This is a genomic window from Streptomyces sp. NPDC050743, assembly GCF_044456925.1.
GTDB lineage: Bacteria > Actinomycetota > Actinomycetes > Streptomycetales > Streptomycetaceae > Streptomyces.
Genome location: NZ_JBITGJ010000023.1, coordinates 29,702 through 115,006, shown reverse-complemented (window position 1 = coordinate 115,006; position 85,305 = coordinate 29,702). Strand labels below are relative to the sequence as shown.

The following is an 85,305-nucleotide window of genomic DNA, read 5'->3' as shown; positions in this document are numbered from 1 at the left end:
GTTAGAGCCCCTGCACCGTCGATGACCGCGAGACGCACGAACAACGACCGACACAGGGCACGGGGGCGCCATACCCCCGGCCATGCAGCACCTGCACCATCGGCAGCGGCACATCGTGCGAACGGTAACCGACACAGAGCACGGGGACGGCACGGGCGGCCGTAGAGCCCCTGCACCGTCGATGACCGCGAGACGCACGAACAACGACCGACACAGGGCACGGGGGCGCCATACCCCCGGCCATGCAGCACCTGCACCGTCAGCGGCCGCAAGTCATGCGAACGGCGACCGGCGCAGAGCACGGGGGCGATACCCGCGGCCATAGAGCCCCTGTGCCGTCGGCAGCCGCGAGACGTGGGGGAGGCAGCCGAGCCGCACAGTCGAAGAGGCGGCACCGGCGGCAGCGGGTCGTCTGCGCCGCGATGGCCGGAGTCCTGGGGGCGCGGGCGATCGGCACGGGTCGTAGGTGGCGGCGAACTGCACGGTTGGTTGCCGGCGGCAGCGAGCAGCCCGGCCGTGGGCTGCATCGGCCAACCGTCCGGACGGTGGGCGGCGCCGGCCGGCCTGACGGACGGCGGGCGGCGGTGGCCGATGGACCGGAAAGTGGGCGGCGCCGGCCGGCCTGACCGACGGCGGGCGGCGGTGGCCGATGGGCCGGAAAGTGGGCGGCGCCGGCCGACGGGACGGACGGGGCCGGGGATGGAACCCTTGTTCGTGTGTCGCGTCACAGGTCGGCTTCAGTGCCTGGGGGAAAGCGTTCTCGGCGGGGGAAGTGTCGGTGGGTCCTCGTAGACTCGCCTGCGTGGATACGACCCTTCAGGACCCTCTCGTCGGGCAGGTGCTCGACGGCCGCTATCGCGTCGACGCGCGGATCGCGGTCGGCGGGATGGCCACGGTCTACCGGGCCCTGGACACCCGTCTGGACCGCGTGCTCGCGCTGAAGGTGATGCACCCGACGCTCGCGGCCGACGGATCCTTCGTGGAGCGGTTCATCCGGGAGGCCAAGTCGGTCGCCCGGCTGGCGCATCCGAACGTGGTGCAGGTCTTCGACCAGGGCACCGACGGGTCGTACGTGTACCTGGCGATGGAGTACGTCGCCGGGTGCACCCTGCGGGACGTGCTGCGGGAGCGGGGGGCGCTGCAGCCCCGCGCGGCCCTCGACATCCTCGAGCCCGTGCTCGCCGCGCTCGGCGCCGCGCACCGGGCCGGTTTCGTGCACCGGGACATGAAGCCCGAGAACGTGCTGATAGGGGACGACGGCCGGGTCAAGGTCGCCGACTTCGGGCTCGTGCGGTCCGTGGACACCCAGACCAGCACGACCGGCGCCGTCCTCGGGACCGTGTCGTATCTCGCGCCCGAGCAGATCGAGCAGGGCACCGCCGATCCGCGCGTCGACGTCTACGCCTGCGGTGTCGTGCTCTACGAGATGCTGACCGGCGGAAAGCCGCACTCCGGTGACTCCCCCGCCCAGGTCCTCTACAAGCACATCCACGAGGACGTGCCGCCGCCCTCGGCCCTGGTGCCGGGGCTGCCGTACGAGCTGGACGAGGCGGTGGCATCCGCGACCGCGCGCAACCCGGACATCCGGCCGCACGACGCCGTGGCGCTGCTCGCCCAGGTGCGCGAGGCGCGCCAGGGGCTGAGCGACGAGCAGCTGGACGCCGTGCCGCCGCAGGCGCTGTCCGCGGAGCACGACAACGCCGGCGACCGTACGAGCGTGATACCCCGCTCGCTGACCGTGCCCCGGCCGCTGCCCGTCAACGAGGAGGAGCCGGCCGGGGCCGGCGTCCAGCACACCAGCCGGCTGCAGGCGCCGCCGGTGCCACCGCGCCCGTCGCGGCGGCTGGTGCTGACGATCGTCGCCGCCGTGCTGGTGGTGTTCGGCGTGGGCGCCGGCGTCTGGTACATCAACTCCGGCCAGTTCACGAAGGTCCCGCCACTGCTGTCGAAGACCGAGGCGCAGGCCCGGGACCGGCTGAAGTCGGCCGGGCTGGAGGTCGGGCAGGTCAAGCGCGAGTACAACGACGCGGTCCAGCGGGGCACGGTCATCGGCACCGACCCCGCGCCCGGCGCCCGGATCCGCGACCACGACTCGGTGACGCTGACCATCTCGCTGGGCCCGGAGACGGTGAACGTGCCGGATGTCGCGGGCCGCCCGCTGGCCGAGGCGCGGGCGCGGCTGAAGGCGGACGGGCTGGAACCGGGCATGGTCACCCGGGAGTTCAGCGAGGGCGTCGCCAAGGGCTCGGTGATCGCCACCACGCCGCGGGCCGGCACCAAGCGGCACGCCGGGTCGGCGATCGCGCTGACCGTCAGCAAGGGCCGCCCGATCGACGTGCCGGACGTCACCGGTGACGATGTGGCCGACGCCAGACAGCAGCTGACGGAGGCCGGGCTGAAGGTGAGGATCGCGCCCCAGCAGGTCAACTCCGAGTACGACAAGGGCAAGGTGGCCCAGCAGAGCCCGGGCGACGGCAGCCAGGCCGCCGAGGGCGACACGGTGACGCTGACGCTGTCCAAGGGCCCGGAGATGATCGAGGTGCCGGACGTGGTCGGCGACAGTGTCGACGACGCCCACAAGGCGCTGGAGGGCGCCGGGTTCAAGGTGGACGAGGACCGCGGCCTGCTCGGGCTGTTCGGCGACACCGTGAAGAAGCAGTCGGTGAAGGGCGGCGACAAGGCGCCCAAGGGGTCGACCATCACGATCACCATCCGCTGACCAGGGCACTTGCGGGCCCCTCGGCGACAGTGTCAACTGGCCGCCGTCGATGGACTGTTGCCTGCTCCGTCCGCCCCCTCCGAGGCCGCTACTATGGCGGCTTCGCGATGCTCGTCCGGTGGCGCGGCAGACGGGGGGAGAGGCGTCTTGGGGGTGGAACCGGTCGCGGAGTTGACCGCAACCGACGTCTGGCAGGTGAGCATTCTCGGACCCACGGGCATGCCCGTGGGCGGAGGAGTCGTCATGCCGCCGCGGTACGTGCTGACGTGTGCCCACGTGGTGACGAGCGCCCTCGGCCGGCCCTGGCAGGACGACTCGGGCGCCACCGTGACGATCAGCCTGAGCAACGGACTTCGGCTGAGCGGCTCCCCGGGCGGCGGGCACCACTATGCGGGTGGAAACTCGCACGAGGACTTCTCGGTGCTGACCCTGCACGGCGATCTGTCCCTGGCCGGCGACCGGTTACCCACCTCGCACGGACATCTGTCCGCCGGCTCCTACAGCGCGAAGCGGCGGATGCAGGTGTACGGCTACCCCCAGGGGCAGCCGCACGGCGTGTGGGCGGACTGCCTCATGGCCGGCCCCGGCGGGCCGGCGTCGGCGCTGATCCAGCTGAACGACGCGCCCGACACGGGCCGCAAGGTCAGCAGGGGGTACAGCGGTTGCGGTGTGAAGGACGTCGCGACCTCCCGGGTGATGGGGCTGGCCGTCCTCAGGGACAAGGCACCGGACGCGGGCGTGACCTGGATGATCCCCATGGCCCGGCTGGCCCGGTCCTGGCCCCCGCTGCGCGCCGCCCTCGCGCTGTCCGGAGAGGTGCTCACGGAACCCTCCGAGCCCGAGACTGACCTCCACCAGGGTCTGTACGACGACGGCCCGTTCGACGCGGAGGCCATGGACGACCTCTACCGCCTGCTGCTGGACGGCGCGGTGCCGCTGCCGGGTCTGGTGACGCTGCGCGACGAGGCGCTCGGTCCGGTGCGCCGCCCCTGGCAGGGCGCTCCCGAGGACATCCTCGGCATCGTGCACGACCTGCAGCAGATCGCCCAGGCCGGCCGACCGGTGCCGCCGCTGCTGACGTTCGTCGCGGCGCTGTCCCAGCGCGTCCCGGGAACCCGCGGGCAGGAGCTGGCCCGCTGGGTGCGCGGCCGGGCCGGGCACTGCTCGCCGGTGGTCGATCCGGGTCCGCTGCTTCAGCGGCGTTCGCGTCCGGCGCGGGCGACCGCCCGGTGGACGTACGCCACCTTCCGCATCACTCCGGCCTCGCCGTCCCGGCACTATCTGCTCGATGTCTTCCAGGAGCACGAGGGCTCGCCGCGGGAGGCCGTGCAGCAGTACACCGAGGCCATGCGATTCGGCCACATCGAGCGCCTGATCCGGGAGGAGATCATCCGGATGCGCCGGGCGAAGGCCATCGACTCCCCGGATCTGTTCGTGGAGTTCGTCCTGCCGCGCGAGCTGCTCGGCAGGCCGGTCGACGGGCTCCCGATCACCACGCCCAGCGGCGCGGAGGTGCGTCTTGGGGTGGTGCATCCGGTCGCCGTGCGCAGTCTCGAGCGCCAGAACGCGTCGGTCTGGGTCGAGTGGGGGCATAACTGGTCCCGCAAGTGGGACAGGATGAGAGCGATGTCCGTACTCTCCGGAGAGCGGGTGGTGGATGTGGTGCCCGCCCGGAGCCAGGACCCGACGTCGTACGAAGTCGTGTTCTCCGCCCTGTACCCGGAGGACGGGCCGCTCGCGCTGGTGCTCGGCTTCCCGCCGCGAGCGGCCCGCAAGCGCACGCCCGACCCGGAGTTCGACGCGGCCCTGGACGCGGGGGTCCCGGCGCTGGTGTGGGCGCACGACGAACAGGACGGGCCGCGGGTCACCGGGGAGCTGCCGGGCCGGTTGCGGGCGACCAGCGTGCGGACCCTGCCCGAGGCGGTGTTACGGGCCCGCCGGGGCGAGTGGTCGCCCGTGCCTGCGGGCGGCGGACCGCGCATCGCCGGCGGACTGCGCCTGGGTTTCCTCTGGGATCCCTTCGACCGGCTGCCACCGCAGACCCCCTTGACCGCACCCGTTCCCGCCCCCGGAGGTGCCCCCTCGTGACCGAGACCGGAAGCCCGCAGACACCCGGGTGGTGGCTGTACCGTGGCGACGGCGTTCCGCACGACGCGATCGACCGGCTGCCCGATCCCCCGGGCTGGCGGCCGATCCAGCAGGGTGTGCCCCCGAAGGACGAGGTCCTCGCCCCCGAGCCGGCCGACGCCCGCCGGGGCCGGGTCTTCCAGGTGAACCGGGGACTGGTCGACGTCGTCAACGCGGCGCTGCTGCTGCGCCGCCCCCTGCTGCTGACCGGCCGTCCGGGCACCGGCAAGTCCACGCTGGCCCATGCCGTCGCCTATGAGCTGGGGCTCGGGCCCGTGCTGCACTGGCCGGTGACCTCCCGCACGACCCTGCGGGACGGGCTGTACGCCTACGACGCCATCGGGCGGCTGCACGAGGCGAACCTGCGGCGGGCCGGCCTGGACACGGGCGAGGGCACCGGCGGCATCGGGCGGTTCCTGCGGCTCGGGCCCCTGGGCACGGCTCTGCTGCCGCGCCGCCGGCCGCGCGTGCTGCTCATCGACGAGCTGGACAAGAGCGACATCGATCTGCCGAACGATCTGCTGACGGTGTTCGAGGAGGGGCGCTTCAGCGTCGAGGAGCTGTTGCGGCTGCCCCCGGAACAGCGCAGCGTGCCGGTGCGCACGGCGGACGGCGGCCAGGCGTTGGTGACGGATGGTCAGGTGGCCTGCTGGGCCTTTCCGTTCGTGGTCATCACCTCGAACGAGGAGCGGGAGTTCCCCGCCGCGTTCGCCCGGCGCTGCCTGCGCTACGACATCGAGCCGCCGGGGCCGGAGCGGCTGGCCGCGATCGTCGCCGCGCATCTGGGCGAGGAGGCGCTGGAGCAGGCGCGGCCGCTGGTGGAGGCCTTCCTCGTGGAGCAGGGCAACGGCAGTGTCGCCGTGGACCAGTTGCTGAGCGCCATCCAGTTGGCGCGTGTGGGCGCGGACGAGGACCCCGAGCAGTGGCAGGATCTGCTGCGCACCCTGTGGCGGCATCTCGAAACGGGGCCCTGATGTCGTACGAATCACCGGAGCGCCCCACTCCGGACGCGCGGGAGATCGCCGAAGTCCTCTGGCTCGCGGCGCAGTTGGCGCGCGCCGCGGGCGACGCGCCCGCGCTCCCGGCCGCCCGCGGGCCGCACCGGCTGTCCGGGCTCGTGGGCCAGCTGGAGCCGGATCGGCCCCAGCGCCGGCGGGACGCCCCCGGCGGCGAGGACTCCGCCGAGGCACAGGCGAACGGCACGCCGCGCGCGGGCATTCCCGCTCCGCGCACACGGGGACCGCAGCTGCACGTGCGTGACTTCCGCGCGCCGGCCGGCGACGCCGCGACAGCCGTCCCGGCGCTGCCGGTCCGCTCTCCCGGGGTGCGCCCGCTGGGGAAGCCGGCCGAGCTCGGGCGGGCCCTGCGGCCGCTGCGGCGCCGCGCCTCCTCCACGGTGCGGCACCGGATGGACGAGGCGGCGACCGCCGACCGTGCGGCGCAGACCGACGGCTGGGAGCCGGTGCTGGTCCCGGAGGAGGAACCCTGGCTGGATCTGGTGCTGGTGGTCGACACCGGCGAGTCCATGGTGCTGTGGGACAGCGCGGTGGCCGACCTGCGCACGGTGCTGCGCCGGGTGGGGGCCTTCCGCTCAATCACCGTGCGCTGGCTGGAGCACCTGGCGGACGGCACCATCGCGGTGCGCGGCACGGCACCTCCCTGGTCCGGGGACGGTCCGCGCCGCCCGGCCGACCAGGGGCCGCCCGCCTACCACTCCCCGCGCGGCGCCGTGCTCGTCTTCAGCGACGGCATCGGCCCCGGCTGGCGCTCCGGCGCGGCGCTCCGGCTGCTGGCCCGCTGGGCGCACAGCCGGCCCACGGCCCTGGTGCAACCGCTGGACCGGCGGCTGTGGCACCGCACCGCTCTGCGCCCGGTCCCCGTCACCCTGCACGCCGCCCGCCCCGGTGCCCCCAACCGCGACCTGCACGCCGGTGCGGACCAGGCCGGCGTGCCGGTGCCGGTCGTGGAACTCGCGCCCGCCGCACTGCAGATGTGGGCCCGGATGGTCGCCCGCCCCGAGTCGTCGCCGTTCCAGGGGTACGCCGTGGCGGCGGGCGCCGCGGTGCCCTCGGCACCGGCGGAGACGGTGCCGCCGCGGCCGGCCGAGGAGCGGCTGTCCCCGCTGGACCGGGTGCTCGCCTTCCGTGCGCAGGCCTCGCCGCAGGCCTTCGAACTGGCCGGATACCTGGCCGCGGCTCCCCTGTTCCTGCCGGTCATGCGCCTGGTCCAGCAGGTCATGGCGCCCCGCACGACGCCCTCGCACCTGGCGGAGGTGTTCCTGTCGGGGCTGCTGCACCCGGTGCCGTGCGACCGGCCGCGCCCGGCCGAAGAGACGGAGTTCGACTTCCCCGAGGCCGTGCGTTCGCTCCTGCTGGGCTCCCTGCACCGGCAGGAGAGCCGGCGGGTCCTGACCGCGGTCTCCGACTACCTGGCCGAGCACTCGTCCGCGCCGTACCGGTTCGACGCGACGCTCGCCGATCCGTCCGCGGAGCTGCCCGCGCGCATCAGCGCGGAGAGCCTTCCCTTCGCCAAGGTCGACGCCGCGGTGGCCGACGCGCTGGGCGGGGGCTTCACCACCCGGGCGCGCAAGCTGCGCGATCTCATCTCCGGGCAGCACCACTCCGCGGGCGTAGGTAACCGTCCGCAGCCGTACAGTTACGATGTGACCGACACCACAACCACGAACAGCACTGCCGAAACCGGGATCGCCCGCCCTCACCCGGTCGAATCCGGCGGGGCGGCCAAGACCCCCCGGCCGCCGGCGGAAAGGGAATCACCCGTGGCCGAGTCCGCGTCTCGCCTGGCCGGCGTCGACGGCCCTCCGAGCACCGGGGGGCCCACCACCGCTCCCCTGTCGACGCTCACGCGGCCCGTGCGGTTCGAGGAGAGCGTCCCGCAGGTGTGGGGTCGGCGCATTCCGCCGCGGAACCACATCTTCACCGGCCGGGACGAGCTGATCACCCAGTTGCACGACCGGCTGGCCGACCGGCGCGCGGCGATCGTGCCGCAGGCCTTCTTCGGGCTCGGCGGAGTGGGCAAGACGCAACTGGCTGTGGAGTACATCTACCGGTACCAGTCGCAGTACCAGCTGATCTGGTGGATCAACGCGGAGGATCCCGCGCTGGTCCGCTCGTCCATCGCCGCTCTCGCACCGCACCTGGGCCTGGAGGCGGCTCCCAGCGGTGACGAGGCGCTTCCCCTGGTTCTGGACTGCCTGCGGCGCGGAACCCCGTTCCGGAAATGGCTCCTGGTGTTCGACAACGCCGACCGGCCCGAGGACCTGGAGGAGTACTTCCCCTCCGGCGAGGGCCACATCCTGGTCACCTCACGCAACCAGAGCTGGGCCGGGCACGCCCACCCCATCGCGGTGGACGTCTTCTCCCGGGAGGAGTCGGTCCGGTTCCTGCAGCGCCGGGTTCCAGGGATGCCGGCGCAGGACGCGTCCCGGCTGGCCGAGGCGCTGGGCGACCTGCCGCTCGCCGTGGAGCAGGCCGGGGCCTGGCACGCGGAGACGGCGATGTCCGTGGACGAGTACCTGGAGCTGCTGCGCGAGCACGCGGGACGGCTGCTCGACACGTCCGTGCCGTCCGGCTATCCGCACTCCGTGGTGGCGACCTGGAACCTGGCCATGGAGCGGCTGGCCGAACGCAACCCGGCCGCGGTCCAGTTGCTGCGGCTGTGCTCCTGCATGGCGCCGGAGCCGATCAGCTGGGCCGTGCTGCGCAGCGCGGCCTTCGCTCCGCTGCCGTCCCCGCTGGCCGAGGCGCTGCGCGACCCGGTGGAGCTGGGCCTGGTCACCCGGGAGATCGGCCGACTGGCGCTGGCCCGCATCGACCACCGCAGCAACAGTCTGCAGATGCACCGGCTCGTGCAGGCCGTGTTGTTCAACCAGATGTCCCCGCAGGAGCAGGAGGACACCTATCACCTCACCCATGTCCTGCTGGCGGCGGCCGACCCGAAGGAGCCGGAGGACGACGCGAACTGGCGCAGGTATGCCGAGCTGCGCCCGCACATCCGGCCGACCCGGTCGGTGGAGTGCGAGCAGCGGGACGTCCGCGACCTGGTGATCAACGAGGTCCGCTATCTCTACCAGCACGGCGACTACACCGGCGGCGCCCAGCTGGCCGAGTTCGCGCGCGCGGAGTGGCGCGACCGGCTCGGCGAGGACCATCCGCAGACCATGCGCATCACCCGTGCCTACGGCAACCTGATCCGCAGCTTCGGGCGGTTCGACGAGGCCCGGCAGCTCAACGCCGAGCTGCTCGAACGCACCCGCCGGGTGTACGGCGAGGACCACGAGGAAACCCTCGCGATCGCCAACAGCAACGCGGCCGACCTGCGAGTCCTCGGCGATTTCGAGGCGGCGGCGGAGCGGGACCGGGACACCCTGGACCGGCTGATCGCGGGCTTCGGCCCGGACCATCCGCTGGCGCTGATGTCCGCGGCCAACCGGGCGCTGGACCTGCGGCTGCTGGGCCGGTTCCAGGAGGCGCTGGAGCTGGACGCGGAGACGTACGAGCGACGGGTGCGCATCTTCGGCCCGGACGATCCGCTGACCCTGGTGGTGGCGGCGAACTACGCGCGGGACCAGCGGGAGATGGGCGACTACCGGGGTTCCACCGAGTCGTTGCGCGCCCTGTACCCGAAGCTGCGCGACCGGCAGGGCCGCGAGCACCCGTCCACCCTGGACGTGGCCAAGAACCTCTCCGTCTCCCTGCGCGCGATGGGCGCCTACGAGGAGGCGTACGAGAGGTCCGGCCGTACCGTGGCCCGCTGCCGGGCCCGCTACGGCGAGGGAGACCTCAACACCCTGGCCGCGATCGGCAACCACGCCGTCGACCTGTTGCTGCGCGGTGAGCTGGAGGAGTCGGAGCGGCTGGCCGCGCAGACCGTGACGGGGTACGAGCAGCTGTTCGGCGCGGACCACCCCTATCTGCCGATGACGGAGACCAATCACGCCGTCGTCCTGCGGGCCCTCGGCGAGCACGAGCGGGCGCTGTCGCTGAACCTGTCCGCCTACGAGAAGCTGGAGCGCCGGTTCGGCCCGGAGCACAACTGCACGCTGCGCTGCGGCGTGAACCTCGCCAACGACCTGCACTCGGCGGGGCGGCACGAGGAGGCGATGCAGGCGAACACCCGCCACCTGGAGGCGCTGCGCGGCACCCTCGGCCCCGATCACCCGGTCACACTGGTGTGCGGCGGCAACCTCGCGCACGACCTGCGCTCGCTGGGGCGGGAGGACGAGGCCGCGGCGCTCCTCGACGACGTCCTGACGCGGTTCGCCCGGACGCTGGGCGCGGACTATCCGGTGGCGGAGGTGTTCTCCGGCGGCGAACGGGCGTTCTGCGACATCGAAACACCGGTGTTCTGACCCACCCGGCCCCCGGGCTCAGACACCGGTCACCCGCCCCGGACCGACGCCCACCTCCCAGGCCCCGAGTGCGTCGGCCAGCGTGGACGCGACGGCCGGCGCGTCCGGCGATCGGCTGGTGGCCGAGGTCTTCGCCCACGGCGAGCGGGCGTCCTACTCCATCGAACACCGGGGTTCCGACCTTCCGGCTCGGACACCGGCGTCCTGACCCACCTCCCGGGCTCCGGGCGTCCCGGGGCCCGCCAGGCCGCGAAGCCCGGCGCGTCCGCGGTCGGCCCTGCTCGGCCGTTCCGCCACCGGCTGTGGACTCCCGGTACGGGTCGGGACTGTCCGGTGGCCTAGGTGTTCCCCCCGGATAGCGGACGTTCGGCGGCATCGATACACCGGTCTCCCGCCCCGGGCTCAGGCGCCGGTGTCCTGGCCCGGATCGGTGTCCGTCTCCCGGGCCTCGGGTGCACCGGTCAGCCAGGTTGCGAGGGACAGGGGGTCCGGGGGGCGGGTCTGTTCGGGTGTCCTGCCGTCGGTGGTGAGTTCGCGGTACAGGTCACGGACGACCTCGGTGCGGCGGCGCAGCACGCCGGCGCCCGGCAGACGCTCCTCCGCGGCGGAGGCGGCCAGGCCGGCCCAGCGTTCGGCCCGGTCGGGCTCGGCGGCGACGGCCGCAGCGGCCTCACTGGCGGGCGGTGCCCGGTGGGCGCCGCGCTGCTTGGCCGCCCATCGGCCGAACTCGGGGCCGGGCCCGGACACAGGCCCCGAGGCGGGCCGTACGGCGCCGGCGGGCAGCGCTCCGGCCGGCAGCCGGGCCCGCCACAGCTCGGCCAGCTGCTTGATCCCCGTGCCGTCGGCCTCGGCCCAGCGCAGCCGCCAGACGGCCTCGGCACCGGCCTCCACGCGCGCGGCGACGCGTGCCGGGCCGGGATCCGCGTGGACGGCGCGCACGGTCTGCGCGGCCCGGTCGAGGAACCGGGCGCCGAGCCGGGTGAGCCGGAGCCGGCTCGCCGCCTCGGTCACGCCCCGCTCGGCCTGGGCCCGGGTCAGCGCCAGCCGCCAGGCCGCGTCCGCCCGTTCGGGCTCGGGCCGGCCCGCGCAGCGCTGCTGCCAGAACGCCAGGTCCCCCAGGTGGGCGTAGATCCCCTGGAGCAGTCCCGCGGGCGGGCGTGGGTCCGGCCGCCAGGGTGCGTACAGCCGGGGCCGGCCGTCCGGCTCGTGCAGGGTCACCAGGTCGGCCAGCGCGCTGAGTTTGCTGTGCTGGAACTCGTGGAGCAGGGTCAGGGCCAGCCGGTCGGGGTCGGCGGGCCAGGAGGCCAGGACGGTGCCGAAGGCGTGCCGTGAGGTCGCGGAGGTGACCCCGCGCGCGGGTGCGGGCAGGGGGACGATGCCGCCCAGCCCGGCGGCGAGTTCCTCGGCGCGCCCCGGGTGGCTGTCGACCAGCAGCCGCCAGGCCGACCGCAGCAGCTCCTGCCAGGCCGCGGGGCGGGCGCTGGCCGTGTCGAGACAGGGCAGGCGGGGATCCGCGGTCTCCAGCGGAACCCTGAGCACCAGTCCCCGGTGCCGGGCCTCCAGGAAGGCCACGGGCTGCCAGTCGTGTCCCGCCCGGCCCGGGTCGCGCGGCAGCGGCCGTACCTCTCCCGGAAGCCGGATGTCCACCTGGCAGCCCGCCTCCGGCCGGGGGGTGACCACGACCAGCGCCTCGCCGGCCGGGCCGAGCCGGGTGGCCGTGCCCAGACCGGGCAGCCGCAGGACGCCGTCGTGCACCGGCACGGTGATCTCGGTGCCGAGCCCGGCCCGTACGGCGGCGACCGCCGCGAGGGCGCCCAGGTCACGGGCTGTGCAGCCGCCGTGCCGGTGGGCCGGGCAGTCGCTCGTGGCCCGCGCGGCCCAGGTGCCGAACGAGGAGGCGTCGATCACGCTCCGGGCCACGGCGGGGGCGGCCCGTTCCACCCGGGCGAGGAGGTCGGCGGCCGGCTCGGCGGCGGCCGCGCACGGGCCGTCCAGGATCCGCCGCAGCAGCAGGAGGTTCCGGCTGCGCCGGGCCTGCCGCAGCAGCCGTACCGCCTCGGGGCCGCCCCCGCCCGCGGCGAGCGCGTCGAAGACGGGGTCCGAGATGACATGTGTCCCGATCACTGCGGCCGCCCCGCGGAGCCGGCCACCCAGCGCCGGATGTGCCGGATGAGCAGCAGGAGGTCCGCGCAGTAGACGGTCGGCCGGCGGTATCCGCCGTCCGGGCCGTAGCGATGGCCGTATTCACCGCCGCCGCACACGGACAGCTCGGCGCAGTTCAGGCACTGCTCGGCGAGCAGCCGCCGGCCGGACTGCCGGGCGGCGAACCCGGGGTGCAGCAGGACGTCGTCGAAGGAGTGGCGGAAGACGTCCAGGCCGGTGGCGGACGCGCCGTCGTGCCCGGTGCGCAGGGCGTCGTTCTGGTGGATGCCGCCGTCGGCCTCGACGAAGGCGGAGACCGAGCGGGTCAGGCCGACCCAGTCCAGCCGGCTGCGGCCGCCCAGCACGGCGTGCAGCAGCTCGTCCAGCAGGCGCACCGAGGTCTCCTTGCGCGGCGCACCGGCCCAGCGGTCGAAGACGGCCGCGAGCCAGGTGCCGTAGGCCCCGGACGGTCCGGGCGGGCGGGCGCCCCAGTGGGCGTGCGGCAGCAGGAAGTCGATCAGCGGGGGACGGGTGGGCAGCAGCGACTCGTAGACGGCCACGGGATCCCGGGTGGGGTCGATGGTGCACAGCAGCCCGGCGTACAGCTGCGGGAACTGGTCGGACAGGCGGTGCAGTCCGGCCATGACCCGGTCGTAGGAGCCGCTGCCGGACGACGTGCGGCGATGGGCGTCGTGGGTCTGCCGGTCCCCGTCCACGCTGACCCCGACCCGTACGCCGTGTTCGGCCAGGGTGTGCAGCATGCGGGGACTGAGCAGGGTGCCGTTGGTCTGGACGGTGAACTCGGCCTCGGTGCCCGCGTCTTCGACAATCTCGCGCAGGGCGCCCACAATTCGGCCGATACCCATCGGTCCGGCCAGCAGGGGCTCACCCCCGTGCAGCACGATCCGGACATGCGGGAGCGCGTGCCGCGCCGCGTGCTCGGCGATGCGCCGGGCCGTCTGCCGCACCGTCTCCGCGCTCATGACCCGGGGCTGACGGCGCCAGGTCTGATCGGCGTGCTCGTAGATGATGCAGTAGTCGCAGGCCAGATTGCACCGGCTGCGTATCTTGAGGACGAACTGGCGCAGCGGGACGGGCCGCCAGCCCTGTTCGAGAAGCGCCTCGACATCGGCCATCGGTCCGTCAGGGGCTCGACTGCCAGCTGTTGTACGCGTCCTCGCCGGATTCCGCCGCCTCCGCCTCGAGCCGTTCCAGCGCCACCGCGAGCACCGATCCCGGCAGCGCGCGCAGTTCGTCGATGGTGAACGCGGCGATGTCCGGCAGCTCGCACCGGACCCCCGTCGTCTCTTCCATGCCTGTGCCCCTTCCGTCTCCCGGGACATCCGGCATACGGCTCGCACCACGGCGTCCGCGCCGCCTGGGCATCGTAGGCGTATCCTCCCGGCTGCGGGAGAAGGCCGCACGTACGCTGCGACGGATCCGGACACGTCGGCCGCGGCCGCGCCGGGCCCCGCTACTTCTCCCACACGGCCCGGACGACCAGGTGGGCCTCACCGCTCGCCTTGGCCAGGACCGCTCCGGTCTCCCCGCTGAGCTTCACCCCGAACTCCAGTTCCAGGCGCTGCGGGGCGACCGCGAGCGACGTGATCCGGGCGTGTGCCTCCGCGGCCATCCGCCGGATACCGTCGAGCGCCTCCCCGAGGCCCTCCTGGGCACGCCTGACGACCGTGCCCCCGTTGACCGAGATCTCCTCCAGGCCGTAGACGTCCTCGTCGACCGGTTCGACGAGGACCCTGCCGCCGTCCGGCAGCGAGAAGCTGACGACGTCCCCCATGTACACCCTCCCCTGGCGTCCGCACAGGTGCGCTGGTGCAGTCGTACCCTGATCGGGGGCGTCCCCACACGTCCTGGCATGCTGGGTGAGCCATGACCTCACCATCTTCCCCCTCGCTTCCCGCCTCCCCTCCGCGCAACCCCGTCGGCGGCCATGTCCCCGTGGCCGGTGGACTGCACTCCGTGGGGCTGTCGTACGCCCGCGAGTTGAGGGCGGAGACCGTGCAGGTCTTCGTGGCCAACCCGCGTGGCTGGGCCACGCCGGGCGGGAATCCCCGGCAGGACGAGGCGTTCCGGGCGGCCTGCGCCGAGGAGTCCATCCCGGCCTACGTCCACGCTCCCTATCTGATCAACTTCGGCTCGCACACCGAGGCGACCGTGGAGCGGTCGGTGGAGTCGCTGCGGCACTCCCTGCGGCGCGGGCGGGAGATCGGTGCGCTGGGTGTGGTGGTGCACACCGGGAGCGCGACCGGCGGGCGGGCCCGTGAGGTGGCGCTGAAGCAGGTGCGCGCGCACCTGCTGCCGCTGCTTGACGAGCTGACGCACGACGACGACCCGTTCCTGCTACTGGAGTCGACGGCCGGGCAGGGCGCCTCCCTGTGTTCCCGCACCTGGGACTTCGGCCCGTACTTCGAGGCGCTGGACGCGCACCCGAAGCTCGGCGTCTGCCTGGACACCTGCCACGTCTTCGCCGCCGGCCACGACCTGACGGGCCCGAGCGGCATGCACCAGACCCTGGACCTGCTGGTGGACACCGTCGGCGAGGGCCGCCTGAAGCTGATCCACGCCAACGACTCCAAGGACGTCGTCGGCGCGCACAAGGACCGCCACGAGAACATCGGCGCCGGGCACATCGGCGAGGACCCGTTCCGGGCCCTGATGACCCACCCCGCGACCGAGGGCGTACCCCTGATCATCGAGACGCCCGGTGGCAGGGCGGGGCACGCGGCGGACGTGGAGCGGCTGAAGAAACTGCGGGATTCATAACCCGTTCAGGAATACCCCCGTGGGGTATGACGGTTCCTGTCCGGTACAGGAACCGTCACGCGACATGGGGGCCGTCATGCAGCACGAGGCACACGCCGAACACACCGGGCACGTCCACCACGAAGTGCACGCGCACCACGCGGCGCCCGCCGCCGGCTGGGCCGTCGCGGCCCAGGCCACCCTGCACTGCCTCACCGGCTGCGCCATCGGCGAGGTGCTCGGCATGGTCGTCGGCACGGCGCTCGGGTGGGGCAATCTGCCGACGACCCTGCTGGCGATCGTCCTGGCCTTCTTCTTCGGCTACTCGCTCACCCTGCGCGGGGTCCTGCGGGCCGGCGTCGACTTCCGCACGGCCTTCCGGGTGGCCCTGGCGGCCGACACCCTGTCCATCGCGGTGATGGAGCTGATCGACAACGGGGTGATCCTGGTCTGGCCGTCCGCGATGGACGCGACGCTCGGCGACGCGCTGTTCTGGATCTCGCTGGCGGTCTCGCTCGTGATCGCCTTCGTGGTGACCACGCCGGCCAACAAGTGGACGATCGGGCGGGGCAAGGGGCACGCGGTGGTGCACCGGTACCACCACTGACGGGCTACAGCTCAGGCCCCTCCCCCGGCTCCTCCTGGTACGAGTACCGCTGTTCCTTCCACGGGTCGCCGATGTTGTGGTAGCCGCGTTCCTCCCAGAAGCCGCGGCGGTCGGCGGTCATGTACTCGACGCCGCGGACCCACTTCGGACCCTTCCAGGCGTACAGGTGGGGCACGATCAGGCGGACCGGGAAGCCGTGCTCGGCGGTGAGGAGTTCGCCGTCCTTGTGGGTGGCGAAGAGGGTGCGGTCGGAGGCGAAGTCGGTCAGGCGCAGGTTCGAGCTGAAGCCGTACTCCGCCCAGACCATCACATGGGTGACGTCCGGCGCCGGCGGGGCCAGTTCGAGGATGGTGCGGGCGGGGATGCCGCCCCACTCCGCCCCGATCATGCTGAACTTCGTCACGCAGTGCAGATCGGCCACCACGGTGGTGTACGGCAGGGCCGTGAACTCCTCGTGGTTCCAGATGTGCTTGTCACCGTCGGCGGTGGCGCCGAAGACCCGGAACTCCCAGCGCTCGGGGCGGAACTTCGGGACGGGGCCATAGTGCGTGACCGGCCAGCCACGCTGGAGCCGCTGCCCCGGCGGAAGCGCGAACCCAGCCGTTGCTCCAGACTCTCGCTCCACCGGATGACCCATGTATCCATCCTGACAGACCTCGGGCAGTGCCCTTGACCACGAGACGACCAGGAACCCGCGAACCGGACAACTCACATCAAGCAAGCACTTACTTACTAAGTACCCACTTACTGGACGATCTTCGTCACCGGTGCAATCATGCGGCGGCACACCCCCGTGTTTCCCGTGTGGAAGGAGCCGCTGCGATGCAGGGCGACCCCGAGGTCATCGAATTCCTCAACGAGCAGCTCACCGGCGAGCTGACCGCGATCAACCAGTACTTCCTGCACGCGAAGATGCAGGAGAACCTCGGTTGGTACAAACTCGCCAAGTACACACGGCACGAGTCGTTCGACGAGATGAAGCACGCCGAGGTGCTCACCGACCGGATCCTGTTCCTGGAGGGGCTGCCGAACTACCAGCGGCTGTTCCACGTACGCGTCGGGCAGACCGTGAAGGAGATGTTCGAGGCCGACCGGCAGATCGAGGTCGAGGCGATCGACCGGCTCAAGCGCGGCATCAAGGTGATGCGCGAGAAGGGCGACATCACGTCCGCCAACATCTTCGAGGACATCCTCGCCGACGAGGAGCACCACATCGACTACCTCGACACCCAGCTGGACCTGGTGGAGAAGCTGGGCGAGGCGCTCTACATCTCGCAGATCATCGAGCAGCCGGAGAGCTAGGCGGCTTCGGGGAGCCCGGCTTCCCGGATCTCGGCTTCCGCCAGCTCGGACAGGACCGGCCTGCCCTGGTCGGCCAGCTCACGCCGCGGGCAGGCGCCTCGGCCGAGGAGGGCCTGGATCCGGCGGACGCACGAGCCGCAGTCCGTGCCCGCCTTGCAGGCGGAGGCTATCTGGCGGGGGGTGCAGGCACCGTCCTCCGCGTGCTGCTTGACCTGGGCCTCGGTGATGCCGAAGCAGCTGCAGACGTACACGCGGATTCACCTCCCGACGGGATCGCTCTATGACTGCCATCCCGTTCCCGGTGAGGCAAACCTAACCTTACCCATCCCCCGCTGGCCAGAAAAGTGGGTGGGGCGCGGAACCTGTGTGATCCGCGCCCCAGACCTGTCCGGAAGGACCCGGGAGTCCCCCGGCGGTGCCTACTGGTCCCGGTACATCTCCGCGACGAGGAACGCCAGGTCCAGCGATTGGCTGCGGTTCAGCCGCGGGTCGCAGGCCGTCTCGTAGCGCTGGTGCAGGTCGTCGACGAAGATCTCGTCGCCGCCGCCCACGCACTCGGTGACGTCGTCGCCGGTCAGCTCCACGTGGATGCCGCCCGGGTGGGTGCCGAGCGCCTTGTGGACCTCGAAGAAGCCCTTGACCTCGTCGAGCACGTCGTCGAAGCGGCGGGTCTTGTGCCCGGAGGCCGCCTCGAAGGTGTTGCCGTGCATCGGGTCGGTCACCCAGGCCACCGTCGCACCGGACGCCGTGACCTTCTCCACCAGCTCGGGGAGCTTGTCGCGGATCTTGTCGGCGCCCATCCGGACGATGAAGGTCAGCCGGCCCGGCTCCCGCTCGGGGTCGAGGCGGTCGATGTACTGCAGCGCCTCCTCGGCCGTCGTCGTCGGGCCGAGCTTGACGCCGATCGGGTTGCGGATCTGCGAGGCGAACTCGATGTGCGCGTGGTCCAGCTGCCGGGTGCGCTCACCGATCCACACCATGTGCGCGGAGACGTCGTACAGCTTGCCGGTGCGCGAGTCGACCCGGGTCAGGGCGGACTCGTAGTCCAGCAGCAGCGCCTCGTGCGAGGAGTACAGCTCGACGGTCTTGAACTCCTCCGGGTCCGTGCCGCAGGCCCGCATGAAGTTCAGCGCGTTGTCGATCTCGCGGGCGAGCTGCTCGTAGCGCTGGCCCGACGGCGAGGTCTTCACGAAGTCCTGGTTCCAGGCGTGCACCTGGCGCAGGTCCGCGTAACCGCCGGTGGTGAAGGCGCGCACGAGGTTCAGCGTGGACGCCGACGCGTTGTACATGCGCTTCAGCCGCTCGGGGTCCGGGATGCGGGACGCCTCGGTGAACTCGAAGCCGTTGACGGAGTCACCCCGGTACACCGGGAGCGTCACGCCGTCGCGGGTCTCGGTCGGCTTGGAGCGGGGCTTGGAGTACTGCCCGGCGATACGGCCGACCTTCACCACGGGCACGGCGGCCGCGTAGGTGAGGACGGCACCCATCTGGAGCAGCGTCTTCAGCTTGTTGCGGATGTGGTCGGCGGACACCGCGTCGAAGGCCTCGGCGCAGTCGCCGCCCTGGAGGAGGAACGCCTCTCCCTTGGCGACGGCCGCCATCCGGGCGCGCAGCTGGTCGCACTCGCCCGCGAAGACGAGCGGCGGATACGACTCGAGGTCCGCGATCACTGCGCGCAGAGCCTCGGGGTCGGGGTACTCGGGCTGCTGCGCCGCGGGCAGGTCTCGCCAGGTGTTGCCAGCGCTCGGGCTGGTCTTAGCGTTCACGGTCACCTCGTAAACATTACGGGGTCGTCTGCCATGCCCCATCTTCTGGCTCGAAGGGTGAGACGCGCCGGTTGTCCTGTGGACGGTCGGCCGGCGCACGGGTGCGGTAGGGTTCGTGCCATGTTCGCGCTTTCGATCCAGAACTGGTGGTGGACCGCTCATCCGGCGGCCCACTGACTGCGCGTACGCAAGACTTCGCGAAGGCCGCCCGAGGGGCGGCCTTCGGTGTGTCCGGGGTCGTTCCTCCTCACCGACGGAAGAGGACCCATGGACCTGGCACAGCTCCTGCACGACGACCGCCCCTTCGCCCTGCTCCGCCGCCGCATCACGGGCCGCGACGAGCACCCGGTGGAGGTGCTGCTCGGCCCGGTGACCAGCCGCGACCGGCTCGCCGATCTCCCCGACGAGGGCCTCGCGCTGATCCCGTTCCGGCAGATCCGCGAGCGCGGCTTCGACGTCCGCGACGACGGCACCCCGCTGCTGGTGCTGACCCCCGAGGAGTCCTACGAGCTCCCGCTCCACGTGGCGCTGGCGCAGCTCCCGGCGCACGAGGTGCGCGTCGAGGGCGGCGGCTTCGACGTCGGCGACGAGGAGTACGGCGAGATCGTCGGGCGGGTGCTGGCCGAGGAGATCGGCCGGGGCGAGGGCGCGAACTTCGTGATCCGGCGCACGTACGAGGGCGGGATCCCGGGGTTCGGCCGCGCCGACGCGCTCGCGCTGTTCCGGCGGCTGCTGGAGGGTGAGCGGGGCGCGTACTGGACGTTCGTCGTGCACGCCGGAGACCGGACGCTGGTCGGGGCCAGCCCCGAGGTGCACGTACGGATGTCCGGCGGGACGGTCGTGATGAACCCGATCAGCGGGACCTACCGCTATCCCGCCGAGGGTCCGACCCCGGAACGTCTCCTCTCCTTCCTCGCCGACGGCAAGGAGATCGAGGAGCTGTCGATGGTGGTCGACGAGGAACTGAAGATGATGTGCACCGTCGGCGACATGGGCGGGGTGGTCGTCGGGCCGCGGCTGAAGGAGATGGCGCACCTCGCGCACACCGAGTACGAGCTGCGCGGCAAGTCCTCCCTGGATGTGCGGGAGGTGCTGCGGGAGACCATGTTCGCGGCGACGGTGACCGGGTCGCCGGTGCAGAACGCGTGCCGGGTGATCGAGCGGCACGAGGTCGGTGGACGCGGCTACTACGCGGGCGCGCTGGCGCTGCTCGGCCGCGACTCCGGGGGCGCGCAGACCCTGGACTCCCCCATCCTGATCCGCACCGCCGACATCTCCGCCCGGGGACGGCTGCGCGTCCCGGTCGGGGCGACTCTGGTGCGCGGCTCGGACCCGGTGAGCGAGGTCGCCGAGACGCACGCGAAGGCGGCGGGCGTGCTGGCGGCCCTCGGGGTACGGCCGTCCCGGCCGCGCGAGGAGCGGGAGCGGCCCCGGCTGGCCGACGACCCTCGGGTGCGGGCGGCCCTGGACGGGCGGCGGGCCGCGCTCGCGCCGTTCTGGCTGCGGATGCAGGAGCCGGTGCGGGAGCTGACCGGCCACGCCCTCGTGGTCGACGGCGAGGACACCTTCACCGCGATGCTCGCGCACGTGCTGCGCTCGGGCGGCCTGGAGGTGAGCGTACGGCGGTACGACGAGCCGGGGCTGCGAGCGGCCGTGCTCGCCCACGAGGGTCCGGTGGTGCTCGGCCCCGGCCCGGGCGACCCCGCGGACCTGGCCGATCCGAAGATGCGGTTCCTGCGGGAGCTGACCGCCGGGGTGATCGGCGAGCACCGGCACGGGGTGCTGGGCGTCTGCCTGGGCCATGAACTGATCGCGGCCGAGCTGGGGCTGGACATCGTCCGCAAGGAGGTGCCGTACCAGGGGGCGCAGACCACGATCGACCTGTTCGGCCGGCCCGAGACGGTCGGCTTCTACAACAGCTTCGTCGCCCGCTGCGACGAGGAGACGGCCCGGGAGCTGGCCGCGCACGGCATCGAGGTGAGCCGGGCGGCGAACGACGAGGTGCACGCGCTGCGCGGCCCCGGCTTCGCGGGCGTGCAGTTCCACCCGGAGTCGGTGCTCTCCCTGAACGGGGCCGCGGTGGTGCGGGAGCTCGTCGGTCGGCTGCGCGGCGCGAGCAGGGCGAGGTGAGCGGGCGGGCCCGGGGACCGCTCGGTCCCCGGGCCCGGACCGGACCGTCAGCCGAAGAACACCCCGACCTCTTCGTACAGCTTCGGGTTCACCGTCTTCAGCTTGGCGGTGGCCTCCGCGATCGGGACCCGGACGATGTCGGTGGCGCGCAGGGCGACCATCGTGCCGAAGTCGCCGTCGTGCACGCAGTCGATGGCGTGCAGGCCGAAGCGGGTGGCGAGCCAGCGGTCGAAGGCGCTGGGCGTGCCGCCGCGCTGGACATGGCCGAGGACCGTGGTGCGGGCCTCCTTGCCGGTGCGGGCCTCGATCTCCTTGGCCAGCCACTCGCCGACCCCGGAGAGCCGGACATGCCCGAAGGAGTCCAGCGAGCCGTCCTTGAGCACCATGTCGCCGTCCTTGGGCATGGCGCCCTCGGCGACGACCACGATCGGCGCGTACGACGCCCGGAAGCGGGAGGTCACCCAGGCGCAGACCTGGTCGACGTCGAAGCGCTGCTCGGGGATGAGGATGACGTTGGCGCCGCCGGCCAGGCCGGAGTGCAGGGCGATCCAGCCGGCGTGCCGGCCCATCACCTCCACGACCAGGACCCGCATATGCGACTCGGCGGTGGTGTGCAGCCGGTCGATGGCCTCGGTGGCGATGTTGACGGCGGTGTCGAAGCCGAAGGTGTAGTCGGTGGCGGACAGGTCGTTGTCGATCGTCTTGGGCACCCCGACGCAGGGCACCCCGTACTCGTCGGACAGCCGCGCGGCGACGCCGAGGGTGTCCTCTCCGCCGATCGCGATGAGGGCCCCGACCTCCAGCTTGGCCAGGTTTTCCTTGATCCGGCGGATGCCGTTCTCCGCCTTGAGCGGATTGGTGCGCGAGGAGCCGAGGATGGTGCCGCCGCGGGGCAGGATGCCTCGCACCGCGGGGATGTCGAGACGGACGGTGTCGCCTTCGAGGGGACCCCGCCAGCCGTCCCGGAAGCCGACGAAGTCATAGCCGTACTCCTGCACGCCCTTGCGGACGATGCCCCGGATGACGGCGTTGAGCCCGGGGCAGTCGCCGCCTCCGGTCAGTACTCCGACCCGCATGGAAAAGTCCCTTCACCGCGGTTCCCTGACACCGGGTCACGCTAATGGTGATTCACGTCACATCGGGAGAGGCGGGAAGGGTGATTCAGGCGTACGGCCGCGCGGCGGGCCCTACGCGTCGTCGAGTCCGCGCTCTATGGCGTACCGCACCAGCTCGACCCTGTTGTGCAACTGCAGCTTGCCGAGGGTGTTCTGGACGTGGTTCTGCACCGTGCGGTGGGAGATGACCAGGCGTTCGGCGATCTGCTTGTAGCTCAGGCCCTTGGCGACCAGCCGCAGCACCTCCGTCTCCCGGTCCGTCAGCCGGGGCGCGCCGGGCGCGTCGGTGTCCGGGGCGGGCGCGGGCTCGGAGGCCAGCCGGCGGTACTCGCCGAGGACCAGTCCGGCGAGGCCGGGCGTGAACACCGGGTCGCCGACGGCCGTACGGCGCACCGCGTCCAGCAGTTCCTCGGTGGACGCCGACTTCAGCAGATAGCCGGTCGCGCCGGACTTCACCGCCTCCAGCACGTCGGCGTGCTCACCGCTCGCCGAGAGGACGAGGACGCGCAACGCCGGGTTGTGGCCGACCAGTTCCTTGCACACCTGGACGCCGGGCTTGGCCGGCAGGTTGAGGTCCAGCACGAGGACGTCGGGGGCGGCGGCCTTGGCGCGGCGGACCGCCTGCTCGCCGTCGCCGGCGGTGGCGACCACATGGAAGCCGGACTCGGTCAGGTCCCGGGCGACCGCGTCGCGCCACATGGGGTGGTCGTCCACCACCATGACCTTGATCGGGTCCTGCTGCTCGCTCATCGACGTCCCGCCTTCACGTTCTTCGGTACCTTCAGTTCCACTTCCGTGCCCTGCCCGGGGACGGAGACGAGTTCGGCGCTGCCGCCCAGGTCGCGCAGCCGCCCCCGGATCGACTGGGCCACGCCGAGCCGGCCCTCCCCCTCGGCCTGGGCGAGCCGGCCCTCGGGGATGCCGGGGCCGTCGTCCCGGACGGTCACCACGACCTCGTCCGGCTCGTCCTCGACCAGGATCCAGGCCCGGGCCTGCTCGCCGGCGTGCCTGCGGACGTTGTCCAGGGCGGCGCCCACCGCGGCGGCCAGCTCCCGCGCGGCCGGCCGGGGCAGCTCGACCGGCGCACCGGGCTCGGCCAGGCTCACCCGGGCACCCGCGTACGGGGCCAGCAGGGCGCGCAGGTCCATCGGCCCGTCGTCGTCCGGTTCCTCGACGGCGCGTACGACGGCCCCGGCCGCCGCGTCCTCCGACACCCGCGAGACCGGCAGCAGACCGCCGGAGACCAGGGTGCGCAGCGCCACCTCCTGCTCCCCCGCGAGCCGGCCCAGCTCCGCCGCCTCGCCGCCGATGACCGCGCCGCGCCGCTGCACCATCGCCAGCACCTGGAGCACGCTGTCGTGGATGTCCCGGGCCAGCCGCTCCCGTTCCCGGGTCGCGGCCTCGATTTCCAGGGCGCGGGCGAGGGTGCGCTCGGAGGCGCGGGCGACCTCCACGACGTAGCCGATGGCGATCGAGGCCACCCAGACCAGGATCACGTTGTGCACGGTGTCCCGTGCGGGCCGGCCGCGCTCGACCAGGTTGACGGCGGCCACGGCCGTGGAGGCGGCGGCCGCCCAGCGCCAGCCGCCCTTGAGGGCGAAGGCCAGCACCGAGCCGGCGGTCCATATCGACGGCAGGGTGGGGCCGCCGCCCGCGATCCGCTCGTGGTTGTCGGCGAGCGGGGTGAGCAGGATGCCGGTGAGCGCGACGGTCAGGTCGGCGGCGAGGAAGCGCCTGGTGCAGCTCGCCGCGCTGCGCACCCTGGGCAGGGTGGCGAGGGTCCACACGAACAGGACGGCGTAGTAGGCGACGGCGATCCAGGGGCGTACGAAGTGGGAGTACGCGGTGGCGCACAGGCCGATGGCGTACAGCATGGTCAGAACCCGGTAGCCGGCGAGCGCGCGCCACAGCGGCAGCTCGACCGACATCCTCATCACGCGCTCGCGCCTGGGCATGTCCCCCCGTCCCCCGGCCCCTCCGTAAGGCTGCCTAAGCCTCCGCCTTCTTCTCCGCTTCCTTGGCCGCCTTGGCCGCCTCCGCGATCTGCCGCTTGGCGGCCGTCGCGTACATGTCGACGTACTCCTGGCCGGACAGCTTCATGATCTCGTACATGACCTCGTCGGTCAGGGCGCGCAGGACGAAGCGGTCGTGCTCCATGCCGTGGTAGCGGCTGAAGTCCAGCGGCTCGCCGATGCGGATGCCGGGCCGCATCAGCTTCGGCATCACCTTGCCGGGCGGCTGGATCTTCTCGGTGTCGATCATCGCCACCGGGATGACCGGAGCGCCGGTGGCCAGCGCCACGCGCGCGAGGCCGCCGGGCTTGCCCCGGTAGAGCCGGCCGTCGGGCGAGCGGGTGCCCTCGGGGTAGATGCCGAACAGCTCGCCGCGCTCCAGCACCTCTATGCCGCTCTTGATCGCGGCCTCGCCGGCGCCGCGCGCCCCCGAGCGGTCCACCGGGAGCTGTCCGACGCCCTTGAAGAAGGCCGCGGTGAGCCGGCCCTTCACACCGGGCGTGGTGAAGTACTCCGCCTTCGCGATGAAGGTGACCTTGCGGTCCAGGACCGCGGGGAGGAAGAAGGAGTCCGAGAAGGACAGGTGGTTGCTCGCCAGGATGGCGGGGCCCTCGGCCGGAATGTTCTCCAGGCCCTCCACCCAGGGCCTGAAGGCAACCTTCAGCGGCCCCCCGATGGCGACCTTCATCGTGCCGTACAACACCCGCTTGCCTCCTGTTTCCGTCGAACAGACCTTAACCCTTCGGGAGCGTCAAAGGCCCCGACGACCCTGGTCGGTGTCAGTGCGGTCGCGTACGGTGAAGCACATCCGCACGTTTTCCTCACGCCGCCGCCGTCCTCCGGTGGGGCCCTCTTCAGGAACAGGAGCGTCGAAGGTGCCGGTCCTCCCCGGAGCCGAGCCGTACCGCCACCAGGGCGGAGAAGTGGGGGTCCTCCTCTGCCACGGCTTCACCGGCTCGCCCCAGTCGCTGCGCCCCTGGGCGGAGCACCACGCTGCGCACGGCCTGACCGTGTCGCTGCCCCTGCTGCCCGGCCACGGCACCCGCTGGGAGGACATGCAGCTCACGGGCTGGCAGGACTGGTACGCGGAGGTGGACCGCGAGCTGCGCATCCTCTCCGAGCGCTGCTCCCGGGTGTTCGTCGCGGGCCTGTCGATGGGCGGCGCGCTGGCGCTCAGGCTGGCCGCCCGGCACGGCGAGCGGGTCACGGGCGCGGTGGTCGTCAACCCGGCGAACAAGGTGCACGGCCTGTCGGCGTACGCCCTTCCGGTGGCCCGCCATCTCGTGCGGACGACGAAGGGCATCGCCAGCGACATCGCCAAGCAGGGCGCGGCCGAGCTGGGCTACGACCGGGTGCCGCTGCACGCGGCGCACTCGCTGCGGGTGTTCCTGCGCCGGCTGGACGTCGAGCTGCCCCAGGTCACGCAGCCGTTGCTGCTGCTGCGCAGCGCCCAGGACCATGTCGTGCCGGCGGCCGACTCGGCCCGGGTGCTGAGCCGGGTGTCGTCCAGGGACGTGACGGAGATCGTGCTGGAACAGAGCTACCACGTGGCGACGTTGGACCAGGATGCGGACCGGATCTTCGAGGAGAGCCTCGCCTTCATGGGCCGGCTCGCACCCAGTCTCGGCAAGGAAGGGGCGGCCACAGGTGGCTGAGCACGAGTCCGACCGCGAGGACCGCGAGCCGGACGAGCAGAAGGTGCCCTTCGACGAGGACGCCGCCTGGCGGGCCATCGTCGCGGGGTACGGCGAGGAGCCGCCGGACCCGCCGGGCGCGAGGCCCTTCCGGTCGGTGGAGGACCTGGCGCTGCCGGAGCCGGAGCCGGAGCCGGAGAAAGACGCCGAGAGCGACACCGACAAGGCGCCCGCCCGGCCGCTGGGCAGCTCGGTGTCCTTCGCGCCCGGTGTCGGGCCGCGCGACCACAGCCCGCCCGAGCCGTCCGAGGACGACTTCGACGAGGACGACGAGGGCCACTTCGTCCCGCCGGAGCCGCCGCCGCTGCCGACCGCCGACACCACGGCGAAGTTCGCGTGGCTGGGCGTCGTCGGCGGCCCGGTCCTGCTTCTGCTGGCGGTGCTGCTCGGCTGGGACATGACCTGGTGGCTGACGACCCTCGGCATCGGCGGCTTCCTCGGCGGCTTCGCCACGCTGGTGATGCGCATGCGCACGGACGACGAGGAGGACGACGACCCGGGCCGGGGCGCGGTGGTCTGAACTTTGTACAGGTCGCGCGGGGCTCACCTATCGTGAGCCCATGCCGCGCGACACCCTCACCCAGGAACAGATCGTCCGGACCGCCGTGGAGCTGCTGGACGACGAGGGCCTCGAAGGCCTGAACATGCGAAGCCTGGGCAAGCGGCTCGGGGCCGCGGCGACCGCCGTCTACTGGCATGTGAAGAACAAGGACGACCTCGTGCTGCTCGCCGCGGACCGGGTGTGGCAGGAGCTCGAACTGCCGGCGCTCGACGCGGACGACTGGCGGGAGACCGCCACGGTGACGGCCGACCGGCTGCACGCGATGCTCGTACGGCATCCGTGGCTGGTGCAGGCGATCGGCTCCCATCTCCTCTACGGCACCGGCAAGGCCCGTTACGACGACCATCTCCTCGGCGTCTTCGAGACCGCGGGGTTCACACCGCAGGAGGCGGACCGGGCGGCCGGGGCGCTGGTGACGTACGTCCTGGGCAACGCGCTCGGCACCTCGGCCGTCGCCTCCCTGACCCGGAAGCTGCGGCGGGCCGGGGAGGACGCGGAGGGGATGCTGTCGCAGACCCTGGCCAAGGCGGCCGAGGTGGCGAAGCCGTTTCCGCGGTTGCGGGAGCGGCTCGGGACGTCGGCGGCCGCGGAGTACGGGGAGGCGCCCGACGGCAGCTACGCGGCGGGGTTGCGGGCACTGCTCGACGGGCTGCGGCCGGGCGGAACGGACACCGCGCCCGGTACCGCCCGAACGGCCAGGGACGCTGCCCGCTGAGAGGCGCCCCCCAGCGGGGGCGCCTCGGGTCAGACCCGGGTGAAGAGGCGGCCGGCCAGGTCGACCCCCGTCACCGTGCCGTCGTCCGCGCGCGAGAAGAAGCCCTTCTGCCCCTTCAAGCCCCCCTCGGTGACGATGTACTCGTCCCCGTCCCCCGGCAGGAAGCCGATGTCCGCGGCCGGATAGTCCGGCGGCATCGCCACGTCGGACGCCGCGCGGATCTCCGGCTTGATGCCGACGGCCAGCGTGAGCCGGCCGGCCTCCCGCGCGATGTCGAGGTTCATCGCGTCGATCTCGTACCGCCCGGCGACCTCCCGCGCCCGCTCCTCGTCGTACGGCAGCGGCTCCGGTTCCCGCTCGACCACGTCGAGGAACAGCTCCAGCGCCCGCTTCAGCACCGCCTGGTTGAACTGGTAGCCCTCCGGGCCGGAGTTCGCCAGCGAGACCACGGCGAAGTCCCGCTCCGGCACCAGCAGCAGCTCGGCGAACTGCCCGTTGCCCGAGCCCCCGTGGCCGACCGTGCGCACACCCTCCACGCCCCGCAGGAACCAGCCGATGCCGAAGGCGTCGCCGAGCGTGCTGCCCCGCAGTTCCGCGGTCGGTTCCCGCATGCGGCGCAGCGTCTGCGCGGTCAGCAGCCCCTCTCCCTCGCCGAGCTGGAACCGCGCCCAGCGCAGCAGGTCGCTCGCCGAGGAGACGACCCCGCCGCCGGGGTTGTTGCCGCGCAGTCCGGCCCGCCGTGACTTCCAGGGGCGGGCGAGGGTGAGGCAGCCGTCCTCGGCGCGGTTGTGGCCGACGGCGAAGCGGCGGACCACGACGTCGTCCAGGTCGAAGACGGTGTCGCACAGGCCCAGCGGCTCCAGGACCAGTTCGGCCAGCGCCTGCTCGAACGGCAGACCGGTCACGTTCTCCACGACCCGGCCGAGCAGGTTGTATCCGGCCTGGCTGTAGGAGGCGCGGGCGCCGGGCGGAGCGATCAGCGGCAGCCGGTGCAGCTGTCCGACGAATGCGGCGAGCGAGCCGTCGCCCTCGTCGGCGTCGACCAGGTTCCAGTCCAGGCCCGCCGTGTGGTTGATCAGGTTGAGCACGGTGATCCGGGCGGCGGCCTCCTCGTCGGCGAGGCGCAGCTCGGGAACGTACCGGCGGACCGGCGCGTCGAGGTCGACCCTGCCCTGCTCGACGAGCCGCATCAGCGCGGTCGCCGTGAAGCTCTTGCTGACCGAGGCGATCGGGAAGAGCGTGTGCTCGTCGATCGGCAGGGGGTGATCGACGTTCGTCACACCCTGGCTGACATGGATCTCCTCGCCGCCGATCAGTACGGCGACGGCGGCCCCCGGCACCCCGAACTCCTTCGCCGCCGTCTGAACGAACGCGGCCAGCGCCTCACGCTTCCCGGACATCGGTTCCCCCTCTGGTCCACTTGAACTAAGTGCAAGGAAGACTGTAGGCGGGCACGGCAAGGCCCACAAGGGTTTTCTGCACTTAGTTCAAGTGAGGACTCGCGCCACCGGTACGCGCAGGGCGGCGAGGACCGGGAGATGGTCCGTGGCCGCGGTCAGGTCGGCCCGGGTGACGCCCGGCTGGGCATGGGGGTCCCCCCGCTCGGGCGAAGCCGCGAGTGGGCGAGGGACCCCGCAGCCGAGCACCTCGATGCCCTTGGTCGCGAAGACGGCGTCGATGCGCTGCGGGGGGTCACTGTGCGGCCAGGTGCCCGCACCGCCCCAGGGCGCCACGGCCCGGCAGTCCTGGAGGCTCGCGGAGAGCAGGCGGAAGGCGGGGCCCTCAGGGCCTTCGTTGAGGTCGCCGCCGGCGATGGCGTGCTCCACGCCCAGGCCGGCGAGCCGGTCGAGGAGCATGGCGGCCTGCGCACGGCGTTCGTCCCGCTGCAGGCTCAGATGACAGCTGAGCAGGCCGACGCGGGCGGCACCGAAGCGGACCACCGCCGTGGCGAAGCCGCGCCGGTGGAGTCCGGGGGTGAGCGGGAGGAGTACATCCTCGGTGCGCTCGACGGTGGCCCGGAGCGAGCAGAGGATCGCCGGGCCGGCCGCCGTGGCTCCGCCGGTGAGGATGACCTGGCCGGAGGCCGCGGCGAGGCGGGCGAGCTTTTTCCGCCAGCGGAAGAAGCGGGGGGCTTCCTGGACGAGGACGACGTCGGGGGCGCAGGCGGTGATGATCCTGGCCAGGGCGTCGGTGTCGTCGCGCATCGAGCGGATGTTGTAGCTCAGGACGCGGATGAGGGGTGAACCGTCGGGTGCGGTACGGGAGTTGGGGAGCAGCTCCATGTGGATCAATGTACGCCCAACAGCCCGGGGCGCGAGGTCCGCGTGCGACTGCCGGCTCGTCGTGGCTTGCCGCGCGGTTCCCCGCGCCCCTGGGTAGGCACAGTTGCTCCTCAGTGAAGAGCCGATGTCACATGATCGGGTCGGGCTCGCGGGCGAGGTCGGCCGCGCCCACCAGGCCCGCCTTGTTGCCGAGCTGGGCGGCGATCACGTCGGCCACCGGGCGCCAGTTGCCGCCGACCAGCCAGCGCTTGTAGGACTTGCGGATCGGGTCGAGGACCAGTTCGCCCTCGTCGGAGAGGCCGCCGCCGACGATGAACGCGGACGGGTCGAAGAGGGAGGCGAGGTCGGCCAGGCCCGCACCGGCCCAGCGGGCCAGCTCGCGGTAGGAGTCGACGGCGACCGGGTCGCCCTGACGGGCGGCCATGGAGATGTGCTTGCCCTCGATGCCGTCGGGGGTGCCGTCGCCGAGGCCGAGCAGGATCTCCGCGTTCTCCGGGGTGGCGTTGGCGCGCTGCTTGGCGTATCTGACGAGCGCGCGACCGGAGGCGTACTGCTCCCAGCAGCCCTGCGAACCGCAGCCGCACAGCAGGCCGTCCGGGACCATCCGGATGTGACCGAACTCCGCGGCCACGCCGAAGTGGCCGCGGCGCAGCTTGTTGCCGATGATGATGCCGCCGCCGAGACCCGTGCCGAGGGTGATGCAGATGACGTTGCGGTGGCCCTTGCCGGCGCCGAACTTGTACTCGCCCCAAGCGGCGGCGTTGGCGTCGTTCTCGACCACGACCGGGAGGCCCACGCGGGCCTCGACCTTTTCCTTCAGCGGCTCCTGGCGCCAGTCGATGTTCGGCGCGAAGTACACCGTCGAGCGCTGCCGGTTGACGTAACCGGCCGCACCGATGCCCACGCCGACGATCTCGTGCCCGGCGCGCGCGCCTTCCACCGCCGAGGCGATGGCGTCCACGATGGCCTCGGGCGTGGTGGGGGTCGGCACCTTGAAGGTCGAGAGGATGTTGCCTTCCTCGTCGACCACGCCGGCCGCGATCTTGGTGCCGCCGATGTCGACGCCGATGGTGAGTCCCATGAATCCCTCAGTTTCGGTCGAGCCCCGCTACGGCCCACCGTACCCGAGGCCCTGCCGTGAAAGCGCTTCAGTCCAGGTCGATCCGCTCCCCCGGGCCGGTGCCCTCGCCCTTGTCCCGCCGGTCTTCCGGGCCCTCGTGGGTCAGGTCGTCGGCCGTGCGGGCGGTCCAGCGGCGCTCCTGGGCCTGGACGGCGGAACGGTAGGCGGCGAGCAGTTCGCCGCCGGCCGCGGCGAGGTGGTCGAAGACGTCCGGGTTGCGGTCTATGACGGGCTCGACGGCGGCCTTGGCCTGCTGGACGACCTGGCGCACGACCTGCTGGGCGGCGGGGCCGGCGAGGCCGCCGAGGAGCGGTGACGGGAGGCCGGACAGCTTGTCGGCCACCGTCTCCACGAGTTTCTTCAGTTCCTCCGCGGCCGAGCCCGGCTGTGGGCCGTACTCGGCGCGGCGGCGGGCCTTCTCGGCGGCGAGGTCCTCGGCACAGGCCGTGGCCCAGGCGTCGGCGTCGGTCGCCCGTCCCTGTGCCTCATATTCCTCATACGAGTCGGATGCGGGACGCTCTTCGCTCATGGCGGACTCCTGACTACGGTTCGCCTTTACGACGTTACCCGAACAGGCGTACCCGGATCATCACCGTCCGGTGGCGGGCCACAGGTCGGGGTCCGGGGCGAACCGGACGCGCAGTTCGCCCTCGCGCAGGCCGGCCCCGGCGACGGTGCAGCGGCGCAGGACGGAGGGCAGCGGGACGATCCGCCGGAACGGGCCCACGGTGATCACGAGCTCGTCGCCGCGCCGGATCAGATCCAGTTCGTCCCGTATCGCGCCGGGCAGCGGGATGTGCCAGACCAGGACACCGTCGTCGCTCCTGCGGTCGGTGACGGGCCACTCGACCGGGGCGGGTGCGGGGTTGACGGACGGTACGGCGAGGGCGGTGAGGTCGTCGGCGCCACGCGGGTCGTGGCCGAGGTGCGGGACGGGGTGGACGTCGTACGGCTGCTCCTGCCAGTCGGCGAGTGCCTTGCGCTGCTGGGCGAGGAGTCCGGCCAGCAGGCTGTCCGGGTCGGCCTCGGACAGGGTGCGGTTGGCGATCAGGGCCTCGGTGCGCAGGCCGCGCAGGGCGAGGCCGAGGCGGGCGGACCGTACGGCCTCGGCGCCGGCCGGGCCGGGTTCGGCGACCAGGCGTACGGCGGTGTTCCGGTCGGCGAGGACGGCCTCGACGGCGGCGAGTTCGACGTCCCAGCGGGCGGCCGTCTCGTACAGCCAGTCGGACGGCATCGGCACGCCGGCCAGCCGGCCGAGGACCGGGCGCAGGGCGCGGGCCGCCTGCCGCTCGGGCGGGAGGAGGCGGCGCAGATAGCGGCGCAGCTCCTCGGGGAGGGCGAGCAGGGCGAGGGCCTGCGGCAGCGGCGGCAGGTCCACGACGAGCAGGTCGTAGCGCTCGGACAGCGCCGCGTCCCTGACGGCCCGCAGGAAGCACAGTTCCTCGGCGCCGGGCAGCGGGGTGACCTCCTCGGCGTCCAGCCGGGCGGCGCCGAGCAGGTCGAGGACGCCCGCCGCGCGGCTCTGGAAGGCGGTGAGGTCCTCCTGGAACCGGGCGGCCGCGTCGGGACGCCAGGTGGTGACGTTCTCGGTGACCTCCTCGGGCACCGGTCCTGTCGCGAAGCCCAGCGCGGCGCCGAGGCTGTCGTTGCGGTCGGCACTCAGGAGCAGCGTGCGGGCGCCTTCGCCCGCGGCGCGCTGTGCGGTGGCGGCGGCGACGGTCGTACGCCCGCTGCCGCCCGGGCCCGTGATCAGGATGGTGCGCATGAGGCTGAACGGTAACGGAGGGCGGGGACCCGGGGCGTTGACCGGCACCCGAAACCCCGGCCCCCGGCACCGACGGGCGACCGCCCGCACCCACCCGTGCCCTGGGGTCCTTCGGTGCCCGTACGGGCACCGAAGGAGGCACGACTGCCTGCGGCTGGACGAGTGAGCGCGGGCGCGGATGGGCGAGTGGGTGCGGGGCGGATGGGCGGGCGGGGCGCGGGGCATGGCCGCCCGGGGCTGGGCGGGGCAGACGCGGCGCGCAGCAGGACGCCACGAGCGGCGACCCGGATGCCGGCGGTACGCGGAAGCCACGACCACCCGCAGCTGGGCGGGTGGGTGCGGGCGCAGCGGATGGGGGGGCGGGGCACGGCGCGCGGCCGCCCGCGGCTGGGCAGGGCAGGACGCGGCCCGCAGCCGGACGCCAGGGGTGGCGACCCGGCGGTCCGCAGCCCGTGCGGCACCCGCGGCTGCACACGACGAATAACGACCCCACTGTCAGCCGCGCGCGGGAGCCACGACCGGCCGCGACTCGGCGAGTGGGTGCGGGCACGGCGCACGGCCGCCCAGGGCCGGGCGGGACAGGGCACGGCCCGCAGCCGGACGCCACAGGTGACCACCCGGCGGTCCGCAGCCGATGCGGCACCCGCGGCTGCACACGACGAATAACGACCCCACTGTCAGCCGCGCGCGGGAGCCACGACCGGCCGCAACTCGGCGAGTGGGTGCGGGCACGGCGCATGGCCGCCCAGGGCCGGGCACGGCCCGCAGCCGGACGCCACAGGTGACCACCCGGCGGTCCGCAGCCCGTGCGGCACCCGCGGCTGCACACGACGGATGGCGACCCGACCGTCGCCCGCGGCTCGGCGAGTGGGTGCGGGCACGGCGCGTGGCCGCCCGCGGCTGGACACGACGGTGGCGGCACGGTCGGCCGCGCCGCCGCCGGGCGGGATGGGTGGGCTACTCGGCCGACTCGACCCTCTTCTTCAGGCCTGCCAGGGCTCGGTCGATGATGACCTTTTCCGCCTTGCGCTTGATCATGCCGAGCATGGGGATCTTGACGTCCACGGTGAGGAGGTAGGTGACCTCCGTCGTGGCGGGGCCCGTGGGCTTGAGGATGTAGGAGCCGTCCAGGGCGCGGAGCATCTGGGACTTCACCAGGGTCCAGGAGACCTCGTTCTCGCCGGTCCAGGTGTAGGCCAGCGTCTGGTCGTCCTTGATCGCCCCCGCGTCCATGACGAGCCGGACCTGCTCGGCGCGGCCCTGGTCGTCGGTCTTGAGGACCTCCGCCTCCTTCACCTCGCCGGTCCAGTCCGGGTAGCGGGCGAAGTCGGCGATCACCCCCATGACGTCGGCCGGTGCCGCCTCGATGGTGATGCTCGAGCTGGTGTGTTCCGCCATCGCCGTGGCTCCTCCAGATGCGGGCCGGTACAGAGGTCGTCGTGCGCACGTGTGTGCAGCGTGAAGGCTACCGCGCCGCCGACCTGCCGCCTTCACCCCATGTCCCACACATCGCCGACCGGTCGCCGGCGCATCACCAGGGGATCACCATTCGAGCGCCCAGGGCCTTCCCGTCCCGGCGAAGTGGCCCACGTTCACGCACTCGGTCGCGCCTATCCGCATCCGGGGCGCGAGCGGCTGATGGACATGCCCGAAGAGCGCGTAACGGGGCTTCGTGCGGCGGATCGCGGCCAGCAGGGCACGGCTGCCGCGCTCGAAGCGGCGCGCGACGGTGTCGTAGACCAGCTCGGGGATCTCCGGCGGGATGTGCGTGCACAGCACGTCGACCTCGCCGACCGCCTCGATCTTCGCCGCGTACTCCTCGTCGCTGATCTCGTACGGCGTCCGCATGGGCGTGCGCAACCCGCCGCCGACGAAGCCGAAGGTCCAGCCGCCGATCTCCACGCGCTGGCCGTCGAGCACGGTGGTGCCGGGGTGGGCGTACTCCTTCCACAGGGGCGGCATGTCGACATTGCCGTAGGTGGCGTACGTCGGGGTCGGGAACGCGGCGAACAGCTCGGCGTACTGCTTGCGCACCGCCTTCTCGATGGCCGCGGCCCGGTCCATGCCGATGCCGGCCCACAGCCGGGCGCCGAACTCCCGGGCCTCCTCGAACCGGCGGGCGGTGCGCAGCTCGACGATGCGGTCGGCGTTCTCCCTGCCGAACAGGTCGGGGAAGATGCCGCGCGAGTGGTCGGCGTAGTCGAGGAAGAGGACGAGGTCACCCAGGCAGATCAGGGCGTCCGCGCCCTCGCCCGCGCGGGCCAGGTCCCGGGCGTTGCCGTGCACGTCGCTGACCACGTGGACGCGTGTCCTGCGCTTTCCGGCGTTCCGATCACCTGAGCGTGTGGGTGCCATGGTGATCAAGCGTAGGCGTGTGGGATGTGCGTGAACAGTGTCGGTCCGGCCTGCGGTTACTCGCCGGTCGGTTCGGCCGTGGACTACTGTGCGCGAAGGAACACCAACATGTGTGACGCAGCGAACATCTCACCGGGAACCCCTGTCCGGAACGCCATACCGGCGGGTAACGTCCGGGCAGTCCAGTCGTGCTCTGGATTTCAACAGCTGAATTCCCGAGCACCTGCCCGAGCCTTGGACCGCACCGTCGCATCACACAGTGTCGTGGCGCCGGCGCCCTATGAGGAGCAGCAGTCTTGCGCGAGTTCAGCCTTCCGGCTTTGTACGAGGTCCCTGCGGACGGCAACCTGACCGACATCGTCCGCAGAAACGCCGCGCAGCATCCCGACGTCGCCGTCATCGCCCGCAAGGTGGGCGGCGCCTGGCAGGACGTGACGGCCGCCGCCTTCCTCGCCGAGGTGCGCGCCGCCGCCAAGGGTCTCATCGCCTCCGGCGTCCAGCCCGGTGACCGGGTGGGCCTGATGTCCCGCACCCGGTACGAGTGGACCCTGCTCGACTTCGCGATCTGGAGCGCGGGCGCGGTCACCGTGCCGGTGTACGAGACCAGTTCGCCGGAGCAGGTGCAGTGGATCCTGTCCGACTCGGGCGCGACCGCCTGCGTCGTGGAGCTGCCGGGCCATGCCGCGGCCGTGGAGTCGGTGCGTGAGACGCTGCCCGCCCTCAAGCACGTCTGGCAGATCGAGGCCGGGGCTCTGGAGGAGCTGGGGCGGCTCGGCCAGGGCGTCTCCGACGAGACGGTGGAGGAGCGCAGCTCGCTCGCCCGGGCCGACGACCCGGCGACCATCGTGTACACCTCCGGCACCACCGGCCGCCCCAAGGGCTGTGTGCTCACCCACCGCAGCTTCTTCGCCGAGTGCGGCAACATCGTGGAGCGGCTGCGCCCGCTGTTCCGCACCGGCGAGTGCTCGGTCCTGCTGTTCCTGCCGCTGGCGCACGTCTTCGGCCGGCTGGTGCAGATCGCGCCGATGATGGCGCCGATCAAGCTGGGCTGTGTCCCGGACATCAAGAACCTCACCGACGAGCTGGCCGCCTTCCGGCCGACGCTGATCCTCGGTGTCCCGCGCGTCTTCGAGAAGGTCTACAACACGGCGCGCGCCAAGGCGCAGGCGGACGGCAAGGGCGCGATCTTCGACAAGGCCGCGGATGCCGCCATCGCCTACAGCAAGGCGCTGGACAGCGCCTCCGGACCGTCGTTCGGCCTGAAGGTCAAGCACAAGGTCTTCGACAAGCTGGTCTACAGCAAGCTGCGCGCGGTCCTCGGTGGCCGGGGCGAGTACGCCATCTCCGGCGGCGCCCCGCTGGGCGAGCGGCTCGGGCACTTCTTCCGGGGCATCGGCTTCACGGTGCTGGAGGGCTACGGCCTGACCGAGTCCTGCGCGGCGACCGCCTTCAACCCGTGGGACCGGCAGAAGATCGGCACGGTCGGTCAGCCGCTGCCCGGCTCGGTGGTGCGGATAGCGGACGACGGCGAGGTGCTGCTGCACGGCGAGCACCTGTTCAAGGAGTACTGGAACAACCCGGGCGCGACGGCGGAGGCGCTGGCCGACGGCTGGTTCCACACCGGCGACATCGGCACCCTGGACGAGGACGGCTACCTCAGGATCACCGGCCGGAAGAAGGAGATCATCGTCACGGCGGGCGGCAAGAACGTGGCGCCCGCGGTGATCGAGGACCGGATCCGGGCGCACGCGCTGGTCGCGGAGTGCATGGTGGTGGGCGACGGGCGGCCGTTCGTGGGCGCGCTGGTCACCATCGACGAGGAGTTCCTGGGCCGCTGGTGCGCCGAGCACGGCAAGTCGGCGGGTGCCACCGCGGCGTCGCTGAAGGACGACCCGGATCTGAACGCCGCGATCCAGGCCGCGGTCGACGACGGCAACGCCGCGGTGTCGAAGGCGGAATCGGTGCGGAAGTTCCGCATTCTGTCCTCCCAGTTCACGGAGGAGTCGGGCCACCTCACCCCGTCGCTGAAGCTCAAGCGGAACGTGGTGGCGAAGGACTACGCGGACGAGATCGAGGCGATCTACGCGAAGTAGCACCCCTGCTGACGGAGCGTCATGGCGCGGTGTCCTCGGCGAGGACCCGCGCCATCGTGCGTTCGGCGAGCGCGGTGATGGTGACGAAGGGGTTCACGCCGATGTTGCCGGGCACGAGCGAGCCGTCGGTGACGTAGAGGTGCGGGTACCCCTTGACCCGGCCGTAGTCGTCGGTGGCCTTGCCGAGGACGCAGCCGCCCAGCGGGTGGTACGTGAAGTCGTCGGCGAAGACCTTGTTGCCGGAGCCGAACAGGTCGTAGCGGTAGATGGTCGCGTTGGCCAGGTTGATCCGGTCGAACAGCTTCTTGGCCATGCTCACCGACACCGCGCTCTGGGCGGCGCTCCAGCCGAGCTTCACCGCACCGGAGGCGGAGTCGTAGGTGAAGGACGCCCGTTCGGGATTCTTGGTGATGGCGAGGTAGAGGCTGATCCAGTGCTCGAACCCCATGGGCAGTGGGGCGATCTCGGCGAAGACCGGGTTGTCGGTGTTGGCCCAGTCGTCGATGCCCATCACCGGCATGGTGGCCTCGTCGGCGCCCACGGTGTCCCAGACGTGGTTGGCGCGGCCGAGCATGGTGTTGCCGTTGGTGCCCCAGCCCGCGCCCACGGCGGAGTTCAGGTCCGGCAGGGTGCCGGTGTCGCGGGCGCGGACGAGGAGTTCGGTGGTGCCGAGGCTGCCGCCGCCGAGGAAGAGATACGTGCAGCCGTAGCTCTTGGTCTCCACGACCGCGCCGGTGCCGTCGATCCGGTCGGCGGTCAGGACGTACGACCCGTCGGCCGCCCGGCTGAGGGACCTCACCCTCTCCAGGGTGTGGATCGTGACGTTGCCGGTGCCGAGGGCGGCGGCCAGATAGGTCTTGTCGAGGCTGCGCTTGCCGTGGTTGTTGCCGTAGATGACCTCGCCGGCGAGCGCGGACTTCGTGGCCGTACCGGCGGCCTCCTGCCGCATGTAGCCGAAGTCGTAGACGTTCGGCACGAAGGTGGTCTTCAGGCCCGCATTGCCGGCGGCCTTCCGGGAGGTGCGGGTGAAGCGGTACCAGTCGGTGGACTCGAACCAGGCCGGGTCGATGGTGTTGACGCCGAGCATGGCACGGGCGCGCGGGTAGTAGGTGCCGTACATCTCGTCGGCGTCCACGGTCGGGAACTGCTCGGTGAAGTACGACTTCAGGGGCGTGACCGCCATGCCGCCGTTGACGAGGGAGCCGCCGCCGACGCCGCGGCCGACGTAGACGGACATGTGGTCGTAGTGGACGCGGTCCAGGACGCCGGGGTAGGCGCCGATGTCCTTGTTGACCACGTCCAGCCAGAGGAAGGTGGCGAGCGGGGCCTCGGTGCGGGTGCGGAACCACATGGAGCGCTGGTCGGGGGCGGAGGTGGAGCAGAACACCTTGCCGTCGCTGCCGGCGGTGTTCCACAGCCGGCCCATTTCGAGGACGAGGGTACGGATGCCGGCCTGGCCCAGGCGGAAGGCGGCGACCGCGCCACCGTAGCCGGAGCCAATGACTATCGCCGGGGCGGATTCGACCGCGTCGGGCTGCGCGGCTTGGGCCGACTGGAGGCCGATGCGGGTGAACCCCAGGGTGGCCGCGGTCTGCAGTGCGGCCATGCCAAGTATGTGACGCCTTGTCAGCTGACGTCTCATCAGGTTGGATGTCATGGGCGCAGCATGGGCGGATTATCTCGTTCCGCCAAGTGTGAAAACGCCGACAGTCCCGCGCCCCTTCGGGCGCGTTCGCCCTAGAGCAAGTCCTTCAGTTTCTCGGCCAGCAGGTCCCAGCGCCACTTCTCTTCCACCCACTGGCGGCCCCGCTCGCCCATCCTGCGGCGCAGCTCGGGGTCGCCCAGCAGGGCCACGATCCGGTCGGCCGCCTCCGCCGGTTCGCCGCCCCTGACGACCCAGCCCGTCTCCCCGTCGAGTACGGCGTCGGGCGCGCCGCCCGAGTCGCCCGCGACCACCGGCAAGCCCGTCGCGGAGGCCTCCAGATAGACGATGCCCAGGCCCTCCACGTCCAGACCGCCGCGCCGGGTGCGGCAGGGCATGGCGAAGACGTCGCCCGCGCCGTAGTGGGCGGGGAGATCGGACCAGGGGACGGCGCCGGTGAAGCGGATGGAGCCGGCCACACCGGTCTCGGCCGCCATCCGCCGCAGACCCCGCTCGTAGGGGCCGCCGCCCACGATCAGCAGGACGGTGTCCGGCTCGGCGGCGAGGATGCGGGGCATGGCCTGGATGAGGGTGTCCTGGCCCTTGCGCGGGACCAGCCGGGAGACGCAGACCACGACCGGGCGGTCGGTGAGGCCGAGGCGGGCGCGGATCTCGTCGCCGCCGGAGGCGGGGTGGAAGGTCTTCTCGTCGACGCCGGGAGGCAGCTGGACCATGCGGCTCGCCGCGTCGGGGGTCAGCGCGGTGGCGATCCTCGACCGCGTGTACTCGCCCAGATAAGTGATCGTGTCCGTCGATTCCCCGATGCTCCGCAGCAGTTGCCGGGCGGCGGGCAGCTGGGCCCAGCCGGCCTCGTGGCCGTGGGTGGTGGCCACCAGCCGCTCGGCGCCCGCCCTGCGCAGCGCCGGGGCCATGAGGCCGAGCGGTGCCGCCGCCCCGAACCACACCGAGGTGCAGCCGTGCTCGCGGAGCAGACCGACCGCCCGGCGGGTGGCTCCCGGCGTGGGCAGCAGCATGGTCGTACGGTCGCGTACGACGGTGAAGGGCTGCTCGGCGTCGAAGGCGGCCGTGGCCTCGACGCCCTCCCGGCTTCGCTTCCAGGTGGAGGCGTAGACGACCAGCCGGCCGGGGTCCAGGCGGAGGGCCATGTTGTGCAGGAAGGCCTGGATGCCGCCCGGCCGGGGCGGGAAGTCGTTGGCGACGATCAGCGTCTTGTGCATCGCCGCCGACCCTACCGAATCAGCCGTCCGGAGCCAGGTCCGGCCGAGTCTGTGGCATGGACACAGACGGGCACGACATCATGGTCCCCGACCTGAAATCGAACGGCGGGGGATCACGTGGAGACCAACGGTGCCGGGCGGTCCCTGGCTTGGCTGCTTGCGGCCTGGGGCGTCACCCGTGCGGTGCTGCTGCTGTTCGTCTTCCAGGTGTACGTCTTCCCGGGCCCGGACGTCACCTCCGACGTGTCGGTGATCTACCGGGGCTGGTACGAGGTGCTGCGCCAGGGAACGTTTCCGCTGGACGACGTGACCTGGCAGTACCCGCCGGCCGCCGCCCTGCCGGTGCTCTCCCCCGCCGCCCTGCCGTTTCTGTCGTACGCGCACGCCTTCTTCGTGCTGGCGTTCCTGGCCGACCTGGTCGTCCTGGCGCTGCTGCTGTATCCGGGCGGGCGTCCCGGCCGCTGTCTGCGCGGCGCCTGGGTGTGGGTGGCGGGCGTACCGCTGCTCGGCCCGACGGTGTACGCCCGCTACGACGTGATGGTGACCGCGGTGGCCGTGGCGGCGCTGCTGGCCGGGGCCCGGCATCCGCGGGTGATGGGCGCGCTGACCGCGTTCGGGGCGCTGCTGAAGGTGTGGCCGGCACTGCTGCTGGTCGGTGCCGTGCGGCGGCGGGCGTGGTGGTCGGCTGCGGTGACCGCGACCGGGCTCGCGGCGCTGTTCTCGGTGTCCATGCCGGGCGCCTTCGCCTTCCTGACCTTCCAGCGGGACCGGGGCACCGAGGTGGAGTCGCTGGGTGCCCTGGTCTTCCATGTGGCCCGGCACTTCGGCTGGCACGGCCAGGTGCTGCTGAACTACGGGTCGATCGAGTTCGTCGGCCCGCATGTGAACCAGGTGAGCACGGCGGCGCTGGCGCTGACCGTGGCCGCGTTCGGCTGGTTGCTGCTGTGGCGGCTGCGCATGACGCGCCGGGCGCCGCACACCCTGGCGGAGGCCGCGTTCACCGCGGTCCTGCTGTTCACGGTCACCAGCCGGGTGATCAGCCCGCAGTACCTGGTGTGGCTGATCGGCCTGGCCGCGGTCTGTGGCTCGTACCGGGCGAGCCGGATGGGGGCGCCCGCGGTGATGGTGGTGGCCGCGTCCTTCCTGACGGTCCTGGAGTTCCCGCTCGGCTTCCAGCACGTGGTGACGAGCGACCGGTACGGCGTCCTGCTGCTGGTGCTGCGCAACGGCCTGCTGGTCGCGGCCTCGGTCACGGCGGCCCGCCGGCTGTGGCGCTCGACGGTGCCGCCGGCCCCCGCCGCACCCCTGCCGCCCCAGCCGGCCCAGCCCCGGCAGACCCCGGTCTCCCCCTGACCCGGCCGACGCCCGCCGGAAGACGACACCCGAGCCGACAACCGAAGCAGCCCCCAACCCCCGGGAAACCACCGCCACCCCGACCACGGCAGACCCCGGCCACCCCCGAACCCGGCCGGCGCGCGCCCGAAGATGACGCCCAAGCCCGCAACCGGAGCAGCCCCCAAACCTCCGGGAACCCACCGCCGACCCCACCATGGCAGCCCCCGCCCGCTCCCGAACCCGGCCAGTGCGCGCGCGAAGATGCCAGCCGAGCCCGCACCCGCGTTACCCCAAACCCCAGAGAACCCACCGCGCCCCCGCCACGGCAGACCCCGCCTCCCCCAGATCCGGCCGGCGCGCGCCCGAAGATGACGCCCGAGCCCGCAACCGGAGCAGCCCCCAAACCTCCGGGAACCCACCGCCGACCCCACCACGGCAGCCCCCGCCCGCTCCCGGATCACCCCGTCCGCGCCAGGGGCGTCCCGGCCTCCTCGTGGTGGCCGGCTCGCCGCAGCAGTGCCGTCGCGGTCGCGCACTGCACGGCCATCGACAGCGCCAGCGCCAGGCAGACGCCGGGCAGGCCCAGGCCGCCGAGGGCGAGGGCCAGGGGCAGTTGGACGGCCGTGCCGAGCAGCGTGACCCGGAGCAGGGCCGGTGCCCCGCCGCTGCCCTCGAAGACCCCGCCGAGCGCGATGAAGCAGGCCATCAGCAGCAGATACGGGCCGACGCAGCGCAGGAACAGCGCGCCCTGGCGGGCGACTTCGGGTCCGGCGCCGAAGGCGGCCATGATCCAGGGGGCGGTCGCGGCGAACACGGCGGAGGCGGTCAGGCCGAGGGCTGCGGAGACCAGCACCGCCTGCCGTCCGATGTCCCGCCGCGCGTCCGCGCCAGCGCCCCGGGTGTGCGCGGTGTGGATCGCGGCGGCCTGCCGTACCGCGTAGAAGGCCATGGTGGCGACGTACATGACCTTGTAGGCGATGGCGTAGGCGGCCACCTCCGGCACCCCGAGCCGGGCCACGATCGCCACCAGCACCAGGGCTCCGCTCTGGCGCACGGTGAAGTCCGCGGACATGGGCAGGCCGGTGGTGAGCGTACGGCGCAGGGCGGCACGGGCCGGTGCGGCGGGCGGGGCCTCGGCCGCCGTCCGCAGCAGGGCGCTCCGGCGCAGGGCGCGCAGGCCCACCGCGAGGGCCACGGCGCGGCACAGCACGGTGGAGGCGGCGGCGCCCCGGACGCCGTAGAGGTGGATCAGCACGGGGTCGCACAGCAGGATCAGGGCGTTGGCGAGGAGGGCGAGGCGCATCGGAGTGCGGGTGTCGCCGGTGCCCTTGAGGATGCCGTCGACGAGTTGCTGGGCGAAGAAGACGGTCATGCCGGGCAGGGAGATCGCGAAGTAGGCGGTGGCCAGGCTCCGGGCCGCGCCGTCGCCGCCGAGGACCAGTCCGGCCAGCGGCCCGCGCAGCAGCAGGCCGCCGGCCGCGACCACCGGTGTCACCAGCGCGCACAGGGCCCAGCCGCCCCGCACCGCGGCCCGTACGGCGGCCGGGTCCCGGGCCCCTCGGGCGTGCGCCACCAGCACGGTCGTCCCGGAGGCGAAGACCAGCGCGACGCCGAGCAGCACGTTCTCGGTGTTGGTGGCGACGGCCACGGCCGCCACCGCGGGACCGCCGAGCCGGGAGACCCAGACGGTGTTGATGATCCCGGAGGCCACCGAGGCGAGCAGGGAGAGGTAGACGGGGCGGGCGAGGGCTATGAGCTGCTTGCGGTGGGCGTTCACCAGATGGCTCCTCATATCGAGCTACCTCGAAAAGAGGTAGCTCGATAAGAGCTAGCATGGCTGCCGAGGCCGCTGCAAGGAGGAGGGCGCGTGCTGGAGTTGTCGATCCTGGGCTTCCTCGCCGAGGAACCGCTGCACGGTTACGAACTGAAGGAGCGCATCAAGGCGCTGAGCGGTCATGTCCGCCCGGTCAGCGACGGCGCGCTCTATCCGGCCATCAACCGGCTCGTCGCCGGCGGGCTGCTCGATCAGCGCACCGAGGAGGGCGCGAGCGCCGCACCGCGCCGGGTGCTGTCCCTGACGTCCAGGGGCCGGCAGGAGCTGCTCGCGCGGCTGCGCGACCCCAAGCAGGCGGAGATCACCGACCACGTCCGCTTCAACACGCTCCTGGCCTTCCTGCGCCACCTGGACGACCCCGCCGAGCAGGCGGCGGTGCTGCGCCGCCGGCTGGACTTCCTCCAGGCTCCGGCGAGCTTCTTCTACCGGCAGGGCGAGCCGGTGCGCGCGGAGGAGGCCGGGGACCTGTTCCGCGAGGGCATGCTGCGGGTCGCCCGGGCCACGGGCAAGGCGGAGCGGGCCTGGCTGCGCGAGGCCATCGAACAGCTCGGCGCATCCGACTGACCTGCCGAAGAGGGGAGTTGGGCGTCACTCGGTCCGGGTCAGCTGCGCCCGCACATACTCCCGCCACTGCTCGGTGAACGCTCCCGGTGTGGTCCCCAGCACCTTCTTCAGCGCGTCCTCGACCGCGCCCGCCCGCTGCTGATGGGTGCCGACGGCACGATAGAAGGCGTCGAGCCGGGCCTGCCCCCAGTGGTCGGCGATCATCCGGCAGGCCAGCCAGCCGCCCTCGTAGGCCCGGGCGAGCTCGGCCGGGTCGCTGGTGAAGCCGAAGTTTTTGTCGGTGGGGAGCTCGGTGGGCGGGTGGCCGTCCTGGACGGCGCGGGTGAGTTCCGGCGCGGCCTCGGTGGGGGTGCGGCCGGTGCCGAGGTAGCCGATCCAGTCCGCGTAGCCCTCGGAGAGCCACAGCGGGGTCGCGGCGGTGGTGTGGGCCCGGGTGGCCACGTGGGTGGTCTCGTGGGTGAGCACGACCTGCTTGCCGAGGTCGCCGAGGATGGCGTACGCCTCCGGATTGACCACCACCCGGTCCGCCGGCGCCTTGCCGGAGCCCCCCGCCTCGCCGGTGGTGACGGCGGCGATCCCCCGGTAGTCGGCGGCGGGCGAGCCGAGCAGTCCCGCCATGCCCTGCAGGGACCGCGGGACGAGGACGACGACGTGACGGGTCCAGTCGGTGCCCCAGACCCGGGAGACGGCCGGTACGGCGCGGTCGGCCAGCGTGGCGTAGCCGCGCAGCCGGGCGGCCGTCCGGCCGGTGCCCAGCACCAGGCTGTGCGCCCCCTTGACGGCGGTCACCGGGCCCTGGTCCCACAGCTGCTGCCCGGCGTCCCTGGCGGGTCTGTCGGCGGTGACGTACCACCCGCCGCCGGCGGTGCGGCCCAGGGTGAGGGTGCGGCGGGCGTCGACGGGGGCCTTGTCGTACCCGGCGACGCGGTAGCGCAGGTCGGCGTCGGCGGTGGCCCCGGCGGAGGTGCGGTGCACGGCGGTGACCCGGTAGGTCCAGGAGGCCAGCGGGAGGGCGCGCAGCCGGGTGTACTCGGAGCGGGCGCCCGTCGCCCCGTACGCCGTCTCGTCGTGGCCGAGGAGCGCGGCCGAGCGCCGGTCGAGCAGGTGCTGCACCTCGGTGCGGGCGGAGTCGGCCGGGGTGCCGCCGCAGCCGGCCAGGGGCAGCAGCAGCCCGAGCCCCACGACCCCGATGCTCCACGCCCGTCTGCGACCAGCCACTTCCCGATCGTAACGGCGCCGGGCGCGTTCAGGGGCGGGTGACCGAGGAGATCGGCATCATCCCGACCGGGTCGTAGCGCACCGCGGCGCCCGGATAGGGGGCGTGGATGACCTGGCCGTTGCCCACGTACATCCCCACATGGCTGGCGTCCGAGCTGTAGATCACCAGGTCGCCGGGGCGGGCCTGGGAGAGCGGGACGTGCCGGCCGGCGAAGCGCTGCTCCTGCGAGGTGCGCGGCAGCCGGATGCCGGCGTGCGCGTACGACCACTGCATCAGGCCCGAGCAGTCGAAGCCGGAGGGGCCGCTCGCGCCCCACACATACGGCCGGCCGAGGGCGGAGCGGGCCGCGGCCACCGCGGCGGCGGCACGTGCGCCGGGGGCGGCGGCGCCGGTCAGGTCGGACAGGTAGGACAGGTCCATGCGGCCGGGGCCGTCGGAGCGCGAGGCCCGGCCGAAGGCGGCGCGCTCGGCGGCCGGGAGCGTGTTGAGCAGCTTCTGGGCCGTGGTGAGCTTCTTCTCCACGGTCCGCTTGTGCGCGGCCACGGCCTTGCGGCTGCTCTCCAGCTCGGCGAGCTTCCCGGCCGTCTCCGCGCGCTCCTGGGCGAGCTCCCGCAGCGCCGACCGCAACTCCCGGAGCTGCCCGGCCTGTTGGCTGGTGATGCGGTCGAGGGTGGACGCCTTGTCGAGATAGTCGTCGGGGTCGTCGGAGAAGAGCAGGGCCACGGCCGGGTCGATGCCGCCCGCGCGGTACTGGGCGCCGGCCAGCGAACCGAGCTGCTCGCGCAGGGTGTTGATGCGCTGCTGCTGCCGGGCGATGTGGTCCTGGGCGTCGCGTACCTCGCGGCGCAGCGTGCCGGCCCGCTCCCGGGCCTTGTCGAAGGCCTGGGTCGCCTGCTCGGCCTCCTGGTAGAGCCGGTCCACCTCGGCACGGGTGTCGGTGTGCGGGGCCGCGTGCGCCGGTACGGCACCGAGCGCGGCGGCCGTGGCCGACAGGACGCACAGGGCGGCGGCGCCCCGGTCGAATGCGGAGGAGGCAAAGCGGCGATGAGACCCCACGGCAGTCCTTCTGCTGGCGGACGTAAGACCGCTTCCCCGGCGCCTGGGGACGGGGAGGCCCCGGCGCCGGGGAAACGCGGCAGACAGTAGCCGTGCGCGAGCGGCCCGGCCAACGGCCGTGGCGGCGACATACGGTGACGCCCCGCCGCTGACCCAGGTCAGTGGCGGGGCGTGGAGTCAGTTCCGGTCCAGGGGATTCGCCCGTTCGGGCGCCCCCGCGTGAGCGTTTCCGGCGCGATCGCGCGGGTATCAGACCCGGTTTCGCGAGGGTGTCGGGCCAGGGGTGTCAGACCCGGACGCCGAACTGGAAGGGCATGTCGGACATCGCCTCGTAGCGGACCACGGCACCGGTGTGCGGGGCGTGCAGCACCTGGCCGTTGCCCGCGTACAGGCCCACGTGGTGCAGGTCGCCGTAGAAGAAGACCAGGTCGCCGACCTTGAGCTGGCTCTGGTCGTAGATCCGGGTGCCGACGTTGGCCTGCGCCTCGGAGGTGCGCGGTATGGACACGCCGGCCTGGGCGTAGGCCCAGGAGGTCAGGCCCGAGCAGTCGAAGGAGGAGGGGCCGGAGGCGCCGTAGACGTATGGCGAGCCGATCCTGCTCTGCGCGGCGGAGAAGGCCGCCCCGGCGCGGCCGGAGGCGGGCGGGGCGTCGCCGAGGTTCACCCGCGCGCTGGCGGAGCGGTCGGCGCGCTGCTGCTGGGCGGCCAGGTCCGCCTTCTCCTTGGCCGTCAGGGTGTTGAGGATCTTCTGCGCGTCGGCGAGCTTGCCCTGGACTTCCTTCTTCTTCTGCTCCAGCTGGGTGCGCGTGGAGGAGAGGTCCTTGAGCTTGTCGGCGGCTTCCGCCCGCTCCTGGGCGAGTTCGCGCTGTTTATCCTGAATCTTCTTCAGCGCGTCGACCTGCTGGGCGCTCAACTGGTCGAGCGTGGAGGCCTTGTCGAGGAAGTCGTCCGGGTTGGAGGACAGGAAGAGCTGGACCGAGGGGTCGATGCCGCCCGAGCGGTACTGCGAGGTGGCCAGCGAGCCCAGGCCGTCGCGCAGCTTGTTCAGGTCCTGCTGACCGCGGGCGACGTTGTCCTGGATCGTGGATATTTCCTTCTGCAGCTTCTGCTGCTTCTCCTTCGCCCCGTTGTACTTCTCGGTGGCCTGCTCGGCCTCCTCGTAGAGCTTGTCGACCTTGGCCTTGACCTGGTCCTTGGTGAGCTTCTGGCTCGGCGCGGCGTTGGCGGCGTTCGCGCTCAGGACGACGGCGGCGGCTGCTGCGGTGGTCAGCACGGTCACGCGAGCGCGACTCTGCTGCTTGGGTCGACGGTGGGACGCCACGGAGGACGAACTCCTTCTTGTGAGTGATCACCCGTTCGGAGGTTCGAGCCCTGACCCTAGTGACCCACTTGTGATCAGTTCAAATCCTCACACCAAAAAACCTCGTCACACAATGCATTCTTTGCACACAAGTCACATGCGGTGAGGTGTGGTTGACACTACGTTGCGTGATGATCAACTCAATTCGGGCATTGCGTATGCCCGTTGGACCTTCAGGACAGTCGCTTCAGAAGCACCGCAGAGGCGACCGGACGGGCACCCGCCCTGGCGACCCCGTCGGCCACCTCCCGGTCGGTGGAGGCGACGATGACCGGACGGCCCGGCGGCTCCGCGCGCACGAGCTGCCGGATCAGCTCGTCGGCCGTGACGCCCGGCTTCGAGAACAGCACCCGGACGCCGCGCGGCGGCGCCAGCAGCACCGGGGCGGCCAGTTCGGCGCCGTCGAAGACACAGGTCACCTCGGCGCCCGTCTGCGCGGCGAGCGCGGAGAGCTGCCCGAGGAGCCGGAGCCGCTGCTTCTCCAGCGGCATCTGCGGATAGCCGGTCTTGGTGACGTTGTAGCCGTCGACCACCAGATGCGCCTGCGGCAGCGCCAGCAACTGGTCCAGGATGGCCGGATCGTTCTCCGACAGGGCGCGCGCCGCGATGTCCTTCGGTGTCATTCGTCCCGGTTCGACCGCATCCACGGTCTCGGCGGGCCGTACCGACACGGGCGGCAGGGCGAGTTCGCGCCTGAGGCCCTGGGTCGCCTCCAGCAGGGTGTCGAGCAGCAGCCGTACCCGCATGTCCTCCACGCTGCGGCCCTCGCGGGCGGCGCGGCGGGTGGCCTCCAGCGCGGACTCGGCCTCGCCGAGCCGGGCCTTGAGCCGACGCGACTCGCTCTCGGCGGCCGACACCCGCAGGTGCGCCTCGGCGCGTAGGGCGTCCATCTCCGCCTGGGCCTTGCGCAGTGCGGCCTCGCCCCGCTTGACGTCGCTGAGGGCGGCCCGGAGCTTGCGGTGCAGCGACTCCGCTTCCTTCTTCGCCGACTCCAGTTCCGTACGCAGCCGTTCGGTCTCGGCGCGGGTGTGCTCGCGGGCCTGGGCCAGCTCGGCGCGCAGCCGCTCCAGCTCGGCCCGGTTCTCCTCGTCGGCGCGCTCGGCGTCCGCGCGCTGGACCTCCTCGCCGGCCGCCGTGACCAGCTTCACCCAGCCCGTCGGGCGCAGTACGTAGGCCGCGGCCGCCACGTCGAGCGGGTCCGCGGCCGGGAGCGGCGAGCCGGAGTCGAGTGCGCCGGCGAGTTCCGGCTGCGCCTCTCTGAACTTCTCCCCGATCCGCTGCCGGAACAGCGCATCGGTCTCCAGCGTCGCCGCCATGGCGTTCCCGGCGAACTTCGCCCGGCGACTGGGGGTGAACCGGGCGTACTGCCTCAGCTGAGCGGGCAGTTCCGAGACGGTCAGCCCGCCGAAGCCGTCCGAGACGATCTGGACGACTCTCCGGCGCACCCCGTCGGGCAGCGGACGGTCAAGCACCTCGGCGGTGCCGTCGCCCGGCCCCCCGCCCGTGGTCTCCACCATCCGTCACACCCCACTACTTCAACTTCTTCGGGGCCGCTCCGCTCAGGAGCCGGCGCCCGGCCTGTCCACGAGTTCCACCTGGTCCACCGCGTTGCACCAGCGGCACCGCACCGACTCGATGGTCTCACTGACCACCTCGCGCTCCTCCACGGTCGGCTCCCCGGCCAGATCGAGGTGGACGTACTCGACGACCTTCGAGGAACGCGTCACGTCGAACCGGGTGAGGTTGCCGCACAGGGTGCAGCGCCATCGGGTGGTGGCGGTCGGCAGGGGAACCGTCATCGTGGCTGTCCGCTTCCTTCTCGTAGTCGCTCGCCGCGCCGCCGGCCGACGCGTGTGGCCGTAACCCTACGGCCTGGCGGCAACTCGCCGCTGGTCCGTCCGCGGCGGCGAGGCGGTCTGTCCGCTTGCGTCCCGTTACGTCATGCTCTGTATTCATGATCAGCCAGTGGAGCACGGCGGCCGGCAGGGCCTTCAGAGCGGTCCGGAGCACCTCAGCACCGATGACGTACGGCCTCATCGTCCTGTGCTGCCTGCTCTTCGTCCTGGGTCCGGCCTCGGGGCTGACACCGGGATACGGCTCCGGGGACGGCCTGCAGGCCGCACAGCGGGCGTACTTCCGGCGCTGGGGCGTGGTGCCGGCCGAGCTGTTCGCCAGGCCGGTGCGGGAGGCCCTGACCCCCGTGACGGCCCTGTTCGTGCACGGCAGCTGGGTGCATCTGCTCGGCAACATGCTCTTCCTCTTCGTCTTCGGCGCGATGACCGAGGAACGGATGGGCCGGGTCGAGTTCACCCTCTTCTTCGTCGGCTGCGGCTATCTCGCCCTGCTCGGATATGCGGCCGCCAACGCCGCCTCCGACCAGTCGCTGGTGGGCGCGTCCGGGGCGATCTCGGCGGTTCTCGGAGCGTTCCTCTACCTGTTCCCGCGCGCCCGTGTCACCAGTCTTCTGCCGTTCCTGTTCTTCCTGCCACTGCGGTTTCCCGCGTGGATCGTGCTGCCGTTCTGGGCGGCGCTGCAGTGGGCGGCGGCGGAGCACAGCTCCGACGGGCCGGGGGTGGCGTATCTGGCGCACCTCGTCGGCTTCGGTCTGGGCTTCGGCTACGCATGGGTGCGGTACAGCCGTACGACTAGAGTGAAGTGCGCCCCAGCTCCGGCACCCGAGGGAGAGAACCAGCCGTGATCACCGCGATCGTCCTGATCAAGACCAGCGTGGACCGGATCCCCGAGATCGCGGAGCAGATCGCTTCGCTGGAGTCGGTGAGCGAGGTCTTCTCCGTCACCGGCACGTACGACTTGATCGCGATGGTCCGGGTGCGGCAGCACGACGATCTCGCCGATGTCATCCCCGGCCGGATCAGCAAGATCCCCGGTGTGGAGGGCACGGACACGCATGTGGCGTTCCGGACGTACTCGCAGCACGACCTGGAGGCCGCGTTCTCGATCGGCCTGGACAACTAGGGTTCGCCCCGGTTGCCCACGCCATCCCCCGCACCCCCTCCGGGGCGCTGATCACACCGCCGGCACGCAGCGGCCGTCCTCCGTGCGGTACGTCCACTTCGCGCCCTCGGTCACGAGTTCCCGGACCGCGGTGACGAAGCGGTCGACGTGTTCGTCCGGGGTGCCGGCGCCGAAGCTCACGCGGACGGCGTTGAGGGACTTCTCGCCCGGCTGGGCCTCGGGGGCGCCGCATTCGCCCTGGGTCTGGGGGTCGGTGCCGAGGAGGGTGCGGACCAGGGGGTGGGCGCAGAAGAGGCCGTCGCGGACGCCGATGCCGTACTCGGCGGACAGGGCCGCGGCGAAGTGGGAGCTGTTCCAGCCCTCGACGACGAAGGAGAGCACGCCGACGCGGGGGGCGTCGTCGCCGAAGAGGGACAGCACCTTCACCTGGGGGACCTCCGCCAGGCCCGCGCGGACCCGGGCGATCAGGTGCCGCTCGCGCGCGACCAGGGTGTCCCAGCCGGCCTCGGTGAGCGCCTTGCAGGCCGAGGCGATGGAGTAGGCGCCGATCACGTTGGGCGACCCCGCCTCATGCCGCGCGGCGCTCTCGTGCCACTCCACGTCCACGCCGCCGTCCTGCCGCCGGGCGACCGTGCGGCTGGCCCCGCCGCCCGCCAGGTACGGCTCGGCCGCGCGCAGCCAGTCGGCGCGGCCGGCCAGGACGCCGGAGCCGAAGGGCGCGTACAGCTTGTGGCCCGAGAAGGCGACCCAATCGACGTCCAGGTCACGGACGGACACGGGGTGGTGCGGGGCCAGCTGGGCGGCGTCCAGGACGATGCGGGCGCCGTGCGCGTGGGCGGCCGCCGCCAGCTCCCGTACGGGCCACAGCTCGCCGGTGACGTTCGAGGCGCCGGTGACGCAGACCAGGGCCGGACCGCGGCCCCCTTCGACGGACACGGTGCGGTCGGTGAGGGCCCGCTCCAGGGTCGTGACGGCCTGCTGCGGGGTGCGCGGGGCGTCGAGGTAGGTGACCTGGGCGTCCTGCCAGGGCAGTAGCGCGGCGTGGTGCTCGGTCTCGAAGACGAAGACCTGGCAGCCGGCCGGGAGGGCCCGGGCCAGGAGGTTCAGGGAGTCCGTGGTGGACCGCGTGAAGATCACCTGGTCGTCGGGGCGACAGTCCAGGAACTCGGCGACCGTCCTGCGGGCGTTCTCGAACAGGTCGGTGGACAGCTGGGAGAGGTAGCCGGCGCCCCGGTGGACGCTGCCGTAGTACGGCGCGTAGGCGGCCACGTCGTCCCAGACGCGCTGCAGGGCGGGGGCGCTGGCCGCGTAGTCGAGGGCCGCGTAGGTGACCTCGCCGCCGGTGACGAGCGGCACGGTGACATCCCGGCCCAGAACGGGCAGCGGGGAGCAGACGAACTGGTCGGAGGCAGCGGTGAAGACGGACATGGGTGGACTCCCGTGAGAACGTACGCCGAAGACGACGTACGGAAAGAAGAGAAAAGGGGTGTGCGGAGGCGGGGCTCGGCGGCCCTATCGCATTCGCTTGCTCACGGAAGGCTCCCTCGACGACCAGGACCCCTGGTCCCGCGCTCTCAGCGGCGCGCGAGGGGTCCGCGCTTGCCGTAGACCTCGCTGCCTACGACCTGGTCCTCACCCGGGGCACCCCGCCACGGACGGAGGGTTGCCGGACAGCCGGCCGGGGCCGAATGGCTGTCACTCATGACCTGGTACAGGAACGTACGGGAAATGATCGTCGTCCCGCAACCCGAGTCCGGATCGCGGGACGATCCCCGGTGGAGCGCTAGGCGTTGCTCGCCGCCACCCACCGCTCCAGCGTCCGCTTCGCCGCACCCGAGTCGATCGACTCCGCCGCCATCGCCATCCCGTCCCGCAGCTGCTCGGTCAGCGGCGCGTCCGTGGGCCGCAGCGCGACGAGCGCCGCCGCCGAGTTCAGCAGCACCGCGTCCCGTACGGCCCCCGCCTCACCGTCGAGCAGGCGGCGGGCGACCTCCGCGTTGTACGACGCGTCCGCGCCGCGCAGGGCCTCCACGGGGACGAGGTCGATGCCGACGTCCCTCGGGTCGAAGGTCTGCTCGGTGACCTTGCCGTCCCGGACGACCCACACCCGCGAGGTGGCGGTCGTCGTCAACTCGTCCAGGCCGTCGTCGCCGCGGAAGACCAGGGAGGAGTTGCCGCGCTCGGCGAGGACGCCCGCCACGATCGGGGCCATCCGCAGATCCGCCACGCCGACGGCCTGGGCGCGCACCTGCGCCGGATTGGTCAGCGGACCGAGGACGTTGAAGGTCGTACGGATGCCCAACTGGCCACGGGCGGCGGCCACATGGCGCAGCGCCGGGTGGAACTTCACCGCGAAGCAGAAGGTGATCCCGGCCTCCTCGGCCACCTGCGGGACCCGCTCCAGCGGGAGGTTCAGATTGACGCCGAGCTTCTCCAGCACGTCCGACGCGCCCGACGCCGAGGACGCGGCCCGGTTGCCGTGCTTGACGACCTTCGCGCCGGCGCCGGCGACGACGATCGAGGACATCGTGGAGATGTTCACCGTCTTGGCACCGTCACCACCGGTGCCGACGATGTCGACGGTCTCCCCCGGCACCTCGATGACGTTCGCGTGGGCGTACATCGCGCGCACGAGCCCGGTGATCTCCTCCACCGTCTCGCCCTTGGCGCGCAGGGCCACGGCGAATCCCGCGATCTGCGCGTCCGTCGCCTCCCCGCGCATGATCCGGTCCATCGCCCATGCCGTGGCATCCGCGCTCTGGTCCCGGCCCTCCAGCAGGGCGTTCAGTACCTCGGGCCAGGAACGGCCCGCCGCGGTGTCGCCTCCAGCGGGGGTCACAGCGCTCATCAGCCGCTCCTGGTGTCGTGAGAAACAGTGTGATCCCAGCCTATCCACCCCCGGACACGGCGAAGGGCCCCGTCCGTAAGCCGGACGGGGCCCATCAGCGTGGCGTGGCGACGCGGGGATCAGTGGTGGCCGTGGCCGCTCGTGATCTCCTTGTACTCGTCGACGGTCGGCTTCGGGATCTGGTTGTCCTCGCCGTAGTAGGCGTTGGACAGCTTCACCCGGAACTTCTCCGAGGCCGGCACCTTGCGCTCGACACCGTTCTCGTCGACCGTCGGGCCGATCTCGGCCGGCTCGTACTGGTGGTGAGCCGTCAGGGTGTGCAGCTGCTCCTGGCTGAGCGGCTCGTGCACCTCGATGAACTCACCGTGCGGCAGCCGCTTGATGATGCCGGTCTCGCGACCGTGCAGCACCTTGTCGCGGTCGCGGCGCTGCAGGCCCAGGCAGATCCGCTTGGTGACGATGAACGCGATGATCGGTCCGACGACGAAGCCGATCCGGACGAACCAGGTGACCGCGTTGATCGACAGGTGGAAGTGGGTGGCCCACAGGTCGTTGCCACCGCCGACCAGGGTGATCATGTAGATCGTGATCCAGGCGACACCGAATGCGGTACGCGTCGGGGCGTTGCGCGGACGGTCCAGGATGTGGTGTTCGCTCTTGTCGCCGGTGATCCAGGACTCGATGAACGGGTAGACCGCGATCGCCGCCAGGACCAGCGGGAAGAGCACCAGCGGAATGAACACGCCCAGGACGAGCGTGTGACCCCAGAAGTTGACCTCCCAGCCCGGGAAGAAGCGGACCAGACCCTCGGCGAAGCCCATGTACCAGTCGGGCTGGGCGCCGGTGGACACCTGGTCCGGACGGTAGGGGCCCATGGCCCAGATCGGGTTGATCTGGGCCACCGCCGCGATGGCCGCGATGACACCGAAGACCAGGAAGAAGAAGCCTCCGGCCTTGGCCATGTACACCGGCAGCAGCGGCATGCCGACGACGTTCTTCTCGGTCTTTCCGGGACCCGCGAACTGCGTGTGCTTGTGGTAGAAGACCAGGATCAGGTGGCCCACCACCAGGCCGAGCATGATGCCCGGCAGCAGCAGGATGTGGATCGAGTAGAACCGGGCGACGAAGTCGTGACCGGGGAACTGACCGCCGAAGAGGAAGAACGACAGGTACGTGCCGACGATCGGCACGGACAGGACCGCGCCCTCCATGAAGCGGACACCGGTGCCGGAGAGCAGGTCGTCCGGGAGCGAGTAACCGGTGAAGCCGGTGAACATGCCGAGGACGAACAGCAGGAAGCCGAACAGCCAGTTGATCTCACGCGGCTTGCGGAACGCGCCGGTGAAGAACACGCGCATCATGTGCACGAACATGCCGGCGAGGAAGATCAGCGCGGCCCAGTGGTGGATCTGCCGCACGAGCAGACCACCGCGCACGTCGAAGGAGATGTGCAGGGTCGAGTTGAACGCCTCGGACATCAGCTGTCCCTGCAGCGGGACATAGCTGCCGTGGTACTCCACCTCGTTCATCGACGGGTGGAAGAACAGCGTCAGATAGACACCCGTGAGGATGATGATGATGAAGCTGTAGAGGCAGACCTCACCCAGCATGAACGACCAGTGGTCGGGGAAGATCTTGCGCATGTTGGCCTTGGCCAGGGAGTAGATCCCGAGCCGGCCGTCGGCCCAGTCGGCGACACGCTCGCCGGCCGGGGCCTTCCCGCGAGAGCGGGGCGTCTCGTTCGCTGCAGTACTCATCCGCGCTCCCAGAATGCAGGACCGACGGGCTCCTCGAAGTCGCCGAGCGCCTGGAGGTAACCCTCACTGTCCACACCGATGCGCAGCTGCGGCAGGGCGTGGCCGGCGGGGCCGAAGATCACTCGGGCACCGTCGGAGAGGTCGAAGGTGGACTGGTGGCACGGGCACAGCACGTGGTGCGTCTGCTGCTCGTACAGCGAGATCGGGCAGCCGACGTGGGTGCAGATCTTGGAGAACGCGACGATGCCCTCGTGCGACCAGTCGAGCTCGCGCTTGTCCTTGATGTTGCCGGGCTGCAGCCGGACGATCATCAGCGCGGCCTTGGCGATCTCCGTCTGGAACTCCTCATCCGTCTCCTCCAGCCCGTCGGGCTTGGCGAAGGTGAGGGAGCCGACGGCGACGTCCTCGGGGCGCAGCGGCTGGTTGGTGTTCATGTTGACCAGACGCTTGCCCTTGGCCCACAGCGTGTGACGCAGCGAGGTGCCGGGCAGCGGACCGAGGTCGCGCAGCAGCATGACGCCGGACAGCGGGAACAGGGCCAGCGCGCCGAACATCGTGTTGCGCAGCAGCTTGCGGCGGCCGAGCGCCGACTCCTTGGCGCCCTGCCGGAAGTCCGCGTGGACCTTCGCGCGGACGTCGGCCGGGGCCTCGATGGCGTGCCGCTCGTCGGCGACCTCGACGTCGGACATCAGGGTGCGGGCCCAGTGGACCGCGCCCGCGCCGATGCAGAACAGCGCCGCGCCGAGAGTCAGGCCCAGCGCGAAGTTCAGCGCGCTGAGGCGCCCGATCGGGAAGACGAAGATGCTCTTGTCGTGCGGGATCGTCACGTACGAGACGATGAAGCCGACGGTGGCCAGCATCGACACCGTGAACAGCAGGGCGACCGTGCGCTCGGACCGCTTGGCGGCCCGCTCGTCGATGTCCTGGATGCGGTGCTCGTGGGGCGGCAGCCCCGGGTCGGCGAACGGGTTCTCCTCGTCCGCGATCCCTACCGCGCCGCGCGCGTGGTCCTGCTCAGCGGGCAGGTTCTCTTCTGGAATGTCTTGGCTACTCATGACTTCTTGGCCTTTGCGGTCCGAGCGGCGACCCAGACGGCGACGGCGATCAGTGCGCCGAGACCGAAGATCCAGGCGAACAGACCCTCACTGACCGGCCCGAGGCCGCCCAGCTCCAGACCGCCGGGGTTCGTCGTCTCGCTGCTGTCGACCGCGTGCAGGTACGCGATGATGTCCTTCTTGTTCTTCGAGGACAACGTGGTGTCGGGGAAGGACGGCATGTTCTGCGGGCCGGTCTGCATGGCCTCGTAGATGTGCTTCGGGTCGACACCCTCGAGAGTCGGCGCGAACTTGCCCTTGGTCAGGGCACCGCCCTTGCCGATGAAGTTGTGGCACTGCGCGCAGTTGGTGCGGAACAGCTCGCCACCCTTGGCGATGTCCGCGCCGTCGGGGCCGTACTGGTCCTTGGTCGGCACGTTCGGGCCGGCGCCCAGCGAGGCGATGTACGCGGCGAGCTGGTCGATCTGCGTCTGGTTGTAGACGACCTTCTTGCGCGGGACCTGGGCGCCCTGCGAGGTGGCGGCCGGCATACGGCCGGTGCCGACCTGGAAGTCGACGGCCGCGGCACCCACGCCGACCAGGCTCGGCCCGTCGGAGGAGCCCTGGCCACCGGTGCCGTGGCAGCTGGCGCAGCCGACCTCGTAGAGCTTCTTGCCCTCCTGGATGGTCAAAGACTGGGCGGAATCATCGGCCTGCGCCTTGCCCGCGGGTGCGAACGCGGCGTACAGCCCCCCAGTGGCCGCCAGCGCGAGGAGTAGGACGACGACCGCCGCCAGCGGATGGCGTCGTCGTGCGGAGAGCTTTTTCACGGATTACCCCGGTGTCAGGATCTTCTGCGTCGGTGCTTCTGGATGTGCGGGAGCCGGTCCCGGCTACTTGATCAGGTAGATCGTGGCGAAAAGGCCGATCCAGACCACATCGACGAAGTGCCAGTAGTAGGACACGACGATGGCGGCGGTCGCCTGCTCGTGGGTGAACCTCTTGGCCATGTAGGTGCGGCCGAGGACCAGCAGGAAGGCGATGAGACCGCCCGTCACGTGCAGGCCGTGGAACCCGGTGGTCAGGTAGAACACCGAGCCGTAGGGGTCGGAGGAGAGCGAGATGCCCTCGTCCCTCACCAGGCTCGTGTACTCGTAGATCTGACCGCCGATGAAGATCGCACCCATGATGAAGGTGACGATGAACCACCCTCTGAGCTTCTTCACGTCACCGCGCTCGGCCGCGAACACGCCGAGCTGGCAGGTGAGCGAGGAGAGCACCAGGATCGTGGTGTTCGTCGCGGAGAAGGGCACATTGAGTGCGTCGGCCATGTGCTTCCAGTGCGCCGGACCCGTCACCGATCGCAGGGTGAAGTACATCGCGAAGAGGGCCGCGAAGAACATCAGCTCGGAACTCAGCCAGATGATGGTTCCGACGCTGGTGAGGTTCGGCCGGTTGACCGACGGGTGCGCGTGCCCGGTTTCTACTGTCGTTGCTGTCGCCACGACCGACATTATGTCGGTCGCTTATCCCGCCCTCACTCCGGGGGGTGCCGTTCGGAGTGTTGCTGCCCGCCGAACCGGTGTTGACGTGGTGTTCATGGGGACTTCCACGGGAGTAAGCTCCGCCCGAACGGCCTTGTCCGTCCCGTCCGTACGACGCCGACGTCCCGGAGGAACAATGCAGCCGACCGCCACGGTGCTGGTCTACAGCGACGACTCCAACACCCGCGAGCAAGTACGGCTGGCCACCGGCCGCAGGCCCGCTCCCGACGCCCCCCTGGTCGAGTTCGTGGAGTGCGCGACGCCCGAGGCGGTGCTGCGTGAGCTGGACAAGGGCGGCATCGACGTGTGCGTGCTGGACGGTGAGGCCGTGCCGATGGGCGGCATGGGGGTCTGCCGGCAGATCAAGGACGAGGTGTTCAACTGCCCGCCGGTGCTGCTGCTCATGGGGCGGCCGCAGGACGCCTGGCTGGCGACGTGGAGCCGGGCGGACGCCGCGGTCACCCTGCCGGTGGATCCCGTGGAGTTCTCCTCGGCCCTGGCTTCCCTGCTCCGGCAGAAGAGGTTGCTGAGCGCCTAGCGGCCCGGGGCGCCGTGTTCGTGGGCGAGAGCGGGTCCGTGGGGCCTTCTCGCGCCCACGCGGCAAAGCCGCATATCGGCACAGCCTCGCGCCCCGTCAGGGCGGCTACAGCGCCGCCGGCTGGAGGCGTACCGTGTCCGCCTCGGACGGGCTGTCGGCCTTGCCGTTGGTCAGCGCGCTGCCCTTGCGCCACTTCGTCCAGTCGACGTTCCAGTCACCGAAGCCGTTGCCGAAGTCCTCCATCTGGTGGCCGCCTGAGTTGACGACCCTGACGATGTCGCCCTGGTGGATGTTGTCGAAGAACCACGCGGCGTTGCCGTTGCTCATGCCCGTGCAGCCGTGGCTGACGTTCGCGTAGCCCTGTGAGCCCACGGACCAGGGCGCGGCGTGCACGTATTCGCCGGACCAGGTCACCCGGGTGGCGTAGTAGACCGACATGTCGTAGGAGTCGGAGCTGCCCGCGGCGATGCCGATGGTGGTGCCGCGCATGCGGACGACGTACGCCTTCTCCAGGACGACCTTGATGCCGTTGCGGGTGTCGTAGCCGGGTTTGCCGGTGGTGACGGGGATCCGCTTGATGTCCTGGCCGTTCTTGTAGAACGTCAGCTGGTGCGCCGCGGCGTCGGTGACGGCCTCGATCCGGTCGCCGATGGTGAGCTTCACCGGCTTGGACTTGCCGCCCCACAGCCGGTCGCTGATCTTGATGCCGTCCAGGTTGCTGTGCACCGTGATGGTGGTGTGGGTGGGCCAGTACTCCTGGGGCCGGTAGTGGAGTTCCTTGTCGCTGACCCAGTACCAGGAGCCCTGCACGGCCGGCGTGGAGTCCACCCGCAGGGCGCGCTCCACGATGGCGCGCTGCGCCTTGTCCTTGACCTCCTGGTCGAGTTGGGCGGTGATGGGCTGGCCGACGCCGTACTGGCCCGACTTCGGCCCGAAGGTGACGGTCAGGCGCTTCCTGCTGCTGGGCCGGCTGGTGTCGAACGCGAAGACCTTGCGGCCGGGCGCGCCGTCGGCGTCCTCGGTGCTCACGGCGACCGTGTAGTGGGTGTTGGCGGCCAGCGGGGCGGTGCTGTGCCATCTGCTGCCGTCGGCGGCGAGTTCGCCCGCCACGTAGCGCCCTGCGGAGTCCTGGACGGTGACGTCGGTGATGCTGTCGTCACCCTCGGCGGTGATCTCCAGGGGCTTGTCCGGATCGGCCCGCTTCCCCGCTTCGGTGGGGCCGTTGAAGGAGACTATGTCCGCCGCGTCGTACGGCTTGGCCGACAGTGGGTTGCCGCCGTCCGAACCGCAGGCGGTGACGCACGCGCCGAGCGCGGTCACCAGCAGGGCGCAGCTGACGACGGTGCGGGTCCGCGGAGTGTGGTTCATACCATCACGCTATGAGGCACTGACCCCATTTGCGCGGCGGGTAACCCGTCCGGGCGACCGACACTGCGGCAAACGCACGAAGGCACCCCCTGCGACCTGCGCAAAAGCCGGAAGCCCGGACCCTGGTGAGCAAGGGTCCGGGCTTCCGGTGCGTGCACGCGGGTGCTACTGGGTGCGGTTCTCACCGTGGTAGTACTCGAACACCCAGCCGAACAGACCGACCACGATGAACGGGGCGGAGAAGTAGATCAGCCACCAGCCGACCGCGATGCTGAGGAAGGCGATCGCACCGCCGAAGCCCAGCAGGAGCGGCTGCCAGCTGTGCGGGCTGAAGAAGCCCAGCTCGCCCGCGTCGTCCGCGACGTCGGCCTCCTTGTCGTCCTGGGCGCCCGCGTCGACCCGCCGGGCGGTGAAGCCCAGGTAGAAGCCGATCATCACGCTCAGGCCGAAGGCCAGGAACAGTGCGGTGGTACCGGCCGGCTCCTTCGACCACACGCCATACACGATGGCCATGATCAGGAGGAAGACGCTCAGCCAGACGAACATCCGACCCTGGATCCTCACTTGCCGGCCTCCTTGCTGCCCGCGATGGCGGTGCCGTGACCGCTGTGCGCGAGCTGCTCGAGCGCGGCGATCTCAGGGTGGTGCAGGTCGAACGCCGGGGATTCGCTGCGGATCCGCGGCAGGGTGAGGAAGTTGTGCCGCGGCGGCGGGCAGGAGGTCGCCCACTCCAGCGAACGGCCGTAGCCCCAGGGGTCGTCCACGTCGACCGGCTTGCCGTACTTGGCCGTCTTCCAGACGTTGTAGAGGAACGGCAGGATCGACAGGCCGAGCAGGAAGGAGCAGATGGTGGAGAGCGTGTTCAGGGCGGTGAAGCCGTCGGCCGCCAGGTAGTCGGCGTAACGGCGCGGCATGCCCTCCACGCCCAGCCAGTGCTGGACCAGGAAGGTGCCGTGGAAGCCGACGAACAGCGTCCAGAAGGTGATCTTGCCGAGGCGCTCGTCCAGCATCTTGCCGGTCATCTTCGGCCACCAGAAGTGGAAGCCGGAGAACATGGCGAAGACGACCGTACCGAAGACCACGTAGTGGAAGTGGGCCACCACGAAGTACGAGTCGGAGACGTGGAAGTCCATCGGCGGCGAGGCCAGGATGACACCGGTCAGACCACCGAACGTGAAGGTGATCAGGAAGCCGACGGCCCAGAGCATCGGTGTCTCGAAGGACAGCGAGCCCTTCCACATCGTGCCGATCCAGTTGAAGAACTTCACACCGGTCGGTACGGCGATCAGGAAGGTCATGAACGAGAAGAACGGCAGCAGCACACCGCCGGTGACGTACATGTGGTGGGCCCACACGGTCACGGACAGACCGGCGATGGAGATGGTCGCGGCGATCAGACCCATGTAGCCGAACATCGGCTTGCGGGAGAACACCGGGATGACTTCGCTGATGATGCCGAAGAACGGCAGGGCGATGATGTACACCTCTGGATGGCCGAAGAACCAGAAGAGGTGTTGCCACAGCAGTGCGCCGCCGTTGGTGGCGTCGAAGACGTGGGCGCCGAACTTGCGGTCCGCCTCCAGGGCGAACAGCGCGGCGGCCAGGACCGGGAAGGCCAGCAGGACCAGCACGGCGGTCAGCAGCACGTTCCACACGAAGATCGGCATGCGGAACATGGTCATGCCCGGGGCGCGCATGCAGATGATCGTGGTGATGAAGTTGACCGAGCCGAGGATGGTGCCGAAGCCGGACATGGCCAGACCCATGATCCACATGTCGGCGCCGACGCCCGGGCTGCGGACCGCGTCCGACAGCGGCGAGTAGGCGAACCAGCCGAAGTCGGCCGCGCCCTGCGGGGTGACGAAGCCGCCGACCGCGATGAGCGAGCCGAAGAGGTACAGCCAGTAGGCGAACATGTTCAGCCGCGGGAAGGCCACGTCGGGCGCGCCGATCTGCAGCGGCATGATCCAGTTCGCGAAGCCGGCGAACAGCGGCGTCGCGAACATCAGCAGCATGATCGTGCCGTGCATCGTGAACGCCTGGTTGAACTGCTCGTTCGACATGATCTGCAGGCCCGGCCGGGCCAGCTCGGCGCGCATGAGCAGCGCCATCACGCCGCCGATCAGGAAGAACGCGAACGACGTCGCAAGGTACATCGTCCCGATCGTCTTGTGGTCGGTGGTCGTCAGCCACTTCACCACGACATTGCCGGGCTGCTTGCGCCTGACCGGCAGCTCGTCCGCGAACGCGCCGTCAGCTGCCGCGGCACCCTGGGGTTCGTTGAGGATGCTCACAGGTTGTTCGTCTCCCGGTTCTTCTCGTGGCTCGTCTGCGCGATGCCGGCGGGAATGTAACCGGTCTGCCCCTTCTTGGCGAGGTCCTGGAGGTGCTTCTGGTACGCCGCCGGGGAGACGACCTTCACGTTGAACAGCATCCGGGAGTGGTCGACGCCGCAGAGCTCGGCGCACTTGCCGAGGAAGGTGCCCTCGCGGTTCGGGGTCACCTGGAACGCGTTGGTGTGGCCCGGGATGACGTCCTGCTTCATGAGGAACGGCACCACCCAGAAGGAGTGGATGACGTCACGCGAGGTGAGGATGAAGCGGACGGTCTGGCCCTTGGGCAGCCAGAGCGTCGGACCGGGGTTGCCGGTCTGCGGGTTCCGCGTGCCCGGCGTACCGACGTCGTAGACGCCGCCGGCGTTCGCCGGGAACTGGTTCTTGAACCGGTCCGGAATGGCGTTCAGGTTCTTGTCGGTCTTGGCGTCGCCGGAGACACCGGGGACGTTCGCGACGTAGTTGAAGCCCCAGCTCCACTGGAAGCCGACCACGTTGACCGTGACGTCGGGCTTCTTGTCGAGGCTGAGGAGCTTCGTCTCGTCCCGGGCGGTGAAGTAGAAGAGCACCGAGATGATGATGATCGGGACCACCGTGTACAGGGCCTCGATCGGCATGTTGTACCGGGTCTGCGGAGGTACCTCGACCTTGGTGCGGCTGCGCCGGTGGAACATGGCGCTCCACAGGATCAGGCCCCACACCAGCACGCCGACGGCGAGCGCGGCAGCCCAGGAGCCCTGCCACAGGGAGAGGATCCGCGGAGCCTCTTCCGTGGTCGGGGTGGGCATGCCAAGGCGGGGGAAGTCCTTGTATGTGCAACCGGTTGCGGTCGCCAGGACCAGGCCCGCGGTCATTGCCTGCAGCAGCTTCCGCCGCATCGGGCGCCGCGGCGAGCGGTCGGAGCCGTTGGGACTCACGTAGCGCCTTCCCGAGAGTCTCGCCCGCGCGGTCGGCTGCGGCCTTGTTCTCGCTGGTCGGTCGCCGCCCTGCGTCGGGCAGGGGTTTGGATGTTTATGCGGACCAAACCCTAGCCCACCCTCTCCGAGGGTTCGCGGGGAGGGGTGCCTACTGGAGTGGGTGGTTCGCTTGATTGGCGGCTGCAGGTGCGTTGTGGCTGGTCGCGCAGTTCCTCGCGCCCCTGGGTCGGCTGCCCCTGCCGGGGTCTTAACGTTGCCGTATGGCCTACTTTGACGCTGCCTCCGCCGTCCCCCTCCATCCCGTTGCCCGTCAGGCGCTGTTGGCCTCCGTGGACGAGGGATGGGCGGATCCCGCGCGGCTGTACCGGGAGGGCCGTAAGGCCCGGATGTTGCTGGACGCTGCCCGGGAGGCGGCAGCCGAGGCCCTCGGCTGCCGGGCCGATGAGGTGGTGTTCACCTCTTCCGGGACACGGGCCGTACATACGGGCGTGATGGGGGCGTTGGCCGGGCGGCGCCGGGTCGGATCCCACCTGATCGTGTCAGCGGTCGAACACTCCTCCGTCCTCCACGCGGCGGAGGTGTTCGAGTCGGACGGCGGGACGGTCACCCAAGTGGCGGTCAACCGGGCCGGAACCGTCGAACCCGCCGCCTACGAGGCCGCGCTCCGCCCGGACACGGCGCTGGCAGCCCTGCAGTCGGCCAACCACGAGGTGGGGACCGTGCAGCCGGTCGCCGAGGTGGCCGAGGTGTGCCGGGCCGCCGGGGTGCCGCTGCTTGTGGACGCGGCGCAGTCGCTGGGGTGGGGGCCGGTCGAGGGTGCCTGGTCGCTGCTCGCGGCGAGCGCGCACAAGTGGGGCGGGCCCTCGGGGGTCGGACTGCTCGTCGTGCGCAAGGGGGTGCGGTTCGCCGCCCAAGGGCCCGTCGACGAGCGGGAGTCGGGGCGGGCGCCAGGGTTCGAGAACCTCCCGGCGATCGTGGCGGCCGTGGCCTCCCTGCGGGCGGTGCGGGCCGAGGCGGCCCAGGAGGCGGTTCGGCTGCGGGAGCTGACGGACCGGATCCGGACGCGGGTGCCGGAGCTGGTGCCGGACGTGGAGGTCGTCGGCGACCCCGAGCGCCGGCTGCCCGGCATCGTCACCTTCTCCTGCCTCTACGTCGACGGCGAGGCGCTGCTGCACGAGCTGGACCGGGAGGGCTTCTCCGTCTCCTCCGGTTCCTCCTGCACGAGCAGCACGCTGACGCCGAGCCATGTGCTGGAGGCGATGGGCGTGCTGACCGAGGGCAACGTACGGGTGTCCCTGCCGATGGGGACGGCCGGGGAGGACGTGGAGCGCTTCCTCGCGGTGCTGCCGGACGCGGTGGCGGGGGTACGGGAGAAGCTGGGCGCACCGGCGGCACCGGCCGCCCGGCAGGGCCCCGGGGAAGTGCTCGTCGACTCCCTGGGCAAGCGGTGCCCGATCCCGGTCATCGAGCTGGCGAAGGTGTTCGGGCAGGTACCGGTCGGCGGGATCGTACGGGTCCTCTCCGACGACGAGGCCGCCCGCCTGGACATCCCGGCGTGGTGCGAGATGCGGGGGCAGGAGTACGTCGGAGAGGAACCCGCGGAGAGGGGTACGGCGTATCTGGTACGCCGGATCGGCTGAGCGCCCGAAGGGGTGAGTGGCCGGACGCCGGTCTCACCGGAGGTGGGCTCGCACTTCCTCCCCGGCCTCGTCCCCGTACGCCTTCACGAACCGCTCCATGAAGTGCCCGCGCTGCAGCCGGTACTCCTGCGTGCCGACCGTCTCGATGACGAGCGTCGCCAGCATGCAGCCCACCTGGGCGGCGCGCTCCAGCGAGACGCCCCAGGCCAGTCCCGACAGGAACCCCGCGCGGAAGGCGTCGCCGACGCCCGTGGGGTCGGCCTTGCGCTCCTCCTCGGGGCAGCCGACCTCGATGGGGTCCTCGCCGACCCGCTCGATACGCACGCCGCGCGAGCCGAGGGTGGTGACGCGGTGGCCGACCTTGGTGAGGATCTCGGCGTCGCCCCAGCCGGTCTTGGACTCGATGAGACCCTTCTCGTACTCGTTGGAGAACAGGTACGTCGCGCCGTCCAGCAGCACCCGGATCTCGTCGCCGTCCATCCGGGCGATCTGCTGGGAGAAGTCGGCGGCGAAGGGGATCGCGCGGGAGCGGCACTCCTCCGTGTGGCGGAGCATCGCCTCCGGGTCGTCGGCGCCGATGAGGACCAGGTCCAGGCCGCCCACGCGGTCGGCGACGGTCTTCAGCTCGATGAGGCGGGCTTCGCTCATCGCGCCGGTATAGAACGAGCCGATCTGGTTGTGGTCGGCGTCGGTGGTGCACACGAAGCGGGCGGTGTGCAGGGTCTCGGAGATCCGGACCGAGTCGGTGTCCACGCCGTGCCGGTCGAGCCAGGCCCGGTATTCGTCGAAGTCGAAGCCGGCGGCACCGACTAGGACCGGCTTGGTGCCGAGCTGGCCCATGCCGAAGGCGATGTTCGCGCCGACGCCGCCGCGGCGCACGTCCAGGTTGTCGACGAGGAAGGAGAGCGAAACCGTGTGCAGCTGGTCCGCGACGAACTGGTCGGCGAAACGACCGGGGAAGGTCATGAGGTGGTCGGTGGCGATGGAGCCGGTGACTGCGATGCGCACGACGGGGATCTCCTGCGGGAGGCTGGGTTGACAGTTCACGCTACCGGGTCGGCCGCTCACTCTGTAGTTGGCGAAACTACCCGATAGTAGATCTTTCTTCGCGACCCGGAGCAGGCCTACGGTGCGGTCATGACGAACCTCGAGTTCCGCCACAGCGCCCCCACCGGCCTCGGGAGTGACCCGGAGGGCGGCCTCGCGTCGCTGCGCGGCGACTGCGCCCGGATGGCTCCGCACTGGGCGGCCCCGGAGCACGCCGAGCCCCGGCCGGTGTCGCCGTCCCTGATCCACGGCGTGACCGTGCCGGCGCGGTCCGCGCGGCTGCTGGACGCGATGTCCGACTACGGCGACTGACACCCGGGGCGCGTTTGGCAGGGAACCGCACGCTCCCCTCGCGCGTCCCATCGCCGTCCCCCAGGCGGGGGAGGCGGGATACGACCAGCGAGGAGCGATGCGGTGAACACCGAGCGACCCGAGAACCGCGAGCACCCCGAGGGCTCGGAGCACACAGAGAGCGCAGGGGGCGCGGGGAGCCCGGAAGGCGTGGCGGGCTCCGGGAAGCCCGCGCCTGGGGCCGCCGCGGCGGACGGCGCCGACGCGGCCGAAGGCCATGAGGGCGTGCGGTCCGGCCGGCGGCGGTCGCGGCTCGTCGTCGTCTCGGTCGCCGCCGCCGTGCTGCTGGTCGGCGGCGGTGGCGCCTACCTCGCGGCGAGCGGCGACTCCGGCGGCCGTACGGGCGGACCGGGCACGGCCGGCTCCGGCGCCACTCCCCCGCCGCTCGCGCTGGACGGCCGGACCGGCACGGACGGCATCGCCCTGGGCGAGCCGAACCCGTACGGCGCCACGTACGTCGCCCACGGCGAGCTGCCGGCCGGCCCCGGCTCCGCGCCGGTGTACGAGCCGAAGGGCGAGGTCGGCAAGGACGCGGTGGCCCGGCTGGCCAAGGCGCTGGGCATCGACGGCACACCGGTGGCCGAGGGCCGGATCTGGCGGGTCGGCGGCAAGGACGGCTCCGGGCCGAGCCTGACGGTGAACCGGGACGCGCCGGGCAGCTGGACGTTCAGCCGGTACGCGCCGGGCACCGACGACTGCAAGAAGGGTGTCCTTTGCACCCACGACCCGATGGGCCCGACCGGCGCCCCGGTCAGCGTGCGGAAGGCGACCGAGGCGGCCGCGCCGGTGCTGAAGGCCGCGGGGCTGGACGACGCGAAGATCGACGCGAGCCAGGTCATGGGGAGCGCGCGGGTCGTGAACGCCGACCCGGTGGTAGGCGGGCTGCCGACGTACGGCTGGACGACCGGCCTGACCGTGGACGACAAGGGCGAGCTGGTCGGCGGGCACGGGCTGCTCGGGGCGCCGGTGAAGGGCGACACGTATCCCGTACTGAGCGCCGCGAAGACGCTGAAGCTGATGAACGCGGCGCCGCAGAGCGACCACCACATGGGGATCGGCGGCTGCGCCAGTCCGGTGCCGCTGAAGAACCGGCTGGAGCAGCCCTGCGGCGGGTCCACCGGGGTGCCGAAGCAGGGGGCGGACCCGGGACGGGACACGGTCACCGTGGAGAAGGCGGTGTTCGGGCTGGCCGCGCACTCTGTCGCCGGGCGGCAGACGCTGGTGCCGTCCTGGCTGTTCGAGGTGCGGGGGCCTGCCGACCAGGGCGCGTCGACGGTTTCGTACCCGGCGGTCGATCCCCGGTATCTGGCGTCGGCGGCCACGTCCTCGGCTCCGCCGGCTTCCGGGACGCCCGCCACCCGGACCGTGAAGGTCACCGGTTACACGGCCGAGGGCCGGGACCTGACCGTGAGCTTCTTCGGCGGGGTGTGTGCCGACTACACGGTGGCGGCGAAGGAGAGCGGCGGGCGGGTGACCGTGAGCGTCGCCGAGCACCCCTGGCCGGACAAGGTGTGTGTGCTGATCGCCAAGGAGTACGTGAAGACCGTGCGGTTGGCCGCGCCGCTGGACGGGCGGACGGTGGTCGGTGACGACGGCAGCCGTATTCCGCAGGGCGAACCGGGGGCGTTGCGGGCAGGGCGGTGACGGTTCGCGCCCTTCGGGGCGCACCGCGGCTCAGCCCTTTGAGATACGCCGACGGCGGCACTCCCATGCGGGGAGCGCCGCCGTCGGCAAACCGTCGGACCTGGGTCCCTCGGCTCAGCTGAAGGAGTCGCCGCAGGCGCAGGAACCGGTCGCGTTCGGGTTGTCGATCGTGAAGCCCTGCTTCTCGATCGTGTCCACGAAGTCGATGGTCGCGCCGCCCAGGTACGGAGCGCTCATGCGGTCCGTGACGACCTTGACCCCGCCGAAGTCCTTCTCCACGTCGCCGTCGAGCGAGCGCTCGTCGAAGAAGAGCTGGTAGCGCAGGCCGGAGCAGCCGCCGGGCTGGACGGCGACACGCAGCGCGAGGTCGTCGCGGCCTTCCTGGTCGAGCAGGGCCTTGACCTTGGCCGCGGCGGCGTCGGTCAGGATGATGCCGTCGGTGACGGTGGTGGTCTCGTCCGATACGGACATCTACATCTCTCCCGGGTTGTACGGAGACTGCTTGCCGACGAGTGCAACCGGCGCTTCCGCGGATTCATTCCGGGCCGGGCAGTCACGTTGTCGCGTTTTTGCTTCCGTCTTCATGCTCGCATACGGCCGGGAAGGCAGACAGCGGCCCGAAGAGGGAGTTGGCGGGATTCACGTCACATCGACGCTATGGCCATCGTCAAACTGACGTGAACCGGTTATGATAGATAGCGTCAGTTAGACGAAAAGTAGAAAGGGTGCGTGTCGTGACCACCGCCCAGACCCCGGAACTCGACGTGCAGCCGACTCCGCTCGCCCTGCTGCTGCTCGGCCGTGAGGCCGACCCGAAGAGCGAGCGGGGCGTCGAGTGCCCCGGTGACCTGCCCTCGCCGTCCGACCCGGACCTGGTCGCGCGCGCCCGCGCGGCCAAGGAGAAGCTCGGCGACAAGGTCTTCGTGCTCGGCCACCACTACCAGCGCGACGAGGTCATCCAGTTCGCCGACGTCACGGGCGACTCCTTCAAGCTGGCCCGGGACGCGGCCGCGCGCCCGGAGGCCGAGTACATCGTCTTCTGCGGTGTGCACTTCATGGCCGAGTCGGCGGACATCCTCACCTCCGACGACCAGAAGGTCGTCCTGCCCGACCTCGCCGCCGGCTGCTCCATGGCCGACATGGCGACGGCCGAGCAGGTCGCGGAGTGCTGGGACGTCCTGACGGAGGCCGGGATCGCCGAGCAGGTCGTGCCCGTCTCGTACATGAACTCCTCGGCCGACATCAAGGCGTTCACCGGCAAGCACGGCGGCACCATCTGCACCTCCTCCAATGCCAAGCGCGCCCTCGACTGGGCCTTCGAGCAGGGCGAGAAGGTGCTCTTCCTGCCCGACCAGCACCTCGGCCGCAACACCGCCGTCCGGGACATGGGCATGTCCCTGGACGACTGCGTGGTCTACAACCCGCACAAGCCCAACGGCGGGCTGACGGCTCAGGAGCTGCGCGACGCGAAGATGATCCTGTGGCGGGGCCACTGCTCCGTCCACGGCCGCTTCAGCCTCGACTCCGTCGACGACGTGCGCGAGCGCATCCCGGGTGTGAACGTCCTGGTCCACCCCGAGTGCAAGCACGAGGTCGTGGCCTCGGCGGACTACGTCGGCTCCACCGAGTACATCATCAAGACCCTGGAGGCGGCCCCGGCCGGTTCCAAGTGGGCCATCGGCACCGAGCTGAACCTGGTCCGCCGCCTGGCGAACCGTTTCGCCCCCGAGGGCAAGGAGATCGTCTTCCTCGACAAGACGGTCTGCTTTTGCTCGACCATGAACCGCATCGACCTGCCCCACCTGGTCTGGGCCCTGGAGTCCCTGGCCGAGGGCAACCTGGTCAACCGGATCGAGGTCGACAAGGAGACGGAGGCGTTCGCCAAGCTGGCGCTGGAGCGGATGCTGGCGCTTCCCTAGCGCGCACGAAAGGGCCGGGTCTCGTACGAGACCCGGCCCTTTGCCATACCGTCAGACTCCGGCCGGCTCCAGCACCTTCTCCGCCTTCGCCTCTCGCCTGGCCGCGCGCTTCTTCGCGCGCCGCTCCTTGCGCAGCTCCAGCATCGCGTAGAGGGTCGGGACCAGGAGCAGGGTCAGCAGGGTCGACGTGATCAGGCCGCCGATGACCACGACCGCGAGGGGCTGGGCGATGAAGCCGCCCTCGCCGGTGACTCCCAGGGCCATGGGAAGCAGCGCGAAGATCGTCGCCAGGGCCGTCATCAGGATCGGGCGGAGGCGGTGGCGGCCGCCCTCGACGACGGCTTCCACGACGCCGTAGCCCTGCCTGCGGTACTGGTTGATCAGGTCGATCAGCACGATCGCGTTGGTCACCACGATGCCGATCAGCATCAGCATGCCGATCATCGCCGGGACGCCCATGGGGGTGCCGGTGGCGACCAGCAGGCCGATCGCACCCGTCGCCGCGAAGGGGATCGACACCAGCAGGATCAGCGGCTGGGCCAGCGAGCGGAAGGTCGCCACCAGCAGCATGAAGACGATCGCGATCGCCGCCAGCATGGCCAGGCCCAGGTTCTTGAACGCGTCGTTCTGGTCCGAGGTCACGCCGCCGATCTCGGCCTTCGCGCCCGCCGGCAGCTTCAGGGCCTTGATCTTCGACTGGAGCTTGGTGCTGATCGCACCCGTGTTGTCACCGGTCGGCTTGGCCGTGACGGTCGCGGCGCGCCGGCCGTCGATCCGGGTCAGCGTCACCGGGCCGTCCACCAGCTTCACCGTGGCGATGTCGCCGAGCTTCACCGGGCCGAGGCGCAGGTTCTTCAGCTGGGCCAGCGTGGTCGCGGGCTTCGCCGACCTCACGACGACGTCGCGCTCGGTGTCGTCGAGGATCGCCTTGGCCGCCGTCGTACCGCGCACCGCCTGGGCGACCGCCGCACCGAGCTTCTGGTCGTCGAAACCGGCCGCCGCCGCCTTGGCGTTCGCCTTGACCGAGATCCGGGGCACGCTGGTGGACAGGTCGCTGGTGACGTCGGTGACGTCGTCCAGGCCGGCGACCGTGGAGCGGACCTGCTCGGCCGCCGTGCGCAGCGCCTCGGGGTCGGAGGCCTTGACCACCACGCTCAGGTTCTGGTTGCCGAAGCCGTCACCGGCCGACACGGTGGTCGTGCCGATGCCCTTGAGCTGCTTGAGGCCGTCCTCGATGTGCTTCTGCACCTTGTCGTACGACTTCGAGTCCTCCAGCATCACCTGGTACGACGCCTGGTTGGAGTCCGTGCCGCCGCCGAAAGCCGCCATGAAGCCGGAGGAGCCGACGGTGACCTGGTAGTCCTTGACGCCCTCGGTGGAGGCGAGCAGCTTCTCGACCCGCTTGGCCTGCGCGTCGGTGGCGGCCAGGCTCGTGCCGGGCTTCAGCTCCTGCTTGACCGTGATGACCTGCTGCTCGCCCTGGTCGAAGAAGTTCGTCTTCAGCAGGCCGCCCATGCCGAACGTGACGACCAGGACCACGATCGCGATCAGCACGCTGGTGAGGCGGCGGCGCGTGGCGAAGCGCAGCACGGGGACGTAGGCGCGCTGGAGACGGCTGTTCGCCTCCTTCTCCTCGGCCCCGCGGCGGGCCTCCACGGCGTCCTCGGGGGTGCCCTTCGGGGCGCGCAGGAACCAGTACGACAGGACGGGGACGACCGTCAGGGACACCAGCAGGGAGGCCAGCAGGGCCGCCGTCACCGTGATGCTGAACGAGCCGAACAGGGCGCCCACCATGCCGCCGACCAGACCGATCGGCAGGAACACGGCGACCGTGGTGAGGGTGGAGGAGGTGACCGCGCCGGCCACCTCGCGGACGGCGCCCAGGATGGCTTCCTTGCGCTCCTCGCCGTAGCCGAGGTGCCGCTTGATGTTCTCCAGGACCACGATCGAGTCGTCCACGACCCGGCCGATGGCGATGGTCAGCGCGCCGAGCGTGAGCATGTTCAGCGACAGACCGCGCGTCCACAGCACGATGAGGGCCAGCACCACCGACAGCGGGATGGAGACCGCGGTCACCAGCGTCGAGCGGATCGACGCCAGGAAGACCAGGATGACCAGGACCGCGAAGAGCAGGCCGAGCGCGCCCTCCGTGGTCAGGCCCTTGATGGACTTCGACACCGCCGGGCCCTGGTCGCTGACGACCGTGAGCTTCGCGCCGGAGCCGAGCTGCTCGCGCAGGTCGGGCAGCTTGTCCTTGACCGCGCCCGAGATGGTGACCGCGCTGCCGTCGTGGTCCATCGTCACGGTGACGGCGAGGCTGGGCCGGCCGTCGGTGCGGGTGATGGAGTCGGCCGGGGCCGGCTGCTCCTTGACCGCGGCCACGTCACCGAGGCGCACGGGCTTCCCGCCGCGCTCGCCGGTCACCATGAGGTCCTGGATCTGCCGCAGCGAGGTGAAGCCGCCGCCGACCTGGACGGTGCGGCTCACGCCGTCCTCGTCGAAGGAGCCGGCCGGGACGGTCGCGCCGCCCGCCTGGAGGGCCTGGCCGAGCGCGGCGGAGGTGAGGCCGGCCCGCGCGAGCCCGGCGTCGTCCGGGGTGACGGTGACCTGGAGGTCGCGGACGCCGGTGACCTGGACGCGGCCGACGCCGTCGATGTCCTTCAGCGTCGGTACGACGGTCTTGTCCAGCTGGTCCGCGAGCGCCTGCTGGTCCTTGTCGGAGGTGACGGCGAGGACCACGGTCGGCATGTCGTCGGTGGACCCGGAGACGACCTGCGGGTCGACGCCGTCCGGGAGCTGGTTGCGGGCCCGGTTCACGGCCTGCTGGACGTCGGAGACGATCTGCTTGGTGTCGTTGTCGTAGTCGAAGGACGCCATGATCACGGCGTTGCCCTCACTGGCGGTGGAGGTGACCCCGGTGACACCGTCGACGCCCTGGAGGTTGTTCTCGATCGGCTCGACGACCTGCTTCTCGACGACGTCGGGCGAGGCGCCCTGGTACGGCGCGACCACCGACACCATGGGCAGGTTGATGGTGGGCAGCAGCTGCTGCTTGATCTGGGGAATCGCGATCAGCCCGAAGACGAGCGCGACGAGCGACATCAGGGCGATCAGGGCCCGTTGCCGGAGGCTGAATCTCGACAGCCAGGACATGGATCAGGGTCTCTCTTCCGTGAGCGGCAGACCCTCTCACCCTGAGCCATGGCAGGGCGCGCTCTTGTAAGCCCTGGGTCGATTTCCTTACCCCGGTCCTACTCCGCCCGCAGTATGCCCGGGTGGAGATCAGTCCGTCCTCGGACGTACCAGCCCCGACTCGTACGCGATCACCACGAGCTGCGCCCGGTCGCGCGCGCCCAGCTTGGCCATGGCCCGGTTGACGTGCGTCTTCACCGTGAGCGGGCTGACCTGGAGGCGTTCGGCGATCTCGTCGTTGGAGTGGCCGCCGGCGACCTGGACCAGCACCTCGCGCTCCCGCCCGGTGAGCGCGCCGAGCCGCTCGGAGCGGGCGGGGTCACGGCCGTCGTCGCCGTCGCCCTGGGCGAGGAAACGGGCGATCAGCCCCTTGGTGGCGGCCGGGGACAGCAGGGCCTCACCGCCCGCCGCGACCCGGATGGCGTTCAGCAGCTCCTCCGGCTCGCTGCCCTTGCCGAGGAAGCCGGAGGCTCCCGCGCGCAGGGACTGGATGACGTAGTCGTCCACCTCGAAGGTGGTCAGGATGACCACGCGGACCTGCGCCAGGGAGGGATCGGCGCTGATCAGCCGGGTGGCGGCGAGCCCGTCCGTGCCCGGCATCCGGATGTCCATGAGGACGACGTCGGCGGCCTGCTCCTTGGCCAGCCGGACCGCCTCGGCCCCGTCGGAGGCCTCCCCCACCACCTCCATGTCGGGCTCGGAGTCGACCAGCACCCGGAACGCGCTGCGCAGCAGTGCCTGGTCGTCGGCGAGCAGGACACGGATCGTCATGCGGGCTCCCCCGGGGCCGTCGTACGGGTCTCGCTTCGGGTCTTGAGGGGCAGGATCGCATGGACGCGGAAGCCGCCGCCGTAGCGGGGCCCGGTGGTGAGGGTGCCGCCGACGGCGGTGACCCGCTCACGCATGCCGAGCAGTCCGTGCCCGCCGCCGTCCCCGGGCACACCGGCCGCGCCCGCGCCGTCGTCCAGCACGGTGACCTCGATGTTCGGTCCGACGCGTACGACGCTGACCTCGGCCTTGGCGTCGGCGCCGGCGTGTTTCTGGGCGTTCGTCAGCGCTTCCTGGATGATCCGGTACGCGGCGAGGTCGACGGCGGCGGGGAGTTCCGTGCCCTGGTCGGCGCGGGCCACCTCCACCGGGAGCCCCGCGTGGCGGAAGGTGTCGGCCAGCTCGTCCAGCCGGCTCAGGCCCGGAGCGGGCTCGGTCGGGGCCTCGGGGTCACCGGACTGACGGAGCAGTCCGACGGTGGCGCGCAGTTCCTCCAGCGCCGAGCGGCTGGCCTCGCGTACGTGCCCCAGGGCCTCCTTGGCCTGGTCGGGCCGCTTGTCCATGACGTGCGCGGCCACCCCGGCCTGCACGTTCACGAGGGCGATGTGATGGGCGACGACGTCGTGCAGATCGCGGGCGATGCGCAGCCGCTCCTCGGCGACCCGGCGGCGGGCCTCCTCCTCGCGGGTGCGTTCGGCTCTCTCCGCCCGCTCCCGGATGGCCTGGACGACCGCGCGCCGGCTGCGTACGGCGTCCCCGGCGGTCGCGCCGATGCCGGTCCAGGCGAGCACGCCGAGGTTCTCCTGCGCGTACCAGGGCAGCGGGCCGCCGAGTATGGCGGCGGCCGTCAGCACGGTCATGGTGAGCAGGCCGACGCGCAGGGTGGTGGTGCGGTCGGTGGTCGAGGCGACGGTGTACAGGGCGATCACGGCGGACATCGCGACGGGGGCGCGGGGGTCGCCGGTGACGCACTCGATCACGGACAGGGCGCCGGTGACGGCGAGGACCGTTCTGGGGGCGCGGCGACGGAAGACCAGCGTGGCCGCGGCGAGCAGCATCAGGAGGAGGCTGAGCGGGTCGGGGGTGCGCACGCCCCAGGTGACGCCGTTCGCTCCGCGGGGCACGACGAAGGAGCCGGCGACCATGCATGCCAGCACGCTGGCGGCGATGGACGCGTCCAGAGCGAGGGGGTGGGCCCTGAGGCCGCACCGGGCGCGTTCGAGAGTGCTCACCTAGGGAACAGTACGGGGACGCGCAAGGTGGCCCTACGCCGCGGCTGGTCGGGGATGGGTCTGCTCACCGGCGCCGACCAGGTACGGGGCGCAGCCACCGGGCGACGGGGGATCCGCTCACCCACGCCCACGAGGTGCGGGACGCTGCCGCGGGGCGACGGACGCTTCGCACACCCGGCCAGCAGGGATGCGGGGATGCTGAAGCCGGGCGACGGACGCTTCGCACACCCTCGCCGACAGGGTGCGGGCGCAACCGCCGAACGCTCACCCGCGCCAGCAGGATGCGGGGGTGCTGCCACCGGGCGACGGACGCTTCACCCACCCGCGCCGACAGCGTGCGGGGCGCAGCTGAACGACGGGGATCCGCTCACCCACGCCACCAGGATGCGGAGGCGCCACCGCCGGACACGAGGGCCGCTCACCCGCGCCGGCCGGATGCGGGGCGCTGCCGCCGAACGACCGGGGGCCGCTCACCCGCGCCGGCCGGGGTGACTCGGTGACTCCCCCCGGAAGGGGTACCCCCCGTGCCGCCCCCAGCGGCACGGCTGTCCGCAGGCTGCGCGGGGGGCGGTTGCCGCTGCCGGCTACGACGGCCACGCGCGCTCCCAAGGGGCGCAGGGAACTGCGCGAGCGGCCACGGTCGGCCCGGGGCCGCCGAACCGCAGACGCTCCCGCTCTCAGGGCGCCGGGACGTCAGCCCGGGATCAGCCCGTCGTCGCTGAGCATCTCCCGGACCTCCTCCAGCGTCGCGTCCGGCGAGGGAAGGATCAGCTCCGAGGGTTCCAGCGCGTCGTCCGGCAACGGCGTGCCGAGCCGGCGGACGGAGTCGAGGAGGGCGCCGAGGGTGCGGCGGAAGCCCGCCTCGTCGCCGGCCTCCATCACCCGCAGCAGCTCGTCGTCCAGCTTGTTCAGCTCGACGACGTGGGAGTCGTCCAGCTTGACCTGGCCCTCCCCCATGATCCGTACGATCACGTCGGCCTCCTCGGCTCGGGTCCCGGCGCCGGACTACTGCTTGTCGAAGCGCGGGGTGTCCTGCGGCTGCTGCTGGGACTGCCCCTGCCCGGTGCCGCCCTCGATGGCCTGCTGCGGGGAGCCTCCGGCCAGCTCGGCCTTCATGCGCTGCAGTTCCAGCTCTACATCCGTACCACCGGAGATCCGGTCCAGCTCGGCGGCGATGTCGTCCTTCGCCATACCGGTCGGGTCGTCCAGGGCGCCGGAGGCGAGCAGCTCGTCGATGGCGCCGGCCCGGGCCTGGAGCTGGGCGGTCTTGTCCTCGGCCCGCTGGATGGCCAGGCCGACGTCGCCCATCTCCTCGGAGATGCCGGAGAAGGCCTCGCCGATCCGGGTCTGGGCCTGGGCGGCGGTGTAGGTGGCCTTGATGGTCTCCTTCTTCGTGCGGAACGCGTCCACCTTGGCCTGCAGGCGCTGGGCCGCGAGGGTGAGCTTCTCCTCCTCGCCCTGGAGGGTCGCGTGCTGCGTTTCGAGGTCCGTCACCTGCTGCTGGAGGGCGGCACGGCGGGACAGCGCCTCGCGGGCCAGGTCCTCGCGGCCGAGCGCGAGCGCCTTGCGGCCCTGGTCCTCCAGCTTGGAGGACTGCTGCTGCAACTGGTTGAGCTGGAGTTCCAGGCGCTTGCGGCTGGTCGCCACGTCGGCGACGCCGCGGCGGACCTTCTGCAGCAGCTCCAGCTGCTTCTGGTACGAGTAATCGAGGGTCTCGCGCGGGTCCTCGGCCCGGTCAAGGGCCTTGTTCGCCTTCGCGCGGAAGATCATCCCCATACGCTTCATGACACCGCTCATGGGCTTCGCGCGCCCCCTTCTGACGGACTCCAGCTCACAGATCCTGCGACAGGACCCACAGTACGGGCCCTGCCTCCATTACCGCACTGTTCGGGGACGGATGCGCTCATCCCCGAGGACGACTGCGGACGCTATCGCTCCGGCGTGAGGAGTAGGTGATCCCCCACCGGCCCTCACCGGAACGTCCCCTCTGTCCCCCTACAGACGTCCGGCGTTGCGGGATCGTTCCCCGCCGGGCTGGGGTCCATGCCGGGGAAGCCCTTACCCTTGGGTTTTGTGTTCCGTAGCCGTGCCAAGGACGAGAAGGCCCCCGCCGACAAGGCGCAGGTGACCCTCTCCAAGCAGCCCCGTGACCCGCAGGCCCCGAAGGGCAGGCCCACGCCCAAGCGCAGTGAGGCCCAGTCCCAGCGGCGCAGCGTGGCCCATACGCCGACCAACCGCAAGGAGGCCGCCAAGCGCCAGCGCGAGGAGCGGCGCCAGGCCCTGGAGCGGCAGCGCCAGGCGCTCGCCACGGGTGACGAGCGCTATCTGCCCGCCCGGGACAAGGGCCCGGTCCGCAAGTTCGCCCGCAACTGGGTGGACTCGCGGTTCAACGTGGCGGAGTTCTTCCTGCCGCTCGCCGTGGTGATCCTGGTGCTGAGCGTGGTGCGGGTGCCGGCGATCCAGTCGATCGCGCTGCTGCTGTGGCTGGTGGTGATCGTGCTGATCGTGCTCGACGCGGCGTTCAGCGGCTTCCGGCTGAAGAAGCGGCTGGCGGAGCGCTTCCCGGACGAGAACACGCGTGGCGCGGTCGCCTACGCCCTGATGCGCTCCCTCCAGATGCGCCGGCTCCGGCTGCCGAAGCCGCAGGTCAAGCGCGGAGAGCGACCCTGAGCGCAGAGGCCTTCACCGGGGGTGCGGCCGAGGCCTGGCTGAACAAGCTGGGCAGGCTGCGTGACGTCGTACGCCAGGAGCTGGTGGCGCGGCAGCTGGACGAGCAGATAGCCGGCCGGTTCCCAGTCGGGCAGCGGCTGCGGGTGCTCGACGTCGGGATGGGCCAGGGCACGCAGGCGCTGCGGCTGGCCCGGCTCGGCCATCAGGTGACCGGGGTCGAGCAGGACGCGACGATGATCGCCGCCGCGCGGGAGGCGCTGGCCGCGCAGCCGGAGGGCATCCGTGAGCGGGTGCGGCTGGTGCAGGGCGACGGGCGGGACACCGGTGTGCACTTCCTGCCCGGCAGCTTCGACGTGGTGCTGTGCCACGGGGTGCTGATGTACGTCGAGGAGCCGGACCCGCTGGTGGCGGGCCTGGCGAGGATGCTCGCCCCCGGCGGTCTCCTCTCCCTGCTCGTCCGCAACGGCGACGCGCTCGCCATGCGGCCGGGCCTGTCCGGCGACTGGGCGGGCGCCCTGGCCGCGTTCGACACCACCGCCTATCACAACCGCCTCGGCCTGGACGTACGGGCCGACCGGCTGGCCTCCCTGACCGCCACGCTCGCCGGGATCGCGGCCCCGCTGCACGCCTGGTACGGCGTCCGCGTGTTCACGGACACCGCGGCGGACGACGCGGAGATCCCGCAGGACCTCCAGACGCTGCTCGCCGTCGAGGAGCGGGCCGGGCGCACGGACCCCTACCGTGGGGTGGCGGCGCTGCTGCACCTGTGCGGTGTACGGGGCTGAGTCCGTTCGGGCCAACAACGCGGGCCGGGCGATCGGCGTGCGGTGAGACTCGGGGCATGAACGCTTCCCCGAGCCGTGCCCCGTGGCGGGCCGCCGCCGCTGCCGTGCTGCTGTGCTGCGCGGCGGTGAGCTGTACGTCCGACGGTCCCGAGGCCCGGCAGGACACCGCGCCGACCGGGCGGGCGGCCATGCCGATGGCCCCGCGGGATCTGCAGAGCCAGTACCAGAAGGTCATCAAGCAGGCCCTGCCGTCGGTCGTGCAGATCCAGGCGAGCCAGGAACTGGGCTCCGGGGTGGTGTACGACGGCAAGGGACACATCGTCACCAACGCGCACGTGGTCGGGTCGGAGAAGACCTTCAAGGTGACCACGGCCAACAGCGAGCAGCCGCTCACCGCGAGCCTGGTGTACTCCTACCCCGAGCAGGACCTGGCCGTGATCAAGCTGGACAAGGTGCCGGACGGGCTGAGGGCGGCGGAGTTCGGCGATTCCGAGAAGGTGGAGGTCGGCCAGATCGTGCTGGCCATGGGCTCGCCGCTCGGGCTGTCGTCCAGCGTGACCCAGGGCATCGTCTCGGCGACCGGGCGGACGGTCAGCGAGGCGCCCGGCGGGGCCACGGGCGCGACGATCGCGAACATGGTGCAGACCTCGGCCGCCATCAACCCGGGCAACAGCGGTGGCGCGCTGGTCAATCTCGCCGGTCAGGTCATCGGCATTCCGACACTCGCCGCCACCGACCCCAGCCTCGGGAGCAGCGCGGCGCCCGGCATCGGGTTCGCCATCCCGGCGTCGATGGTCAAGACCATCGCCGGACAGATCGTCGAGCAGGGCAAGGTGGTCAACTCGGGCCGGGCCGCGCTCGGCATCACCGCGCGGACGGTCGTGGACGAGCGCTACCAGCCGGCCGGAGTGGCGGTGGTCACCGTCAAAGCCGGCGGCGCGGCCGACCAGGCGGGCATGCGCCCGGGCGACATCATCACCAAGGTGGGTGGCCAGTCAATCTCCACCATCACCTCCCTCTCCGTGGCGCTGGCGGCGGACAGACCGGGCCAGAAGACCTCGGTGACCTACCAGCGGGACGGCGCCGAGAAGACGGTGGAGGTGACGCTGGGCGAGCAGTGAGAGGGATACGGCCCCTGCGCCTGCCGGGGCCGCACCCCTCGGGGCCGGTTACGCCGCGTCGGCGTGCAGGCTCATCGGCCCGTAGATCTCGGTGTTCTCCTCGAACAGCCGCACCTGGTCGGCGCCGCCCTCCAGGAGCGCCTTCCAGTGCTCGCCGATCCAGGACTCGGCATCCCCCTGCGTGGTGAACTCCTCGGGCTGCACCGCGGGCTGGACCTCCGTCCCGTCGGCCTTCTCGAATCGCCACGTCCATGCCGTCATCTAGGCCTCCTTCGATCCAACACCTGCTGGCAGGGTATGCGCTCAGCGGGTCCGGCCGTTAGAGGCTGTGGATCATCCGCGGGTCCGGCGGATGCCGGTCGCGCCCGCCGGCGAAGCCGCGCAGCCGGACCCCTTTCGGGGCGCCGAAGTGAGCAGTGCCTGTAGGGGCGGGTGAGAATCGGTCCCGTGGACATCACTCTGCTCGGTACCGGTGCCCCTGCTGGGCTGCCCCGCCCCGACTGCCCCTGCTCCGCGTGCGCGAGGGCGCTCGGGCCCGACGCGCGGGCGGCCACCGCGGTGTTGGTGGACGGGGCGCTGCTGCTCGACCTGACGCCGGGCGCGGCGTTCGCGGCGGCGCGGGCCGGGCATTCGCTCGCCGGGGTGGCACAGGTACTGCTGTCGCATCCGCACGGCGGCCCGGCGGTGGAGGTGCCGGCCGGGCTGCCGCAGCCCGGGCGGGTGCCGGACGGCCGGGAGTTGGCGCTGCTGACGGGGCATCGGGTGCGGGCCGTGGCGATGGACGCGGGCGGCACCGGGTACGCGGTGACCGGGCCGGACGGGCAGCGGCTGCTGTATCTGCCGCCGGGCGGGGCGCCGGCGGGCCTGGAGGAGGCGACGGCGGAGTCGTACGACATGGTCCTCGCGGACGTGGTGGGCCGCCCGGACGCGCTGGCGCGACTGCGGGCGGTCGGCTCGGTCGGCCCGACGACGGATGTGCTGGCGGTCCACCTCGACCACGACGTGCCGCCCGGCGCGGAGTCGCGGCGCCGGCTGGCGGCGGCCGGGGCGCGGGCGGTGCCGGACGGTACGACGCTGGCGGTCGGCGCGTACGAGGACGTGCCGGACGTGCCGCGCCGGACGCTGGTGCTGGGCGGGGCGCGCTCGGGCAAGTCGGTGGAGGCCGAGCGCCGACTGGAGTCCTTCCCGGACGTGCTGTACGTGGCGACCAGTGGGTCGCGGGGCGGGGACACCGAGTGGGCGGAGCGGGTGGCCCTGCACCGGGAGCGGCGTCCGGGCTCGTGGCGTACGACGGAGACGACGGACCTGGTGCCGCTGCTGGGCGAGGACGGGCCGCCGCTGCTGATCGACTGTCTGTCGCTGTGGCTGACGGATGCCATGGACTCCGTGGGGGCGTGGGACGACGCGGAGTGGGCGGGCGGGGGTGAGAAGTCCCTGCGGGAGCGGGTGCGGGAGTTGACGGAGGCGGTGCGCCGCACGCGGCGGACCGTGGTCGCGGTGTCCAACGAGGTGGGCTCGGGGATCGTGCCGGCGACCGCGTCCGGCCGCCGGTACCGGGACGAACTCGGGCGGTTGAACGCGGCGTTCGGTGCGGAGTGCGAGCAGGTGCTGTTGGTGGTGGCCGGGCAGCCGTTGGTGCTGCGGGGCTGAGCCCGCGGCTACGCGGGCTGTTCCGCCTTGCGGGCCAGGATCCGGTACGCGTTCGAGAAGCGGGTTCGGCGCAGCAGAGGGGCCAGCGCGTGGTCCAGGGCAGAAGCGGTGGCGATGAGGGGGGCCGCCGCTTTGCGGAGGGGCGCGGGGGTGTGGGCCAGGGCGATGGTGAGCGCCGCCGAGAGGTCGTAGGGGGTGTGCGGGGCGCGGCGGTCCGTCGTGAGGATCTCGCAGCCCCGGGTCTTCAGTTCCGCGCACAGGTTGGCCATCGGCAGCAGATGCAGATGGCGGGGCTGGCCGTGGGGAAGCCACCATCTGCCGAGGAGGGCCGCGAACGCGCAGCGCGGATCGGCCAGTTCGATGAGCAGGTGGCCGCCGGGCCGCAGGACGGCCAGGGCCGCGCGGAGTTCGGCACGCGGGTTGGGCGCCTGCTCCAGGTGGTGGAACATGCTGACGACGTCGTAGCGGGAGCGCAGCCGGGCCAGGACCCAGGGATCCGTGAGGTCGCCGACGTGGGCCTCCTCGACGCGTTCCTCCCTGAGGGCCTGTTCGACGCGGGGGGTCGGGTCCAGGCCGTCGAAGGACGTGTAGGGGAAGAGCTCCTTCGCCGTCTCCGGGAAGCGGGCGTGGCCGGTGCCCACGTCCAGCCAGCTCTCCGGTTCGGCGGCCCGCGGCAGGACCGTGCGGGCCGCGGCCAGGTGCCGGCGACGCACCGCCCGCACGGTGAGGCTCCGCTCGGCGAAGTCCTCCAGCCGGCCCGCGAAGAAGTCCAGTTGGTGGAAGGCGAGTCCCTCCGCCGTGAGCCGCGGGTTCTGGAAGGCGTGCCGGCACTCGCGGCACTCGTCCACGGCGAACAGGCCGGGATCGCGCGGCCTCGGGGCGGCGGCCCGCGCCCGCGTGCGCAGGTTCCCGGAGCCGCACCAGGGGCAGTTCTCGCGGCGCGGTTCCTGGAACAGGTCGGCGACCCGGGGTGTGGTGGGGGGCGAGGTCGGCATGGGCGGCTCCCTGAGCGACATTCCGCTGCAAACCGGAACGTATGGGATTCCGATCTTGGGTGCAATGACGTCGTGGGGATGTGGTGGCCATGTGGCGCGGAAGCGTTCGTTCTCGGGCGGTACTGTTCGGCGAATGAGCAGGCTTAATCTGGACGACTTCACCGATCTGATCGAGCGCCCGGACGGGGGCGTGCGCCGTGACGCCGAGGCCCGGCGGGAGCGCCAGATCGTGCCGCCCGGGGCGCTGGGCCGCCTCGACGAGCTGGGCGAGTGGCTGGCCGCCGCGCAGAGCGCCGTACCGGTAAGGACCGTGGAGCGGCCGAAGGTGATCCTCTTCGCCGGTGACCACGGCATCGCCGAACTGGGTGTCTCGGCGCGTCCCGCCGGCGGTGCGCAGGAGCTGGTACGGGCCGTGCTGGAGGGCGCGAGCCCGGTGTCCGTGCTCGCGCGCCGGCAGGAGGTGCCCGTTCGGATCGTGGACATGGCCCTGGACTGCGCGCCGGACGCCTTCCCGGAGGACGTCGTACGGCACCGGGTGCGGCGCGGCAGCGGCCGTATCGACATCGAGGACGCGCTCACCCTGGAGGAGGCCGAGGCGGCGCTGCGCGCGGGTGTCGCCGTCGCCGACGAGGAGGCCGACTCGGGTACGGACCTGGTGGTCCTCGGCGACATCAGCGTCGGCGGCACCACGGCCGCGGCGGTGCTGATCGCCGCGCTGTGCGGGACCGACGCGTCGGTGGTGACCGGGCGGGGCGGGCTCGCGATCGACGACCTGGCGTGGATGCGCAAGTGCGCGGCGATCCGGGACGCGCTCCGGCGGGCGCGGCCGGTGCTCGGGGACCAGTTGCAGTTGCTGGCGACCGTGGGCGGGGCCGACCTGGCGGCGATGACCGGGTTCCTGCTGCAGTGCGCGGTGCGGAAGCTGCCGGTGATCCTCGACGGGGTGGTGGCCGCCGCGTGTGCGCTGGTCGCGCAGCGGGTCGCCTTCCGGGCGCCGGACTGGTGGCTGGCCGGGCACGACAGCGGGGAGCCGGGGCAGGCGAAGGCGCTGGACCGGATGGCCCTGGAGCCGCTGCTGCAGCAGGGGGTGAAGGTCGGCGAGGGGGCGGGTGCGCTGCTGGCGCTGCCCCTGGTCCGGGCCGCCGCCGCGCTTGCCGCGGAGCTTCCCGAGCAGGAGCCGCGGGAGGAGAAGGAAGAGGAGCAGGAGTAGTCCGCCGAGCGGGCGTAAGAGACGCCGGGCGGAAACGCCTGCGCACAGCACACGCACGGCTCGATGTGCGTTTCGCCAGGGCAGCACCCATATGATCCTGCCCCATGGGAGATGCCCGAAATGCCGTGCCGCAGCAAGCCGAACCGGGGCGTCCGGTCGAAAAGAGGCGGCGGTCCACCGGAACCTCCCGGCGGGCCGCCGCCTTCGCCGTCTGGTATCTGCGGACGGTCGCCTTCATCAACTTCCTCAGCGCGGTCTGGGTCTCGCTCGGCCAGGACGTGCGCCGGCACAACCAGGACGACTTCTTCACCCCGTACCTGCTGACGGCCGGCTTCGCCTCGGGCGTGTTCACCGCGTTCCTGGCGATCACCATGCGGCGCAGAAAGCGCGCCGCATGGATCCTCAACCTGGTGATCAGCGGGGCCTTCCTCGCGCTGTTCGCGTTCGCCATGGCGTTCCCGGAGATCCGGCGGTACGCGCAGAACTGGATCTCGCTCGCGCTCACGGCCGTGTTCGTCGGCGCGCTGCTCGTGGGCCGCCGGGAGTTCTACGCCAAGGGCGACCGGTCCAACCCGCGGCTCGCGGCGACGGTCGCCGTCGGCGGCGGGCTGGCCGCGAGCCTGCTGGCCGGGCTGCTGGTGACGGTCACCAACCAGGCGCCGGAGACGGCCCGTTCGACCTTCCTGGAGCGCTGGCACTACGGCGCCCTGCGCCTGGTGTCGGTGGCCGCCGACGAGAACCGCTTCCCCGGCATCGCCCCGCCGAACTGGGCCAACGTCGCCGTCAACGTGCTCAGTACGGCCCTCGTCCTCGCCGTGTTCTACGCCGCGTTCCGCTCCCGGCGCGCCGTGGACCCGCTCACCGAGGACGACGAGAAGCAGCTGCGGGCCCTGCTGGAACGGCACGGCGAGCGGGACTCGCTGGGCTACTTCGCGCTGCGCCGGGAAAAGAGCGTGGTGTGGTCGCCCACGGGAAAGGCGGCCGTCGCCTACCGGGTGGTCGGCGGCGTGAGCCTGGCCTCCGGGGATCCGCTCGGGGATCCGGAGGCCTGGCCCGGCGCGATCGTGCCGTGGCTGGCCGAGGCGCGGGCGCACGGGTGGATCCCGGCGGTGATGGGGGCGAGCGAGGAGGCGGGGACGATCTACGCCCGGCACGGGCTCGACGCCCTGGAACTCGGCGACGAGGCGATCGTGGAGGTCGCCGACTTCACGCTGGAGGGCCGGGCGATGCGCACGGTCCGGCAGGCGTACAACCGGGTGAAGCGGGCCGGGTACGAGGTGCGGATCCGGCGGCACGAGGGCATCCCGGCGGACGCGATGGCGTATCTCGTCGAGCGTGCGGACGACTGGCGGGACGGGGCGACCGAGCGCGGGTTCAGCATGGCGCTCGGCCGGCTCGGGGACCCCGAGGACGGGCAGTGCGTGATGCTGGAGTGCACCGACGCCGAGGGGAGGCTGCGGGCGCTGCTGTCCTTCGTGCCGTGGGGGCCGCACGGGCTGTCGCTGGACCTCATGCGCCGGGACCGGGACTCCGACAACGGGCTGATGGAGTTCATGGTCATCGAACTGCTGCGCCGGGCCGACGAGATCGGGATCACGCAGGTCTCACTGAACTTCGCGATGTTCAGGTCGGTCTTCGAACGTGGCGCGCGCCTCGGTGCCGGTCCGGTGCTGAGGCTGTGGCGGTCGCTGCTCAGCTTCTTCTCCCGCTGGTGGCAGATCGAGTCGCTGTACCGCGCCAACGCCAAGTACCGGCCCATCTGGGAGCCGCGGTTCCTGCTCTTCGAGAAGAGCGCGGACCTGCTGCGCATCGGCCTCGCCTCGGCCCGCGCGGAGGGCTTCCTGGAGGCGCCGGGACTGCCGAAGTGGCTGCACCGCAGGCACCTGGACACGCACCGATGAGGACTGTCCGATGAGAGCGCTCGCCCGCTGGGCCCGTGAGGAGTGGGGGCTGCTGTACGTCACCGTACGCACGGCCCTGCCGAAGCGGCGCCTGCGGGCGGCGCCGATGACGCTCGGCGCGGTGGGTCTGACGGCCCTGCTGCAGTACGTGCAGAACCGGCCGTGGGGCTATCAGTTCGTGCAGGACGTGGGCGCCGTACGGGCCGAGGACCCGCTGTGGCTGGCCCTGCTGCGCACGCCCCTGTCGCTGTTCGTGCCGGCGCTGGACCTGCCGGTGTGGGGCGCGCTCGCGCAGATCCTGCTGGTGTTCGGGATCGCCGAGATCTGCATCGGCTGGTGGCGGACCCTGGTCATCGCGTACGCCGCCACGCTCGCCGGGACCCTCTACGCGCGCATCGGCATCTCCCTCGGCGCGCACGCCCCGTTCGGGCTGCCGTGGACGGACGCCCAGGTGGTGGACACCGGTCCGTCGGCGGCCGTGGTGGGGCTCGCCGTGTTCGTGAGCTGGCGCTACGGCGCGTACGTCACCTCGAGCGCGGTGACCTTGTCGATGGTCGCCGAGGTGCTGCTCAAGGAGAACCTGGCGGGCAAGGAACACCTGGCCGCGCTGATGGCCGTGGGGCTGATCTGTCTCGCGGTGGCGGTGCGGCACCGGTACGGCCACGGGCTGCGGCTGCGGCTGCGGCACCCGTACGGACCCATGCTGCGGCCCGCTCAGCGGCCGTCGGGCAGCCGGGCCGAGCGCGGGTCGGGCTTACCACCGATCCAGTCCTGAACCGCACGACTCCGCCGGGCCCAACGACGATCGTGCCGATAGATGCGCAACACAGCCTCGGCACGGGGCACGAGGCCGACGGCCGAAGAAGCGACGCGCTGCGGACCCCTGCTGCGGCCCGCTCAGCGGCCGTCGGGCAGCCGGGCCGAGCGCGGGTCGGGCTTACCACCGATCCAGTCCTGAACCGCACGACTCCGCCGGGCCC

74 protein-coding genes and 1 riboswitch are annotated in these 85,305 nt (G+C 71.7%); of the genes, 29 read left to right on the top strand and 45 right to left on the bottom strand.

What is annotated here, in order from left to right:
• Window positions 1-802: 802 nt before the first annotated feature.
• The 4 genes from pknB (at window position 803) to fxsT (ending at window position 10,217) form a co-directional block, all read left to right on the top strand.
• The gene (gene pknB, locus ACIBJF_RS22955; RefSeq protein ID WP_399176191.1) at window positions 803-2,719 is read left to right on the top strand and encodes a Stk1 family PASTA domain-containing Ser/Thr kinase; all 1,917 of its coding nucleotides are present in this window, start codon (window positions 803-805) and stop codon (window positions 2,717-2,719) included.
• Window positions 2,720-2,962: 243 nt separating this feature from the next.
• Window positions 2,963-4,807: a hypothetical protein gene (locus ACIBJF_RS22950; RefSeq protein WP_399176189.1), complete on the top strand. Its 1,845-nt coding sequence runs from the start codon at window positions 2,963-2,965 to the stop codon at window positions 4,805-4,807.
• Entirely contained in the window at window positions 4,804-5,820 is a 1,017-nt protein-coding gene (locus tag ACIBJF_RS22945; RefSeq protein WP_399176188.1) for an AAA family ATPase, read from the top strand. Before ACIBJF_RS22950 ends, ACIBJF_RS22945 begins: the two co-directional genes overlap by 4 nt.
• A complete protein-coding gene (gene fxsT / locus ACIBJF_RS22940) occupies window positions 5,820-10,217 on the top strand; it encodes an FxSxx-COOH system tetratricopeptide repeat protein (protein WP_399176186.1) in 4,398 nt (1,465 codons plus the stop codon). The genes ACIBJF_RS22945 and fxsT overlap by 1 nt, the downstream gene beginning before the upstream one ends.
• Before the next feature lie 402 nt (window positions 10,218-10,619).
• Here the strand turns inward: fxsT and ACIBJF_RS22935 are convergent, their stop codons facing one another.
• The 4 genes from ACIBJF_RS22935 to ACIBJF_RS22920 all read right to left on the bottom strand — a co-directional run bounded on the left by ACIBJF_RS22935 (window position 10,620) and on the right by ACIBJF_RS22920 (window position 14,154).
• Window positions 10,620-12,341 (bottom strand): aKG-HExxH-type peptide beta-hydroxylase, encoded by a 1,722-nt coding sequence (locus tag ACIBJF_RS22935; protein WP_399176184.1) that lies wholly within the window; start codon window positions 12,339-12,341, stop codon window positions 10,620-10,622.
• A complete protein-coding gene (locus tag ACIBJF_RS22930) occupies window positions 12,338-13,495 on the bottom strand; it encodes an FxsB family cyclophane-forming radical SAM/SPASM peptide maturase (protein WP_399176183.1) in 1,158 nt (385 codons plus the stop codon). The genes ACIBJF_RS22935 and ACIBJF_RS22930 overlap by 4 nt, the downstream gene beginning before the upstream one ends.
• A gap of 7 nt (window positions 13,496-13,502) precedes the next feature.
• On the bottom strand, window positions 13,503-13,673 hold the full coding sequence (locus tag ACIBJF_RS22925; protein ID WP_351800329.1) for a hypothetical protein: 171 nt from the start codon (window positions 13,671-13,673) through the stop codon (window positions 13,503-13,505).
• 160 nt (window positions 13,674-13,833) lie between these two features.
• Entirely contained in the window at window positions 13,834-14,154 is a 321-nt protein-coding gene (locus ACIBJF_RS22920) for a CU044_2847 family protein (RefSeq protein ID WP_399176181.1), read from the bottom strand.
• A gap of 92 nt (window positions 14,155-14,246) precedes the next feature.
• Here ACIBJF_RS22920 and ACIBJF_RS22915 point away from each other — a divergent pair, with 92 nt between their 5' ends.
• Both ACIBJF_RS22915 and ACIBJF_RS22910 read left to right on the top strand, forming a co-directional pair.
• Window positions 14,247-15,140 carry a deoxyribonuclease IV gene (locus tag ACIBJF_RS22915; protein ID WP_399176179.1) on the top strand — a complete coding sequence of 298 codons (894 nt, stop codon included), beginning with the start codon at window positions 14,247-14,249 and terminating at the stop codon, window positions 15,138-15,140.
• 76 nt (window positions 15,141-15,216) lie between these two features.
• Window positions 15,217-15,726: a DUF4396 domain-containing protein gene (locus ACIBJF_RS22910; protein ID WP_399176177.1), complete on the top strand. Its 510-nt coding sequence runs from the start codon at window positions 15,217-15,219 to the stop codon at window positions 15,724-15,726.
• A 4-nt stretch (window positions 15,727-15,730) separates the two neighbouring features.
• On the opposite strand, the gene ACIBJF_RS22905 is transcribed toward ACIBJF_RS22910, so the two are convergent.
• The gene (locus ACIBJF_RS22905) at window positions 15,731-16,363 is read right to left on the bottom strand and encodes a sulfite oxidase-like oxidoreductase (RefSeq protein ID WP_399176176.1); all 633 of its coding nucleotides are present in this window, start codon (window positions 16,361-16,363) and stop codon (window positions 15,731-15,733) included.
• A gap of 185 nt (window positions 16,364-16,548) precedes the next feature.
• Between ACIBJF_RS22905 and bfr the strand changes: the two genes are divergently transcribed.
• A complete protein-coding gene (gene bfr, locus ACIBJF_RS22900) occupies window positions 16,549-17,028 on the top strand; it encodes a bacterioferritin (protein ID WP_351800317.1) in 480 nt (159 codons plus the stop codon).
• Here the strand turns inward: bfr and ACIBJF_RS22895 are convergent.
• Together ACIBJF_RS22895 and ACIBJF_RS22890 are read right to left on the bottom strand one after the other, a co-directional pair.
• Entirely contained in the window at window positions 17,025-17,279 is a 255-nt protein-coding gene (locus ACIBJF_RS22895) for a bacterioferritin-associated ferredoxin (protein WP_399176173.1), read from the bottom strand. The genes bfr and ACIBJF_RS22895 overlap by 4 nt on opposite strands.
• A gap of 168 nt (window positions 17,280-17,447) precedes the next feature.
• Complete coding sequence (locus ACIBJF_RS22890; RefSeq protein ID WP_399176172.1) at window positions 17,448-18,800, bottom strand: class II 3-deoxy-7-phosphoheptulonate synthase; 1,353 nt, start codon at window positions 18,798-18,800, stop codon at window positions 17,448-17,450.
• Between the two features lie 27 nt (window positions 18,801-18,827).
• On the opposite strand from ACIBJF_RS22890, the gene ACIBJF_RS22885 reads away from it, so the two are divergent.
• Together ACIBJF_RS22885 and ACIBJF_RS22880 are read left to right on the top strand one after the other, a co-directional pair.
• Window positions 18,828-18,971 carry a trp operon leader peptide gene (locus ACIBJF_RS22885; RefSeq protein ID WP_399176171.1) on the top strand — a complete coding sequence of 48 codons (144 nt, stop codon included), beginning with the start codon at window positions 18,828-18,830 and terminating at the stop codon, window positions 18,969-18,971.
• Between the two features lie 90 nt (window positions 18,972-19,061).
• Window positions 19,062-20,924: an anthranilate synthase family protein gene (locus tag ACIBJF_RS22880; RefSeq protein WP_399176169.1), complete on the top strand. Its 1,863-nt coding sequence runs from the start codon at window positions 19,062-19,064 to the stop codon at window positions 20,922-20,924.
• Window positions 20,925-20,971: 47 nt separating this feature from the next.
• Here the strand turns inward: ACIBJF_RS22880 and ACIBJF_RS22875 are convergent, their stop codons facing one another.
• The 4 genes from ACIBJF_RS22875 to ACIBJF_RS22860 form a co-directional block, all read right to left on the bottom strand.
• Window positions 20,972-22,000 carry a 6-phosphofructokinase gene (locus ACIBJF_RS22875; protein WP_399176167.1) on the bottom strand — a complete coding sequence of 343 codons (1,029 nt, stop codon included), beginning with the start codon at window positions 21,998-22,000 and terminating at the stop codon, window positions 20,972-20,974.
• Between the two features lie 111 nt (window positions 22,001-22,111).
• Complete coding sequence (locus tag ACIBJF_RS22870; protein WP_351800302.1) at window positions 22,112-22,789, bottom strand: response regulator transcription factor; 678 nt, start codon at window positions 22,787-22,789, stop codon at window positions 22,112-22,114.
• Window positions 22,786-23,994: a MacS family sensor histidine kinase gene (gene macS / locus ACIBJF_RS22865; protein ID WP_399176165.1), complete on the bottom strand. Its 1,209-nt coding sequence runs from the start codon at window positions 23,992-23,994 to the stop codon at window positions 22,786-22,788. The genes ACIBJF_RS22870 and macS overlap by 4 nt, the downstream gene beginning before the upstream one ends.
• Window positions 23,995-24,028: 34 nt before the next feature.
• Window positions 24,029-24,739 carry a lysophospholipid acyltransferase family protein gene (locus ACIBJF_RS22860; RefSeq protein WP_399176220.1) on the bottom strand — a complete coding sequence of 237 codons (711 nt, stop codon included), beginning with the start codon at window positions 24,737-24,739 and terminating at the stop codon, window positions 24,029-24,031.
• Window positions 24,740-24,926: 187 nt separating this feature from the next.
• Between ACIBJF_RS22860 and ACIBJF_RS22855 the strand changes: the two genes are divergently transcribed.
• The 3 genes from ACIBJF_RS22855 to ACIBJF_RS22845 are packed head-to-tail and all read left to right on the top strand — an operon-like array spanning window position 24,927 to window position 27,022.
• Window positions 24,927-25,706, top strand: a complete 780-nt coding sequence (locus tag ACIBJF_RS22855) for an alpha/beta hydrolase (protein WP_399176163.1) — start codon at window positions 24,927-24,929, stop codon at window positions 25,704-25,706.
• Window positions 25,699-26,265 (top strand): hypothetical protein, encoded by a 567-nt coding sequence (locus tag ACIBJF_RS22850; RefSeq protein ID WP_399176161.1) that lies wholly within the window; start codon window positions 25,699-25,701, stop codon window positions 26,263-26,265. Before ACIBJF_RS22855 ends, ACIBJF_RS22850 begins: the two co-directional genes overlap by 8 nt.
• A 40-nt stretch (window positions 26,266-26,305) precedes the next feature.
• On the top strand, window positions 26,306-27,022 hold the full coding sequence (locus tag ACIBJF_RS22845) for a TetR/AcrR family transcriptional regulator (protein ID WP_399176159.1): 717 nt from the start codon (window positions 26,306-26,308) through the stop codon (window positions 27,020-27,022).
• A gap of 29 nt (window positions 27,023-27,051) precedes the next feature.
• On the opposite strand, the gene ACIBJF_RS22840 is transcribed toward ACIBJF_RS22845, so the two are convergent.
• From ACIBJF_RS22840 to ACIBJF_RS22810, 7 genes are all read right to left on the bottom strand, one after another.
• Window positions 27,052-28,422 (bottom strand): serine hydrolase domain-containing protein, encoded by a 1,371-nt coding sequence (locus ACIBJF_RS22840; RefSeq protein WP_399176157.1) that lies wholly within the window; start codon window positions 28,420-28,422, stop codon window positions 27,052-27,054.
• 87 nt (window positions 28,423-28,509) lie between these two features.
• Entirely contained in the window at window positions 28,510-29,304 is a 795-nt protein-coding gene (locus tag ACIBJF_RS22835) for an endonuclease/exonuclease/phosphatase family protein (RefSeq protein WP_399176155.1), read from the bottom strand.
• A 127-nt stretch (window positions 29,305-29,431) separates the two neighbouring features.
• Complete coding sequence (locus ACIBJF_RS22830; protein ID WP_055705252.1) at window positions 29,432-30,385, bottom strand: ROK family glucokinase; 954 nt, start codon at window positions 30,383-30,385, stop codon at window positions 29,432-29,434.
• Between the two features lie 67 nt (window positions 30,386-30,452).
• A complete protein-coding gene (locus ACIBJF_RS22825; protein WP_399176153.1) occupies window positions 30,453-30,953 on the bottom strand; it encodes a DUF5304 domain-containing protein in 501 nt (166 codons plus the stop codon).
• Between the two features lie 60 nt (window positions 30,954-31,013).
• Entirely contained in the window at window positions 31,014-32,189 is a 1,176-nt protein-coding gene (locus tag ACIBJF_RS22820) for an ArsA family ATPase (protein WP_399176151.1), read from the bottom strand.
• A 957-nt stretch (window positions 32,190-33,146) separates the two neighbouring features.
• On the bottom strand, window positions 33,147-33,587 hold the full coding sequence (locus tag ACIBJF_RS22815; RefSeq protein ID WP_351800275.1) for an SRPBCC family protein: 441 nt from the start codon (window positions 33,585-33,587) through the stop codon (window positions 33,147-33,149).
• Between the two features lie 144 nt (window positions 33,588-33,731).
• Window positions 33,732-34,544 (bottom strand): metallophosphoesterase, encoded by an 813-nt coding sequence (locus ACIBJF_RS22810; RefSeq protein ID WP_399176148.1) that lies wholly within the window; start codon window positions 34,542-34,544, stop codon window positions 33,732-33,734.
• 296 nt (window positions 34,545-34,840) lie between these two features.
• Here ACIBJF_RS22810 and ACIBJF_RS22805 point away from each other — a divergent pair, with 296 nt between their 5' ends.
• Complete coding sequence (locus ACIBJF_RS22805) at window positions 34,841-36,637, top strand: AMP-dependent synthetase/ligase (protein WP_399176147.1); 1,797 nt, start codon at window positions 34,841-34,843, stop codon at window positions 36,635-36,637.
• Window positions 36,638-36,656: 19 nt separating this feature from the next.
• Here ACIBJF_RS22805 and ACIBJF_RS22800 read toward each other — a convergent pair whose 3' ends face one another.
• A complete protein-coding gene (locus ACIBJF_RS22800; protein WP_399176145.1) occupies window positions 36,657-38,243 on the bottom strand; it encodes a GMC oxidoreductase in 1,587 nt (528 codons plus the stop codon).
• 131 nt (window positions 38,244-38,374) lie between these two features.
• Window positions 38,375-39,517 (bottom strand): glycosyltransferase family 4 protein, encoded by a 1,143-nt coding sequence (locus tag ACIBJF_RS22795; protein WP_399176143.1) that lies wholly within the window; start codon window positions 39,515-39,517, stop codon window positions 38,375-38,377.
• A 117-nt stretch (window positions 39,518-39,634) separates the two neighbouring features.
• Here ACIBJF_RS22795 and ACIBJF_RS22790 point away from each other — a divergent pair, with 117 nt between their 5' ends.
• Window positions 39,635-40,870 carry a glycosyltransferase 87 family protein gene (locus ACIBJF_RS22790; RefSeq protein WP_399176141.1) on the top strand — a complete coding sequence of 412 codons (1,236 nt, stop codon included), beginning with the start codon at window positions 39,635-39,637 and terminating at the stop codon, window positions 40,868-40,870.
• Window positions 40,871-41,309: 439 nt separating this feature from the next.
• On the opposite strand, the gene ACIBJF_RS22785 is transcribed toward ACIBJF_RS22790, so the two are convergent.
• Complete coding sequence (locus ACIBJF_RS22785; protein ID WP_399176218.1) at window positions 41,310-42,629, bottom strand: MATE family efflux transporter; 1,320 nt, start codon at window positions 42,627-42,629, stop codon at window positions 41,310-41,312.
• 90 nt (window positions 42,630-42,719) lie between these two features.
• On the opposite strand from ACIBJF_RS22785, the gene ACIBJF_RS22780 reads away from it, so the two are divergent.
• Entirely contained in the window at window positions 42,720-43,250 is a 531-nt protein-coding gene (locus ACIBJF_RS22780) for a PadR family transcriptional regulator (protein WP_399176139.1), read from the top strand.
• A 24-nt stretch (window positions 43,251-43,274) separates the two neighbouring features.
• Here the strand turns inward: ACIBJF_RS22780 and ACIBJF_RS22775 are convergent, their stop codons facing one another.
• From ACIBJF_RS22775 to ACIBJF_RS22755, 5 genes are all read right to left on the bottom strand, one after another.
• Window positions 43,275-44,468, bottom strand: coding sequence for a hypothetical protein (locus tag ACIBJF_RS22775; protein ID WP_399176137.1), 1,194 nt, complete (start codon window positions 44,466-44,468; stop codon window positions 43,275-43,277).
• Between the two features lie 28 nt (window positions 44,469-44,496).
• Window positions 44,497-45,525, bottom strand: a complete 1,029-nt coding sequence (locus ACIBJF_RS22770; RefSeq protein ID WP_399176136.1) for an NlpC/P60 family protein — start codon at window positions 45,523-45,525, stop codon at window positions 44,497-44,499.
• A gap of 286 nt (window positions 45,526-45,811) precedes the next feature.
• On the bottom strand, window positions 45,812-46,846 hold the full coding sequence (locus ACIBJF_RS22765; RefSeq protein WP_399176134.1) for an NlpC/P60 family protein: 1,035 nt from the start codon (window positions 46,844-46,846) through the stop codon (window positions 45,812-45,814).
• 212 nt (window positions 46,847-47,058) lie between these two features.
• Window positions 47,059-48,402, bottom strand: a complete 1,344-nt coding sequence (locus ACIBJF_RS22760) for an NYN domain-containing protein (protein WP_399176132.1) — start codon at window positions 48,400-48,402, stop codon at window positions 47,059-47,061.
• Between the two features lie 42 nt (window positions 48,403-48,444).
• Complete coding sequence (locus ACIBJF_RS22755; RefSeq protein ID WP_014672226.1) at window positions 48,445-48,684, bottom strand: hypothetical protein; 240 nt, start codon at window positions 48,682-48,684, stop codon at window positions 48,445-48,447.
• A gap of 155 nt (window positions 48,685-48,839) precedes the next feature.
• On the opposite strand from ACIBJF_RS22755, the gene ACIBJF_RS22750 reads away from it, so the two are divergent.
• Entirely contained in the window at window positions 48,840-49,583 is a 744-nt protein-coding gene (locus tag ACIBJF_RS22750) for a rhomboid family intramembrane serine protease (protein ID WP_399176129.1), read from the top strand.
• Complete coding sequence (locus ACIBJF_RS22745; protein ID WP_351798615.1) at window positions 49,580-49,861, top strand: Lrp/AsnC ligand binding domain-containing protein; 282 nt, start codon at window positions 49,580-49,582, stop codon at window positions 49,859-49,861. Before ACIBJF_RS22750 ends, ACIBJF_RS22745 begins: the two co-directional genes overlap by 4 nt.
• Before the next feature lie 51 nt (window positions 49,862-49,912).
• Here the strand turns inward: ACIBJF_RS22745 and ACIBJF_RS22740 are convergent, their stop codons facing one another.
• The 6 genes from ACIBJF_RS22740 to ACIBJF_RS22715 form a co-directional block, all read right to left on the bottom strand.
• Window positions 49,913-51,289: an aminotransferase class V-fold PLP-dependent enzyme gene (locus ACIBJF_RS22740; RefSeq protein WP_399176126.1), complete on the bottom strand. Its 1,377-nt coding sequence runs from the start codon at window positions 51,287-51,289 to the stop codon at window positions 49,913-49,915.
• Between the two features lie 162 nt (window positions 51,290-51,451).
• Window positions 51,452-51,568, bottom strand: a riboswitch (SAM riboswitch).
• Between the two features lie 76 nt (window positions 51,569-51,644).
• Window positions 51,645-52,709, bottom strand: coding sequence for an anthranilate phosphoribosyltransferase (trpD, locus tag ACIBJF_RS22735; protein ID WP_399176124.1), 1,065 nt, complete (start codon window positions 52,707-52,709; stop codon window positions 51,645-51,647).
• A 119-nt stretch (window positions 52,710-52,828) separates the two neighbouring features.
• Window positions 52,829-54,466, bottom strand: coding sequence for a cytochrome bc complex cytochrome b subunit (locus tag ACIBJF_RS22730; protein WP_399176122.1), 1,638 nt, complete (start codon window positions 54,464-54,466; stop codon window positions 52,829-52,831).
• On the bottom strand, window positions 54,463-55,521 hold the full coding sequence (locus tag ACIBJF_RS22725; protein WP_399176120.1) for a Rieske 2Fe-2S domain-containing protein: 1,059 nt from the start codon (window positions 55,519-55,521) through the stop codon (window positions 54,463-54,465). The genes ACIBJF_RS22730 and ACIBJF_RS22725 overlap by 4 nt, the downstream gene beginning before the upstream one ends.
• A complete protein-coding gene (locus ACIBJF_RS22720) occupies window positions 55,518-56,330 on the bottom strand; it encodes a c-type cytochrome (protein ID WP_399176118.1) in 813 nt (270 codons plus the stop codon). Before ACIBJF_RS22720 ends, ACIBJF_RS22725 begins: the two co-directional genes overlap by 4 nt.
• 63 nt (window positions 56,331-56,393) lie before the next feature.
• Window positions 56,394-57,014 carry a heme-copper oxidase subunit III gene (locus tag ACIBJF_RS22715; RefSeq protein WP_153534828.1) on the bottom strand — a complete coding sequence of 207 codons (621 nt, stop codon included), beginning with the start codon at window positions 57,012-57,014 and terminating at the stop codon, window positions 56,394-56,396.
• 166 nt (window positions 57,015-57,180) lie between these two features.
• On the opposite strand from ACIBJF_RS22715, the gene ACIBJF_RS22710 reads away from it, so the two are divergent.
• Window positions 57,181-57,582 carry a hypothetical protein gene (locus ACIBJF_RS22710; protein ID WP_356304854.1) on the top strand — a complete coding sequence of 134 codons (402 nt, stop codon included), beginning with the start codon at window positions 57,181-57,183 and terminating at the stop codon, window positions 57,580-57,582.
• A 105-nt stretch (window positions 57,583-57,687) separates the two neighbouring features.
• Here ACIBJF_RS22710 and ACIBJF_RS22705 read toward each other — a convergent pair whose 3' ends face one another.
• The 4 genes from ACIBJF_RS22705 to coxB form a co-directional block, all read right to left on the bottom strand.
• A complete protein-coding gene (locus tag ACIBJF_RS22705; protein WP_399176116.1) occupies window positions 57,688-58,950 on the bottom strand; it encodes an Ig-like domain-containing protein in 1,263 nt (420 codons plus the stop codon).
• Window positions 58,951-59,115: 165 nt separating this feature from the next.
• A complete protein-coding gene (locus ACIBJF_RS22700; RefSeq protein WP_356304858.1) occupies window positions 59,116-59,514 on the bottom strand; it encodes a cytochrome c oxidase subunit 4 in 399 nt (132 codons plus the stop codon).
• Window positions 59,511-61,244: a cytochrome c oxidase subunit I gene (ctaD, locus tag ACIBJF_RS22695; RefSeq protein ID WP_399176114.1), complete on the bottom strand. Its 1,734-nt coding sequence runs from the start codon at window positions 61,242-61,244 to the stop codon at window positions 59,511-59,513. The genes ACIBJF_RS22700 and ctaD overlap by 4 nt, the downstream gene beginning before the upstream one ends.
• Window positions 61,241-62,200 carry a cytochrome c oxidase subunit II gene (coxB, locus tag ACIBJF_RS22690; RefSeq protein WP_399176113.1) on the bottom strand — a complete coding sequence of 320 codons (960 nt, stop codon included), beginning with the start codon at window positions 62,198-62,200 and terminating at the stop codon, window positions 61,241-61,243. Before coxB ends, ctaD begins: the two co-directional genes overlap by 4 nt.
• Window positions 62,201-62,460: 260 nt before the next feature.
• Between coxB and ACIBJF_RS22685 the strand changes: the two genes are divergently transcribed.
• Complete coding sequence (locus ACIBJF_RS22685) at window positions 62,461-63,840, top strand: cysteine desulfurase/sulfurtransferase TusA family protein (protein ID WP_399176111.1); 1,380 nt, start codon at window positions 62,461-62,463, stop codon at window positions 63,838-63,840.
• Between the two features lie 33 nt (window positions 63,841-63,873).
• Here the strand turns inward: ACIBJF_RS22685 and ACIBJF_RS22680 are convergent, their stop codons facing one another.
• Complete coding sequence (locus tag ACIBJF_RS22680; protein ID WP_399176109.1) at window positions 63,874-64,848, bottom strand: carbohydrate kinase family protein; 975 nt, start codon at window positions 64,846-64,848, stop codon at window positions 63,874-63,876.
• 129 nt (window positions 64,849-64,977) lie between these two features.
• Between ACIBJF_RS22680 and ACIBJF_RS22675 the strand changes: the two genes are divergently transcribed.
• Both ACIBJF_RS22675 and ACIBJF_RS22670 read left to right on the top strand, forming a co-directional pair.
• A complete protein-coding gene (locus ACIBJF_RS22675; RefSeq protein ID WP_399176108.1) occupies window positions 64,978-65,199 on the top strand; it encodes a hypothetical protein in 222 nt (73 codons plus the stop codon).
• A 102-nt stretch (window positions 65,200-65,301) separates the two neighbouring features.
• Window positions 65,302-66,882: a hypothetical protein gene (locus tag ACIBJF_RS22670; protein WP_399176106.1), complete on the top strand. Its 1,581-nt coding sequence runs from the start codon at window positions 65,302-65,304 to the stop codon at window positions 66,880-66,882.
• A 114-nt stretch (window positions 66,883-66,996) separates the two neighbouring features.
• Here the strand turns inward: ACIBJF_RS22670 and ACIBJF_RS22665 are convergent, their stop codons facing one another.
• Window positions 66,997-67,353 (bottom strand): iron-sulfur cluster assembly accessory protein, encoded by a 357-nt coding sequence (locus ACIBJF_RS22665; RefSeq protein WP_028422454.1) that lies wholly within the window; start codon window positions 67,351-67,353, stop codon window positions 66,997-66,999.
• 263 nt (window positions 67,354-67,616) lie between these two features.
• Here ACIBJF_RS22665 and nadA point away from each other — a divergent pair, with 263 nt between their 5' ends.
• Window positions 67,617-68,801: a quinolinate synthase NadA gene (nadA, locus tag ACIBJF_RS22660; protein WP_399176104.1), complete on the top strand. Its 1,185-nt coding sequence runs from the start codon at window positions 67,617-67,619 to the stop codon at window positions 68,799-68,801.
• A 51-nt stretch (window positions 68,802-68,852) separates the two neighbouring features.
• Here the strand turns inward: nadA and ACIBJF_RS22655 are convergent, their stop codons facing one another.
• The 5 genes from ACIBJF_RS22655 to ACIBJF_RS22635 all read right to left on the bottom strand — a co-directional run bounded on the left by ACIBJF_RS22655 (window position 68,853) and on the right by ACIBJF_RS22635 (window position 75,790).
• Window positions 68,853-71,954, bottom strand: a complete 3,102-nt coding sequence (locus ACIBJF_RS22655; protein WP_399176102.1) for an efflux RND transporter permease subunit — start codon at window positions 71,952-71,954, stop codon at window positions 68,853-68,855.
• A gap of 129 nt (window positions 71,955-72,083) precedes the next feature.
• The gene (locus ACIBJF_RS22650; protein ID WP_399176100.1) at window positions 72,084-72,764 is read right to left on the bottom strand and encodes a response regulator; all 681 of its coding nucleotides are present in this window, start codon (window positions 72,762-72,764) and stop codon (window positions 72,084-72,086) included.
• On the bottom strand, window positions 72,761-73,993 hold the full coding sequence (locus ACIBJF_RS22645; protein WP_399176098.1) for a sensor histidine kinase: 1,233 nt from the start codon (window positions 73,991-73,993) through the stop codon (window positions 72,761-72,763). The genes ACIBJF_RS22650 and ACIBJF_RS22645 overlap by 4 nt, the downstream gene beginning before the upstream one ends.
• Window positions 73,994-74,686: 693 nt before the next feature.
• Window positions 74,687-74,965, bottom strand: coding sequence for a hypothetical protein (locus ACIBJF_RS22640; RefSeq protein ID WP_399176096.1), 279 nt, complete (start codon window positions 74,963-74,965; stop codon window positions 74,687-74,689).
• A gap of 33 nt (window positions 74,966-74,998) precedes the next feature.
• Window positions 74,999-75,790: a PspA/IM30 family protein gene (locus tag ACIBJF_RS22635; RefSeq protein ID WP_351798562.1), complete on the bottom strand. Its 792-nt coding sequence runs from the start codon at window positions 75,788-75,790 to the stop codon at window positions 74,999-75,001.
• A 246-nt stretch (window positions 75,791-76,036) separates the two neighbouring features.
• On the opposite strand from ACIBJF_RS22635, the gene ACIBJF_RS22630 reads away from it, so the two are divergent.
• The 3 genes from ACIBJF_RS22630 to ACIBJF_RS22620 all read left to right on the top strand — a co-directional run bounded on the left by ACIBJF_RS22630 (window position 76,037) and on the right by ACIBJF_RS22620 (window position 78,569).
• Window positions 76,037-76,663, top strand: a complete 627-nt coding sequence (locus ACIBJF_RS22630) for a DUF3043 domain-containing protein (RefSeq protein ID WP_399176095.1) — start codon at window positions 76,037-76,039, stop codon at window positions 76,661-76,663.
• A gap of 83 nt (window positions 76,664-76,746) precedes the next feature.
• Window positions 76,747-77,448: a class I SAM-dependent methyltransferase gene (locus tag ACIBJF_RS22625; protein WP_399176093.1), complete on the top strand. Its 702-nt coding sequence runs from the start codon at window positions 76,747-76,749 to the stop codon at window positions 77,446-77,448.
• A gap of 56 nt (window positions 77,449-77,504) precedes the next feature.
• A complete protein-coding gene (locus ACIBJF_RS22620; RefSeq protein WP_399176091.1) occupies window positions 77,505-78,569 on the top strand; it encodes a S1C family serine protease in 1,065 nt (354 codons plus the stop codon).
• A gap of 48 nt (window positions 78,570-78,617) precedes the next feature.
• On the opposite strand, the gene ACIBJF_RS22615 is transcribed toward ACIBJF_RS22620, so the two are convergent.
• Window positions 78,618-78,830: a hypothetical protein gene (locus ACIBJF_RS22615; protein ID WP_055709718.1), complete on the bottom strand. Its 213-nt coding sequence runs from the start codon at window positions 78,828-78,830 to the stop codon at window positions 78,618-78,620.
• Window positions 78,831-79,016: 186 nt separating this feature from the next.
• On the opposite strand from ACIBJF_RS22615, the gene ACIBJF_RS22610 reads away from it, so the two are divergent.
• Window positions 79,017-80,219 (top strand): bifunctional adenosylcobinamide kinase/adenosylcobinamide-phosphate guanylyltransferase, encoded by a 1,203-nt coding sequence (locus tag ACIBJF_RS22610; protein ID WP_399176090.1) that lies wholly within the window; start codon window positions 79,017-79,019, stop codon window positions 80,217-80,219.
• 8 nt (window positions 80,220-80,227) lie between these two features.
• On the opposite strand, the gene ACIBJF_RS22605 is transcribed toward ACIBJF_RS22610, so the two are convergent.
• Complete coding sequence (locus tag ACIBJF_RS22605; RefSeq protein WP_399176089.1) at window positions 80,228-81,214, bottom strand: class I SAM-dependent methyltransferase; 987 nt, start codon at window positions 81,212-81,214, stop codon at window positions 80,228-80,230.
• 133 nt (window positions 81,215-81,347) lie between these two features.
• Here ACIBJF_RS22605 and cobT point away from each other — a divergent pair, with 133 nt between their 5' ends.
• The 3 genes from cobT to ACIBJF_RS22590 all read left to right on the top strand — a co-directional run bounded on the left by cobT (window position 81,348) and on the right by ACIBJF_RS22590 (window position 85,100).
• Entirely contained in the window at window positions 81,348-82,424 is a 1,077-nt protein-coding gene (gene cobT, locus ACIBJF_RS22600) for a nicotinate-nucleotide--dimethylbenzimidazole phosphoribosyltransferase (RefSeq protein WP_399176087.1), read from the top strand.
• Window positions 82,425-82,528: 104 nt separating this feature from the next.
• On the top strand, window positions 82,529-84,325 hold the full coding sequence (locus ACIBJF_RS22595) for a phosphatidylglycerol lysyltransferase domain-containing protein (RefSeq protein WP_399176085.1): 1,797 nt from the start codon (window positions 82,529-82,531) through the stop codon (window positions 84,323-84,325).
• Window positions 84,326-84,335: 10 nt separating this feature from the next.
• Window positions 84,336-85,100 carry a hypothetical protein gene (locus tag ACIBJF_RS22590; RefSeq protein WP_399176083.1) on the top strand — a complete coding sequence of 255 codons (765 nt, stop codon included), beginning with the start codon at window positions 84,336-84,338 and terminating at the stop codon, window positions 85,098-85,100.
• Window positions 85,101-85,305 lie beyond the last annotated feature (205 nt).

Bases quoted from the DNA above. Each gene is read 5' to 3' on its own strand.
- ACIBJF_RS22615 (WP_055709718.1), bottom strand. From the start codon at position 78,830: ATGACGGCATGGACGTGGCGATTCGAGAAGGCCGACGGGACGGAGGTC.
- ACIBJF_RS22880 (WP_399176169.1), top strand. From the start codon at position 19,062: ATGGACCTGGCACAGCTCCTGCACGACGACCGCCCCTTCGCCCTGCTC.
- ACIBJF_RS22650 (WP_399176100.1), bottom strand. From the start codon at position 72,764: ATGACGATCCGTGTCCTGCTCGCCGACGACCAGGCACTGCTGCGCAGC.
- ACIBJF_RS22800 (WP_399176145.1), bottom strand. From the start codon at position 38,243: ATGGCCGCACTGCAGACCGCGGCCACCCTGGGGTTCACCCGCATCGGC.
- ACIBJF_RS22950 (WP_399176189.1), top strand. From the start codon at position 2,963: ATGCCGCCGCGGTACGTGCTGACGTGTGCCCACGTGGTGACGAGCGCC.
- ACIBJF_RS22810 (WP_399176148.1), bottom strand. From the start codon at position 34,544: ATGGCACCCACACGCTCAGGTGATCGGAACGCCGGAAAGCGCAGGACA.
- trpD (WP_399176124.1), bottom strand. From the start codon at position 52,709: ATGAGCGCTGTGACCCCCGCTGGAGGCGACACCGCGGCGGGCCGTTCC.
- ACIBJF_RS22725 (WP_399176120.1), bottom strand. From the start codon at position 55,521: ATGAGTAGCCAAGACATTCCAGAAGAGAACCTGCCCGCTGAGCAGGAC.
- ACIBJF_RS22605 (WP_399176089.1), bottom strand. From the start codon at position 81,214: ATGCCGACCTCGCCCCCCACCACACCCCGGGTCGCCGACCTGTTCCAG.
- cobT (WP_399176087.1), top strand. From the start codon at position 81,348: ATGAGCAGGCTTAATCTGGACGACTTCACCGATCTGATCGAGCGCCCG.
- ACIBJF_RS22875 (WP_399176167.1), bottom strand. From the start codon at position 22,000: ATGCGGGTCGGAGTACTGACCGGAGGCGGCGACTGCCCCGGGCTCAAC.
- ACIBJF_RS22665 (WP_028422454.1), bottom strand. From the start codon at position 67,353: ATGTCCGTATCGGACGAGACCACCACCGTCACCGACGGCATCATCCTG.
- ACIBJF_RS22845 (WP_399176159.1), top strand. From the start codon at position 26,306: ATGCCGCGCGACACCCTCACCCAGGAACAGATCGTCCGGACCGCCGTG.
- ACIBJF_RS22590 (WP_399176083.1), top strand. From the start codon at position 84,336: ATGAGAGCGCTCGCCCGCTGGGCCCGTGAGGAGTGGGGGCTGCTGTAC.
- ACIBJF_RS22635 (WP_351798562.1), bottom strand. From the start codon at position 75,790: ATGAGCGGTGTCATGAAGCGTATGGGGATGATCTTCCGCGCGAAGGCG.
- ACIBJF_RS22595 (WP_399176085.1), top strand. From the start codon at position 82,529: ATGGGAGATGCCCGAAATGCCGTGCCGCAGCAAGCCGAACCGGGGCGT.
- macS (WP_399176165.1), bottom strand. From the start codon at position 23,994: ATGCCCAGGCGCGAGCGCGTGATGAGGATGTCGGTCGAGCTGCCGCTG.
- ACIBJF_RS22905 (WP_399176176.1), bottom strand. From the start codon at position 16,363: ATGGGTCATCCGGTGGAGCGAGAGTCTGGAGCAACGGCTGGGTTCGCG.
- ACIBJF_RS22915 (WP_399176179.1), top strand. From the start codon at position 14,247: ATGACCTCACCATCTTCCCCCTCGCTTCCCGCCTCCCCTCCGCGCAAC.
- ACIBJF_RS22760 (WP_399176132.1), bottom strand. From the start codon at position 48,402: ATGGTGGAGACCACGGGCGGGGGGCCGGGCGACGGCACCGCCGAGGTG.
- ACIBJF_RS22755 (WP_014672226.1), bottom strand. From the start codon at position 48,684: ATGACGGTTCCCCTGCCGACCGCCACCACCCGATGGCGCTGCACCCTG.
- ACIBJF_RS22820 (WP_399176151.1), bottom strand. From the start codon at position 32,189: ATGCGCACCATCCTGATCACGGGCCCGGGCGGCAGCGGGCGTACGACC.
- fxsT (WP_399176186.1), top strand. From the start codon at position 5,820: ATGTCGTACGAATCACCGGAGCGCCCCACTCCGGACGCGCGGGAGATC.
- ACIBJF_RS22825 (WP_399176153.1), bottom strand. From the start codon at position 30,953: ATGAGCGAAGAGCGTCCCGCATCCGACTCGTATGAGGAATATGAGGCA.
- ACIBJF_RS22930 (WP_399176183.1), bottom strand. From the start codon at position 13,495: ATGGCCGATGTCGAGGCGCTTCTCGAACAGGGCTGGCGGCCCGTCCCG.
- ACIBJF_RS22715 (WP_153534828.1), bottom strand. From the start codon at position 57,014: ATGTCGGTCGTGGCGACAGCAACGACAGTAGAAACCGGGCACGCGCAC.
- ACIBJF_RS22910 (WP_399176177.1), top strand. From the start codon at position 15,217: ATGCAGCACGAGGCACACGCCGAACACACCGGGCACGTCCACCACGAA.
- ACIBJF_RS22835 (WP_399176155.1), bottom strand. From the start codon at position 29,304: ATGGAGCTGCTCCCCAACTCCCGTACCGCACCCGACGGTTCACCCCTC.
- ACIBJF_RS22740 (WP_399176126.1), bottom strand. From the start codon at position 51,289: ATGTCCGTCTTCACCGCTGCCTCCGACCAGTTCGTCTGCTCCCCGCTG.
- ACIBJF_RS22920 (WP_399176181.1), bottom strand. From the start codon at position 14,154: ATGGGGGACGTCGTCAGCTTCTCGCTGCCGGACGGCGGCAGGGTCCTC.
- ACIBJF_RS22840 (WP_399176157.1), bottom strand. From the start codon at position 28,422: ATGTCCGGGAAGCGTGAGGCGCTGGCCGCGTTCGTTCAGACGGCGGCG.
- ACIBJF_RS22750 (WP_399176129.1), top strand. From the start codon at position 48,840: ATGATCAGCCAGTGGAGCACGGCGGCCGGCAGGGCCTTCAGAGCGGTC.
- ACIBJF_RS22710 (WP_356304854.1), top strand. From the start codon at position 57,181: ATGCAGCCGACCGCCACGGTGCTGGTCTACAGCGACGACTCCAACACC.
- ACIBJF_RS22795 (WP_399176143.1), bottom strand. From the start codon at position 39,517: ATGCACAAGACGCTGATCGTCGCCAACGACTTCCCGCCCCGGCCGGGC.
- ACIBJF_RS22870 (WP_351800302.1), bottom strand. From the start codon at position 22,789: ATGAGCGAGCAGCAGGACCCGATCAAGGTCATGGTGGTGGACGACCAC.
- ACIBJF_RS22630 (WP_399176095.1), top strand. From the start codon at position 76,037: ATGCCGGGGAAGCCCTTACCCTTGGGTTTTGTGTTCCGTAGCCGTGCC.
- ACIBJF_RS22655 (WP_399176102.1), bottom strand. From the start codon at position 71,954: ATGTCCTGGCTGTCGAGATTCAGCCTCCGGCAACGGGCCCTGATCGCC.
- ACIBJF_RS22860 (WP_399176220.1), bottom strand. From the start codon at position 24,739: ATGAAGGTCGCCATCGGGGGGCCGCTGAAGGTTGCCTTCAGGCCCTGG.
- ACIBJF_RS22815 (WP_351800275.1), bottom strand. From the start codon at position 33,587: ATGGCGGAACACACCAGCTCGAGCATCACCATCGAGGCGGCACCGGCC.
- ACIBJF_RS22620 (WP_399176091.1), top strand. From the start codon at position 77,505: ATGAACGCTTCCCCGAGCCGTGCCCCGTGGCGGGCCGCCGCCGCTGCC.
- ACIBJF_RS22730 (WP_399176122.1), bottom strand. From the start codon at position 54,466: ATGAGTACTGCAGCGAACGAGACGCCCCGCTCTCGCGGGAAGGCCCCG.
- ACIBJF_RS22830 (WP_055705252.1), bottom strand. From the start codon at position 30,385: ATGGGACTCACCATCGGCGTCGACATCGGCGGCACCAAGATCGCGGCC.
- bfr (WP_351800317.1), top strand. From the start codon at position 16,549: ATGCAGGGCGACCCCGAGGTCATCGAATTCCTCAACGAGCAGCTCACC.
- ACIBJF_RS22675 (WP_399176108.1), top strand. From the start codon at position 64,978: ATGACGAACCTCGAGTTCCGCCACAGCGCCCCCACCGGCCTCGGGAGT.
- ACIBJF_RS22925 (WP_351800329.1), bottom strand. From the start codon at position 13,673: ATGGAAGAGACGACGGGGGTCCGGTGCGAGCTGCCGGACATCGCCGCG.
- ACIBJF_RS22685 (WP_399176111.1), top strand. From the start codon at position 62,461: ATGGCCTACTTTGACGCTGCCTCCGCCGTCCCCCTCCATCCCGTTGCC.
- ACIBJF_RS22705 (WP_399176116.1), bottom strand. From the start codon at position 58,950: ATGAACCACACTCCGCGGACCCGCACCGTCGTCAGCTGCGCCCTGCTG.
- ACIBJF_RS22885 (WP_399176171.1), top strand. From the start codon at position 18,828: ATGCCCCATCTTCTGGCTCGAAGGGTGAGACGCGCCGGTTGTCCTGTG.